The 97,793-nt window shown below is 65.3% G+C and carries 85 protein-coding genes and 4 pseudogenes; 32 read left to right on the top strand and 57 right to left on the bottom strand.

The window, feature by feature from the left end; translation table 11 throughout:
• Nucleotides 1–320: 320 nt before the first annotated feature.
• Both fghA and IN820_RS04085 read right to left on the bottom strand, forming a co-directional pair.
• Nucleotides 321–1,166, bottom strand: a complete 846-nt coding sequence (fghA, locus tag IN820_RS04090) for an S-formylglutathione hydrolase (protein ID WP_193679752.1) — start codon at nt 1,164–1,166, stop codon at nt 321–323.
• 86 nt (nt 1,167–1,252) lie between these two features.
• The gene (locus IN820_RS04085) at nt 1,253–2,368 is read right to left on the bottom strand and encodes an S-(hydroxymethyl)glutathione dehydrogenase/class III alcohol dehydrogenase (RefSeq protein ID WP_193679751.1); all 1,116 of its coding nucleotides are present in this window, start codon (nt 2,366–2,368) and stop codon (nt 1,253–1,255) included.
• 311 nt (nt 2,369–2,679) lie between these two features.
• On the opposite strand from IN820_RS04085, the gene IN820_RS04080 reads away from it, so the two are divergent.
• From IN820_RS04080 to IN820_RS04070, 3 genes are all read left to right on the top strand, one after another.
• Nucleotides 2,680–3,579 (top strand): LysR substrate-binding domain-containing protein, encoded by a 900-nt coding sequence (locus IN820_RS04080; protein ID WP_193679750.1) that lies wholly within the window; start codon nt 2,680–2,682, stop codon nt 3,577–3,579.
• A 136-nt stretch (nt 3,580–3,715) separates the two neighbouring features.
• Nucleotides 3,716–4,030: an HPF/RaiA family ribosome-associated protein gene (locus IN820_RS04075; protein WP_193679749.1), complete on the top strand. Its 315-nt coding sequence runs from the start codon at nt 3,716–3,718 to the stop codon at nt 4,028–4,030.
• 77 nt (nt 4,031–4,107) lie between these two features.
• A complete protein-coding gene (locus IN820_RS04070; RefSeq protein ID WP_193679748.1) occupies nt 4,108–5,274 on the top strand; it encodes a baeRF3 domain-containing protein in 1,167 nt (388 codons plus the stop codon).
• Nucleotides 5,275–5,464: 190 nt separating this feature from the next.
• On the opposite strand, the gene ispD is transcribed toward IN820_RS04070, so the two are convergent.
• The 9 genes from ispD to IN820_RS04025 all read right to left on the bottom strand — a co-directional run bounded on the left by ispD (nt 5,465) and on the right by IN820_RS04025 (nt 14,490).
• Entirely contained in the window at nt 5,465–6,169 is a 705-nt protein-coding gene (ispD, locus tag IN820_RS04065) for a 2-C-methyl-D-erythritol 4-phosphate cytidylyltransferase (RefSeq protein ID WP_193679747.1), read from the bottom strand.
• Nucleotides 6,166–6,444, bottom strand: a complete 279-nt coding sequence (gene ftsB / locus IN820_RS04060) for a cell division protein FtsB (protein ID WP_193679780.1) — start codon at nt 6,442–6,444, stop codon at nt 6,166–6,168. Before ftsB ends, ispD begins: the two co-directional genes overlap by 4 nt.
• A 139-nt stretch (nt 6,445–6,583) precedes the next feature.
• Complete coding sequence (gene eno, locus IN820_RS04055; RefSeq protein ID WP_193679746.1) at nt 6,584–7,873, bottom strand: phosphopyruvate hydratase; 1,290 nt, start codon at nt 7,871–7,873, stop codon at nt 6,584–6,586.
• Between the two features lie 33 nt (nt 7,874–7,906).
• Nucleotides 7,907–8,752 carry a 3-deoxy-8-phosphooctulonate synthase gene (gene kdsA, locus IN820_RS04050; protein ID WP_193679745.1) on the bottom strand — a complete coding sequence of 282 codons (846 nt, stop codon included), beginning with the start codon at nt 8,750–8,752 and terminating at the stop codon, nt 7,907–7,909.
• Entirely contained in the window at nt 8,749–10,380 is a 1,632-nt protein-coding gene (locus IN820_RS04045) for a CTP synthase (RefSeq protein WP_193679744.1), read from the bottom strand. The genes kdsA and IN820_RS04045 overlap by 4 nt, the downstream gene beginning before the upstream one ends.
• Before the next feature lie 155 nt (nt 10,381–10,535).
• Nucleotides 10,536–11,837, bottom strand: a complete 1,302-nt coding sequence (tilS, locus tag IN820_RS04040; RefSeq protein WP_193679743.1) for a tRNA lysidine(34) synthetase TilS — start codon at nt 11,835–11,837, stop codon at nt 10,536–10,538.
• A gap of 54 nt (nt 11,838–11,891) precedes the next feature.
• On the bottom strand, nt 11,892–12,674 hold the full coding sequence (locus IN820_RS04035) for a PAS domain-containing protein (protein ID WP_193679742.1): 783 nt from the start codon (nt 12,672–12,674) through the stop codon (nt 11,892–11,894).
• A complete protein-coding gene (locus IN820_RS04030; protein WP_193679741.1) occupies nt 12,671–13,357 on the bottom strand; it encodes a response regulator in 687 nt (228 codons plus the stop codon). Before IN820_RS04030 ends, IN820_RS04035 begins: the two co-directional genes overlap by 4 nt.
• A complete protein-coding gene (locus IN820_RS04025) occupies nt 13,354–14,490 on the bottom strand; it encodes a sensor histidine kinase (protein ID WP_193679740.1) in 1,137 nt (378 codons plus the stop codon). Before IN820_RS04025 ends, IN820_RS04030 begins: the two co-directional genes overlap by 4 nt.
• A 339-nt stretch (nt 14,491–14,829) precedes the next feature.
• Between IN820_RS04025 and IN820_RS04020 the strand changes: the two genes are divergently transcribed.
• The 3 genes and pseudogenes from IN820_RS04020 to IN820_RS22835 all read left to right on the top strand — a co-directional run.
• Nucleotides 14,830–16,200 (top strand): NAD(P)-binding domain-containing protein, encoded by a 1,371-nt coding sequence (locus tag IN820_RS04020; protein WP_193679739.1) that lies wholly within the window; start codon nt 14,830–14,832, stop codon nt 16,198–16,200.
• A 139-nt stretch (nt 16,201–16,339) separates the two neighbouring features.
• Nucleotides 16,340–18,688, top strand: a complete 2,349-nt coding sequence (locus IN820_RS04015; protein ID WP_193679738.1) for a DUF1989 domain-containing protein — start codon at nt 16,340–16,342, stop codon at nt 18,686–18,688.
• A 117-nt stretch (nt 18,689–18,805) separates the two neighbouring features.
• Nucleotides 18,806–19,891, top strand: a pseudogene (locus IN820_RS22835) (methyl-accepting chemotaxis protein); the annotation flags it as partial.
• Nucleotides 19,892–20,109: 218 nt separating this feature from the next.
• On the opposite strand, the gene IN820_RS22510 reads toward IN820_RS22835, so the two are convergent.
• Complete coding sequence (locus IN820_RS22510) at nt 20,110–20,292, bottom strand: hypothetical protein (protein WP_235989063.1); 183 nt, start codon at nt 20,290–20,292, stop codon at nt 20,110–20,112.
• On the opposite strand from IN820_RS22510, the gene IN820_RS04005 reads away from it, so the two are divergent.
• From IN820_RS04005 to IN820_RS03990, 5 genes and pseudogenes are all read left to right on the top strand, one after another.
• A complete protein-coding gene (locus IN820_RS04005) occupies nt 20,278–21,543 on the top strand; it encodes an ammonium transporter (protein WP_235989066.1) in 1,266 nt (421 codons plus the stop codon). The two genes, IN820_RS22510 and IN820_RS04005, sit on opposite strands and share 15 nt — an antisense overlap.
• 56 nt (nt 21,544–21,599) lie before the next feature.
• Nucleotides 21,600–21,776, top strand: coding sequence for a hypothetical protein (locus IN820_RS04000; protein ID WP_193679736.1), 177 nt, complete (start codon nt 21,600–21,602; stop codon nt 21,774–21,776).
• Between the two features lie 248 nt (nt 21,777–22,024).
• Nucleotides 22,025–22,732: pseudogene (locus IN820_RS22910) on the top strand (methyl-accepting chemotaxis protein); the annotation flags it as partial.
• Between the two features lie 36 nt (nt 22,733–22,768).
• Nucleotides 22,769–23,842: a substrate-binding periplasmic protein gene (locus tag IN820_RS22905; RefSeq protein ID WP_376779376.1), complete on the top strand. Its 1,074-nt coding sequence runs from the start codon at nt 22,769–22,771 to the stop codon at nt 23,840–23,842.
• A 16-nt stretch (nt 23,843–23,858) separates the two neighbouring features.
• Nucleotides 23,859–25,344 (top strand): annotated as a pseudogene (locus IN820_RS03990) (aldehyde dehydrogenase family protein).
• Nucleotides 25,345–25,539: 195 nt separating this feature from the next.
• Here the strand turns inward: IN820_RS03990 and IN820_RS03985 are convergent.
• The 11 genes from IN820_RS03985 to glnT all read right to left on the bottom strand — a co-directional run bounded on the left by IN820_RS03985 (nt 25,540) and on the right by glnT (nt 37,351).
• A complete protein-coding gene (locus IN820_RS03985; protein ID WP_193679734.1) occupies nt 25,540–26,232 on the bottom strand; it encodes a type 1 glutamine amidotransferase in 693 nt (230 codons plus the stop codon).
• Between the two features lie 10 nt (nt 26,233–26,242).
• Entirely contained in the window at nt 26,243–26,584 is a 342-nt protein-coding gene (locus IN820_RS03980) for a DMT family transporter (RefSeq protein WP_193679733.1), read from the bottom strand.
• Between the two features lie 146 nt (nt 26,585–26,730).
• Nucleotides 26,731–27,864: an aminomethyltransferase family protein gene (locus tag IN820_RS03975; RefSeq protein ID WP_193679732.1), complete on the bottom strand. Its 1,134-nt coding sequence runs from the start codon at nt 27,862–27,864 to the stop codon at nt 26,731–26,733.
• An 87-nt stretch (nt 27,865–27,951) separates the two neighbouring features.
• Complete coding sequence (locus IN820_RS03970; RefSeq protein WP_193679731.1) at nt 27,952–28,977, bottom strand: heme-dependent oxidative N-demethylase family protein; 1,026 nt, start codon at nt 28,975–28,977, stop codon at nt 27,952–27,954.
• Nucleotides 28,978–29,057: 80 nt separating this feature from the next.
• Nucleotides 29,058–30,002: a PDR/VanB family oxidoreductase gene (locus tag IN820_RS03965; RefSeq protein WP_193679730.1), complete on the bottom strand. Its 945-nt coding sequence runs from the start codon at nt 30,000–30,002 to the stop codon at nt 29,058–29,060.
• A complete protein-coding gene (locus tag IN820_RS03960) occupies nt 29,999–30,541 on the bottom strand; it encodes a dimethylamine monooxygenase subunit DmmA family protein (protein ID WP_193679729.1) in 543 nt (180 codons plus the stop codon). The genes IN820_RS03965 and IN820_RS03960 overlap by 4 nt, the downstream gene beginning before the upstream one ends.
• A gap of 418 nt (nt 30,542–30,959) precedes the next feature.
• Nucleotides 30,960–32,597, bottom strand: coding sequence for a Na+/H+ antiporter (locus IN820_RS03955; protein ID WP_193679728.1), 1,638 nt, complete (start codon nt 32,595–32,597; stop codon nt 30,960–30,962).
• 256 nt (nt 32,598–32,853) lie between these two features.
• Complete coding sequence (locus tag IN820_RS03950) at nt 32,854–34,176, bottom strand: FMN-binding glutamate synthase family protein (RefSeq protein ID WP_193679727.1); 1,323 nt, start codon at nt 34,174–34,176, stop codon at nt 32,854–32,856.
• Between the two features lie 115 nt (nt 34,177–34,291).
• Nucleotides 34,292–34,975 carry a GltB/FmdC/FwdC-like GXGXG domain-containing protein gene (locus tag IN820_RS03945; protein WP_193679726.1) on the bottom strand — a complete coding sequence of 228 codons (684 nt, stop codon included), beginning with the start codon at nt 34,973–34,975 and terminating at the stop codon, nt 34,292–34,294.
• 12 nt (nt 34,976–34,987) lie between these two features.
• On the bottom strand, nt 34,988–35,893 hold the full coding sequence (locus IN820_RS03940) for a class II glutamine amidotransferase (protein WP_193679725.1): 906 nt from the start codon (nt 35,891–35,893) through the stop codon (nt 34,988–34,990).
• A 123-nt stretch (nt 35,894–36,016) separates the two neighbouring features.
• Nucleotides 36,017–37,351: a type III glutamate--ammonia ligase gene (gene glnT, locus IN820_RS03935; RefSeq protein WP_193679724.1), complete on the bottom strand. Its 1,335-nt coding sequence runs from the start codon at nt 37,349–37,351 to the stop codon at nt 36,017–36,019.
• Between the two features lie 252 nt (nt 37,352–37,603).
• Here glnT and IN820_RS03930 point away from each other — a divergent pair, with 252 nt between their 5' ends.
• Nucleotides 37,604–38,203 (top strand): helix-turn-helix domain-containing protein, encoded by a 600-nt coding sequence (locus tag IN820_RS03930; RefSeq protein ID WP_193679723.1) that lies wholly within the window; start codon nt 37,604–37,606, stop codon nt 38,201–38,203.
• Nucleotides 38,204–38,209: 6 nt separating this feature from the next.
• On the opposite strand, the gene IN820_RS03925 is transcribed toward IN820_RS03930, so the two are convergent.
• Nucleotides 38,210–39,019 carry an IclR family transcriptional regulator gene (locus tag IN820_RS03925; RefSeq protein ID WP_193679722.1) on the bottom strand — a complete coding sequence of 270 codons (810 nt, stop codon included), beginning with the start codon at nt 39,017–39,019 and terminating at the stop codon, nt 38,210–38,212.
• A 106-nt stretch (nt 39,020–39,125) separates the two neighbouring features.
• On the opposite strand from IN820_RS03925, the gene IN820_RS03920 reads away from it, so the two are divergent.
• The 9 genes from IN820_RS03920 (at nt 39,126) to IN820_RS03880 (ending at nt 48,974) form a co-directional block, all read left to right on the top strand.
• Nucleotides 39,126–40,433, top strand: coding sequence for an NAD(P)/FAD-dependent oxidoreductase (locus IN820_RS03920; RefSeq protein WP_193679721.1), 1,308 nt, complete (start codon nt 39,126–39,128; stop codon nt 40,431–40,433).
• Between the two features lie 180 nt (nt 40,434–40,613).
• Nucleotides 40,614–41,480 (top strand): formyltetrahydrofolate deformylase, encoded by an 867-nt coding sequence (purU, locus tag IN820_RS03915; RefSeq protein WP_193679720.1) that lies wholly within the window; start codon nt 40,614–40,616, stop codon nt 41,478–41,480.
• Nucleotides 41,477–42,400, top strand: coding sequence for a bifunctional methylenetetrahydrofolate dehydrogenase/methenyltetrahydrofolate cyclohydrolase FolD (gene folD / locus IN820_RS03910; protein ID WP_193679719.1), 924 nt, complete (start codon nt 41,477–41,479; stop codon nt 42,398–42,400). The genes purU and folD overlap by 4 nt, the downstream gene beginning before the upstream one ends.
• Nucleotides 42,382–43,623 carry an FAD-dependent oxidoreductase gene (locus IN820_RS03905; protein WP_193679718.1) on the top strand — a complete coding sequence of 414 codons (1,242 nt, stop codon included), beginning with the start codon at nt 42,382–42,384 and terminating at the stop codon, nt 43,621–43,623. The genes folD and IN820_RS03905 overlap by 19 nt, the downstream gene beginning before the upstream one ends.
• A gap of 90 nt (nt 43,624–43,713) precedes the next feature.
• Nucleotides 43,714–44,022: a sarcosine oxidase subunit delta gene (locus tag IN820_RS03900; protein ID WP_193679717.1), complete on the top strand. Its 309-nt coding sequence runs from the start codon at nt 43,714–43,716 to the stop codon at nt 44,020–44,022.
• Nucleotides 44,019–46,922, top strand: a complete 2,904-nt coding sequence (locus tag IN820_RS03895) for an FAD-dependent oxidoreductase (protein ID WP_193679716.1) — start codon at nt 44,019–44,021, stop codon at nt 46,920–46,922. The genes IN820_RS03900 and IN820_RS03895 overlap by 4 nt, the downstream gene beginning before the upstream one ends.
• A 2-nt stretch (nt 46,923–46,924) precedes the next feature.
• The gene (locus IN820_RS03890; RefSeq protein WP_193679715.1) at nt 46,925–47,605 is read left to right on the top strand and encodes a sarcosine oxidase subunit gamma; all 681 of its coding nucleotides are present in this window, start codon (nt 46,925–46,927) and stop codon (nt 47,603–47,605) included.
• 116 nt (nt 47,606–47,721) lie between these two features.
• The gene (locus IN820_RS03885; protein WP_193679714.1) at nt 47,722–48,504 is read left to right on the top strand and encodes an IclR family transcriptional regulator; all 783 of its coding nucleotides are present in this window, start codon (nt 47,722–47,724) and stop codon (nt 48,502–48,504) included.
• Entirely contained in the window at nt 48,501–48,974 is a 474-nt protein-coding gene (locus tag IN820_RS03880; RefSeq protein ID WP_235989062.1) for a GNAT family N-acetyltransferase, read from the top strand. Before IN820_RS03885 ends, IN820_RS03880 begins: the two co-directional genes overlap by 4 nt.
• Nucleotides 48,975–49,103: 129 nt before the next feature.
• Here IN820_RS03880 and IN820_RS03875 read toward each other — a convergent pair whose 3' ends face one another.
• The 17 genes from IN820_RS03875 to rpsB form a co-directional block, all read right to left on the bottom strand.
• On the bottom strand, nt 49,104–50,054 hold the full coding sequence (locus tag IN820_RS03875; protein WP_193679713.1) for an acetyl-CoA carboxylase carboxyltransferase subunit alpha: 951 nt from the start codon (nt 50,052–50,054) through the stop codon (nt 49,104–49,106).
• A 180-nt stretch (nt 50,055–50,234) separates the two neighbouring features.
• Nucleotides 50,235–53,756, bottom strand: coding sequence for a DNA polymerase III subunit alpha (gene dnaE, locus IN820_RS03870; protein ID WP_193679712.1), 3,522 nt, complete (start codon nt 53,754–53,756; stop codon nt 50,235–50,237).
• A gap of 111 nt (nt 53,757–53,867) precedes the next feature.
• The gene (gene rnhB / locus IN820_RS03865; RefSeq protein WP_193679711.1) at nt 53,868–54,506 is read right to left on the bottom strand and encodes a ribonuclease HII; all 639 of its coding nucleotides are present in this window, start codon (nt 54,504–54,506) and stop codon (nt 53,868–53,870) included.
• Nucleotides 54,506–55,639 (bottom strand): lipid-A-disaccharide synthase, encoded by a 1,134-nt coding sequence (lpxB, locus tag IN820_RS03860; protein ID WP_193679777.1) that lies wholly within the window; start codon nt 55,637–55,639, stop codon nt 54,506–54,508. The genes rnhB and lpxB overlap by 1 nt, the downstream gene beginning before the upstream one ends.
• A 1-nt stretch (nt 55,640) precedes the next feature.
• The gene (gene lpxA / locus IN820_RS03855; RefSeq protein ID WP_193679710.1) at nt 55,641–56,417 is read right to left on the bottom strand and encodes an acyl-ACP--UDP-N-acetylglucosamine O-acyltransferase; all 777 of its coding nucleotides are present in this window, start codon (nt 56,415–56,417) and stop codon (nt 55,641–55,643) included.
• Nucleotides 56,414–56,854, bottom strand: a complete 441-nt coding sequence (gene fabZ / locus IN820_RS03850; protein ID WP_193679709.1) for a 3-hydroxyacyl-ACP dehydratase FabZ — start codon at nt 56,852–56,854, stop codon at nt 56,414–56,416. Before fabZ ends, lpxA begins: the two co-directional genes overlap by 4 nt.
• Nucleotides 56,855–56,952: 98 nt before the next feature.
• Nucleotides 56,953–58,011: a UDP-3-O-(3-hydroxymyristoyl)glucosamine N-acyltransferase gene (gene lpxD / locus IN820_RS03845; protein WP_193679708.1), complete on the bottom strand. Its 1,059-nt coding sequence runs from the start codon at nt 58,009–58,011 to the stop codon at nt 56,953–56,955.
• Between the two features lies 1 nt (nt 58,012).
• Nucleotides 58,013–58,516 (bottom strand): OmpH family outer membrane protein, encoded by a 504-nt coding sequence (locus IN820_RS03840; protein WP_193679707.1) that lies wholly within the window; start codon nt 58,514–58,516, stop codon nt 58,013–58,015.
• Nucleotides 58,517–58,564: 48 nt separating this feature from the next.
• Nucleotides 58,565–60,916 carry an outer membrane protein assembly factor BamA gene (gene bamA / locus IN820_RS03835; RefSeq protein ID WP_193679706.1) on the bottom strand — a complete coding sequence of 784 codons (2,352 nt, stop codon included), beginning with the start codon at nt 60,914–60,916 and terminating at the stop codon, nt 58,565–58,567.
• A 69-nt stretch (nt 60,917–60,985) separates the two neighbouring features.
• Nucleotides 60,986–62,338, bottom strand: a complete 1,353-nt coding sequence (gene rseP, locus IN820_RS03830) for an RIP metalloprotease RseP (protein WP_193679705.1) — start codon at nt 62,336–62,338, stop codon at nt 60,986–60,988.
• A gap of 63 nt (nt 62,339–62,401) precedes the next feature.
• The gene (gene ispC, locus IN820_RS03825) at nt 62,402–63,604 is read right to left on the bottom strand and encodes a 1-deoxy-D-xylulose-5-phosphate reductoisomerase (protein ID WP_193679776.1); all 1,203 of its coding nucleotides are present in this window, start codon (nt 63,602–63,604) and stop codon (nt 62,402–62,404) included.
• Nucleotides 63,589–64,404, bottom strand: a complete 816-nt coding sequence (locus IN820_RS03820; protein WP_193679704.1) for a phosphatidate cytidylyltransferase — start codon at nt 64,402–64,404, stop codon at nt 63,589–63,591. Before IN820_RS03820 ends, ispC begins: the two co-directional genes overlap by 16 nt.
• Complete coding sequence (uppS, locus tag IN820_RS03815) at nt 64,398–65,159, bottom strand: polyprenyl diphosphate synthase (RefSeq protein WP_193679703.1); 762 nt, start codon at nt 65,157–65,159, stop codon at nt 64,398–64,400. Before uppS ends, IN820_RS03820 begins: the two co-directional genes overlap by 7 nt.
• A gap of 148 nt (nt 65,160–65,307) precedes the next feature.
• Nucleotides 65,308–65,865: a ribosome recycling factor gene (gene frr / locus IN820_RS03810; RefSeq protein WP_193679702.1), complete on the bottom strand. Its 558-nt coding sequence runs from the start codon at nt 65,863–65,865 to the stop codon at nt 65,308–65,310.
• Nucleotides 65,862–66,605 (bottom strand): UMP kinase, encoded by a 744-nt coding sequence (gene pyrH / locus IN820_RS03805; RefSeq protein WP_193679701.1) that lies wholly within the window; start codon nt 66,603–66,605, stop codon nt 65,862–65,864. Before pyrH ends, frr begins: the two co-directional genes overlap by 4 nt.
• Nucleotides 66,606–66,944: 339 nt before the next feature.
• A complete protein-coding gene (gene tsf, locus IN820_RS03800; RefSeq protein WP_193679700.1) occupies nt 66,945–67,808 on the bottom strand; it encodes a translation elongation factor Ts in 864 nt (287 codons plus the stop codon).
• Between the two features lie 126 nt (nt 67,809–67,934).
• Nucleotides 67,935–68,675, bottom strand: a complete 741-nt coding sequence (gene rpsB, locus IN820_RS03795; protein WP_014819902.1) for a 30S ribosomal protein S2 — start codon at nt 68,673–68,675, stop codon at nt 67,935–67,937.
• A gap of 417 nt (nt 68,676–69,092) precedes the next feature.
• On the opposite strand from rpsB, the gene map reads away from it, so the two are divergent.
• Together map and IN820_RS03785 are read left to right on the top strand one after the other, a co-directional pair.
• Nucleotides 69,093–69,875 (top strand): type I methionyl aminopeptidase, encoded by a 783-nt coding sequence (gene map / locus IN820_RS03790; RefSeq protein ID WP_193679699.1) that lies wholly within the window; start codon nt 69,093–69,095, stop codon nt 69,873–69,875.
• A gap of 41 nt (nt 69,876–69,916) precedes the next feature.
• Entirely contained in the window at nt 69,917–72,619 is a 2,703-nt protein-coding gene (locus IN820_RS03785) for a [protein-PII] uridylyltransferase (protein ID WP_193679698.1), read from the top strand.
• A gap of 65 nt (nt 72,620–72,684) precedes the next feature.
• Here the strand turns inward: IN820_RS03785 and IN820_RS03780 are convergent, their stop codons facing one another.
• The 7 genes from IN820_RS03780 to IN820_RS03750 form a co-directional block, all read right to left on the bottom strand.
• Nucleotides 72,685–73,014, bottom strand: coding sequence for a Na+/H+ antiporter subunit G (locus IN820_RS03780; RefSeq protein WP_193679697.1), 330 nt, complete (start codon nt 73,012–73,014; stop codon nt 72,685–72,687).
• Between the two features lie 10 nt (nt 73,015–73,024).
• The gene (locus IN820_RS03775; RefSeq protein ID WP_193679696.1) at nt 73,025–73,294 is read right to left on the bottom strand and encodes a K+/H+ antiporter subunit F; all 270 of its coding nucleotides are present in this window, start codon (nt 73,292–73,294) and stop codon (nt 73,025–73,027) included.
• Entirely contained in the window at nt 73,279–73,779 is a 501-nt protein-coding gene (locus IN820_RS03770) for a Na+/H+ antiporter subunit E (protein WP_193679695.1), read from the bottom strand. The genes IN820_RS03775 and IN820_RS03770 overlap by 16 nt, the downstream gene beginning before the upstream one ends.
• Complete coding sequence (locus IN820_RS03765) at nt 73,776–75,275, bottom strand: monovalent cation/H+ antiporter subunit D (RefSeq protein WP_193679694.1); 1,500 nt, start codon at nt 75,273–75,275, stop codon at nt 73,776–73,778. The genes IN820_RS03770 and IN820_RS03765 overlap by 4 nt, the downstream gene beginning before the upstream one ends.
• Nucleotides 75,272–75,601 (bottom strand): Na+/H+ antiporter subunit C, encoded by a 330-nt coding sequence (locus tag IN820_RS03760; protein ID WP_193679693.1) that lies wholly within the window; start codon nt 75,599–75,601, stop codon nt 75,272–75,274. Before IN820_RS03760 ends, IN820_RS03765 begins: the two co-directional genes overlap by 4 nt.
• Nucleotides 75,601–78,393 (bottom strand): monovalent cation/H+ antiporter subunit A, encoded by a 2,793-nt coding sequence (locus tag IN820_RS03755; protein ID WP_193679692.1) that lies wholly within the window; start codon nt 78,391–78,393, stop codon nt 75,601–75,603. The genes IN820_RS03760 and IN820_RS03755 overlap by 1 nt, the downstream gene beginning before the upstream one ends.
• Before the next feature lie 258 nt (nt 78,394–78,651).
• Complete coding sequence (locus IN820_RS03750; protein WP_193679691.1) at nt 78,652–79,113, bottom strand: outer membrane lipoprotein; 462 nt, start codon at nt 79,111–79,113, stop codon at nt 78,652–78,654.
• 165 nt (nt 79,114–79,278) lie between these two features.
• Between IN820_RS03750 and IN820_RS03745 the strand changes: the two genes are divergently transcribed.
• A complete protein-coding gene (locus IN820_RS03745) occupies nt 79,279–79,515 on the top strand; it encodes a hypothetical protein (RefSeq protein WP_193679690.1) in 237 nt (78 codons plus the stop codon).
• A gap of 232 nt (nt 79,516–79,747) precedes the next feature.
• Here IN820_RS03745 and pdxH read toward each other — a convergent pair whose 3' ends face one another.
• From pdxH to dinG, 4 genes are all read right to left on the bottom strand, one after another.
• Nucleotides 79,748–80,395, bottom strand: coding sequence for a pyridoxamine 5'-phosphate oxidase (pdxH, locus tag IN820_RS03740; RefSeq protein WP_193679689.1), 648 nt, complete (start codon nt 80,393–80,395; stop codon nt 79,748–79,750).
• A 206-nt stretch (nt 80,396–80,601) separates the two neighbouring features.
• Complete coding sequence (locus IN820_RS03735) at nt 80,602–81,222, bottom strand: OmpA family protein (RefSeq protein WP_193679688.1); 621 nt, start codon at nt 81,220–81,222, stop codon at nt 80,602–80,604.
• A 138-nt stretch (nt 81,223–81,360) separates the two neighbouring features.
• Entirely contained in the window at nt 81,361–82,509 is a 1,149-nt protein-coding gene (locus tag IN820_RS03730; RefSeq protein WP_193679775.1) for a serine hydrolase domain-containing protein, read from the bottom strand.
• 115 nt (nt 82,510–82,624) lie between these two features.
• On the bottom strand, nt 82,625–84,769 hold the full coding sequence (gene dinG, locus IN820_RS03725; RefSeq protein ID WP_193679687.1) for an ATP-dependent DNA helicase DinG: 2,145 nt from the start codon (nt 84,767–84,769) through the stop codon (nt 82,625–82,627).
• An 86-nt stretch (nt 84,770–84,855) separates the two neighbouring features.
• Between dinG and IN820_RS03720 the strand changes: the two genes are divergently transcribed.
• Nucleotides 84,856–85,320: a CopD family protein gene (locus tag IN820_RS03720; protein ID WP_193679686.1), complete on the top strand. Its 465-nt coding sequence runs from the start codon at nt 84,856–84,858 to the stop codon at nt 85,318–85,320.
• Between the two features lie 53 nt (nt 85,321–85,373).
• Here the strand turns inward: IN820_RS03720 and IN820_RS22505 are convergent.
• A pseudogene (locus tag IN820_RS22505) lies at nt 85,374–85,733 on the bottom strand (OmpA family protein); the annotation flags it as partial.
• A gap of 405 nt (nt 85,734–86,138) precedes the next feature.
• Between IN820_RS22505 and IN820_RS03710 the strand changes: the two are divergent.
• Together IN820_RS03710 and IN820_RS03705 are read left to right on the top strand one after the other, a co-directional pair.
• The gene (locus IN820_RS03710; protein WP_193679684.1) at nt 86,139–86,636 is read left to right on the top strand and encodes a DUF6231 family protein; all 498 of its coding nucleotides are present in this window, start codon (nt 86,139–86,141) and stop codon (nt 86,634–86,636) included.
• A gap of 2 nt (nt 86,637–86,638) precedes the next feature.
• On the top strand, nt 86,639–87,124 hold the full coding sequence (locus tag IN820_RS03705) for a YchJ family protein (RefSeq protein ID WP_193679683.1): 486 nt from the start codon (nt 86,639–86,641) through the stop codon (nt 87,122–87,124).
• Nucleotides 87,125–87,176: 52 nt separating this feature from the next.
• Here IN820_RS03705 and fpr read toward each other — a convergent pair whose 3' ends face one another.
• Entirely contained in the window at nt 87,177–87,953 is a 777-nt protein-coding gene (fpr, locus tag IN820_RS03700; protein ID WP_193679682.1) for a ferredoxin-NADP reductase, read from the bottom strand.
• A gap of 114 nt (nt 87,954–88,067) precedes the next feature.
• On the opposite strand from fpr, the gene IN820_RS03695 reads away from it, so the two are divergent.
• Nucleotides 88,068–88,994 (top strand): LysR family transcriptional regulator, encoded by a 927-nt coding sequence (locus IN820_RS03695; RefSeq protein WP_193679681.1) that lies wholly within the window; start codon nt 88,068–88,070, stop codon nt 88,992–88,994.
• 6 nt (nt 88,995–89,000) lie between these two features.
• Here IN820_RS03695 and erdR read toward each other — a convergent pair whose 3' ends face one another.
• Complete coding sequence (gene erdR / locus IN820_RS03690; protein WP_193679680.1) at nt 89,001–89,657, bottom strand: response regulator transcription factor ErdR; 657 nt, start codon at nt 89,655–89,657, stop codon at nt 89,001–89,003.
• A gap of 242 nt (nt 89,658–89,899) precedes the next feature.
• Between erdR and IN820_RS03685 the strand changes: the two genes are divergently transcribed.
• On the top strand, nt 89,900–90,808 hold the full coding sequence (locus IN820_RS03685; RefSeq protein ID WP_193679679.1) for a DMT family transporter: 909 nt from the start codon (nt 89,900–89,902) through the stop codon (nt 90,806–90,808).
• 9 nt (nt 90,809–90,817) lie between these two features.
• Here IN820_RS03685 and IN820_RS03680 read toward each other — a convergent pair whose 3' ends face one another.
• Nucleotides 90,818–91,534 carry a tRNA-uridine aminocarboxypropyltransferase gene (locus tag IN820_RS03680; RefSeq protein WP_193679678.1) on the bottom strand — a complete coding sequence of 239 codons (717 nt, stop codon included), beginning with the start codon at nt 91,532–91,534 and terminating at the stop codon, nt 90,818–90,820.
• 242 nt (nt 91,535–91,776) lie between these two features.
• Between IN820_RS03680 and IN820_RS03675 the strand changes: the two genes are divergently transcribed.
• Nucleotides 91,777–92,175 (top strand): PA3611 family quorum-sensing-regulated virulence factor, encoded by a 399-nt coding sequence (locus tag IN820_RS03675; protein ID WP_193679677.1) that lies wholly within the window; start codon nt 91,777–91,779, stop codon nt 92,173–92,175.
• A 48-nt stretch (nt 92,176–92,223) separates the two neighbouring features.
• Here the strand turns inward: IN820_RS03675 and IN820_RS03670 are convergent, their stop codons facing one another.
• Nucleotides 92,224–94,641 carry a phosphoketolase family protein gene (locus IN820_RS03670; protein WP_193679676.1) on the bottom strand — a complete coding sequence of 806 codons (2,418 nt, stop codon included), beginning with the start codon at nt 94,639–94,641 and terminating at the stop codon, nt 92,224–92,226.
• 241 nt (nt 94,642–94,882) lie between these two features.
• Here IN820_RS03670 and IN820_RS03665 point away from each other — a divergent pair, with 241 nt between their 5' ends.
• Nucleotides 94,883–96,292 carry an MBL fold metallo-hydrolase RNA specificity domain-containing protein gene (locus IN820_RS03665; RefSeq protein WP_193679675.1) on the top strand — a complete coding sequence of 470 codons (1,410 nt, stop codon included), beginning with the start codon at nt 94,883–94,885 and terminating at the stop codon, nt 96,290–96,292.
• A gap of 123 nt (nt 96,293–96,415) precedes the next feature.
• A complete protein-coding gene (locus tag IN820_RS03660) occupies nt 96,416–97,507 on the top strand; it encodes an LOG family protein (RefSeq protein ID WP_193679674.1) in 1,092 nt (363 codons plus the stop codon).
• The last annotated feature ends 286 nt before the right edge of the window (nt 97,508–97,793 follow it).

Here is a 97,793-nt window from a genome sequence, read left to right as displayed (position 1 = left end):
GATGAGGCTTCGCCGTCATCCACCCTACGCCTTCAACGCCTCGGCATGCGGCCTCGCAGGGTGGAAAACCGCGAAGCGTTTTCCACGCGGCCCGGCGCGTCATGCAAACGCCCCGGCCGGCACCGTCACCGCCCGAAACAAACGCGTGGATGAGGCTTCGCCGTCATCCACCCTACGCCTTCAACGCCTCGGCGTGCGGTCTCGTAGGGTGGAAAACCGCGAAGCGTTTTCCACGCGGCCCGGCGCGTCATGCAAACGCCCCGGCCGGCACCGTCACCGCCCGAAACAAACGCGTGGATGAGGCTTCGCCGTCATCCACCCTACGCCTTCAACGCCTCGGCATGATGGCGCAGATGGTCATCGATGAAGCTGGCGATGAAGTAGTAGCTGTGGTCGTAGCCGGGCTGGATGCGCAGCGTCAGCGGGTGGCCGGCCGCCCTAGCCGCCGCCTCCAGCGCCTCGGGTTTCAACTGGTTGACCATGAAGTCGTCGCGATCGCCCTGGTCCACCAGGATCGGTAGCTTCTCGCCGGCTTCGCCGATCAGCGCACAGGCATCCCACTCGCGCCAGCGCGAACGATCCTCGCCCAGGTAGTTGGCAAAAGCCTTCTCGCCCCAGGGGCAGTTCAACGGATTGACGATCGGCGCAAAGGCCGACAACGACTGGTAACGGCCGGGGTTCTTCAGCGCGCAGATCAAGGCGCCATGGCCACCCATGGAGTGCCCGCTGATGCCGCGCCTGCCGGAGACAGGGAAGTTCGCCTCGATCAGCGCCGGCAGTTCGTCCACCACGTAGTCGTACATGCGGTAGTGCTGCGCCCAGGGCTGCTCGGTGGCGTTGAGATAGAAGCCGGCACCGAGGCCGAAATCCCAGGCGCCTTGCGCATCGTCCGGCACGCCGGCACCGCGCGGACTGGTGTCCGGCGCGACGACGATCAGGCCGAGCTCCGCCGCGAGGCGATGGGCGCCGGCCTTCTGCATGAAATTCTCGTCCGTGCAGGTCAGCCCGGACAGCCAGTACAGCACCGGCAGCTTCTCGCCCTGCTCCGCCTGCGGCGGCAGGTACACGGCGAAGACCATGTCGCAGTTCAGGCTGCGCGAGCGATGCCGGTAACGCTTGTGCCAGCCGCCGAAGCTTTTCTGGCAGGAAATGTTTTCAAGGGTCATGGGCCCCTCCGGGGCAGCTACGAGCCGCAAGCCACAAGCTGCAACGAGGGCAAACTTGTCGCTTGCAGCTTGAAGCTTGCCGCTGTTCAGAAATGGATAACGGTCCGGATGCTCTTGCCTTCATGCATCAGGTCGAAGGCCTCGTTGATCTTTTCCAGCGGCAGGTTGTGGGTGATGAAGGTGTCCAGCGGAATCTCGCCGCTCTGCGCCTTTTCCACGTAGCTCGGCAGCTCGGTACGGCCTTTCACGCCGCCGAAGGCCGAACCGCGCCAGACGCGGCCGGTGACCAGCTGGAACGGCCGGGTGCTGATTTCCTGGCCGGCACCGGCGACGCCGATGATGGTCGACTCGCCCCAACCCTTGTGGCAGCACTCCAGCGCCGCGCGCATCAGTTGCACGTTGCCCACGCACTCGAAGGAGTAGTCGACGCCGCCGTCGGTCATCTCGACGATGACTTCCTGGATCGGCTTGTCATGCTCCTTCGGATTGACGAAGTCGGTGGCGCCCAGCTCTTCGGCGATGGCGAACTTGCTCGGGTTGATGTCAATGGCGATGATCCGGCTGGCCTTGGCCATCTTGGCGCCGATGATCGCCGCCAGGCCGATACCGCCCAGACCGAAGATCGCCACGGTAGCGCCCTCTTCGACCTTGGCGGTATTGAGCACTGCGCCGATACCGGTGGTGACGCCGCAGCCCAGCAGGCAGACCTTTTCCAGCGGCGCTTCTTTCGGAATCTTCGCCACCGAGACTTCCGGCAGCACGGTGTATTCGGAGAAGGTCGAGCAGCCCATGTAGTGGTAGATCGGCTCGCCCTGATAGCTGAAACGGCTGGTGCCATCCGGCATCAGGCCCTTGCCCTGGGTGGCGCGCACCGAGCTGCACAGGTTGGTCTTGCCGGATTTGCAGAACTTGCACTCGCGACATTCGGCGGTATAGAGCGGAATCACATGATCGCCAACCGCGACCGAAGTGACGCCCTCGCCCACCGCCTCGACGATGCCGCCACCCTCGTGCCCGAGGATGCAGGGGAAGACGCCTTCGGAATCCTCACCCGAGAGGGTGTAGGCATCGGTATGGCAAACGCCGGTGGCGACGATGCGGATCAGCACTTCGCCGGCCTTGGGTGGCTCCACGTCCACTTCCACGATCTTCAGGGGCTGGTTGGGGCCGAAGGCGACCGCGGCGCGCGACTTGATGGTCATGGCATCACTCTCGTTGTGTGTCAGGGAAAGCAGGAAGTGTAATTCACTCTCCGGATGGCTTAATGAGCTTTTCGGGAAAACATTATTGCCAGTGAGGGACAATACGCTACCATTCGCGCAACCACTCCCTACCCCCAGGTTGGCTATGCCTGAGTTGTCTGTTGCGGATGGACGTCCTCTGCAGGAGCGGGCCATGCCCGCGAATATTCAGCGCGCAAAAGCGTCGCGGGCATGGCCCGCTCCTACCCGACGGCTTCACATTTCGAGCAACACATGATTGGACATAGCCTGCCGTTTTCCCGGAGCTTCCGATGAACCGCTGGGAAGGCCTCGACGAATTCGTCGCCGTTGCCGAATGTGGCAGTTTCATGCGTGCCGCCGAGCGCCTGCGCGTATCGTCTTCGCACGTCAGCCGCCAGGTCGCCCGCCTCGAGGAACGTCTGCAGGCACGCTTGTTCTACCGCACGACCCGCCGCGTGTCGCTGACCGAAGCGGGCCACACCTTCTTCGCCCGCTGCCAACGGCTGATCGAAGAACGCGACGAAGCCTTCCTGACGATCAGCGATCTGCATAGCGCGCCGACCGGCCTGCTGCGCATGACCGCCGCAGTGGCCTATGGCGAGCGCTTCATCGTGCCGTTGGTCAACGAATTCATGGCCCGGCATCCGCAATTACGGGTCGATATCGAGCTGTCCAACCGCACCCTCGATCTGGTGCAGGAAGGCTATGACCTGGCGATCCGCCTGGGCCGCCTCGGCGACTCGCGACTGGTCGCCACGCGCATCGCACCACGCGCGATGTACCTCTGCGCAGCGCCGGCCTACCTGGAGCGCTACGGGCGGCCGCATACCCTTTCGGAACTGGCACGGCACAACTGCCTGATCGGCACGGGCGATACCTGGGCCTTTCAGCTCGACGGTCGCGAGTACCATTTCAAACCGACCGGCAACTGGCGCTGCAACAGCGGGCAGGCCGTGCTGGATGCTGCCTTGCGCGGCTTCGGCCTGTGCCAGTTGCCGGACTACTACGTGCAGGAGCCGCTACACCGCGGCGAGCTGGTTTCGCTGCTCGAAGCCAACCAGCCTCCGAATACCGCCGTCTGGGCGATATATCCGCAGCGCCGCTATCCGTTGCCGAAGGTTCGCCTGCTGATCGAGTCGCTGAAGAATGGCCTTGCCCAGCGCCCGGAATATGCCGGCCAACTGCACTGAAACAAGCCTGACGCCACGCGTCCGAGGGGGCGGCGAACGGCGGAACCCTCCCCTACCAGCCACGTCGTACGTTGTGTAGCTGCCGTCCCTGCACGTCGCGGCAATGGGTACGCAGCATTTCAATCAGGAGGACACCATGCAGGTTCTGGTGAACAGCAATCACAGCATTGACGTTTCCAGCGATCTCGAGGAACGGGTCAAGGTGACCGTTGAGACCGAACTGGAGCGTTTCGCCGATCAGCTGACTCGGGTCGAAGTCCATCTCAACGACGAAAACAGCGGCAAAAGCGGCCCACAGCACAAGCGCTGTCAGATGGAAGCGCGAGTCAAGGGGCACGATCCCATTTCCGCCACCCACAAGGCCGAATCGCTGGACCTGGCGATCAGCGGCGCCGCCGAGAAACTCAGTCATGCACTGAGTCACGCCCTCGACAAATTCAACCGCCACTGACCATTGGCCAGCGATGCCCATTGAAGGCGCCATCGATAACCCGCGAGGGACCGAACCGACGATACTGGAGGCCACGCATGAACCGCCTGCTCGATCGCGAAACCCTTTCCAAACTGCTGTCACGGCGCGAAGGGCCGTGTCTATCCCTCTACCAACCCACCCACCGCAGCTTCCCCGAACGCCAGCAGGACCCGATCCGCTTCAAGCACCTGGTCAGGCAACTGGAGGATTCCCTCAAGCAGCAGGGGCACGCCGAGCAGGCGCCAGCGCTGCTCAAGCCGTTCTACGCACTGATCGACGACAACGACTTCTGGAACCACAGCCTCGACGGCCTGGCGGCGTTCGCCGCGAAGGATTACTTCGAGGTCTATCGCCTGCAGCGCAGCGTGCCGGAACTGGCCGTCGCCAACGAGCGCATGCACCTCAAGCCGCTGGTACGCATCGCGCAGTCGGCCGATCGCTATCAGATCCTTTGCCTGTCGCGTGACTCGGTGCGCCTGTTCGAGGGCAACCGCGACGCGCTCGATGAAGTGAAGTTGCAGGAAGCAGTACCGCGCACGCTCGCCGATGCACTGGGCAGCGATATGACCGACAAGGGCCAGAGCGGCTTCGTCCAGGGTTACAGCCGCGCCAGCGAGCGTGGCGACTCCATGCAGGTGGAAGCCGGCGGCAGCGGCAAGCAGGCGGAGATCGACCGCGACCGCGACCGTTTCTTCCGCGAGGTCGACCGGGCGATCAGCGAACATCATTCGAAGCCCTCCGGGCTGCCGCTGATCCTCGCCGCCTTGCCCGAGCAGCAGCCGCACTTCCGCCGCATCAGCCATAACGAACACCTACTGCCCGAAGGCATCGAAATCGGCCACGGCGCGTTGAGCGCCAACGAGCTACGCGAAAAGAGCTGGATGGTCATGCAGCCGCGCTATCTCAAGCGCCTCGAGGGCCTGCTCGACCAGTTCGGTGCGTCCCACGGCCAGGGCCTGGCTTCGGATCGTCTGGAGGAAATCGGCGCGGCCACCCAGCAAGGCCGTGTCGCCACGCTTCTGGTAGAGGCCGAGCGGAAGATTCCCGGGCTGGCCGACAAGACCCAGGGCAAGGCAGTTCCCAATGACGGCAGCGATGCGACGACGCCGGACCTGCTCGACGAACTGACCATCTGGACCCTGGAACAGGGCGGCGAAGTGGTCGTGGTGCCGATGGAACGCATGCCCACCGTCAGCGGAGCCGCGGCAATCTATCGCTTCTGAGGGCTATGGCAGGCAGGGCATAGGCTTAACGCTAATCAGCTAGGCCTTGTGGGGCGGTTTTTGTAGGCGCAGCGGGGGAATACCTAGCCTTGCTGGCGATCGGCAGCTCGACAGCGTCGCCAGCAAGCTGGCTCCTGCACAGGCATCCATGGCTTAGCTGACTGGCATGAGGCGCCTGTCTGCCGCCGGTTCAGGCTTTCCAGCGCTGCTCGAGCCAGAGCAGATCCTCGGGCCGGGTGACTTTCAGATTGTCCGCGCGGCCTTGCACCAGGCGCGGCGAAAGCCCCGCCCATTCGATGGCCGACGCCTCGTCGGTGATCGTTGCCCCCGCCGCCAGCGCCGCACCGAGCGAACGCTGCAAGCCGCCCAGATGGAACATCTGCGGGGTGTAGGCCTGCCAGATCACGCTGCGATCCACGGTTTCCACGACCCGACCATCCGGCCCCGCTCGCTTGAGCGTGTCGCGTGCGGGCACGGCCAGCAGTCCCCCGACCGCGTCGCCGGCCAGCTCGGCCAGCAGCGTATCCAGGTCGTCCCGGGCAAGATTGGGGCGTGCCGCATCGTGTACCAGCACCCAGTCGCCATCGCCAGCGCCGAGCGCGCGCAGACGCTGCAGGCCGTTGAGCACCGAGTCGCAGCGCTCGCTACCGCCCGCCGCGCGCTCGATACGGAGGTCGTGCGCGCACGGCAGGTCCTGCCAGTACGGATCGCCGGGCGCCAGACAGACCACCAGCCCCAGCAGCCGGGGATGACCGAGGAAACAGTCCAGCGTATGTTCGAGGATGCAGCGCCCGGCCAATTGCAGATACTGCTTGGGCCGGTCGGCGAGCATGCGGCTACCGATACCGGCAGCCGGGATGACTACCCAGAAGGCAGGAAGGTCGCGTTCGTTCATTCGATCAACTGATAAAGGGTCTCGCCCTCTTTGACCATGCCGAGTTCCTGGCGGGCACGCTCTTCGACCGTTTCCATGCCCTGCTTGAGCTCCAGGACTTCCGCCTCGAGAATCCGATTGCGCTCCAGCAGCCGCTTGTTCTCGCCCTGCTGTTCGGCAATCTGTCTATTCAGGCCGTTGACCTGAGCCAGGCTGCCCTCGCCCACCCACAGGCGATGCTGCAAGCCACCCAGGAGCAGAATCAGCACGACGAACAACCAGTAAGGGCGACGCATAGAAGGCATGAAACGGCTTCGGCTGTATTCGAATGATGGGAAAGCGATGATCGGCTGCCGCTATCCTTTCCGGGAGCCGGCTTTTCAGGATTGAAGCAAAAAAAGGCGGCTCGCGCCGCCCTTTTTCGAATCCCGCGACTCAGCCGCGGAATTCGGCACGGCCCTTGTACGGCGCCTTGCCGGCCAACTGCTCCTCGATGCGCAGCAGTTGGTTGTACTTCGATACGCGGTCGGAGCGGCACAGCGAACCGGTCTTGATCTGACCGGCGGCAGTACCCACGGCCAGATCGGCGATGGTGCTGTCTTCGGTCTCGCCAGAACGATGGGAGATCACCGCGGTGTAACCGGCGGCCTTGGCCATCTGGATGGCTTCCAGGGTCTCGGTGAGCGAGCCGATCTGGTTGAACTTGATCAGGATCGAGTTGGCGATGCCCTTGTCGATGCCTTCCTTGAGAATCTTGGTGTTGGTGACGAACAGATCGTCGCCGACCAGTTGAACCTTCTCGCCGATCTTGTCGGTCAGCGCCTTCCAGCCCGCCCAATCGGACTCGTCCATGCCGTCTTCGATGGAGATGATCGGATAACGCTGGGTCAGACCCGCCAGGTAATCGGCGAAGCCTTCGGCATCGAACACCTTGCCTTCACCGGCCAGGTCGTACTTGCCGTCCTTGTAGAACTCGCTGGAAGCGCAGTCCAGCGCCAGGGTCACGTCGCTGCCGAGCGTGTAGCCGGCCTTCTCCACCGCCTCGGCGATGGCGCCCAGGGCATCCTCGTTGGAGGCCAGGTTCGGTGCGAAACCACCCTCGTCGCCCACGGCGGTGTTCAGACCACGCGCCTTGAGCACGGCCTTGAGGTGATGGAAGATCTCGGCGCCCATGCGCAGGCCATCGGCGAAGGTCTTGGCGCCGACCGGCTGGATCATGAATTCCTGGATGTCGACGTTGTTGTCGGCATGCTCGCCGCCGTTGATGATGTTCATCATCGGCACCGGCATGGAGTACTGGCCCGGCGTGCCGTTGAGGTTGGCGATGTGCGCGTACAGCGGCAGGTCCTGATCCTGGGCGGCGGCCTTGGCGGCGGCCAGGGACACGGCGAGGATGGCGTTGGCGCCCAGCTTGGCCTTGTTCTCGGTGCCGTCGAGTTCGATCATCGCGCGGTCCAGCGCCTGCTGATCGACCGGGTCCTTGCCCAGCAGCAGGTCGCGGATCGGGCCGTTGACGTTGGCCACGGCGGTCAGCACGCCCTTGCCCAGGTAGCGGCTCTTGTCGCCATCGCGCAGTTCCAGCGCCTCGCGCGAACCGGTGGAAGCGCCGGACGGAGCACAGGCGCTGCCGATGATGCCGTTGTCGAGGATCACGTCGGCTTCCACGGTGGGGTTGCCACGGGAATCGAGAACTTCACGCCCCTTGATGTCGACGATCTTTGCCATTGTTGTTAACACTCCGTAGATAGCTGCAAGGCTTCAAGCAGTTTCGATTGGCGGGAAATTCTTGACCAGGTCATCCAGCTGCTTGAGCTGGGTGAGGAAAGGCTCCAGCTTGCTCAGGCGCAGGGCGCACGGGCCGTCGCACTTGGCGTTGTCCGGGTCCGGGTGGGCTTCGAGGAACAGCCCGGCGAGGCCCTGGCTGAGGCCAGCCTTGGCCAGGTCGGTGACCTGGGCACGACGACCACCGGCGGAGTCGGCGCGACCACCGGGCATCTGCAGCGCATGGGTCACGTCGAAGAACACCGGGTAATTCATCTGCTTCATGATGCCGAAGCCAAGCATGTCGACCACCAGGTTGTTGTAGCCGAACGAGGAGCCGCGCTCGCACAGGATCAGCCGATCATTGCCGGCTTCCTCGCACTTGGTGAGGATGTGCTTCATTTCCTGCGGGGCCAGGAACTGCGCCTTCTTGATATTGATCACCGCGCCGGTCCTGGCCATGGCCACCACCAGGTCGGTCTGCCGCGAAAGGAAGGCCGGCAGCTGGATGATGTCGCAGACATCGGCCACCGGCTGCGCCTGCCACGGCTCGTGAACGTCGGTGATGACCGGCACGCCGAAGGTCTTCTTCACCTCTTCGAAGATCTTCATCCCCTCTTCCAGGCCAGGGCCGCGGAAGGACGTGATGGAGGAGCGGTTGGCCTTGTCGAAGCTGGCCTTGAACACGTAGGGGATGCCGAGCTTCTCGGTCACCCGTACGTATTCTTCGCAGGCCTGCATGGCGAGGTCGCGGGACTCCAGCACGTTGACCCCGCCGAACAGCACGAACGGCTTGTCGTTGGCGATCTCGATGTTGCCTACGCGGATGGTCTTCTGGCTCATGCCTTCTTCGCCTTGTATTCCAGCGCGGCGTTGACGAAGCCGCTGAACAGCGGATGCCCGTCACGCGGCGTGGAGGTGAATTCCGGGTGGAACTGGCAGGCGACGAACCACGGATGATCCGGCGCCTCGACCACTTCGACCAGCGCACCGTCGCCGGAGCGGCCGGTAATCTTCAGCCCCGCCGCCTGCAGGTGCGGCAGCAGGTTGTTGTTCACTTCGTAGCGATGGCGATGACGCTCGACGATACGCTCCTGGCCATAGCATTCGAATGCCTTCGAGCCGGGCTCGAGTCCGCACTCCTGGGCGCCGAGACGCATGGTGCCGCCGAGGTCCGAGGTATCGGAGCGCGTTTCCACCGCACCACTGGCATCTTCCCATTCGGTGATCAGGCCGACCACCGGGTGGCCGCTGTTCTTGTCGAACTCGGTGGAGTTGGCATCGTTCCAGCCCAGCACGTCGCGGGCGAACTCAATGACCGCGACCTGCATGCCCAGGCAGATGCCCAGGTAGGGAATCTTGTTCTCGCGCGCATACCTGACCGTGGCGATCTTGCCTTCCACCCCGCGCAGGCCGAAACCGCCGGGCACCAGGATGGCGTCGACGCCTTCCAGCAGGCCGACGCCCTGGTTCTCGATGTCTTCGGAGTCGATATAGCGCAGGTTCACCTTGGTACGGCTCTGGATGCCAGCGTGGCTCATCGCCTCGATCAGAGACTTGTAGGCATCGAGAAGTTCCATGTACTTGCCGACCATGGCGATGGTGACTTCCTTCTCGGGATGCAGCTTGGCATCGACCACGCGATCCCATTCGGAAAGGTCGGCGCCGCGGCACTCCAGGCCAAAGCGCTCGACCACGTAGTCATCCAGCCCCTGGGCATGCAGGATGCCCGGGATCTTGTAGATGGTGTCGGCGTCCGGCAGGCTGATCACCGCGCGCTCTTCGACGTTGGTGAACAGCGCGATCTTGCGCCGCGAGGAGACGTCGATGGCGCGGTCGGAGCGGCAGACCAGCACGTCCGGCTGCAGGCCGATGGAGCGCAGTTCCTTGACCGAATGCTGGGTCGGCTTGGTCTTGGTCTCGCCAGCGGTGGCGATATAGGGCACCAGCGTCAGGTGCATCAGCATGGCGCGCTTGGCGCCGACTTCCACGCGCAACTGGCGGATCGCTTCCAGAAAAGGCTGCGACTCGATGTCGCCGACGGTGCCGCCGACTTCCACCAGGGCCACGTCGGCATCGCCGGCGCCCTTGATGATGCGACGCTTGATCTCGTCGGTGATGTGCGGGATGACCTGGATGGTCGCGCCCAGATAGTCACCACGGCGCTCGCGGCGCAGCACGTCCTCGTAGACGCGACCGGTGGTGAAGTTGTTGTTCTGGGTCATGCGGGTGCGGATGAACCGCTCGTAGTGGCCCAGGTCGAGGTCGGTCTCGGCGCCGTCATGGGTGACGAACACCTCACCGTGCTGGAACGGGCTCATCGTGCCCGGATCGACATTGATGTAAGGGTCCAGCTTGAGCATCGTGACCTTCAGGCCCCGCGCCTCCAGGATGGCCGCCAATGAAGCCGAGGCGATGCCTTTCCCCAATGAAGAAACAACACCACCCGTGACGAAGATGTAGCGCGTCATGAAAAACCCTAGAAGTCTGCGTTAAGCGGCCGGCGCCGCCGGGGGAAAGCGAAGGTGCCATTGCTCGCCGATCGGCAATAGCGCAACCGCTGCGGATTCGAAGAAACCGCAGAAGCTGTATTGAGACGGGAGCGTAGTCTACCGGAAAGGCCTTATCAGCTCAAACCGCTTAAAGGTGATGCGCGCCAATACAGGGCAGGCCATTGCGGGCTCAACTGCGGCAGATTGGCCACCGCGATCAGCTCGCCGTCGCGGTACAGCAAGGGCAGGCGCGCGCGCACGAAGCCCGGCAGGCCGGCCTCGTTCAACAGACGCTTGAGATCGCGGCGACCGCGCCCGGGCACCACGAGCACCTCGCCGCCCTGCCGGTAGCGCACCTGCAACCGGCCCAAGGGCGGCGGGCCGGCCAGCCGCAACGATCCGTTGCCGGGCAGCGTCAGAACGGCCGCCGGGTCCGGCCAGTCGATCGGCCCGACGGCCGCTTCCGACCAGCCATCGGGCAGCCACCAGACCCTCTCCTCCCCGCGCTGCAGCTCGCCACCGGCCAGCTGCCATCGCGGCGAGGCATCCGCTCGGGCGTCACGCAGGGCTTCCCAACCCGCCCAGTGATCGCCATCGGGTGCCAGCGTCAGGTCTGCCAGCCAGTGGCGCAGCGCGTTGCGCTGGCGCGCCGGCGTGAGTGCACGCAGCGCCGGCAGAGAAAGGCTGGGCAGCGGCAACCAATCGAAGCGGCTGGCACTTTGTGCCACGCCCAGATCCTGTACCGCCAGCTCGTCCAGCAAGACCTGCGCTTCGGCCATCAAGGCGGCCGTGCGGGCCATGTTCGCAGCCGCCTGTGGCCAGCGCTGCCGCAGGACCGGCATGACCCGCTGGCGCAGGTAGTTGCGCGAATGAGCGAGGCTCTGGTTGCTCGGATCCTCGATCCAGTCGAGCCCATGGTCGCGCGCATAGGCCTCCAGTTCGGCCCGTGGAACATCGAGCAACGGCCGCAGCAGCCTGCCACGCCCCAATGCCCGCTCCGGCGACATCGCCGCCAGCCCGCGCACGCCGGCGCCGCGCAGCAGGCGGAACAGCAGCGTCTCGGCCTGATCGTCGCGGTGCTGGCCGGTCAGCAGCAGCTCACCCTCGCCCAGGCAATCGGCGAACGCGGCATAGCGTGCATTGCGCGCGGCGCGCTCCAGGCTGGCACCCGGCGCGACCTGGACCCGGACCACCTGCAGCGGGACATCCAGCCGGTCGCAGATCGCCTGGCAATGCGTGGGCCAGTCGTCGGCGACGGCCTGCAGGCCATGATGCACGTGGATGGCGCCGATCGGCGGCAGTGCGTGACTTGCGGCGAGCCGCGCCAGGGCATGCAGCAGCACGCTCGAATCCAGGCCGCCGGAAAAGGCCACCCACCATTTGGGCGACGCCAGCCAGGGAGCGAGTGCACGAAGCAGACGGGATTCGAGAGGCATGCGGATGGATTCGATAGGGACTTCGGTGCCCAAGCATAAGCCAGAAACGCGCGATTACGGCTGGCCCGGGCAGGCGCTCGCCAGCACCACGCCCTCGAGCCCCAGCACTTCGCCATTGTCCGCATAGATACCGCGGCCGTGCTCCTGCACCTTTTTTTTGCAGCCATCGGCACACAGCAATCGATAGTCGAAGGCGAAGGCCCGCCGTTCGTTCAGGCCGGCCTGGACTTCGGTCCAGACGTGTTCGCGGTCGTCGGGATGGATCAGGTCGTTGAAGGTCAGGCTGTGGCTGTCCAGCAACTGCTCGGGCCGGTAGCCGGTCAGTTCCAGGCAGCCGGCGCTGACGTATTCCATGCTCCAGTGGCGGTTGTTGCGGCAGCGATAGACCATCATCGGCAGCCCGTCGAGCAGGTTGCTCAGGCTGCGGTGGCTGGCCTGCAGCGACTGGCGCCGCTGCATCTGCCCGGTGATGTCGCCCAGGCTGACGACGAAGCCGTCGGCCTGGCGGCGCAGGCGCGTCTCGACCCAACGGCGCTCGCCCAGGCGGGTCAGGTAGCGCAGCAGCAACACGTCCGTATGCGCCAGGCGCAATTGCCCCAGCGCCTGGGTCCAGGCCTGCAGATCCGCTGGATGGAGGAAGCTGGCCAACGGCCGCCCCAGGCAGGGACGGACCCGGTGGCCGGTCAGTTCACGCCAGCCGCTGTTCAACTGGCGAATGCAGCCCTCGGCGTCCAGCCGCGCCAGCGCCAACGGCAACTGATCGATGTCGCCGGACGCGGCGCGAAGCGCCTGACGCAGCCAGTCGAATACGCCGTACGGCGTCGATGGAAAAATCATGGGCGCTCCCGGTTCGGCGAACGCGCCGCCTGCTGGTCGAGAAAACCGCCGCGGTGGGCCCAGGCCGCCAGTTCCAGCCGCGAATGCAGGTTGAGCTTGGTCAGCAGGTGGCGGACATGGATTTTCACCGTGCCGTCGCTGATGCCCAGTTCCCGCGCGATCAGCTTGTTGCTCAGGCCTTCGGCGATCAGCGCCAGCGTCTGGCATTCGCGCTCGGTCAGGTCCTGCGCTGCGGCCCTGCCGGGGCTCGGCGGCACCACGCGCTGCTCTTCGGCCAGCAGCCGCATGAGCCCCGGTTCCAACGTGACCCGCCCGCGGGTGCAATCCTGCAGGTAGGCGACCAGTTGCTCCGGCTCGGTATCCTTGAGCACGTAACCATCGGCCCCGCCGCGCAGGGCGGCCAGCAGGTCGTCCTGGGAATCCGAGGCCGTGAGGACGACGACCTGGCTGTCCGGCTGCACCTGTTTGAGCGCAGCAAGCGTTTCCAGGCCGCTCATGCCCGGCATGTGCAGGTCGAGCAGGATCATCGCCGGCTCCAGCCGCTGCGCCAGCTCGATGCCTTGCGCGCCGGACGCCGCCATGCCCAGCACCTGGAAATCCGGCACCGCGCCGAGCAGTTCGGCCAGCCCGCAGCGCAGCAGCGAATGATCGTCGATAAGGATCAGCGTCAGCGGTTCGTTCATGCGCCTCTCCATAGCAGTCGCACGCAGGTACCGCGCGGCGTGCCCTTGCCGAACTCCAGCCGCGCATCGATGCCGGCGGCCCGCTCGCGCATGATGCGCAGGCCGAAGTGGCCGGTTTCCGGCAGTTCGTCGGGCAGGCCGATGCCGTCGTCTTCCACCCGCACCTCCACGCCACCCGGCCGCGCCAGCAGGCTCACCTGCACGCGGCGCGCATGGGAGTGGCGCACGACGTTGGCCAGCGCCTCGCGAATGATCTGCAACACCTGCAACTCCGCCTCGGGCGTGATCAGCCCCGCGGGGATGCGGTTGTCGAGTTCGAAGACACAACTGCTGCAACGGGCGAATTCGTCCACCGAGGCCTGCACGGCCTCGTTCAGCGTGCGGCCGTCCATGGTCAGGCGCGCCGAGGCGATGAGTTCGCGTACCTGCCGATGCAGCAGCTGCAGGGTCGCGCGCAGTTCGTCGAGCATCGGCTTCGCCGCGCACGGCTGTTCCGACGTGGCCAGCAGCGCCTGGATACGACTGGCGCGGATCTGCAGGTAGCTGAGCTGTTGTGCCACTGTGTCGTGCAGTTCGCGCGAGAGCATGGCCCGCTCGGCCGCCAGTTCGCGGCGCTGCCGGCGTCGCTCGCCAGCTAGCGCCTGCAGGGTGTCGCCAAGCAACAGCCCGACGTCGCGCAAACGGTCGCGCTGGGCCTGGCGCGGCGGCCGCGGGAAATCCACCAGCAGCGCGCCGGACTCGCCGAGGTCGGTGCTGACGCCGCATAACAGGCGGTGGCGCCCGGCACGCAGACAGCGGGCGCAGTTCATCAGCCCTCCGCCCGAGGGCAGCCGTGACGGGTCGGCCCGCCAGGGGCATTCGTCCTGTGCGTTGCAGCCCGTCACAGCCCCCAGCTGCCGCAGGCCGGCGCGCCCTTCGCCCGGCAACAGCAACGACGCCTGGTGCGCGCACAGCTCGCGCTGCAGCGCCGCCAGCATCTTCAACAGGGGTTCGTCGCTGCCCGGCTGGCGCAACAAGCGCAAGGGCAGCTCGCGCAGCAGCCGCTCGCCGGACGCGGCGTCACGGTCACGCAGCCAGGGCCAGGACCACGGCCAGCTCGCCAGGGTATTGCGCAGGGTGGTCTGCGGCGGCATCGGCTCCTCTCACAGCGGCTCCAGGGATAACGACTTGGAGCAAGTTCCGTGCCCTGCGAGGAGAAACGCGGCGAAACCGACAAATACCAGCAGGAATTTATTTTTCCCAAAGGGAAATAACGCCAGCCGCTCCTCCAGTGCCCCGGCAGACGCACCAGAACGAGGCTGCATAGGCCTTCGCCGCCTTGTTGCGGTGCCGCACGAAGGCCCGCCGGAGCGCGGCATACCCCAAACAGGGTATGCCCACGAGGAGAGTTGCAGACCGGCTTCGCTGAATTACCTTCGCTGCACCACGGCATTTCCCGGCGGATGTTCAGCCGACACTTCAAGGAGAACGACATGACCCAACGCATCGCCATCATCGGCGCCGGCCCCTGCGGCCTGGCTCAACTTCGCGCCTTCCAGTCCGCTGCCGCCAAGGGCGCGGAACTGCCCGATCTGGTCTGCTACGAGAAGCAGAGCGACTGGGGCGGCATGTGGAACTACACCTGGCGCACCGGCCTGGACGAGCACGGCGAGCCGGTGCACGGCAGCATGTACCGCTACCTCTGGTCCAACGGGCCGAAGGAATGCCTGGAATTCGCCGACTACACCTTCGACGAGCACTTCGGCCGGCCGATGGGCTCCTACCCGCCACGCGAGGTGCTCTGGGACTACATCAAGGGTCGCGTCGAGAAGGCCGGCGTGCGCCAGTACATCCAGTTCAATACCGCCGTGCGCGGCGTTGCCTTCGATGAAGCCAGCGGCAAGTTCGACGTCACCGTGCACAGCTACGACAAGGACCTGACCAGCACCGAGCGTTTCGACTACGTGGTGGTCGCCAGCGGCCACTTCTCCACCCCCAACGTGCCCTACTTCGAAGGCTTCGAAAGCTTCGCCGGGCGCGTGCTGCACGCCCACGACTTTCGCGACGCGCTGGAATTCAAGGGCAAGGACGTGCTGGTGGTGGGCAGCAGCTATTCGGCCGAGGACATCGGCTCGCAGTGCTACAAGTACGGCGCACGCTCGATCACCAGTTGCTACCGCAGCGCGCCGATGGGCTACCAGTGGCCGGAGAACTGGGAGGAGAAACCGCTGCTGAGCCACGTCAGGGGCAGCAGCGCCTTCTTTGTCGACGGCAGCAGCAAGCACATCGACGCCATCATCCTGTGCACCGGCTACAAGCACCACTTTCCGTTCCTCGCCGAGGAACTGCGGCTGAAGACCGATAACCGCCTGTGGCCGCTGAACCTCTACAAGGGCATCTTCTGGGAAGACAACCCGAAGCTGATCTACCTCGGCATGCAGGACCAGTGGTACAGCTTCAACATGTTCGATGCCCAGGCCTGGTACGCCCGCGACGTCATCCTCGGACGCATCGCCCTGCCCGACCGCGCCCTTATGCGCGCCGAGGACCTGGCCTGGCGGCAGGAGGAGGAAACCCTGGAAACCGCCCAGCAGATGTTCGAGTTCCAGGGCGAATACATCCGCCAGTTGATCGAGGCCACCGACTACCCGAGCTTCGACATCGCCGCGGTGAACAAGACCTTCCTCGACTGGAAGCACGACAAGTACGAGGACATCATGGGCTATCGCAACAAGTGCCACCGCTCGCTGATGACCGGCACCCTGGCCACCCCGCACCACACGCCCTGGCTGGAAGCGCTGGACGACTCGCTGCAGGCCTATCTGGCCGACAGCCCGGCAGCCGGCATCAAGGCGGTGGGTTGACGCTTCGAATACGTAGGAGCCGGCTTGCCGGCGACCGCTCGGTGAGTCATGACCTTCCCGGGGATCGCCAGCAAGCTGGCTCCTACAAAGAAACCGGGGCGCCCCGTACGCCCCGCATTCCCAGCCTGCGGAGCCATCCATGCAGCAACCCGTAATCAGCCGGCCGCACGAGCCGGCGCTGTTCGCCCGCGTACCTGGCCAGGAGCGACATCGCGTCGCCCCTGGCGGCCTGACGGTGATCGCCCTGGAACCCGGCGACCGCATCGAGGTGATCGACCTCGAAGGCGACCAGATCGCCGAGCTGCTGGCCTTCGCCGCCGCGGACGGGCGCGAGGCACTGGCCGCACTGGACCTGCAAGCGCAGCCCGGTGCCGACTTCATCGCCCACCTGCTGGCCGACGGTAGCGCCGAAGCGGCCCGGGTGCGCCTGGGGCTCGCCAGGCGCGATATCGATTGCCGCCAGCTACCGCCGGCCGCGCGCCTGTGGGAAGCGGCGACACCCGCCGGCTTCGCCCGCACGCTGACCGCCCAGGCCGCGCTGCTGGTGATCGTCGCCGCGCCCGGCGGCGCGACACCGGTGGACAGTCAGTTGCGCGCCAGCGAACTGCGCCTGTCGATCCAGCGCGCCAACCCGCGCCGCCTGCTCACCCCGCCCTTGCCGGAACCGCTCGGCGAGCTGGTCGACGAGTTCACCATCCATCCCGGCACCGCGCGCGACTATGCGGTCGGCGCCGGGCAGTACATCCAGGTGATCGACGTCGCCGGACGGCAGTGCTCGGATTTCGTCGCCTTCGACCGCCGCGGCCTGGACACCGGCCGCGAGGTCGACCTCGACCCCACCGTCACCCGCACCCTGAACGGCAACGCCTACCCCGGCCCCGGCCTGTTCAGCCGATTCTTCGATCGCGACATGCAGCCGATGCTGGAAGTGGTGCGCGATACCGTCGGCCGCCACGACACCTTCGCCCTGGCCTGCACCGCACGCTACTACGAAGCCCAGGGCTACTTCGGCCACGCCAACTGCAGCGACAACATCAGCCGCGCGCTGCACCAGCATGGCGTGCGCAGCCGTGCCGGCTGGCCGGCGATCAACTTCTTCTTCAACACCGGCATCGATGCGCACCAGCAACTGACCCTCGACGAGCCCTGGTCGCGCCCTGGCGACTACGTGCTGCTGCGCGCCATGACCGACCTGATCTGCGCCAGCAGCTCCTGCCCGGACGACATCGACCCGGCCAACGGCTGGCAGCCCACCGACATCCATATCCGCGTCTATTCCGAAAAGGAGCGCTTCAGTATCGCCATGGCCAACCGCAAGACGCCCGACGCCGACCCGGTGCTGACCCGCGAAAGCGGCTTCCACCCCGGCACCTCCGCCCTCACCCGCCACTTCATCGACTACCGCGGCTGGTGGACGCCCACCCACTTCGACGGCTACGGCGCCATCGAGGAATACCACGGCTGTCGCGAACGAGTGGCGGTGATGGACCTGTCCGCCCTGCGCAAGTTCGAGGTCATCGGCCCCGACGCCGAAGCGCTGCTCAATTACTGCCTGACCCGCGACGTGCGCAAGCTGGCGGTCGGCCAGGTGGTCTACAGCGCGATGTGCTACGAACATGGCGGCATGCTCGACGACGGCACGCTGCTGCGCCTGGGCCCGGACACCTTCCGCTGGATCTGCGGCGAGGACTACGCCGGCGTCTGGCTGCGCGAACAGGCCGAGAAGCTGGGCATGAAGGTGTGGGTCAAGTCCGCCTCGGAGCAGATCCACAACATCGCCGTGCAGGGGCCGCGCAGCCGCGAACTGCTCAAGCAGATGATCTGGACGCCCGGTACCCAGCCGGCACTGGAGGACCTGGGCTGGTTCCGCTTCCTGGTCGGCCGCCTGGACGACTACAACGGCTGTCCGCTGATGGTCTCGCGCACCGGCTACACCGGCGAGCTGGGCTACGAGATCTGGTGCCACCCGGACGATGCGATGAAGGTCTGGAAACGCCTTTGGCAACTGGGCGAACCGCTCGGCCTGGTGCCGCTCGGCCTGCATGCGCTGGACATGCTGCGCATCGAGGCCGGGCTGATCTTCGCCGGCTACGAATTCAGCGACCAGACCGACCCCTACGAGGCCGGCATCGGCTTCTGCGTACCGCTGAAAAGCAAGCAGGACGACTTTATCGGCAGGGCCGCACTGGAGCGCCGCAAGGAGCATCCGATGCAACGGCTGGTCGGCCTGGAACTGGACGGCAACGAGATCGCCCACCATGGCGACTGCGTACACGCCGGCCGCGCCCAGGTCGGGGTGATCACCAGCGCCACCCGCTCACCCATGCTGGGCAAGAACATCGCCCTGTGCCGCCTGGACGTGGGCTATTGCGAGCCGGGCACGCGCCTGGAGATCGGCAAGCTCGACGGCCAGCAGAAGCGCATCGGCGCCACCGTAGCCAGCGGCACCATTGCGTACGACCCGGACAAGAGTCGGGTCAGGGCGTAGCAAGCTGGAAGCTGGAAGCGAATCAGCGCGTAGGTTGGGTTGAGGAGCGCAGCGACGAAGCCCAACACGTTCATACCGGTCCCGTTGGGCTTCGCTGCGCTCAGCGCCAACCTACCCATGAGCGCCCGTCTGCATTCGATCTTGGAAAGGGAATTGCTTGGCAATCAGGCGGTGGCGGTCGATACGAAAGCGGCCGCCTCGTATCACCTACTCGAGGAGAACCGGCCGATGTGGTTCAGCAATGCTTCCCGGAACCTGGCCGACGAGCTCGGCCCCCTATTCGATCGACTGCTCGCCGAACAGCCACTGCAGTTGCATGCGCAGCCCAACCTGCAGCGCCAGCCGCACCTGCTGGCCCGCCTGGAACGTCTGCAACGGCATTGCGAGGAGCTGCAGCGCAACCGCCGCGATGCCGAAAGCGCCCCGCCGCCGCCCTGCACGGCGGCGCAGTACGCCGAGCTACAGCATCGCCTGGAGGCCTCCGAGGCGCGCCAGGGCGAGTTGCAACGCGATCTGCTCGACCATCAGCGGCTACTGGCCGAACTGCAGATCGAGCGCAGCGTCTGGCAGGAAGAGCGGCAGGTCTGGGAACTGACCAAACGGACCCTGACCGAAGGCTGCTGGGACATGAATGTGGTCGACGGCAACCCCGACCACCCGCAGAACCTGATCCGCTGGTCCGATCAGTTTCGCGCGCTGATCGGCTACAGCCGCGAGGAATTCCCCGACGGCTGGGACAGCTATTTCGCGGTGGCCAATCCGGACGACGTGAAGAACGTCATGCAGGTTTTCGGAGCGGCCATGAGCGATACCGCTGGCGACGGCTCCTATGCCGTGGAATATCGCATGCGCCACAAGACCCGCGGCGAGGTGTGGTTTCGCGAGCGCGGCCGCTGCCTGCGCAGCGACCAGGGCGTGCTGCTGCACGTCACCGGCGCGGTGCGCGAGATCAGCGACGAGAAGAGCGCCGCCGAGATGCACGAACGCGAACAGGCCAGCATCCAGACCACCTATGGGCAGATCGCCCAGGTCGCCGGCGTGATCAAGGGCATCGCCGAGCAGACCAACCTGCTGGCGCTCAACGCCGCGATCGAAGCGGCCCGCGCCGGCGAGCAGGGTCGCGGCTTCGCGGTGGTGGCGGACGAGGTGCGCAACCTCGCCCGGCGTACCCAGGAGTCGGTACAGCAGATCCAGGCCATGTTGCAGCACAGGGACGAGGCGGGCTGAGTGCCCGCCAATGCGGACACCGCGAACCAATTTCAGGCGTGGGCGTTGGCATTTGTACAGAAAAGGGGCACGCCCTCCTGACAACGAGGCGCTGGAAGCCTTCTGCGACGCGCCACGGTGGTTCTGGCACAAGGCTTGCTTTTTCTTCACGAGAACTTTTTATAACTATAGATAAAAACACAGCAACATCTTGTTCAGGCGCGACCGCCACTGATCTGCCGGTGACAACCAACTCCAACTACTGCATCGAGGATTCGGCGATGGAAGAGCAGACGATACCCACTCTGCAAGAGCTGCAGGCTCTGATAGAAATGACCAACACCTTGAATATGGAAATATTCTATTGGTGGTGTACGGCCTTGATGATTTTGATTCATGCCGGCTTCCTGTCCTACGAAATCGGCGCTTCTCGCCTGAAGAACGCGCTGGCCGCCGGCGTCAAGAACATCCTGGCCTTCGGCTTCGTCGTTCCCAGCGTGTTTCTGCTCGGCTGGGCCGTCTACAACGCCTTTCCCGACGGTCTGGTGCCGCGCATGGACGCGCTCATGGCCGCGATGCCCTGGAGCGAATCCATGGGGCCGAACCTGCAGGACAACGCCACCGGCATCTTCTGGGGCGCCTTCGCCCTGTTCGCCGCCACCACCGGCTCGATTCTCTCCGGGGCGATCATCGAACGTGCCCGCATGAGCGCCTTCATCATCCTCACCATTGTCCTCGGTGGCTTTATCTGGCTACTGGCGGCCGCCTGGGGCTGGCATCCGGAGGGCTGGCTCACCGTCCAGTTCGGCTACCATGACGTCGGCGCCGCCGGCGTGGTGCACATGATCGCCGGCTTCTTCGCGCTGGCCGTGGTGATCAACCTCGGCGCGCGCATCGGCCGCTTCAATCCGGACGGCTCGGTCAACCCGATCGTCGGCCACAGCATGCCGATGAGCGTGGTCGGCCTGATGCTGATCATCGTCGGTTTCTTCGGCTTCCTCGGCGGCTGCATCATCTACAACAGCGGCGCCCAGTGGATCAACATCTACGGCCAGCCGACCAACCTCTCCGCCTTCGCCTTCAACACCCTGATGGGCTTCGCCGGCGGCCTGATCGGCGCCTACCTGACCACCCGCGAGCCGTTCTGGATGATGTCCGGCGGCCTGGTCGGCATCATCTCCGTGGCCCCCGGCCTGGACCTGTACCACCCCGGCCTGGCCTACCTGATCGGCATGGGTGTCGCGGCAGCCGCGCCGCTGGTCAACAACCTGCTGCTCAAGTTCCGTCTTGACGACGCGGTCGGCGCCTTCGCCGTCCACGGTTTCAGCGGTTTCGCCGGCCTGCTCATCAGCGGCGTGTTCCTCTCCGGCTATCCGAACGTCAACGGCATGGCCGAGATCAGCTTCACCGGCCAGCTGGTCGGCGCCCTGGTCATGGCCGCACTGGGCTTCATCCCCGGCTACGCCATCTCCTACGGCCTGAAGAAGCTCGGCATGCTGCGCGTACCGGCCCATGCCGAGGAACGCGGGCTCGACCTCACCGAAGTACCGGCCCAGGCCTACCCGGAATGGAGCGCCATGTACGGCCACGCCACCATCGACGACGGCCGCGAATTCACCACCCTCGTCGTCGAAACCAAACCCGCCTGACGGCCCAACCCGGGGCGTGCCGCTGAGCGCCACGCCCCCTGCACAGGAGCTTGACCATGAGCATCAGTACTTTCGAAGGCGCCGCCGCGGTTTTCACCTTCGCCGACAAGCCCGCCATCCTGATGGTGATCACCTTCTTCGTCGCCGCCGTGAGCCTGTTCGCCCTGGTGGCGACCATGATCCACGAGAAGCACAGCTATTCCGACCCGGAACCGAAGAAACTGAAACACTGAGCCGCCGGCCCGTACCCATGCCAGGGTACGGGCCCGCCGCATCGCGCACCGATGCGAGAGCCCGTTCAGCGCCCGTTTGTCCGTCGTTCCCTTCCCTGCGGGCAAAGCCGCTGGATGCCAGCCCCCCGCGGCGGCGCCTTCATCCCACCCGCCACCGGGCAATTCCCGCATGACCGCAGCCCTCTGCGCCCGCCGGATTGCCGCAGTGGCGCCGCACCGATCGCAACCGCCTGACACGGGAGACCTCCATGTGGTGGAGTACCGGACGTGAACCCAGGGCGCCCCGCCCGCAATGGCAACGAGCCCTGCTCGAGGGCGACATCGATGCCGCCCTCGCCCTTGAGGCCGGGCAGATGCCCGCCGCCTTGCGCGCCCGCCTGACGGTCCCGCCGCCAGCGCCCGTCGCGGACGAATCCGCCGCCATCGCCGCCCTGCTCGGCCGCCTGGAAGCCCTGCAGCGGCATACCCGTCAGGCCATCGAGCAGGTCGAGAACGTCTTTGGCGAGATCAGCGCACGCAGTGGCGAACAGTTGCGCTACGTTGGCGACACGCGCGGCTTTCTCGACGACAGCAGCGCCGGCGCCGAACAGCTGCGCAGCGATGTCGGCCTGGAACTCAAGGCCACGCACCGCTTCTTCTCCGAACAGTTCACCGAGCTGGTCGGCCTGATCGACGAACGCTCCGAGGCCTCGCGCAAGGTCATCGGCGACATCGACAACATCGGTCGCACCGTACAGCTGCTGTCGCTCAATGCCGCCATCGAGGCGGCCCATGCCGGCGAAGCCGGGCGCGGCTTCGCGGTGGTCGCCAACGAGATCCGCAACCTCGCCCTGCGCACCCAGGAGAACGCCCGCCAGGCCTACGAGCAGATCGACCTGGGCATCCTCGCCGAACGCCTGAACGAACTGCTCGACGCCTCCGAGACGCGTTTCGATCTGCTCAGCGCGCGGGTCGGCGAATCCCTGGCCACGCTGCATGACCTGCTGAAGAAAATGAGCGAGCACCTCGCCGAGATCGAAGGCAACAACCGCGTCATCGCCGCCGGCGTGCGCCTCGGCGAAGGCGCCGACCGGCACCTGCGCAGCCGCAGCAACTGGAGCCAGGGCCTGATCGGCGACCTGCAGGGCCTCTACCACGAATGCGAACCGGCCCAGCGCGCGGAGCACCTGCGCCGCCTGCTGCAGGAGGAAAAGCTGCACCTGGATACCGGCTACGACCGCCTCGCCGACATCCGCCGGCGCGGCGAGATCCGCATCGCCATCGAACCGCAGTTCAAGGGGCTGTCCTTCCGCGAGGCGCCCGGCCAGCCGCTGCAGGGGCTGGATGCGGAAATGGCCCAGGCGCTGGCGCGCTGGCTGGGGGTCAAGTGCCGTTTCATCGAATATCCGTGGGACCGCTGCCTGCAACTGCTGGAAGCCGGCAGCCATCGCCGCGAACAGGAGGCCGACCTGGTCTGGAGCGCCTTGCCGCCGATGCCGGGCTACGACCAGGTGGCCTTCTCCACGCCCTACGTGTTCCTGCCCTACGTCCTCGCCAAGCGCACGGGGGACGACCGCATCCGGGGCATCGACGACCTGCAGGGCAAGGTCCTCGGCTGCGTCAACGACCCGGCCGCCATCGCCGTACTGGAAGACCTGGGCCTGCGTTGGCCGGCCAACGAGGCCAAGCCCGGCGGGCGGGTCAGGCTGGCCAACCTGCTGGCCTACAACGACCAGGGCATGATCCACGACTGCCTGCTCGACGGCGTGGTGGACGCCTTCGCCATCGACCTGCCGATCTACCACTGGGCCTGCCACGGCGAAACCAGCCCGTGGCGTGGGCATCTCGAAATCCTGCCGGGCAACCTCAGCCCGGAACTGTGGTTCTATTGCGCGGCGGTCGCCAACGCGACGGCCAATATCGGCCTGCTGGAGGCCGTCGACGCCTTCATCGGCGAATACCGACAGAGCCGCGAATACCGGGAACTGGCCAGCCGTTGGCTGGGCCAGGTCTATGACGATCCGCAATGGCGCTTCGTCGACGGCGTGCATGACGCCCGCAGCCTGCTGAGCACTACTCAATCCTGACTGACGAGGACCGTCCATGCTCGACCGCCCCCACCTGTACATCGATGGCCAGTGGCTCGCCCCGCAGGCCGGTGGCCGCTTCGAAGTGTTCGACCCCAGCGACGAAAGCCTGCTGGCGCGGGTCGCCGCCGCCGGCCCNNNGCCCGGCGGACGTCGACCTGGCCGTGCGCGCCGCCCGCCGGGCCTTCGACCAGGGCCCCTGGCCACGCTTGCCCGGTGCCGAGCGCGCGACCGTGCTGCGACGCATCGCCGAGGGCATCCGCGCCCGCCAGGACGAACTGGCCGTGCTCGAAGTGCGCGACAACGGCAAGCCGCTGCCCGAGGCGCAGTGGGACATCGCCGACGCTGCCGGCTGTTTCGACTACTACGCGGACCTGGCCGAGCGCCTGGACGGCGAGGAGTTCCCGGTGGCCCTGGCCGACGCGCGCTTTCGCGCCAGCGTGGTACGCGAGCCGGTGGGCGTGGCGGCAGCGGTGATCCCCTGGAACTACCCGCTGCTGATGGCCGCCTGGAAAGTCGCACCGGCCCTCGCCGCCGGCTGCTGCATGGTCCTCAAGCCGTCCGAACTGACCCCGCTGAGCGCCCTGGAGCTGGCGCGCATCGCCGACGAAGCCGGATTGCCGGCCGGCGTGCTCAACGTCATCCCCGGCCTCGGCGGCGAAGCCGGAGCGGCGCTGGTCGAACATCCGGGCGTGGACAAGGTGGCCTTCACCGGCAGCGTGCCCACCGGCAGCCGGATCATGCAGGCGGCCGCTCGCGACGTGAAGAACATCAGCCTGGAGCTGGGCGGCAAATCGCCGTTGCTGGTGTTCGCCGACAGCGACCTCGACGCGGCGGTGGAATGGATCATGTTCGGCATCTTCTGGAACCAGGGCCAGGTCTGCTCCGCCACCTCGCGGGTACTGGTCGAGCGCTCGCTGTACCCCGCCCTGCTCGAACGCCTGGTCGAGCAAGCCCGGAAGATCCGCATCGGCAACGGCCTGGAGGACGGCGTGCTGCTCGGCCCGCTGGTCAGCGCCGGCCAGCACGCCAGGGTCGGCGCCGCCATCGCCCGCGGCCTTGCCGACGGCGCACGCCTGCTATGCGGCGGCGAACGTCCCGCCAGCCAGCCGAAGGGCTGGTTCATGCAGCCCACGGTATTCGCCGACGTGCCGCTGGGCAGCGCCCTGTGGCGTGAGGAAATCTTCGGCCCGGTGGTTTGCGTCAACCCGTTCGACGACGAAGCCCAAGCCCTGCACCTGGCCAACGACAGCGACTACGGCCTGGCCGCCGCGGTGATGTCCGCCGATACCGCGCGCTGCGAACGCGTCGCCCGTGGCCTGCGCGCCGGCATCGTCTGGATCAACTGCTCGCAACCCACCTTCAGCGAATTGCCCTGGGGCGGCGTCAAGCGCAGCGGCATCGGCCGCGAACTGGGCGAATGGGGCCTGGACAACTATCTGGAGACCAAGCAGATCACCCGCTATGAAAGTGGCGAGGCGTGGGGGTGGTATTTGAAGTGAACGGCCTCGGCGCCAGCCCTGACACGTGGCGAGCGGAGGCGGAGCCTGTCAGACACACCGCGCGTCGGGCTTCGCTTCGCTCGACCTGGGCGGGCCCGCCCAACCAGGACCGTTGGGACGGGGCGCGCAGCGCCGAAGCCCGGCGCATGGCGGAGCTGGCGCGGGACATGCACACGCTGCCCCTTTCGCTCATGGTCACGCTTGCAGCAGGTATTCCAGCACCTCACCCATCAATACCCGCCCCGCTGCATAGTTCGCCACGGGCGTGGCGGCCAGTTCATCGACCGTCTGCACCCAAGGTCCCGGACGCAGCTCATCGGCGCACTCGGCCAGCAGGTCGGCGACCATGGCCGGGGTCATTTCCGGGTGGCACTGCAGGCCGATCACCCGTCGGCCGAATTGGAACGCCTGGTGCGGGCAGGCCTCGCTGGACGCCAGCAGCGCGGCGCCAGGCGGCAGCTCGAAGGTTTCGCCGTGCCAGTGCAGCAGTTCGATGCGCTCGGGAAAGACGAAACGCCCCGCCTCCGCCTCGTCCGCTCGCCAGACCGGGAACCAGCCGATTTCCGCCTCGCCATTGGCATACACCCGGGCACCCAGGGCGCTGGCGATCAGCTGCGCGCCGAGACAGACGCCCAGCACCGCCACGCCGGCATCGATGGCTGCGCGCAGGAAGGCCTTCTCCGCCACCAGCCAGGGCAGCTCGGCTTCGTCGTTGACGCTCATCGGCCCGCCCATGGCAACGATCAGGTCGCACTCGTCCAGGGCGGGTAGACGCGCATCGGGCATGAAGAAACGGGTGTGTTGCACCTCGGCGCCGCGCGCGGCGAACCAGTCGGCCATGTTGCCGACATCCTCGAACGGTACGTGCTGCAGCACCCGTACGCGCATGTTTCGCTCCTCAGGCCAGCGGTTCGGGGCTGGCCAGCTTCAGGCCGACGATGCCGGCGATGATCATGACCAGGCACAGGCTGCGCAGCACGCCGAGCTGCTCGCCCATGTAGAACATGGCATACAGCACCGTGCCGATGGTGCCGATACCGACCCATACCGCATAGGCCAATCCCAGCGGTAGCACGCGTACCGACAGGCTCAGCAGGTAGATGCTCAGCAGCAGGAAGAAGCCGCAGTACAGGCTCGGCCACAGGCGGGTGAAGCCGTCGGTGCGCGGAATGATCGAGGCGTACAGCACCTCGCAGAGCCCCGCCAGCAGCAGGAATCCCCAGCCATTCAACCAGGCCATCGTTTTTCTCTCTCTTCGGGCGGGGCGGCGCCGCTATGGATCGTGATGAAAACCGCCGTAGGGCGGTGCAACCCGCCGGGTCGGAGTTGGCTTTGGCCATCGTCCGCGCGGGTTGCACCCGCCCTACACCATCACAGGCACGGCATTCAGCCCTTGGCGGTGCGCTTTTTCTTTTCCGGGTCGTCGAACGGCATGCTGTGGGCGATCGCCCTGGCCGTGAGGCTGCCACGTACCTCCAGCGCCGTGCCTTGCTCGGCGTAAGGCACCTCGAAGCGGGCGATGGCCATGGACTTTCGGCTCAGCCGCGAGTACATCGCGCAGGTGATCACCCCGACCTGCTTGCCATCGGCCCAGAGGGTGTCGCCTTCGGCCGCCGCCTGTTCGCCCTCGAGCAGCACGCCGAAGATCCTGAAGCGCTCCCGGCCCTTGAGCCGCGCATGCTCGATGCCGCCGCGGAATTCGCCCTTGGTCGGCGAGACGGTGAAATCCAGGCCCAGCTCCCAGAGGGTGTCGCCGGCCGGCTCGTCGGCGAAGGGGTATTTCTCGGAGTTGTCGTAGGGGAAGAACAGCAGATAGCTCTCGACCCGCAGCCAGTCCAGCGCGGTGAACGCGCAGGGAATGATGCCCAGCGCCTTGCCCTTTTCCAGGATGCTGTCCCAGATCAGCGGCGCATCGGCGGCCTTGCAGAAGATTTCGTAGCCGCGCTCGCCGGTGTAGCCGGTGCGCGAGATCATCACCGGCCGGTCGAACAGCTTGGTCTGGATATGGTGGAAGTACGGCAGGTCGCGGATGCCCGGCACGTGCTCGGCGAGAAAATCCACCGCCAGCGGCCCCTGCAGCGAGAGATCGTGCAGGTCGTCGTCGAACAGCACCGCCACCTGGCGGCCCTGGGCCGAGCGTACGAGCATCTCGTAGCCGTTGCCGGCGCCGTGCACCACCATGAAGGCATTGGGGCCGGTGCGGTAGATGACGCAGTCGTCGACGAACTTGCCCGCCTCGTTGAGCATCGTCGCGTAGACCGACTTGCCCGGATACAGCTTGGAAATATCGCGGCTGGTGGCATATTCGAGCAGCGACTCGGCATGCGGGCCGACATAGTGCACCTTCTTCAGCCCGGAGACGTCCATCAGCCCGGCGCGGGTACGGATCGCCTCGTGGGCATCGGCCAGTGAGGTGGTCCCGTAGGTCCAGGCCGTGCCCATGCCGTTCCAGTCTTCGAGCGCGGACCCCAGGGCACGATGCCGGGAAGCCAGGGCGGAAATGCGCCAGGAATTAGCCATGTTGTTCTCCAGTTCGTTTGCAAGGCCTGCACGCAGGCGTCGTTCAAGGTGGATGCGCCGCGCTGCGGCGATTGGAATTGCCTGCCCTCAGGCGGCCCGGACCTCCGGATCGAACTGGCTGAGCCAGTCCACCACCGTCTGCCGGTAGAGCGTCAGCCCCTTGTAGTCGGCGATGACCTCCGGCAGGTCCCTCAGCACCCGGTGCAGGCGGCAGGCCCAGGCCGGGTTGGTGGCCAGTTCCTCGAGGCTGATCAGGTAGGTACGGATGCCGAACAGCAGCGCGTTGCTGCGCGGCAGGCGCGGCATGAACTGCAGCTCGACGCGCAGGTGCACCAGCCGGGCGACGTTCTCCGGCGTCACCAGGCCGCGCTCGTGGCCCCATTCGTGGAAGGTCTCGGATGAGGTATCCAGGCGCGGGTTGATGGTCATGGTCCAGTTCAGCCGGCGCACCGGCTGGCCGACCTGGATGTTCAGCAGGTACTTCAATGCACGGTCGAACACGCCCATTTGCGGTGCCAGCGGTACCGGCGCGTGCCACTGCTTGAAGCTCATGCCGGCATCGAACTTGATCGACCAGTCCGCCGGGCAGGTGACCATGCCGGCGTCCATGAACAGGTCGCCGTCGCGCTGGTCGAGCACGGCGAAATCGCCCTGGGCCTGGCGGGTGATGTACTCCAGCGGCTCGCACGGCAGGGTCGCCGGATCGCCGAAGGTGAAATGTTGCTCGATGCCCAGCGGACGGTTGATCCAGGTCCAGCGGTCGCCGTCGCGTTGCAGTTCGAAGTGCTCCGGGTAGTCGGCGGCCAGGTGCTCCATGAGCATTTCCAGGCTGTCCCAGGCGGCCTGGGCCATGTGCGGCATCACCAGGCAGCGGCCGGGATCCCTTTCCAGCACGCGGGCGCGCTCGGCCATCTCCGAAACGTAGTGCTCGTCGATGTCGAACCAGTGTTCGAATACCGAGCCCGATGCGCCGCCATTGGCCGGCTCGAGGTTCACCGAGTACATGTAGCTGTCCTCGGGGAACGGGAAGGGAAAACGGGCGATGGCCTGCGGGCTGTTGCGGAAGGTGAAGTCGTCCCGGTAGGTTTCCAGGGGTTTCATGACGACGGGCATAGCGGGAACTCTCCTGGTGCAGTGGCGCAGCTCAATGGATGGTTTCAGCGATACGGTGGCCGGGTGGAGCGTCGTCCACCCTACAGATCGAGCAGCAGCGCACTGGCGCAGCCGCCGCGGGAAACGCAGGGCATCAGCGAATCGGCGCGTTGTGCTTCGTCGAGGTAGTGGTCGCGATGTTCCACCGCGCCGGCCAGGTAGCGCGTCGCGCATTGGCCGCAGACCCCGCCACGGCACAGGTTCGGCACCTCGACACCGGCAGCTTCCAGCGCCTCCAGCAGGCTGAGGTCGGCCGGTACCTCGATGCGCTGTCCGCTGCGCGCCAGTTCGACGCGAAACGCCAGGCCCGGCTCGGGCGCGGCGAAGGCTTCCCAGTGCACCCGGCCATCCGGCCAGCCCAGCGCCCGGGCCTGCTCGCGCAACCCGTCCAGCAGGCGCTGCGGGCCGCAGGCGTAGAGGTGGGTGCCGAGCGGCTGGCCGGCCAGCAGCGCGGCGAGGTCCAGGCGCTGGCCGGCGCTGGAGTCGTAGGCGTGCAGGCGATCCCCGAGGCGTTCGGCCAGTTCGTCGACGTAGGCATCGGTGAGGCGGCCGCGGAAGGCATAGTGCAGTTCGAACGAGGCGCCGCGAGCCTGGAGCTCGGCGATATAGGCCATGAACGGGGTGATGCCGATACCGCCGGCCACCAGCACGTGATGACTGGCCTGCGAATGCAAGGGGAACAGGTTGTGCGGCCGCGAGAGCTGCAAGCGATCGCCCACCGCCACCCGCTCGTGCAGGTAGCGCGAGCCGCCGCGCGATGCGTCCTGCAGGCGCACGGCGATGCGGTAGCGGGTGCTGTCGGCGGGGTCGCCGAGCAGCGAGTAGGCGTTGCGCAGCGTGCGCTCGCCAAGCGGCATCAGCACCTGCACGTGGCTGCCGGAGGAAAAGCCCGGCAGTTGCCCTTCAGCCGCCTCGAAGGTGAATTCCCGCACCACCGGCGTCAACTGGCGCACGGCGCAGACCCGGACCTCCATCAGCGCGCTCATGGCCGATCCTCCCCGTAGGGGCGGCTCGGGTCGAGGCAGACGCCCATGTAGGCCCCCAGGCGCTGGGAGAAGTGCTCGCGGACCAGCAGCCGGACGCCGCAGCCGCTGCAGTTGGCCTCGCCCTCCTCGCCGATGTCCTGGAAGGTGGCGCAATGCACGCAATAGAGCCGTCGCCGCGCACCACTCTTGATCAGCTCGATCTCGTCGCCGAGCAGGCCGGCATGCCGGGCCAGGCGGTAGACGTGCCAGACAAAGGTCTCGTCGCCGACCACGTACAGACGCGTGCCCACCTCGGCCTGCTCCAGCAGCAGTTGCAGGCGCAGGTAGAGCGCCGCCGGGCTCGGGAAGCGCTCCTGCTGGATGTCCGCCGCCAGCTCCCCGCCCAGGCTGAGCAGCAGCGCTGGCGCCGGGTGATCCAGCAAGGGCACGGCACAGGCCGCATCCTGCGCCACCAGCAGACGGCGACGTGCCGGCTGTGGCGAAGCCGCGGTGCGATAGCGGGGTTTGCTGAATATCGTATCGGTGCCTGACGCGGTCATCTGGAGCCTCCCTGAAACACGAAATCGGCGACGTGGGCGAAGAAAATGTTCACCCCTGAAAATTCCTGGAGGGAACTTTTTGTTCTTTTAGAGAAAGCATGGAGCATGCCAGTTTTCTACGATTCGCCGTTTTAACCGGCCTTTGCGCCATTGACGGCCCATTCCTGGGAATGAACGGGGGCTAACGTGCACAAAGCGAGGTCAAATGCCGAAGAAGGCGCGCCGAATCAGCGCAATGGCCGAAATTGCGAAGGGGTAGCTTCACCGGTGAAATGCATGGTGATCGACGTACGGGTTGCAACCCGCCATTGCGGTATCGGCCGCCTGACGGCCGCCAGCTTCTCGCATGCGCGTGGGTTGCACCCGCCGGACGCGCCTGAACGGCTGGACGGGATGTGCAAAGACCGCTGCGCAGGTATCAGTCCGCCTGCTGCGCTTCCATCAGGTCGATCTGGCGGATCAGCTTGCGCGCCAGCTCTTCGTCCAGCCGCTTGCGCCGCACCAGACGGAACAGCTCGTCACGCTCCGCACGCAGGCCGGCGAGCCGCAGCTGCCGTTCGATTTCCTCCTGGCGCAGGGCGTTCTGCCGGGTCTCACCCTCATCGAGCCGGGCCCGGGCGTCGATGCGATAGCGGTAGAGATCGGTGATGCGGGCCGCGGCCTCGATATAGCGGTCGGCATCGGGCCGGCCCTCGCTCATCTCGTGCTGGGCCTTCTCGATGGCACGGATGGCGGCGCGTGCGGCGATATCGCGGGCACGCTCGGCCGCCGAACGCCGCCCGTGCTCCTCCGGGAGCTCGAGCCCCTTTCTGAGCAGCCAGGGCATGCCGATGCTGGCCACCAGCAGCGAAACGATGATCACCCCGGCGGCCAGCAGAATGGCCAGGTCGCGCGCGGGGAACGGCGTACCGTCGCCCATCGCCAGCGGCAGGGTCAGCACGCCGGCCAGAGTGATGGCACCGCGTGCGCCGGCCACCGACATCAGCGCCGAGACCCGCCACAAGGAAGGGTCGGCCTTGTGCCTGCCGCGGTAGAGCCCGAAGCGGATCGACAGCCAGACCCAGGCGAAACGCACCGCCCCCAGGGCCAGGTTGATGACGATCACGTAGAGCAGCAGCCAGATCGGCTCGTGGTGGCCGGTTTCCTGCACCACCTGGCTGGCACCGGCGACGATGTGCGGCAACTGTTCGCCGAGCAGCACGAAGATCAGACCATTCAGGGAGAACTGCAGGGTGTCCCAGACCGCCGTGCGCCGCACCCGGGTCACTGCCAGCGCCTTGCCGGAGAGCTCCGTGTAGCTCATGGTGATCCCCGCCGCCACCGCGGCGAGGATGCCGGACAGATGCAGGTGTTCGGCGCCCATATAGGCCAGGAAGGGAATCAGCAGGCTGATCAGGATCTGCACCCCGGTTTCCTCACCCAGGCGCCGCGACAGCCATTCCTTCACGCGGGTGATGATCCAGGTGACCGCCACGCCGATCGTCGCGCCACCCAGGGCCAGTTGCAGGAAGCTGAGCGTCGCCTCGGACAGGACGAAGCTGCCGGTCAGGGTCGCGGCGATGGCGAAGCGCAGGCAGACCAGGCCGGAGGCATCGTTGAGCAACGACTCACCTTCGAGGATGTGCATCAGGCGCTTGGGCAGCGTGACCCGCGCGGCGATCGCCGAGACCGCCACCGGATCGGTCGGCGAAATCACCGCCGCCAGGGCGAAGGCCACCGGCATGGGGATCGCCGGCATTAGCAGGTGAATGAAGTAGCCGACCCCCAGCACGGTGATGAACACCAGGCCCAGGGCCAGCGCGAGGATCATGCCCCGGTCGCGCAGCAAGCCTTCCTTGGGAATGCGCCAGCCATCGAGAAACAGCAGCGGCGGCAGGAACAGCAGGAAGAACACGTCCGGGTTCAGCTCCAGCCGCCAGTTGCTGGCCATGCCGATGACCGCGCCGACGGCGATCTGCACCAGCGGCAGGGGAACCGGCACGGGCGACATGCGCACCAGGGTACTGCTGACGATGACGCCGACGAACATCACCAGAATCAGGGTGATGGTTTCCATGCCTGAACTCCCACCGGACAGAGCGAACGCGCCATTCTAGCGGCAGATGTGCAGATTCGGATGTGCTGGATGGCGTCGCCGCATCGGCGCACGCTCAGCTGCGGCGCTACGCGTCCCGACCCAACCTACAGCGCGATGGGCCGTAGGTTGGGTTGAGCGCAGCGAAGCCCAACGAGCGGGATATCAGGCGACACACTTGCCGTGCCATTGTTGGGCTTCGCCGCCATGCGCCTCGGCCCAACGCATACCTCAGCCTCTAGAACCCCTGCCCCGGCACCCAGCGGGTACCCGCCAGCGGCACGCGGGCCATCGCCGCGGATTCCACGGTCAGCGCCACCAGGTCCTCGGGATCGAGGTTGTGCAGGTGCGACTTGCCACAGGCGCGGGCCATGGTCTGCGCTTCGAGCACCAGCACACGCAGGTAGTTGGCCAGCCGACGGCCGCCTTCCACCGGATCGAGGCGCTTGGACAGCTCCGGGTCCTGGGTGGTGATGCCAGCCGGGTCGCGGCCATTCTGCCAGTCGTCGTAGAAACCGGCGGCCGAGCCGATCTTCTTCAGCTCGTCGTCCAGGCGCGGATGGTTGTCACCCAGGGCGATCAGCGCGGCGGTGCCGATGGCCACCGCGTCGGCGCCCATCGCCATGGCCTTGGCCACGTCGGCGCCGGTGCGGATGCCGCCGGAGACGATCAGCTGCACCTTGCGGTGCATGTCCATCTCCTGCAGCGCCTGCACCGCCTGCGGGATCGCCGAGAGGATCGGGATGCCGACGTGCTCGATGAACACTTCCTGGGTCGCCGCGGTACCGCCCTGCATGCCGTCGAGGACGATCACGTCGGCACCGGCCTTCACCGCCAGCTTGACGTCGTAGTAAGGGCGGCTGGCGCCGATCTTGACGTAGATGGGTTTTTCCCAGTCGGTGATCTCGCGAATCTCGGCGATCTTGATCGCCAGGTCGTCCGGGCCGGTCCAGTCGGGGTGACGGCAGGCGCTGCGCTGGTCGACGCCGACCGGCAGGGTGCGCATGCCGGCCACGCGTTCGGTGACCTTCATGCCCAGCAGCATGCCGCCGCCGCCGGGCTTGGCGCCCTGGCCGAGGACGATCTCGATGGCGTCGGCCTTGCGCAGATCGTCCGGGTTCATGCCGTAGCGCGACGGCAGATACTGGTAGACCAGGTGCTGCGACTGGCCGCGCTCTTCCGGGGTCATACCGCCGTCGCCGGTGGTGGTGCTGGTACCGGCGATGCTCGCGCCACGGCCGAGGGCTTCCTTGGCCTGGGCGGACAGCGCGCCGAAGCTCATGCCGGCGATGGTCACCGGGATCTTCAGGTGGATCGGCTTCTTGGCGAAGCGGGTGCCGAGCACCACGTCGGTGCCGCACTTCTCGCGGTAGCCCTCCAGCGGGTAGCGCGACATGCTGGCACCGAGCAGCAGCAGGTCGTCGAAGTGCGGCACCTTGCGCTTGGTGCCGCCACCGCGAATGTCGTAGATGCCGGTTTCGGCGGCGCGCTGGATTTCCTGGATGGTCAGGCGGTCGAAGGTGGCGGACTCGCGCAGTACCGGTGAATATTCGTTGCTCATGGGGAGCTCCTCGAAATGGATGATCCGGTAGGAGCGGGCGGGGACGCCGAGTCCACGCCCGCGAATGCTTTTTCGCGGGCATGGCCCGCTCCTACAGCGGCAGGTATCGGTTCAGTCAGTACGCCGAGGCGTTGTCGACCTTGAAGTTGTAGAGCTGGCGGGCCGAGCCGTAGCGCTTGAAGCTGGCCGGGTCCTCGTCGAAGCCGGCGCGGTTCAGCAGTTCGGCCAGCTCCTCGAGGTGCTCGGCGCGCATTTCCTTCTCGATGCAGTCCGAACCCAGCGACTTGACGCTACCCTTCACGTAGATGCGCGTCTCGTAGAGCGAATCGCCCAGGGCATCGCCGGCGTCGCCGCAGACCACCAGGCGGCCGGCCTGGGCCATGAAGCAGCTCATGTGGCCGATGCTGCCGCCGACCACGATGTCGACACCCTTCATCGAGATGCCGCAGCGCGCGCCGGCGTCGCCCTCGATCACCAGCAGGCCGCCATGGGCAGTGGCGCCCGCCGACTGCGAGGCGCTGCCCTTGACCCGCACCATGCCGCTCATCATGTTCTCGGCCACGCCGACGCCGACATTGCCATGCACGGTGACGCTGGCCTTCTGGTTCATGCCCGCGCAGTAGTAGCCCGCATGCCCCTGGATATCGATGGACAGCGCCTCGTTGATGCCGACGGCCAGGTTGTGCTTGCCGTCCGGATGGGTCACCAGCCACTCGCGCTCGCGCAGGTCCCTGGCCTGGTCATGCAGCGCCTGGTTGAGATCACGCACGGTGGATTCGGTGAGATTGATGGTTTTCATTCGGTGCGCTCCTCAAACAGCCTTCTTTTCCCAGACATACAGGGTGGCCGGTTCCGGCTCCCAGACCTTGGCCTTGTCGATTCCCGGCAGGCTGGCCAGCGCCTGGTACTCCGAGGCCATGGCCACGTAGTCGTCGGTCTCGGCGAGGATCGCCGGCTTGCAGGCGATCGGGTCGCGGATCACGGCGAAGCCGTCGCGGGTGCCGATGGCGAAGGTGAAGAAGCCGTCGAGGTCTTCCAGGGCGTGATCCAGCGCCTGCTGCAGGCTGTCGCCCTGCTGCAGGCGCCAGGTCAGGTAGCCGGCGGCAACCTCGGTGTCGTTCTCGGTTTCGAAGCCGATGCCGTGGCGCTCGAGTTCCTGGCGCAGGCGGAAATGGTTGGACAGCGAGCCGTTGTGCACCAGACAGAGATCGTCACCGGTGGAGAACGGGTGGCTGCCCTCCATGGTGACCGCGCTTTCGGTCGCCATGCGGGTGTGGCCGATGATGTGGCTGCCTTTCATGCCGGCCAGCGAGAAGCGCTCGGCGATCTCCGCCGGCAGCCCCATGCCCTTGAGAATCTCGATGCTCCGGCCCGCACTCATCACGCGCACGTCCGGCGCCAGCGTCTTCAGCGCGGCACGCACCATGGCCTCATCGGCATTGACTTTCAGCACGGCGGCGCTGGCGTTCCTGAACCAGTCCAGGGAGCAGCCGAGGCAGCCTTCCAGTTCGCCCATCAGGGTCTTCCAGTCGTATTCGACTTCGCCGCTCTGCAGGGTCAACTTGACCCAGCCCTCATTGACCTCGTCGCCATAGATGGCGAAACCGGCACTGTCCGGCCCGCGCCCGGTCATGGCCAGCAGCATCGGCTCGAACAACTCGCCGAGCCGGGACTCCAGCGCGGGGTTCTTCAGATAAAGCCCTACGATTCCACACATAAAAGCAGTCCTCACTTCGTTCGGTAGCGGCAAGCCTCAAGCTGCAAGCTGACCGAGTTGATACGGATGTTGTGCAACGCTTCGAACCGCTCTTTCTTGCAGCTTGAAGCTTGCGGCTTGCCGCTAGAAAAACTCGGTATACCGCTGGATTTCCCAATCGGAGACGTGACGGCTGTATTCCACCCATTCCATGCGCTTGAGCTTGAGGAACTCGTCGACGATCTCGGCGCCGAGCGTCTCGCGGAACAGCGGGTCGGCCTCCAGCGCATCGCAGGCTTCCTTGAGCGATTGCGGCAGGGTCTGGATGCCGCGTGCGGCGATCTTTTCCAGGCCCAGGTCGTAGAGGTTCTCGTTGCACGGCGCCCCGGCCTCGAGCTGGCGGTCGATGCCATCGAGCCCGGCGGCGATGACCGCGGCGGTGACCAGGTAGGGATTGCAGCCGGCATCCGGCAGGCGGAACTCGATGCGCCCATAGGGAATGCGCACCATCGCCGAGCGGTTGTTGGAACCGTAGGCGACGAAGGCCGGCGCCCAGGTCGCGCCGGACAGCGAGCGCCCCACCACCAGCCGCTTGTAGGAATTGACCGTCGGCGCGGCGAAGGCGCACAGCGCCGGGGCATGGGCCAGCAAGCCGGCGGCGAAGTGATAGGCCATCTTCGACAGGCCCATGCCACTGGGATCGCTGGCATCGTGGAACAGATTGCCGCTCTCCGCGTTGCCGATCGACAGGTGGAAGTGCATGCCATTGCCGGCGCGCTTCGGATCCGGCTTGGGCATGAACGAGCAGATCATGCCCAGCTCGTTGGCGATTTCGCCGGCGGCCATGCGGAAGAAGGTGAAGCGATCCGCCGAGGTCATGGCGTCGCTGTAGGTGTAGTTGATCTCGAACTGGCCGTTGGCATCCTCGTGGTCGATCTGGTAGATCTCGAAGTCGACCTTCTGCAGGGCTTCGGTCAGGCGCTCGAGGAATTCCCGCGAACGCGACAGGCCCTTGTAGTCGTAGCAGGGCTTGTCCAGGTTGTCGCTGGCATCGACCAGTTGCAGGCGGCCTTCGCCGTCGCGACGGAACAGGCTGAACTCCGGCTCCAGGCCGGTGTTCAGGGTCCAGCCCCGTTCGCTCAGGCGCCGCACCTGCTGCTGCAGTACGTAGCGGCTGTCGTAGGGCCAGGGTTTACCGTCGACGTGGCCGATGCACAACACGCGGCCATAGCCCGGCTGCCAGGGCACCGGCGTCAGGGTGGAAAGATCGCCACGCGCCATGAAATCCGGCCCATGGGGTTCCATGCCCATGCCGCAGATGGCGAAACCGGCAAACCCGGCGCCCACTTCCGCGACGGACTCCAGGCCGCACACCGGTACCGATTTGGTCTTGGCCGAGCCATGGATATCGACAAACTGTGCCAGGACGTACTTGATGCCGTGCTGGTCGATGATTCGCTGTGTTTCGCTGGGCAACATCGTGATTCGCTCCTTGGTAGGCCGCACATATTCCGCAAGGGAAATTAATTTTCACATTAGGAAATGCAAAGCGCTTGCCAACCTGCCCCAAGGGAACGGAAACACGCCGTGAAACCCCGTTTCTTCTATATAAGGAGGAAAGATGTTTTCATAGGACGAAAATTCGCACCGTCTGGAACCTCGTCGCGGCACAGGAGCCTGTTCATTCTTGGTGCGAAATATATATTCCAGGAACTAAAATCGCGCAGACCAATGACCAAATCGACCGATACGCCGCCCCGCCTCAAACTCGAGCAGTACCTCGGTATCCAACTCAAGCGCCAGCGCCAGGCCCAGGGCCTGAAGATCGCCGACGTGGCCCGCATCGCCGGCATCAGCCAGGGCATGCTGAGCAAGATCGAGAATGCCCAGGTGTCCACCAGCCTGGATTCCCTCAGCCGCTTGTGCGACGTGCTCGGCATGCCGATGTCCAAGCTGTTCAGCCAGTACGACCAGCAAGGCAGCGGCGCCCTGCTGGTCAAGCAGGGCGAAGGCATGGAAGTGGTGCGCCGCGGGACGGAAAAAGGCCATACCTACCATCTGCTGAACCATACCCGCGGGCCGAAGAAAAGCTTCGAGGCCTACATGATCACCATGGACGATGCCAGCGAGGAGTTCCCCACCTTCTCCCATCCGGGCACCGAGTTCATTCACCTGCTCGAAGGCGAACTGATCTATCGCCACGGCAACCTGCTCTACCCGATGCACGCCGGCGACAGCCTGACCTTCGACGGTGAAGTCCCGCATGGCCCGGAGAAGCTGGTCGAAGTACCGATCCGCCTGCTCTCGATCATGAACTACGACAAGGACTGAGCACGCTCACGGCAAGGCTTCCAGACGCAACAGACCCTGGGCCTTTTCCAGCATCCGGCGGACCTCTTCGGCCATCGCAGCGGCCAGCGCCAGGCGCCTTTGCTGGGTCATTCGCGGCCGCGACAGCGCGCAACTGAGGGCGCCGAGCACCTGCCCGCCGACATCGACGATGGGCACTGCGAGGCCGGTATAGCCCGGCAGACGACGATCCGGCACGCCACAGGCGAAACCCAGGCGCCGCACGCTGTCCAGCGTGCCGGCTATGACCTGCGCGTCCAGCCCGTAATCGACACGCAGCACCGCCGCGTTGTGCTCGAGAATGGCGCTACGCTCGGCCCGGCCCAGCTGGGCCAACAGCACCTGCGAGCCCTGCCCCACCCCCATGGGGATGCGCCCGCCCACGGCGTGGCTGTAGCAGCGCACGGGCTGCTCGCCATCCTGCATCTCCAGGCACAGGACATGATGACCGTCCGGCACCAGCAGGAAGAAGCTGTCGCCGAAGCGCCTGGCCAATCGCCACAGCGCAGGCCTGGCCAGATCCCGCAGGCCATGGGCATTGCCCGCCTGCGCAGCGAGCGCGAACAGGCCGTAGCCCAGCACGAAGCGGCCACGCTGCCTGCCGTTGCCAACGAACCCCTGCCGGCGCAGCGCCTGCAACAGACGGTAGGTCGTCGCCTTCGAACAGCCGCTGCTGGCGCACAGCCGCTGCAGATCGGCACCGGCTTCGCCCGCCGCGGCGATCTCGCGCAACAACCCCAGGCCGCGCTCCAGCGTCTGGCTGCCGGTCACCTCGCCATGCCGCCTCGATTCCCCCATCGCTTTCTCACATGTTGATAAAAACGCCGATGCGAAAGGCGATGCAAATTGCACACCGCGCCGGACACGACAATCTCGCGCCATCTCCCGAACCGAGGCGCTCTTCATGTACCCGCACATCCAGATGATCAACAGCGACACACACCTTCCCACTCATGTCGACGTCGCCATCATCGGCGGCGGCATCATCGGCGTCTGCACCGCCTATTTCCTGGCCGCCCGCGGGGTTTCCGCAGTGGTGCTGGAAAAGGGCCGGCTCGCAGCGGAACAGTCCTCGCGCAACTGGGGCTGGTGCCGCACCCTGGGCCGCGACCTGGCGGAAATCCCGCTGGCCATGGCCAGCCTGAAGATCTGGGATGACTGGCAAACGACGCTGGGCGAGGACACCGGCTTTCAGCGCAGCGGCATTCTCTATGTCTGCGAAAGCGCCCGGCAGCAGGCGGAACAGGCGCACTGGCTGCGCGCGGCCAGCGCGCAGGGGGTTGTGGCCCGTGAGCTCGATCCGGTCCAGTTGCGCCAGCTGCTGCCGCAGGCGGCCCGCCACCACTGGCTCGGCGCGCTGCACGCCCCCGAGGATGGCCGGGCCGAACCGCATATGGCCACAGCGGCGATCGCCCGTGCCGCGCAGCGCCTGGGCGCGCGCTTCCACGAGCAATGCGCGGTACGCGGGCTGATCCGCGAAGCGGGCCGCGTAAGCGGCGTGGTGACCGAACACGGCGAACTGCGCTGCGCCAGCGTGGTGCTCGCCGGCGGCGCTTGGTCGTCGCTGTTCTGTCGCCCCCTCGGCATCCGCCTGCCGCAGCTCAAGGTGATCGCCTCCGTGCTGCGCACCGCGCCGATGCCGGGCGGGCCGGAACTGGCCGTAGGGGCCCATGACTTCGCCTTCCGCAAACGTCGCGACGGTGGCTACACCATCGCCCAGCGCAGCGCCAACATCGCTCCGATCACTCCGGACAGCTTCCGCTATCTGGCGGATTTCCTGCCGGCCCTCGCCAGGCAGTACCGGGAGCTGCGGGTGCGCCTGGGCCGGCAGTTCATCGACGAGTGGCGCCTGCCGACGCACTGGTCGCCGGACCGGCCCGGCCCGTTCGAAGCGCTGCGGGTGCTCGATCCGCAACCCGACCGCGCGATCCTCGCCGAGGCGCGCCGGGCGCTGTGCCGGCACTTTCCGTTCTTCGAGGGGCTGCAGGTCAGCCAGACCTGGGCGGGTGCCATGGATGCCACGCCCGACGCTCTGCCGGTGATCGGCCCGGTGGCCGAACTGCCGGGTCTGTTCCTGTCCACCGGCTATTCGGGGCACGGCTTCGGCATCGCACCGGGTGCCGGCGCCCTGATGGCCGATCTGATCAGCGGCCAGGTCCCGGTGGTCAGCCCGTACCCCTTTCGCTTCGAGCGTTTTTCGCGTGCCCGGTAAGAGTTTCCTGCAGGGATATTTTTTTTCACAAACCTATGGACCGATGCGTTCCGTTCGCTTATAAAAACACCCAAGCGAATAATATATTCTTGGCAGTTAAAAATATTCGCATACAAACAAAGCATTCACTTATCAAATTTGCATTTGCGCCTTCTGCCTCCACCCCCTTGAGGACTAGACATGCAACACGCACAGGACCACTTCATCATCAAGATCAGCTGCCCGGCCACTTCGGGCATCGTCGCCGCGGTGACTTCCTTCCTCTCCGCGAACGGTTGCTACATCAGTGAAATGGCGCAATTCGACGATGAATTCAGCGGTCGGTTCTTCATGCGCGCGGTGTTTCGCTTCAATGCCGGCCTGGAAGGCGACATCACCACCCTCGAGCAGGGTTTCGTCGCCGTCGCCAATGACTTCGACATGACCTGGGAGCTGCACAGCACGGCCCGCCCCATGCGAGTGCTGCTGATGGTGAGCAAGTTCGACCATTGCCTGAACGACCTGCTGTATCGCTACCACAAGGGCGAGATGGACATGCAGATCACCGCCATCGTCTCCAACCACCTGGACCTGCGGCCGATGGCCGAGCGTGAAGGCATCCGCTTCATCTACCTGCCGGTGACCAAGGAAACCAAGGCCCGCCAGGAAGCCGAGCTGATGAAGGTCATCGACGAGACCGAGACCGAACTGGTGGTTCTGGCGCGCTACATGCAAATCCTCTCCGACGACCTGTGCAAGCAACTGTCGGGCCGCGCGATCAACATCCACCACTCGTTCCTGCCCGGTTTCAAGGGCGCCAAGCCATACCACCAGGCCTTCGACCGCGGCGTCAAGCTGATCGGCGCCACCGCCCACTACGTCACTTCCGACCTCGACGAAGGCCCGATCATCGAGCAGGAGGTGCAGCGCGTCGACCATGCCTACAAGCCCGACGACCTGGTGAACATCGGCCGCGACACCGAAACCGTGGCGCTCTCCAAGGCGGTCAAGTACCACCTGCAGCACCGCGTCTTCCTCAACCACGACAAGACGGTGATCTTCCGGTGAACAGCCCGACCTGCGAAAAAGTCATCGACGGCAAGGCCGTCTCGGCGAAGGTCCTCGCCGAAGTGGCGGCCGACGTCGCCCTGCTCGCCGCCGAGGGCACCCTGCCGGCGCTCGCGGTTGTGCTGGTCGGCGACGACCCGGCCAGCCACGTCTACGTGCGCAACAAGGTACTGCGCGCCGGGGAAGTGGGCATCCGCTCGCTGGAACACCGGCTGCCGGCCGACGCCAGTGCCGAACAGGTGCTGGCGCTGATCGCCGAACTGAACGCCGACCCGGCGCTGCATGGCATCCTCGTGCAATTGCCACTGCCGGCGCACATCGACGAAACCCGCGTCTTGCAGGCCATCGACCCGGCCAAGGACGTCGACGGTTTCCACAGCGAGAACGTCGGCGGCCTCAGCCAGGGCCGCCCAGTGCTCACCCCGTGCACCCCGGCCGGCTGCATGCGCCTGCTGCGCGACACCCTCGGCGACCTGCGCGGCAAGCACGCGGTGGTGATCGGCCGCTCGAACATCGTCGGCAAGCCGATGGCGGCGCTGCTGCTGCAGGCGGACTGCACGGTGACCGTGCTGCATTCGCGCAGCCGCGATCCGCAGAGCCTGTGCCGCCAGGCCGACATCGTCGTCGCCGCGGTCGGTCGGCCCCGCATGATCGACGCCAGCTGGCTGAAGCCCGGCGCGGTGGTGATCGACGTCGGTATCAACCGCATCGAGGAGGATGGCCGCACCCGGCTGGTCGGCGACGTCGACTACGCCAGCGCCCTGCCCGTGGCCTCGGCAATCACCCCGGTGCCGGGCGGCGTGGGTCCGATGACCATCGCCATGCTGATGCAGAACACCCTGACCGCTGCCCGCCAGCAACGATCGCACGCGTCGGCCGTCACGGCCGCGGAGGAGGCAGCATGCCGTTCAGCCTGCTGAAGTACGGCCTGTCCTCGGAGTACCCGGCCGAAGTCGACCTGCCGGCGCCGAAGGAACTCAAGGACAGCTACGACGTGGTGATCATCGGCGGTGGCGGCCACGGCCTGGCCACCGCCTACTATCTGGCCAAGTACCACGGCGTGACCAACGTCGCGGTGCTGGAGAAGGCGTATCTCGGTGGCGGCAACACCGCCCGCAACACCGCGGTGATCCGCTCGAACTACCTCACCAGCGAAGGTGTGCGCTTCTATACCGAGTCGGTGAAACTGTTCAAGGCGCTCTCCAACGAGTTCGACTTCAACATCATGTATTCCGAGCGCGGCCAGCTGACCCTGGCGCACACCGACGCGACGGTGCGCGCCTTCCGCCAGCGCGCCGAGGTGAACAAGCACTTCGGTGGCCGCACCGAGATGATCGACCGCCAGCAGATCCGCGAACTGGTGCCGACGCTCAACCTCGACCCCGGCCACCTGCCGGTGCTCGCCGGGCTCTGGCACATCGACGGCGCCACTGCGCGCCACGATGCCGTGGCCTGGGGCTATGCCAAGCAGGCGGCCAAGCGCGGGGTGGAAATCCACCAGCTGACCGAGGTGCAGGACTTCGTGGTAGAGCACGGCAGGGTCACGGCGGTGAAGACCAACCGCGGCACCGTGAAGTGCGGCTGCGCGGTGCAGGCCATCGCCGGGTACAGCTCGCTGCTGATGAACAAGCTGGGCATCCGCGCACCGATCCACAGCTATCCGCTGCAGGCCATGGTGACCCAACCGTTCAAGCCCTTCCTCGATCCGCTGGTGAGCTCCTCGGCGCTGCATTGCTACGTGCAGCAGACCGGCCGTGGCGAGGTAGTGATCGGCGGTGGCTCGGACCCTTACCCGCTGTACAACACGCGCTCGACCCTGGAGCTCAAGGAGGGCCTGCTGGCCCATGCCATCGAGATGTTCCCGTTCCTGGCCAACGCCAAATTGATGCGCCAGTGGGCCGGCATCACCGACATGACGCCCGACTACAGCCCGATCATGGGCCTGTCGCCGCTGGAGAACTACTACCTGGACGCCGGCTGGGGCACCTGGGGCTTCAAGGCCACGCCGATCTGCGGCAAGACCATGGCCGAACTGGTCGCCAGCGGCGGCAAGGTCCCGGAACTCATCCGTCCCTTCGCCCTGGAACGCTTCTCGCGCTTCCGGCAGGTCAACGAAATGGGCGCCACGGCGGCAAGCCACTGACAACCAATCGCAATTTTCAAGTAGGAGCCAGCTTGCTGGCGATCGCGCCGACGCGAACGACCCCCAGCCTTGCTTGCCAAGGAGTCAACCATGAAGATCATGCCCTGCCCCCTGAACGGCCCGCGCAACATCAGCGAATTCACCTACGGCGGCGAGCTCAAGCAGATGCCCGACCCGCAGGCCTGCAGCGATGACGAGTGGGCCGATTACGTCTTCAATTGCGACAACCACGCCGGCGTAGTCACCGAATGGTGGCTGCACAACGCCTCCAGCTACTGGTTCCTCGCCGAGCGCCATACCGTCAGCGACGAGATCATCCGCACCTTCGACCCGAAGGAGCTCTTCGACCGTCGCGTCGACTTCGCCCAGCCAGCGGCACGCCAGGAGGTGGTCGCATGACGGCCTTCAACCGCCTGCCCGCGCCCATGGGCCTGCTGATCGACCGCGATCGACCGCTCGCCTTCAGCTTCGACGGCAAGGCCTACCAGGGCCTGCAGGGCGACAGCATCGCCAGCGCGCTGCTCGCCAACGGCCGCTGGCTGATGTCGCGCTCGTTCAAGTACCACCGTCCGCGCGGCCCGCTCAGCCTCGCCGGGCAGGACGCCAACACCCTGGTGCAGTTGCCCGATGAGCCCAACGCGCTGGCCGACATGCAGGCGCTCGCCGAAGGGCTCGAGGTCGGCGGGCAGAACTTCGCCGGCTCCCTGGACAGCGACCGCGATGCCCTGCTCGGGCATTTCTCGCGCTTCATGCCGGTCGGCTTCTATTACCGTTCCTTCTACAAGCCCCAAGGCATCTGGAAGGTCTGGGAACCGATCATCCGCAAGAAGGCCGGCCTCGGCGTGCTGAACCTGAAATTCCAGCCGGAGTACCACGACAAGGCCTTTCTCTTCGTCGACGTCGCGGTGGTCGGCGCCGGGCCGGCCGGGCTCAGCGCCGCGCTGCATGCCGCCAACACCGGTGCCAAGGTGCTGCTCGTCGAGCAGCAGCCCTACCTCGGCGGCGCCCTGGCCTGGGCGCGCTTCGACCTCGAAGGCGTACGCGCCGGGGCGCTGCGCGAGCGGCTGGTGGAGGCCGTGGAACAACACCCGAACATCCGCATCCTCAAGGAAGCCACCTGCAACGCCTGGTTCGTCGACAACTTCCTGCCGGTGATCCAGGGCACGCGGCTGTACAAGGTGCGCGCCAGGGAGTGCATCGTGGCCACCGGCGCCTTCGACCAGCCGGTGGTGTTCCGCAACAACGACCTGCCCGGCATCATGCTCACCAGCGCCGCCCAGCGGCTGATGAAGCTCTACGCGGTGAAACCGGGCAACCGCGCGGTGGTGCTGACCGGCAACGACGACGGCTACCTCGCCGCGCTCGACCTGCACGAGGCCGGGGTGGCCGTCGCCGCGGTCATCGACCTGCGCGACGCACCCGCTGACGGCCTGCTGGTCACCGCCCTGCAGACCCGCGGCATTCCGCACCTGCCGGGGCATACCGTCTACGAGGCGCTGCACGCCAAGGGCATGCGCCACGTCAGCGGCGTCGACGTGCGCCGCATCGTCGGCGAAGGCCAGGTCGCCAGTGACGCCCAGCGCATCGACTGCGACCTGCTGTGCATGTCCGCCGGCTACATGCCGGTCTATCAGTTGCTGTGCCAGGCCGGCGGCAAGCTGGCCTACGATGACGACCAGGCCGCCTTCAGCCTCAGCGGCCTGCCCCGGCGGTTGGACGTCGCCGGCTCGGTGAACGGCCGGTACGCACTGGACAACGTGCTGCTCGATGGCGCCCGGGCCGCTGGCGGCGCCACCGGACGTCTGGGCCTGGGCGGCAGCGCGGAGGCGATCTTCGCCGCCGAGCCGAGGGTCAATTTCGACTGGCCGATCTTCCCCCATCCGGACGGCAAGGACTTCGTCGATTTCGACGAGGACCTGCAGGTACGCGACATCGTCAACGCCACCCGCCACGGCTATCGCGACGTACAACTGGTCAAGCGCTTCTCCACCGTCGGCATGGGCCCGTCCCAGGGCCGCCATTCGGCGCTGCCCACCGCGCGCCTGGTGGCCAGGGCCACCGGCCGCAGCGTCAGCGAAACCGGGGTGACCACCGCACGGCCGCCGTTCGTCGCGGAAAAACTCGCCCATGTCGCCGGGCGCGGCTTCGATCCCTACCGGCAGACGCCCATGCACCAGCGGCACCTGGAAGCCGGCGCGAAGATGATGCCCGCCGGCGTCTGGCAGCGCCCGGCCTACTACGGCAAGGCCGAGGAGCGCGAACGCTGCATGCAGGAAGAAGCGTTGCACGTGCGGCAAAAGGTCGGCCTGATCGACGTCTCCACCCTCGGCGGCCTCGACGTACGCGGCCCGGACGCCGCCGAGCTGCTCGAGCGCCTCTACACCTTCGCCTTCGCCAAGCAGCCGGTGGGCCGCTCGCGCTACGCGCTGATGACCAACGAGCACGGCGTGGTGATCGACGACGGCGTCTGCGCACGCTTCGCGCCGAACCACTTCTACGTCACCGCCACCACCAGCGGGGTCGATCGCCTCTACCAGCAAATGCTCAAGTGGAACGCACAGTGGCGCCTGGACGTCGACGTCACCAACGTCACCGCCGCCCTGGCCGCGGTCAACCTGGCCGGGCCGGATTCACGCAAGGTGCTGCAGACGCTGTGCAACGACCTCGACCTGTCGGCCGAGGCCTTCCCCTATCTCGGCGTGCGCCAGGGCACGGTGGTCGGCATCCCGGCGCGGCTGTTGCGGGTCGGTTTCGTCGGCGAACTGGGCTACGAGATCCATGTCCCGGCGCGCTACGGCGAGGCGCTGTGGGATGCGCTGATGGCAGCCGGGCGTGCGTTCGACATCCGCCCCTTCGGCGTCGAGAGCCAGCGCCTGCTGCGCCTGGAAAAGGGCCACGTGATCATCGGCCAGGACACCGACGGCATGACCCATCCCGCCGAAATCGACATGGGCTGGGCCATCGCCCGCAGCAAGCCGTTCTTCGTCGGCAAGCGCTCGGTGCAGATCCTCGAAGCCCAGCCGCTCGCGCGCAAGCTGGTCGGCTTCAGCCTGCCGAAGGGTGCGAGCAAGCCGCTGGAAGGCCACCTGGTGCTCGACGGTGACGCCATCAGCGGCAGCGTCACCTCCTGCGAATACTCGCGCACGCTCGAGCGGATCATCGGCCTGGCCTACGTGGGCAGCGGGCAGAGTGCCCCGGGCAGCCACATCCCGATCCGGGTCGAGGGCGGCGAAGTGGTACAGGCCACGGTCGTCGAGCTGCCCTTCTTCGACCCGCACAACCAACGCCAGGAGCTGTGAACATGGCCATTTTGCAAGCACAAGACTTCAGCGAGCGCAGCCCGCTGTACCCCCGGCATGTCGGCGCGCGGCTCGGCCAGTTGGGCAATGCCGCGGTGGTCGCCGGCTATGGCGACGAGGACGAAAGCGCGCAACTGCAACGCTGCGCACTGATCGATCAGAGCAACCTGGCGCGAGTCGGCTTTCGCGGCAGCGACGCGGCCGAATACCTGCGTGCCAGGGGCTACCGCCTGCCGGAACGGCCCAACCAGGCACAACCACAGGACGATGGCTGCCTGGTCGCACGCCTGTCGCAGAGCGAATACCTGCTGCTCGGCAGCCTGCGCGACGCGGGCAGCCGCATCCAGCAGGAAGAGGCCGGGTGGCAGCTCGGCGACAGCGCCAACTACCTGCTGCCCCGCCAGGACAGCCACGCCTGGCTGCTGCTGACCGGCGAACAGGCCAGCGAGGTGATGGCCAAGCTCTGCGGCGTCGACCTGCGCGCCGAGGCCTTCCCGCCCGGTTCGGTGGCGCAGACCTCGGCGGCGCGGATCAACGTGATCGTCATCAACGCGCCCCAGGGCGAGCTGCCGTGCCTGCAGATTCTCTGCGACCGGGCGTCGGCCAGCTATTTCTGGGACGCGCTGCTCGACGCCATGGCCGAGTTCGACGGTCGAGCGGCGGGTATCGATGCCCTGCTCTGAGCGGCCACAAGCCAGCTTCAAGCTTCAAGCTTCAAAGCAACGAGCGCAGGCACCACGCAATAGCTGCTCTAACTTGCAGCTTGAAGCTTGAAGCTGCTTTTCCTCGGAGAGCGCCAATGAACCAGCATGACGAAACCGCGGAGCGCGACACCGACTACCGGGTCCCCGCCCTGCAGCGCGGCCTGAGCATCCTGCAGATGTTCGGCGCCCGCCAGCGCACCCTCGGCAGCCAGGAGATCGCCGAGCGCCTCGGCGTCAGCGTGTCGGCGATCTATCGCATCGTGTACACCCTGAACGAGATGGGTTACCTGCGAAAAGTCGCCAAGAACACCTACGAGCTGGGGCCGCAGGTGGTCTCCGACGGCTTCGCCTACCTGGCCAGCCGCGACCTGGTGGACATTGCCCAGCCCCACCTCAACGCGCTGCGCGACCGCACCTCGCTGTCCTGCCACCTGAGCATTCGCGAACAGACCGACAGCCTCTACATCTACCGCGCCTTCGCCGCCCAGCGCCTGTCGGTGAACATCCCCATCGGCACGCGCATCCCCTGCCACTGCACCGCCATGGGGCGCATCCTGCTGACCGGCCTGTCGCCGATGGCGCTGGACAGCCTCTACCTGCACGTGCGCCTCGACGACTACCCGCCGCCGGCCCCGAAGACCCTGCCGGAGCTGCAGCAAACCATCGAGGAAGACCGCGGGCGAGGCTGGGTGCTGCATCGCTCCGACTATTCCACTGCCATCGCCTGTGGCATCCGTAACCACCTCGCTGACGTCGTCGCGGCCATCAACCTCTCCGGTCCCGAGGCGGTCATGGACAGCCCGCAGGCCCAGGAGCGTTTTTTGCACGAGTTGCAGCACACCGCGCAGGCGATTTCCCGGGAGTTGGGCGCAGCATGATGCATCATCCGAAAACCGACGCATTGATCATCCGCTGCGCGGGCGAAGACGACATCCCTGCGCTCTGCAGCCTGCTCGGCCAGTTGTTCGCGCAGGAAGTCGAATTCACCCCGGACCCGGCCGCGCAACAGCGCGGCCTGCGCGCGATCATCGGCGATGCGCAGAAAGGGCAGATCCTGGTGGCCTGCCAGGGCGGACGCATCGTCGCCATGGTCAGCCTGCTCTACAGCGTCTCCACGGCGCTGGGGGCCAGGGTCGCGCTGCTGGAGGACATGGTGGTCGACGCGGCGTACCGCGGCAGCGGTATCGGCTCCGTACTGCTGCGGCACGCCATCGATTTCGCCCGCGAGCAGGACTGCCGGCGCATCACGCTGCTCACCGACCAGGACAACCGGGCGGCGCAACGCTTCTATGCGCGCCACGGCTTCGGCCAGTCACCGATGATCGCGTTGCGTCTGGCGCTACCGTGACCGACAGCCGACGGTTTTCGAGACGGGGATAGAAAGGAGGAAGGGCGCGGGTCGGGGCAAACCCGGCACGGCCGGACGGGGAACGGCAGCCAGCGGGTTTCGCCCCGCTTGCCGTCCCCCGGCGAGCGATCAGGCGATGCCGTAGCTCATCAGGCGTTCGTAGCGACGCGCGAGCAGTGCATCGGTATCCAGCGACTTGAGCATGTGCAACTGGCTGTTCAGCTGCTCGCGCAGGGCGGCGGCCATGACGGCCGGGTTGCGGTGCGCGCCGCCCAGCGGCTCGGGGATCACCTTGTCGACGATACCCAGGTCCTTCAGGCGCTCGGCAGTGACGCCCATCGCCTCGGCCGCTTCCGGCGCCTTCTCGGCGGTACGCCAGAGGATCGAGGCGCAGCCTTCCGGCGAGATCACCGCATAGGTGGAATACTGCAGCATGTTCAGCTGGTCGCAGACGCCGATGGCCAGCGCGCCGCCGGAACCGCCCTCGCCGATCACGGTGGCGATGATCGGGGTCTTCAGCCGCGCCATCACACGCAGGTTCCAGGCGATGGCCTCGCTCTGGTTGCGCTCCTCGGCATCGATGCCCGGGTAGGCGCCGGGGGTGTCGATGAAGGTCAGGATCGGCATCCTGAAGCGCTCGGCCATCTCCATCAGGCGGCAGGCCTTGCGATAGCCTTCCGGGCGCGGCATGCCGAAGTTGCGGCGCACCTTCTCACGCACCTCGCGGCCCTTCTGGTGGCCGATGATCATCACCGGCTGGCCGTCCAGGCGGGCGGTGCCACCGACGATGGCGGCATCATCGGAGAAGTGGCGATCACCGTGCAGTTCTTCGAACTCGGTGAACAGGTGGTTGATGTAGTCGAGGGTATAGGGCCGCTGCGGGTGGCGGGCCAGGCGGGCGATCTGCCAGCTGGTCAGATTGCCGAAGATGCTTTCGGTGAGCGACTCGCTCTTGTCCTGCAGGCGGGCAATCTCATCGCCGATGTTCAGCGAGTTGTCGTTGCCGACCAGGCGCAACTCTTCGATCTTGGCTTGCAGGTCGGCGATCGGCTGTTCGAAATCCAGGAAATTCGGGTTCATAGGCATCCGTCATGCGTCGACGGCCAGGCGGCCGGGAGGCTGTTCCGTTTTTTGCGCCTTACCTTACGGGACCGGCGCATTCAGGTCGAACAAAAATTGTTCTGAACCATGACCCGGTCAACACCGGGCCGTTCGGGCCTTGGCCTGGGAGTGTATTAGCGCCTCCCGGACGTCGACCCTCTATCGGTATTGGAGAAAGACGTTGTCGCGCCCGAACTGGTCACGCAATGCCTGAATCAAGTTGTCGGCCGGGTCGATTCGCCAGCTCTCGCCGAACTGCAGCAAGGCCCGCGCATCGGTGCCGGTGTATTCCAGGGTGATCGGGCAGGCGCCGCGGTGACGGCCACAGACATCGGCCAGCCAGCGCATGCGATCGCCCTTGAGCGCTTCGCTGGCGACCTTCACGCGCAGGCTTTCGGCCAGCCCGGTGCGCGCCTCCTCCAGGCTCATCACGCGCTTGGCGCGCAGGCGCAGGCCGCCGGAGAAGTCATCGTTGCTGACTTCCCCCTCGACCACCACCAGGGCGTCGGTCTGCAACAGCGCCTGGGCGCTGTTGAACGCTTCGGCGAACAGCGAGGCCTCGATGCGCCCGGAGCGATCATCGAGCGTGATGAAGCCCATCTTGTCGCCCTTCTTGTTCTTCATCACCCGCAGGTTGACGATCAGGCCGGCAATCGTCTGCTCGCCCCGAGCCGGCCGCAGGTCGATGATGCGTTGGCGGGCGAAGCGGCGGACCTCGCCCTCGTATTCGTCGATCGGATGGCCGGTCAGGTACAGACCGAGGGTGTCCTTTTCGCCCTTGAGACGTTCCTTGAGCGACAGCTCGCGGGCCTTGCGGTGGTTGGCGTAGACATCCGCCTCGGGCTCGGCGAACAGGCCGCCGAACAGGTCCATATGGCCACTGTCGAGGCTGCGAGCGGTCTGCTCCGCAGCCTGCACCGCCTCTTCCATGGCCGCCAGCAACACCGCGCGATTGCGGTCGATGTTGGCCTGGTAGGCCTTGGCTTCGTCATGGAAGTACGGCCCGAGGCGATCCAGCGCGCCGGAGCGGATCAGCGCCTCGAGAGTGCGCTTGTTGATGCGCTTGAGATCGATCCGCGCACAGAAATCGAACAGGTCCTTGAACGGCCCGCCCTCGGCCCGGCACTCGGCGATGGCTTCGACCGGCCCCTCGCCGACCCCCTTGACCGCGCCCAGGCCATAGACGATGCGGCCGTCGTCGTTGACGGTGAACTTGAACTCGGAGACGTTGACGTCCGGCGGATCGATGCGCAGCTTCATGCTGCGGCATTCCTCGATGAGGATCACCACCTTGTCGGTGTTGTGCATGTCCGCCGAGAGCACCGCGGCCATGAACGGCGACGGATAATGCGCCTTGAGCCAGGCGGTCTGGTAGGACACCAGGCCGTAGGCGGCCGAGTGCGACTTGTTGAAGCCGTAACCGGCGAACTTCTCCACCAGGTCGAAGATGTTGCCCGCGAGATCAGCCTCGATGCCGTTGTTCTTGCAGCCTTCGATGAAGCCGCCGCGCTGCTTGGCCATCTCCTCGGGCTTCTTCTTGCCCATGGCGCGACGCAGCATGTCCGCCCCACCCAGGGTATACCCGGCCATGACCTGGGCGATCTGCATCACCTGTTCCTGATACAGGATGATGCCGTAGGTGGGCTTGAGCACCGGCTCGAGGCCCGCGTACTGGTAGTCCGGGTGCGGGTAGGACACCTCGGCGCGACCGTGCTTGCGGTTGATGAAGTCGTCCACCATGCCCGACTGCAGCGGGCCGGGGCGGAACAGTGCCACCAGTGCGATGAGGTCTTCCAGGCAGTCCGGCTTGAGCTTCTTGATCAGCTCCTTCATGCCGCGCGATTCGAGCTGGAACACGGCCGTGGTCTCGGCCTTCTGCAGCAGCTGGTAGGTCGGCTTGTCGTCCAGCGGGATGAAGTCGATGTTGACCGGTTCCAGGCCCTTCTTGGCCTGCTCGCGGTTGATGGTCTCCAGTGCCCACTTGATGATGGTCAGCGTACGCAGGCCGAGGAAGTCGAACTTCACCAGGCCGGCCTGCTCGACGTCGTCCTTGTCGAACTGGGTCACCAGGCCGCCGCCTTCCTCGTCGCAGGCGATCGGCGCGAAGTCGGTGAGCTTGGTCGGCGCGATCACCACGCCACCGGCGTGCTTGCCGGTACCACGGGTGATGCCCTCGAGCTTGAGCGCCATGTCCCAGATTTCCTTGGCGTCTTCATCGACGGCGAGGAAATCGCGCAACGGCTCCTCCATCTCGTAGGCCTTTTCCAGGGTCATACCCACTTCGAAGGGGATCATCTTCGACAGCCGGTCGGCCAGGCCGTAGGACTTGCCCTGCACCCGCGCCACGTCGCGCACCACGGCCTTGGCCGCCATGGTGCCGAAGGTGATGATCTGGCTCACCGCGTTGCGCCCGTAGGCCTCGGCCACGTAGTCGATCACCCGGTCGCGGCCGTCCATGCAGAAGTCGACGTCGAAGTCGGGCATGGAAATCCGTTCGGGGTTGAGGAAGCGCTCGAACAGCAGGTCGTAGGCCAGCGGGTCGAGGTCGGTGATCTTCAGTACATAGGCCACCAGCGACCCCGCACCCGAACCCCGGCCGGGGCCGACCGGCACGCCGTTGTTCTTGGCCCACTTGATGAAGTCCATGACGATCAGGAAGTAGCCGGGGAAGCCCATCTGGATGATGGTGCCCAGCTCGAATTCGAGACGATCGATGTAGACCTGCTTCTTCGCCTCGTAGTCGGGCGTGTCCTTGGGCAGCAGGACTTCCAGGCGCTCCTCCAGGCCTTCGAACGACACCTGGCGCAGGTAGTCGTCGATGGTCATGCCTTCGGGCACGGGGAAGTTCGGCAGGAAGTAGGTGCCCAGCTGCACCTCGATGTTGCAGCGCTTGGCAATCTCGACGGTGTTTTCCAGCGCCTCGGGGAGGTCGGAGAACAGCTCGGCCATTTCCTCCGGCGTCTTCAGGTACTGCTGGTCCGAGTAGGTACGCGGCCGGCGCGGGTCATCCAGGGTGCGTCCTTCGCCGATGCAGACGCGCGTCTCGTGGGCCTCGAAGTCGTCCTGCTTGAGGAAGCGCACGTCGTTGGTCGCCACCAGCGGTGTGCCGCTGCGTTCGGCGAGGGCGACAGCGGCGTGCAGATACTCCTCGTCGTTGACCCGGCTGGTGCGCTGCACCTCGAGATAGAAACGATCCGCAAACACATCCCGCCACTCGGCCAGACGGGATTCCGCCAGCGCCTCGTCGCCGTTGAGCAGCGCCTGGCCGACCTCCCCTTCCTTGGCGCCGGACAGGGCGATCAGGCCTTCGGCGGCCTGCTTCACCCAGTCGCGCTCGATGATCACCAGGTCGTTGCGCTGGCCGTCGGTCCAGCCGCGGGAAACCAGTTCGGTGAGGTTGCGGTAGCCGGTGGCATTCATCGCCAGCAGGGTCAGGCGGCTGAGCGGGCCGTCCTCGTCATAGCCGGCCAGCCAGATGTCGGCGCCGCAGATCGGCTTGATACCGGCCCCCTGCGCCGCCTTGTAGAACTTCACCAGCGAGCACATGTTGCTCATGTCGGTCACCGCCACCGCCGGCATCCCGCCCGCCGCCACCGCCTTGATCAGCGGCTTGACCCGCACCAGCCCATCGACCAGCGAGTACTCGGTGTGCAGGCGGAGATGAACGAATGAAACAGGCATGGACGGACCCTGGGCTGGAAAAACGACAAGCGCGGGATTGTACCGGAAATGGACCGCAAGGAAGCCGTGAAGCTGGGGCGGGCGGGCCCGGAGCTGGGAGAATTGCGTCGGCTAGAGCAACGGCAGGCCGGCCGGGGCATCCACCGCGAAGACCGCTTGCTCGAGCAGCATCCGTACCGGCGCGAAGGAGCGCCGATGGATCGGCGTCGGGCCGAGGCGCTGCAGCGCCTCGAGATGGAAGGCGGTTGGATAGCCCTTGTGCCCGGCCAGGCCATAGCCCGGATAACAGAGATCCAGCGCCTGCATCTCACGGTCGCGGCTGACCTTCGCCAGGATCGAGGCCGCGGCGATTGCCGGGACCTGGCCATCGCCCTGGATCACCGGCGCGCTGGGAACGTTCAGCTGGGGGCAGCGGTTGCCATCGATCAGCGCCAGCCGCGGGGTGACGCTCAAGCCTTCCACGGCGCGCTGCATCGCCAGCATGGTCGCATGCAGGATATTCAGCCGATCGATTTCCTCCACCTCGGCGCGCGCCACGCACCAGGCCAGGGCCTTCTCGCGGATTGCGTCGAACAGCGCTTCGCGGCGCGCCTCGCTGAGTTTCTTCGAGTCGTTCAGGCCCAGGATCGGCCGCGCCGGATCGAGAATCACCGCCGCGGTGACCACCGGGCCGCAGAGCGGCCCGCGGCCGACCTCATCGACGCCCGCGACGAGTTCTTCGACCAGGTTGAAATCGAGCCCGAACTGCATCAGCGCGCTCCGACCAGGCGCAGCACGGCGTCGGCCGCCTGGCTCGAGGCGTCGCAGCGCAGCGTGCGATGGATACTGTCGAAACCCTCGGTCTGCACCTCGCCATCGTCCAGTAGCGGCGACAGGGCCTGGGCCAACGCCTCCGGCGTCGCCGCATCCTGCAGCAACTCGGGGACCAGCAGGCGCTGGGCCAGCAGGTTGGGCAACGCCACGTAGGGGCTCTTCACCAGGCGCCGGAGAATGCGATAGGTCAGCGGCGCCACACTGTAGGCCACCACCATCGGCCGCTTGAACAGCAGCGCCTCCAGCGTCGCCGTGCCGGAGGCGATCAGCACCGCATCGCAGGCGGCCAGCGCCTCGTGGGAACGGCCATCGAGCAGGGTGAGCGGCAGATCCCGCGTCGCCAGCATCTGCTCCAGCTGCAGCCGACGCTCCGGACTGGCGCAGGGCATCACGAAACGGATGCCGGGGCGCATGGCCCGCAGCCGCTCGGCGGCGCTGAGGAACAGATCGCCCAGGCGCGCCACTTCCCCGCCACGGCTGCCGGGCATCAACGCCACGATCGACCCGTCCCGCGGCAGCCCGAGCGCCTCCCGGGCCGCCGCACGGTCGGCGCACAGCGGAATGGCGTCGGCCAGCGGGTGCCCGACGAAGCGCACCGGCACCTGATGGGCGTCGTAGAATTTCGCTTCGAAGGGAAACAGCGTGAGCATCAGGTCGCAGGCTTCGCGGATCTTCAGCACGCGCTTCTGCCGCCAGGCCCAGACCGAGGGGCTGACGTAGTGCACGGTCTTGATGCCGGCACGCCTCAGCTTCAGTTCCAGGCCCAGGTTGAAATCCGGCGCATCGATGCCGATGAACACGTCAGGACGGATTTCGATCAGGGTTTCCACCAGCCTCCTGCGCCGGGCCAGCAACTCGGGCAAGCGCCCGAGCACCTCGACCAGCCCCATCACTGCCAGGCGCTCGAGCGGGAAATAGGGCACCAGCCCCTCGGCCTGCATCCGCGGGCCGCCGACGCCAACGAATTCGACATTCCCATGCTGGGCCTTGAGCGCCTGCATGAGCCCGGCACCGAGGATATCGCCGGAGGATTCGCCGGCAGCCAGTGCCACCCTCAGCGGCCGGCTCATCTCAGCGGGTGATGCCACGGGTGGAAGCCTGGATGGAATCACGGAACATCGCGACTTCGGGGAACGCCAGGGCGCTTTCGGCGAGTTCGGCGAGCGCCGCTTCCACCGTCAAACCCTTGCGGTAAACGGTCTTGTAGGCGCTGCGCAAGGCATGTACGGCTTCGTTGCTGAAGCCCCGCCGACGCATGCCTTCGAAGTTCATGCTGCGGGCTTCTGCCGGATTTCCGAAAACCGTCACGAATGCCGGCACGTCCTTGCCGATGGCCGTTCCCATGCCGGAAAAGCTATGGGCACCGATATGGCAGAACTGGTGTACCAGCGTGTAGCCGGAGAGGATCGCCCAGTCACCGACGTGCACGTGTCCGGCCAGGGCGGTGTTGTTGACCAGGATGCAATGGTCGGCGATCACGCTGTCGTGGCCGATATGCGCATAGGCCATGATCAGGTTGTGATTGCCGATGGTGGTTTCGGAACGATCCTGGACCGTGCCGCGATGGATGGTGACCCCCTCGCGAATCACGTTGTGATCGCCGATCACCAGCCGGGTCGGTTCCCCCTTGTATTTCAGGTCGGGGGTATCCTCGCCGACCGAGGAGAACTGATAGATGCGGTTGTGCCGGCCGATACGGGTCGGCCCCTTGATGATCACGTGGGACGCGATCACCGTTCCCTCGCCAATTTCGACATCCGGCCCGATGATCGACCAGGGCCCGATCTGGACGTCATCCGCCAGACGGGTCGCAGGATCGACGATGGCGCGAGGGTCGATCAAACTCATATTTCCTGTTCCGCGCAGATGATCTCGGCCGAGCAGACCGGCTTGCCATCGACGCTGGCCCGGCAATCGAACTTCCAGATGCCACGTTTGACGCTGAGGAAGGTTGCCTCGAGAACCAGTTGGTCACCAGGGCGCACCGGCTGGCGGAAGCGCAGCTTGTCGGAACCCACGAAGTAATACAGGGTGCCATCGGAAGGCGTGACGCCCATCATCTTGAAGCCGAGCAACCCGGCCGCCTGCGCCATCGCCTCGATGATCAGGACGCCCGGCATGATCGGATGCTGCGGGAAGTGCCCGTTGAAGAACGGCTCATTGATGGTTACGTTCTTGTAGGCGCGAATGCGCTTGGCCTCGGTATCCAGCTCGACTACCCGGTCGACCAGCAGGAACGGGTAGCGGTGAGGCAGGTATTCGCGAATCTCGTTGATATCCATCATGTCAGGAAAGAGCCTGTAAAAAAGTATGGGACCGCCTGCGCCGGAGCTCGCGCCAGCATCGTCAGGCAGTTACCGAAAAACCGGATCAGACCGTGAGTTCAGGCATCAGAAGCCGGATTCTGGCCCTGGGTCACGGCCGCCAGGCTTTTTTCCAGCTGCTGCAGCCGCCGCGCCATGTCGTCCAGCTGGCGAATGCGCGCGGCGCTCTTCCTCCAGTCGGCAGCGGTCTGCATCGCCGTTCCCGAGGAATAGCTGCCTGGTTCACTGATGGAGCGCGTGACCATGGTCATCCCGGTCACGAATACGTTGTCACAGACCTCGATATGGCCAACCATGCCGACCCCACCCGCGATCATGCAGTTGCGCCCGATCTTGGTGCTGCCCGAAATACCCGCACATCCTGCCATCGCAGTGTTGTCGCCGACCTGCACGTTGTGCGCGATCATGATCTGGTTGTCCAGCTTCACCCCGTTGCCGATCAGGGTATCCGACAGCGCACCACGGTCGATCGTGGTGTTGGAACCGATCTCGACGTCATCGCCGATTCGCACGCCGCCGATCTGGGCGATCTTCTGCCACACGCCCTTTTCCTTCGCGAAGCCGAAGCCTTCACCGCCGATCACCGCCCCCGACTGGATCACCACGCGCTTGCCGATCACCACGTCATGGTACAGCGTGACCCGCGGCGCCAGGCGCCCTCCTTCGCCGATCCGGCTGCGCGCACCGATGAACGACTGCGCGCCGACCACCACGTCCGCGCCGATGGTCGCGCCCGACTCGATGACCGCGTAGGCGCCGATGCTGGCCGAAGGATGGATCTCGGCGTCTGCCGCCACTACCGCGGTGGGATGGATCCCGCTGGACACCGCGGGACGGGTCTCGAACAGGTGCGAGGCACGGGCGTAGGCGAGATAAGGGTCGGCCACGACGATCGCCGCACCTTCGTGGCCCTGCGCATCGGCAGGCGACAGCAGGACCGCCGCCGCCCGGGTGGTCGCGAGGTACTTGCGATACTGGGCATTGGCGAGAAAGCTCAGCTGGGTGGGGCCGGCTTCCTGCAAGGTTGCCAGGCCGTCGACAGGCTGGGCGGCATCGCCGCGAAGACTGCCGCCCAGTTCGTCGGCCAGTTGGCCGAGCGTGAAGGTTGCGCCGGACATATCAGCGCAGCTGGTTCATGCGCTCGATGACCTGGCGGGTGATGTCGTACTGAGGCTTGACATCGACCACGGCACCGCGCTCGAACACCAGGTCATAGTTGCCTTTCTTGATGACCTCTTCCACCGCCTGGTCCAGCTTGGGCTTGAGCTGCTTGAGCATCTCCCGATCGGCGACGGCCTTGGATTCGTTCAGCTCCTTGGATTGGAACTGGAAGTCACGCGCCTTCTGCTTGAACTCGAGTTCGAGGCGCTCGCGTTCGGCCTGCTGCATCTTGTCGCCATCCTTGACCAGACGATCCTGGATGCGCTTGGCGTCGCTTTCCAGCGTCTGCAGCTTGCTCAGCTGGGGGCCGAACTTCTTCTCGGCATCGACCGCGTAACGCTTGGCGGCATCGGATTCGAGCAGCGCCATCTGGTAGTTCATGACCGCGATCTTCATCTCGGCGAACGCGGGGGTCGCCACCAGTGCGGCAACGATAAGGAACAGTTGAGTCAACTTACGCACGGTATACACCACTCCTGAATGAAAGCACTGAAGCATGGCGCTGCAGTGTTAGAACGTTTGTCCCAGCGAGAACTGGAAGACCTGGGTATCGGCATCGTCCGGCTTCACCACCGGCATCGCCAGGCTGAAGCTCAGCGGCCCCATCGCGGTGATCCAGGTCAGGCCGACACCGACCGAACTGGCCATGTCGCCGAAATCGATGTCGCTGCAGTTCGCCGAGCCGGACGGGCAATTGGTATCGAATACATTACCAACATCCCAGAACACCGAGGTGCGCAACGAGCGCTGGTCCTTGACGAACGGCATCGGGAACAGCACTTCCAGGCCACCCTGGATCAGTACGTTGCCGCCGAACGGCAGCGGGTCGCGATCGGGGTCGGCAATGGTGCCCGGACGCGAACCGTCGCTGGGCGTACTGCGCGGACCCAGGCTGCTGTCCTCGAAGCCCCGCACCGAGTTGAAGCCACCGGCGTAGTAATGCTCGTAGAACGGCAGTCGCGAGGTCGAGCCGTAGGCGTCGCCATAGCCCAGGCGCGTATGCATGCGCAGGGTGTAGTCGCTGGTCATCGGCACGAACAGCTGGCCGTTGTAGTCGAGCTTGTAGAACGACAGGTCGCTGCCCGGGACGGTGGTTTCCAGCACCAGGCTCTGCGAATGCCCGCGGGTGGCCAGCACGCCGCGGTTCAGGGTCGATTCGGACCAGCCCACCGAGGCCTTGAAGTTGAGGAAGCTGTCGCCCTCCTCCTCCATGAAGTCGAAGATCTCGTCGACGGTGTAGCGACCGGTGTCCAGCTCGTCCTGCTGTATCGACAGGCCGAAGGACAAACGCGAGGTCTCGCTGATCGGATAGCCGATGTTCACGCCCGCGCCCAGGCTGTCCACCGAGTAGCTGGAGACGTCGTAGTCCAGCTCGTCGTAGTCGGTGGTGCGGTAGAAGGCGTTGTAGCCGAGGCTGACGCCGTCCTCGGTCCAGTAGGGATCGACGAAGCCGAAGTTGTAGCGCGACTGGTATTCGCTGCGGGTCAGGCCGAGCGACACCCGGTTACCGGTGCCGAGGAAGTTGTTCTGGCTGATCGAGCCGCCGAGGATCAGACCGGCGTTCTGGGCGAAACCGATGCTCGCCATGATCGAGCCGGAGGGTTGCTCCTCGACGCTGTAGTTGACGTCGATCTGGTCGTCGGTGCCTGGCACCTGCGGGGTCTCGACGTTGACCTCCTTGAAGAAGCCGAGGCGCTCGAGGCGGACCTTGGACTGGTCGATCAGGTAGGTCGACGCCCAGCCTCCTTCCATCTGGCGCATCTCGCGGCGCAGCACTTCGTCCTCGGTCTTGGTGTTGCCGCGGAAATTGATGCGGTTGACGTAGGCGCGCTTGCCCGGATCCACCACGAAGGTGATGGATACCGTGTTGTCCTCGTCATGGGCCTCGGGCACACCGTTGACGTTGGCGAAGGTGTAGCCCTCGTTACCCAGGCGGCGGGTGATCAGCTCGGAGGTGGTGGTCATCACCTTGCGCGAGAAGACCTGCCCTTGCTTGGCCAGCAGCAGCGCTTCGATCTCTTCCTGCGGCACCTTGAGGTCGCCGCTGAGCTTGACGTCGCGAACGGTGTAGCGCTCGCCTTCGTCGATGTTGACGGTCACATAGACGTCTTTCTTGTCCGGCGTGATGGATACCTGGGTCGAGGTGATATCCATGTTGATGTAGCCGCGATCCAGGTAATAGGAACGCAGGCGCTCCAGGTCGCCGGAGAGCTTCTCGCGCGCGTACTTGTCGTCGTTGCGGAAGAACGAAAGCCAGTTGGTGGTCTTGAGTTCGAACAGGCCGACCAGATCCTCGTCCGGGAACACCGAGTTGCCCACCACGTTGATGTGCTTGATGGCGGCGACCGAGCCTTCGTTGATCTTGATCTTCAACGCCACCCGGTTGCGCGGCTGCGCGACCACTTCGGTTTCGATGGTGGCGGAGTAGCGCCCCTGGGCCACGTATTGGCGCTGCAGTTCGTTGCGCACCCCTTCGAGCGTGGCGCGCTGAAAGATTTCGCCTTCAGCCAGGCCCGACTGTTGCAGGCCGGACAGCAGGTCCTCGGTCTTGATCGCCTTGTTGCCTTCGATTTCGATCGCGGAAATAGAAGGACGCTCGACTACGCTGATGACCAGCACGTTGCCTTCGCGGCCGAGCTGAATGTCCTGGAAGAAACCGGTTCTGAACAGGGCGCGAGTGGCATCGACCAGGCGGTTGTCATCGGCCGGCTCGCCAACGTTCAGCGGCAGTGCGCCGAACACGCTGCCGGCGGAGACCCGCTGCAGGCCGTTGACCCGGATATCTGAAATAGTGAAGGACTCAGCGTGAACTTCGGCAATCATCAATGCGGAAATAACCGCAGGTAGCAGCAGACGTTTCATGAAGTCCTTTCTTGTTCAAACCTGATAAATGAGCCGGCGCCCGGAGCGGCGACATTACGGAATTCAGCGTTACAGGCGGCCAAGATCATTGACCAGCGCAAGCAGCATCACCCCTACTACCAGGCTGATGCCGATCTGTACCCCCCACCCCTGAACCCTCTCCGACAGAGGGCGCCCGCGGACCCACTCGACCAGATAGAAGAGCAGGTGCCCCCCATCAAGCACCGGGATAGGCAGTAGATTGAGAACCCCCAGGCTTATGCTCAGGTAGGCGAGGAAATTCAGGAAATCCCCGAGGCCGGACTGGGCAGAAGCGCCCGCCACTTTAGCAATGGTTATCGGGCCGCTCAAGTTTTTTACCGAGAGCTCCCCGAAGAGCATTTTCTTCAGGGAATCCAGGGTCAGCAGGCTCATGGTCCAGGTGCGTCTCAGCCCTTCCACGACCGCCTCGAGCGGACCGAAGCTGACCTCGCGCAGCATCTGCGCCGGCCATTCGCCCGCCTCGACGCCCGCCCCCAGGTAACCGCGCCGCTCCTCGCCTTCCCCGCGCGAAGCGAGCGTCAGCGACACCTCCAGGCGCTGGCCAGCGCGTTCGATCGACAGCGAGGCGGCCTCGCCCGGCAGGACCTTCACCGCATCGATGACCTGCTGCCAGTCCTCCAGCGGCTGCTCGTTCAGACTGAGCAGGCGATCGCCGAGGCGAACTCCGGCCGCCTGCGCGGGCCCATCCGGGTCCAGCTGCGCGATGACCGGTGCGATCTGCGGCCGCCACGGACGGATGCCCAACGATGTAATCGGGTCGGGCTCCGCCTCCCCTTTCAGCCAGTTCTGCAACGGAATCCGCAGATGCCGCTCGCTGGAGCTACCGAGATCGCGCACGGCGAGGTCGAGATTGCCGCTTTCACCGAGGCGGCGAACCAGTTGCAGGTTGACGTCGGACCAGCCATTGACCGGCTTGCCGTTGACCGTGATGATTTCCTGCTCGGCGACCAGCCCGGCCTGTGCGGCGAGACTGCCGGATTCCACCGCACCGATGACCGGGCGCACCTGCTCGCTGCCGAGCATCGCCAGCAGCCAGAAGAACACCAGGGCGAGCAGGAAATTGGCCAATGGTCCGGCAGAGACGATGGCGAAGCGCTGACGCACCGTCTTGCGGTTGAAGGCGCTGTCGAGCAGCGCAGGCGGCACCTCGCCCTCGCGCTCGTCGAGCATCTTCACGTAACCACCCAGGGGAATCGCAGCGATCACGAACTCGGTGCCATGACGATCGTGCCAGCGCACCAGCGGGCTGCCGAAACCCACGGAGAAGCGCAGCACCTTCACCCCGCACCGGCGCGCCACCCAGAAGTGGCCGAACTCGTGAAAAGTGACCAGCACCCCGAGTGCGATCAGGGTGCCGACGATCATATAAAGCGCGCCCATTCATTCCTCCGGCCCAGGGCCCGTTACCATTTCGTCGCGAGCCGCGACGAATCATCAGCGGACCTATCGCCCGTGGCGACTCAGCCAATGCCCGGCAAGCTCCCGGGCCCTGCTGTCCGCCGTCAACACATCCTCGAGGCAGTGGGTCGGAACCGACGCCTCACGATTCAATACGTCGTCGATGATACTCGCGATCTCGGTGAAGCGGATGCGTCGATTGAGAAACGCCTCCACCGCCACTTCGTTCGCCGCATTGAGCATCGCCGGCGACGTGCCGCCCGCCTGCGCCGCCGAGCGGGCGTGCCGCAGGCAAGGAAAGCGCTGGTCGTCCGGCGCCTGGAAGTCGAGCCGACCGATCCGCAGCAGATCCAGCGCCGAAACGCCGGAATCGATCCGCTCGGGCCAGGCCAGCGCATGGGCGATGGGCGTACGCATGTCCGGATTGCCCAGCTGCGCGAGCACCGAGCCATCCACGTAATCAACCATGGAATGGATCACGCTCTGCGGATGGATCACCACCTCGACCTGATCGGGCCGCGCATCGAACAACCAGCAGGCCTCGATCAGCTCGAGCCCCTTGTTCATCATGCTCGCCGAATCCACGGAGATCTTGCGCCCCATCGACCAATTGGGATGGGCGCAAGCCTGCTCCGGGGTCACATGTTCGAGCTCGGGCGCCGAGAGCCCGCGGAACGGCCCGCCGGAGGCGGTCAGCAGTATCCGCCGCACGCCGACGACCGGCAGTCCCCGGGAATAATCGGCCGGCAAACACTGGAAAATGGCGTTGTGTTCGCTGTCGATGGGCAACAGCACCGCGGCGCTGTCACGCAGCGCCTGCATGAACAGCCCGCCCGACATCACCAGGGCCTCCTTGTTCGCCAGCAGCACACGCTTGCCGGCCTGAACCGCGGCAAGCGTGGGTCGCAAGCCCGCCGCGCCGACGATGGCGGCCATCACCACATCGACGTCCGGATGCCCGGCCACCTCGCTCAAGCCACCCTCACCACTGAGCACCCGCGTATCCAGGCCGTCCCCGAGCAACTGGTCCTGCAGGACACGCGCCTGCTCCTCGTCACCCACGACCGCATAGCGCGGCCGATGCGCCAGGCAAAGGGCGCGCAGCTCGACAATCCGGCTGAAGCCGGTCAGCGCGAAAACGCCATAGCGCTGCGGATGGCGGGCAATGACATCCAGCGTGCTGAGCCCGACCGACCCGGTGGCGCCCAGCACGGTTATCTGCAAGGGTCGGGTCACAGCACACCCCATCCCGCCAGCCACAGCAGCACGACGAACAGTGGAATCGCCGCAGTGAGGCTATCGATGCGATCCATGACGCCGCCATGCCCGGGAAGCAACTGGCTGCTGTCCTTGATGCCGGAGCTGCGCTTGAACATGCTCTCGGTCAGATCGCCGATGACCGAAATCAGTACCACCAGCGCCGCCCCCAGCAGTGCAAGGATCAGCTCGCGGACGGACCAGCCGCGGTAGACACCCACCGCCAGCGTGACCAGCAGACTGGTCAGCAGACCGCCGATCAAGCCTTCCCAGCTCTTGCCGGGGCTGACCTGGGGCGCCAGCTTGCGCCGGCCGAAGGTCTTGCCGGAAAAGTAGGCGCCGATATCGGCGACCCATACCAGAACCATCACCGCCAGGATCAGCCAGTTGCCCAGCTCCCACTGCTTGAGCAGCACCAGCGCCTGCCAGGCCGGCAGCAGGATCAGCAGCCCGATCAGCAGGCTACCGGCCGAGCCGCCCCAGAGCCGACTGCTGTGCGGATAAGTGAGCACCAGGTACGTGGCGGCGAGCCACCAGAGCACCGCCAATGCCAGCAACCAGGGCGCCAGCGCCGGAAGCTGATAGAGCACGCCCAGCAGCAGCACCACCAGCACTGCGTAGCCGACCCGCACCGGCTGGCTGGCGAACCCGGCCAGGCGCGCCCATTCCCAGGCGCCCAACGCCACGACCAGGCCGATGAACAAGGCAAAGGCGAGTCCGTGGAGCAGGAAGAAACCCACGATCGCAACAGGCAGGAGGATCGCTGCCGTGATAATTCGCTGCTTCAGCATTCGGCCTTGACCTCGCTTTCGACCTGTTCGCCGGTCTTGCCGAAGCGCCGCTGCCGCGTGGCGAAATCGGCCAGGGCCTTGCGCATGGCGACATGCTTGAAGTCAGGCCAGTACAGATCGGAAAAATACAGCTCGGCGTAGGCGAGCTGCCAGAGCAGGAAATTGCTGATACGCCGCTCGCCGCCGGTGCGAATGCACAGGTCCGGCAATGGCATGTCACCGGTCGCCAGGTAGCTCTGGAACAATGCGGGGGTGATCTCGGCCGGATTGAGGCGGCCCGCCTGGGCTTCCGCGGCCAGATGCTGCGCCGCCTGGAGAATGTCCCACTGCCCGCCATAGTTGGCGGCGACCTGCAGCACGAAGCGATGGTTGGCGGCGGTCATTTCCTCGACCTCGCGCATGGCCGTCTGCAGCTCGGGATGGAAGCGCGAGCGATCGCCGATGATGCGCAGACGAATGCCGTTCTCGTCGAGCTTGCGCGCCTCGCGCCGCAGCGCCGAGAGGAACAGCTCCATCAGGGCACCCACCTCATCGGCCGGGCGCTGCCAGTTCTCACTGGAAAACGCGAAGAGCGTCAGCACCTCGACACCGGAGTCGGCACAGACCTCGATCACGGCGCGTACCGCGTCGACACCGGCTTTATGTCCCGCCACACCGGGAAGCAGACGTCTTTTCGCCCAGCGATTGTTGCCATCCATGATGATCGCTACGTGACGGGGGAGATTCCGTCCGGCAATCTGCCTGACCTTTTCCATGAACAACTCTACTTGCGCTAGAACACGCTGCAAACAAAAGAAAAAGCTGCAAGCGACAGCTCTCAGGGCATCCCGCCTCCCCGTCGCGCCGCGCTTCCGGCTGAGCCGGACTCGATGGAGACGTCGTGGAGGCGATCCGATGCGGGCCCTACACAGCCATCAGGTCGGCTTCTTTGGCTTCCAGGGCCTTGTCGATTTCGGCAACGAACTTGTCGGTTAGCTTCTGGACGTCATCCTGGCCGCGACGTTCCTCGTCCTCGCTGATTTCCTTTTCCTTGACCAGGTCCTTCAACTGCGCCAGCGCATCACGACGAATGTTGCGCACCGCCACCCGGGCGTTTTCCGCCTCGGCACGAGCCTGCTTGGTATAGCCCTTGCGCGTTTCTTCGGTGAGTGCCGGCATCGGCACGCGGATGGTGGTGCCGGCAGTCGCCGGATTCAGCCCCAGGTCGGAGGTCATGATGGCCTTCTCGACCGCCTGGATCATGCTCTTGTCGAACACGGTCAATGCCAGGGTACGCGAATCCTCCGCCACCACGTTGGCCACCTGGCGCAGCGGCGTATCGGCGCCGTAGTAGGACACCATCACGCTGTCGAGGATGCTGGGATGCGCACGGCCGGTACGGATCTTGGCGAATGCATGGTCCAGCGACTCCAGGGTTTTCTTCATGCGCTCCTGCGCGTCTTGCTTGATCTCGTTGATCATTCGTTCGCTTCCTCGATCAGTGTTCCTTCGGCGCCACCGAGCACGATGTTCAGCAGGGCGCCAGGCTTGTTCATATTGAAAACGCGCAACGGCATGGTGTGATCGCGGCACAGGCAGATGGCGGTCAGGTCCATCACGCCGAGCTTGCGATCGAGCACCTCGTCATAGGTCAGTTGCGCGAACTTCTCCGCATTGGGGTCCTTGAACGGGTCGGCGGTATAGACGCCGTCGACCTTGGTCGCCTTGAGGACCACATCCGCCTGGATTTCGATGGCGCGCAGACAGGCAGCCGAATCGGTGGTGAAAAATGGATTACCCGTACCCGCAGAGAAAATCACCACCTCGCCGGACTTGAGATGGCGCATGGCCTTGCGGCGATCGTAGTGATCGGTCACACCGACCATGGAGATGGCCGACATCACCAGCGCGGGGATATTCGAGCGTTCCAGGGCATCACGCATCGCCAGGGCATTCATCACGGTGGCCAGCATCCCCATATGATCGCCGGTCACCCGGTCCATGCCAGCGGCAGAAAGCGCCGCACCACGGAACAGATTACCACCACCGATCACCAGACCGACCTCGACGCCAATCCCCACCAGTTGCCCGACCTCCAGCGCCATGCGGTCGAGCACCTTGGGATCGATGCCGAAGTCTTCGGAGCCCATCAGGGCTTCGCCGCTTAATTTGAGCAGAATGCGTTTATAGCGAGGATTGCGTGCACTCATCTGCTGAGCCATTGGCGTGTTATCTCCTGCGGCGTGCTATGACTGAAATCTGGATTGATCAGACAAAAAAATATCTGCGCTTTGACAACTCGACGATGAGTTGGTGCCAAGCGACGACTATAACGTGACAGAAAAAACAATTCCGCCGCCCCATTCGACAAAGAGGCCGCGCGCGTAAGCGGGCAGCCTCTTCATCAGGACGACCTAGGGTCTGTTGCCGTTTCGTCGCGAACCGCGTTGCTGCGCCAAATGGCGCCAGGCCGGTCGGCGCTCCGCAGGCGCGGGACGCAGGCAATGCTGATCCCTTGCCAAGTTCCGCAACGCCGCATGGCGTAACAGACCCTAGTGACCTTACTTCTTGGTGGCGGCCACCTGGGCAGCTACCTCGGCAGCGAAATCGACCTCTGCCTTCTCGATGCCCTCACCCACTTCGTAGCGAACGAAGGAAACGATTTCGGCACCGGCCTTCTTCGCCAGTTCGCCAACCTTGACTTCCGGGTTCTTGACGAACGCCTGCTCGACCAGACTGGCTTCGGCGAGGAACTTGTTGATACGGCCCTTGACCATGTTCTCGACGATGTTCTCCGGCTTGCCGGCGATCTTGTCGGCATTGAGCTGCAGGAAGATTTCCTTCTCTTTGGCGACCAGCTCTTCGGACACGTCGGAGGGGCTCAGCACGGCCGGGTTGCTCGCCGCTACGTGCATGGCGATGTCCTTCGCCAGCTCGGCATCGCCACCTTTCAGGGTGACCAGAACACCGATGCGATGGCCATGCAGGTAGGCACCCACCACCTCGCCTTCGACGGCGGTCAGGCGACGGATGTTGACGTTCTCGCCGCACTTGGCGACCAGCGCTTCGCGCGCGGATTCACGGGAAGCGATCAGCGGAGCCACGTCGGCCAGCTTCTGCTCGAAGGCTTCATCCAGGCTTTCCTTGACGAAGGCCTTGAAATCGTCCTGCAGAGCCAGGAAGTCGGTCTGCGAATTCACTTCGATGATCAGGCCACGGCCGCCTTCGACGCGAACGGCGATCGAACCTTCGGCGGCGATGTTGCCGGACTTCTTGGCCGCCTTGATGGCGCCGGAAGCACGCATGTCGTCGATGGCCTTCTCGATGTCGCCGTTTGCGGCAACCAGTGCCTTCTTGCACTCCATCATGCCCTGGCCGGTACGTTCGCGCAGTTCTTTGACCAAGGCTGCAGTGATTTCTGCCATGTTGGGAATCCTCTCGATTGGTTTCTAACCATTCACCCACTGACTCGGGTGATCAATTCGCAAGAGACAAAAAGGGGGCCTAGCCCCCTTTTCGTTTATCGGGTGTCACGCTGCGGTGCGTCGCACTCAGCCCTGAGCCGCTTCGGAAGCCACTTCCTCGACGAACTCGTCGGCACCGCCGGCGCCGTTCTGGCGACCGCGCAGGACGGCATCGGCCATCGAACCCAAGTAGAGCTGAACGGCGCGGATGGCGTCGTCGTTACCGGGAATGATGTAGTCGACGCCTTCCGGGCTGCTGTTGGTATCGACGATGCCGATGACCGGAATACCCAGCTTGTTGGCTTCGGAGATGGCAATGCGCTCGTGATCGACGTCGACGACGAACATGGCATCCGGCAGACCGCCCATGTCCTTGATGCCACCCAGGCTGCGCTCGAGCTTCTCGAGGTCACGGGTGCGCATCAGCGCTTCTTTCTTGGTCAGCTTCTCGAAAGTGCCATCCTGCGACTGGCCTTCCAGCTCACGCAGACGCTTGATGGACGCGCGAATGGTCTTGTAGTTGGTCAGCATGCCGCCCAGCCAGCGATGATCGACATACGGCGAACCGCAACGAGCGGCTTCTTCGCGAACGATCTTGCCAGCGGAACGCTTGGTGCCGACGAACAGAATCTTGTTCTTGCCCGCAGCCAGCTTTTCAACGAAACGCAGGGCGTCGTTGAACATCGGCAGGGTCTTTTCCAGGTTGATGATGTGGATCTTGTTGCGCGCGCCGAAAATGTACTTGTCCATTTTCGGGTTCCAGTAACGGGTCTGGTGGCCGAAGTGCACACCGGCCTTCAGCATATCGCGCATGGTGACTTGAGACATGACGAGTCCTCGAATAAGTCGGGTTAGGCCTCCACGCGTCCCGATATCCAACTCTTTCGAGCACCCAGGATACCGTGTCGACACGTGTGTGGGGTTCAAGCGCAACGGGTAGTCCCGTCGAGCGGCGCGTTTTATAGCATAGAAAGCGGCTACAAGCTACAAGCTACAAGCTGGAAGCTGGAAGCTGGAAGCTGGAAGCTGGAAGCTGGAAGCTGGAAAGGTTTCGGAACGGCACAAAGGCCGTCAAGCCTTATCGGGGCGGCGGGCTGTAGGAGCGAGCCATGCTCGCGAACACTGGCCACGCAAGAGCGTCGCGGGCATGGCTCCTGCCAATATCCGCCGGACGCTTCCAGCTTCAGGCTTCCAGCTTCAAGCTGCTAACATACTGCCCTTTCCTTTCGTGCCCGAGAGCTCCCAATGACTGTCACCATCAAGACGCCCGAAGATATCGAGAAAATGCGCATCGCCGGGCGGCTCGCCGCCGAGGTGCTCGAAATGATCGGCGAGCACGTCAAGCCTGGCGTCACCACCGAGGAGCTGGACCGTCTTTGCCACGACCATATCGTCAACGTCCAGCAGGCGATCCCGGCGCCCCTCAACTACAAGGGCTTTCCCAAGTCGATCTGCACCTCGATCAATCACGTGGTCTGCCACGGCATTCCCAACGACAAGCCGCTGAAGGATGGCGACATCCTCAACATCGACATCACCGTCATCAAGGACGGCTACCACGGCGATACCAGCAAGATGTTCCTGGTCGGCAAGGTGCCGGAATGGGCGCAAAGGCTCTGCCAGGTCACTCAGGAATGCCTATATAAAGGCATCGAACTGGTGCGCCCGGGCGCCCGCCTGGGCGATATCGGCGAAGTGATCCAGAAGCACGCCGAGAAGAACGGTTTCTCGGTGGTACGCGAATATTGCGGCCACGGCATCGGCAAGGTCTTCCACGAGGAGCCGCAGGTCCTGCATTACGGCCGCGCCGGCACCGGCCTGGAACTCAAGGAAGGCATGACCTTCACCATCGAGCCGATGATCAACCAGGGCCGGGCCGAAACCCGCCTGCTCGGTGATGGCTGGACCGCCATCACCAAGGACCGCAAGCTGTCGGCGCAGTGGGAACACACCATTCTGGTCACTGCCGACGGTTACGAGATCTTCACCCTGCGCAGCGACGACACCATCGCGCGCACCTCAGCCTGAGCCAGGCCCCATCGATCGCGGTACCACGGGAGGTTTTTCGCATGCCCCAGGTTGATCCGGAGTTGTTCGACCACAGCCAGTTCCAGGCGGAGCTGGCGCTCAAGGCAAGCCCCATTGCCGCGTACAAGAAGGCCATCCGCCAGGCTCGCCAGGTGCTGGACGAGCGCTTCAGGAACGGCCGAGACATCCGCCGCCTGATCGAGGACCGGGCCTGGTTCGTCGACCAGATCCTGCGCTCGGCCTGGAACCGCTTCGACTGGGACAAGAATGCCGACATCGCCCTGGTGGCGGTTGGCGGCTATGGCCGCGGCGAGCTGCACCCCTACTCCGACATCGACCTGCTGATCCTGCTCGACGACAACGACCAGGAGGTCTTCCGCGACTCCATCGAAGGCTTTCTCACCCTGCTCTGGGACATCGGCCTGGAAGTCGGCCAGGCCGTGCGCTCGGTCGCCGAATGCGCCGAGCAGGCGCGCGCCGACCTGACCGTCATCACCAACCTGATGGAAAGCCGTACCATCGCCGGTCCCGAACACTTGCGCCAGGCCATGCAGAAGGTCACCAGCGCGCAGCAGATGTGGCCGAGCAAGGAGTTCTTCCTGGCCAAGCGCAACGAGCAGCGCGCGCGCCATTCCAAGTACAACAACACCGAATACAACCTCGAGCCCAATGTGAAGGGCTCGCCCGGTGGCCTGCGCGACATCCAGACCATCCTCTGGATCGCCCGCCGCGAGTTCGGCACGCTGAATCTGCAGGCCATGGTCGATCAGGGCTTTCTCACCGAAGGCGAGCACAGCCTGCTGACGGCTGCCCAGGAATTCCTCTGGAAGGTCCGCTATGGCCTGCACATGCTCGCCGGCCGCGCCGAGGACCGCCTGCTGTTCGATCACCAGCGCAGCCTCGCAGCCCTGCTCGGCTACGAAGACAACGATGCCAAGCTGGCCATCGAGCGCTTCATGCAGAAGTACTACCGGGTCGTCATGAGCATCGCCGAACTCAGCGATCTGGTCGGCCAGCATTTCGCCGAAGTGATCCTCTGGGAGGGCGACTCGGGCCCGGCGCAGCCGCTCAACAGCCGCTTCCAGGTGCGCGAGGGCTATCTCGAAGCGACCCATCCGGCGATCTTCAAGCGCACGCCGTTCGCCCTCCTGGAAACCTTCGTGCTGCTCGCCCAGCACCCGGACATCCAGGGCGTGCGCTCCGACACCATCCGCCTGCTGCGCGACCATCGCTACCTGATCGACGACGCCTTCCGCCAGGACCTGCGCAACACCAGCCTGTTCATCGAGCTGTTCAAGTGCAAGGAAGGCATCCACCGCAACCTGCGGCGCATGAACCGCTACGGCATTCTCGGGCGCTACCTGCCGGAGTTCGGCCATATCGTCGGGCAGATGCAGCATGACCTGTTCCACATCTACACGGTCGACGCGCACACGCTGAACGTCATCAAGTACCTGCGCAAGCTGACCAAGCCGGGCGTCGCGGAAAAATACCCGCTCGCCAGCAAGCTGGTCGAGCGGCTGCCCAAACCGGAACTGATCTATATCGCCGGGCTGTATCACGACATTGCCAAGGGTCGCGGTGGCGACCACTCGGAGCTGGGCGCGGTGGATGCCGAACAGTTCTGCAACCGCCACAAGCTGCCGGCCTGGGATACCCGCCTGGTCGTCTGGCTGGTCGAAAACCATCTGGTGATGTCGACCACCGCGCAGCGCAAGGACCTGTCCGACCCGCAGGTCATCAACGACTTCGCCCAGCGGGTGGGCGACGAGACGCACCTGGATTACCTCTACGTACTGACCGTGGCCGACATCAACGCCACCAACCCGACACTGTGGAATTCCTGGCGCGCCAGCCTGCTGCGCCAACTCTACACCGAGACCAAACGCGCCTTGAAGCGCGGCCTGGAGAACCCGCTGGAGCGCGAGGAGCAGATTCGCCAGACGCAGCGGGCGGCGCTCGACCACCTGGTGCGCAACGGCACCGACCCGGACGATGCCGAGCAGCTCTGGACGCAACTGGGCGACGACTATTTCCTGCGCCATACCGCGACGGACGTCGCCTGGCATACCGAGGCGATCATCGAGCATCCGGACGATGGCGGGCCGCTGGTGCTGATCAAGGAGACCACCCAGCGCGAATTCGAGGGCGGCACGCAGATCTTCATCTACGCGCCCGACCAGCACGACTTCTTCGCCGTGACCGTGGCCGCCATGGGCCAGTTGAACCTGAACATCCATGACGCGCGCATCCTGACCTCGAGCAGCCAGTTCACGCTCGACACCTATATCGTGCTGGATGCCGATGGCAGCCCGATCGGCAACAACCCCGAACGCATCGAGGAGATTCGCCAGGGCCTGATCGACACCCTGCGCAATCCGGACGAGTACCCGGCCATCATCCAGCGCCGCGTGCCGCGCCAGCTCAAGCACTTCGCCTTCCCGCCGCAGGTCACCATCCACAACGACACACAGCGGCCGCAGACCATCATCGAAATCGTCGCGCCGGACCGCCCCGGCCTGCTGGCACGTGTCGGCCAGCTGTTCCTGGCCTTCGACCTGTCGGTGCAGAACGCCAAGATCGCCACCCTGGGCGAGCGCGTGGAGGACGTGTTCTTCGTCACCAACGCCGACAATCAGCCGCTATCCGACCCGCAACTCTGCGCGCGCCTGCAGCAGGCGCTGGTCAAGGAGTTACAGCAGGAAAACGAGCAGCAGCCCTCGCCGAGCAGCTTCGCGATCTGATACCCGCCGGCGCCGCTGCGGCGCCGTTTCTCCTACAGAGCCCCGCTGCGGATCAGCGCCAGGCGTCAGTCCCAGGGTTTGCCGTGGGTCTGCTCGACGGTGGGCAGTTTCTGCTGCATCGCCGCCTTGGCCAGCATGTGCGCGCTGACCGGGGCGGTAATGAACAGGAACAGGGTGATCAGCAACTCGTGCAGGCTCAGGCCATCGTTGCGGCTGCTGAAGAAGATCATCGAGGCGATGACGATTCCACCGACGCCCAGCGTGGTGGCCTTGGTCGGCCCGTGCAGGCGGGTGTAGAAATCCGGCAGGCGATACAGGCCGATCGCACCGATCAGCGCGAAGACGCTTCCGAGAACCAGGAACACGCTGACCAGCAGTTCAATCCAGAAAGGCATAGCGTTTTCCTCAATCGATGATATCGCCGTGCAGCAGGTGCTTGCCCACCGCCACGGTACCGACGAAGCCCATCACCGCGATCAGCAGTGCCGCCTCGAAGAACAGGTCGGATGCGAGCCAGATGCCGAACAGCACGATCAGGGCCAGCGCGTTGATGTACAGCGTATCCAGCGCCAGCACCCGGTCGGGCATGTCCGGGCCCTTGACCAGGCGCACGACGCTGAGCACCGCAGCCAGGCCCAGCAGCGCCAGGCAGAAAGGGATCACGTACGCGAGCATTCGAAAATCTCCAGTAGCGGCGCTTCGTAGTTGCGCTTCACACCGGCCGCGACCTCGTCGGCATCCGGCGCATCCAGCGCATGCAGGATCAGCAGCTTGTGGTCCGCGCTGAGCCCGGCGGACACCGTCCCCGGGGTCAGCGAAACGATGCTGGTCAGCGTGGCGAGGACGAACTCGTTCTCGATCTCCATGGGGACCACGATGAACGCCGGTTGCAGGCGGCTTTTCGGTCCGAGGACCAGCTTGGCCACGTGCACGTTGGCGACCACGATGTCGTAGAACACCTTGAGCATGAACAGGCACAGCTTGAGCGGCTTGCGCACCCGCGGCACCTCGATCAGAAAGCCACGCACCAGCAGCGGGATGGCCCAGCCGAGAAACAGCCCCAGCACCAGATGGGCGAAGCTCAGCGTATTGTTCAGCAGCAGCCAGATCAGCGTGAGCAGCAGCGTCAAGGCTGGATGGGGTAACCAGCGGGCCTTCATGCCTCACCTCCGCGAACGATGTGCAGATAGGGCGCCAGATCCAGCAGTTGCGCGGCGGTGGCCTGAACATAGGCCTGCAGCGGTTGCGCCGCGATCACCAGCAGCAGGCTGCCGAGCAGCAGCCCGAGCGTGGCCAGCACGCGGACCGGATCGGCAGCCAGGCCGATCGCCTCTTCGCTGGAACGCCAGAACACCAGGCTGCCGGAACGACTGAGCGCGATCAGCATGCCCAGCCCGCCGACCAGCACCACGGCCCACAGCGCCACCGCTTCCGGCCCCGGGGCGACGGAACGCAGCAGCATCAGCTTGCCGAGAAAACCCGAGAAGGGCGGCAAACCAGCCACCGAAATCGCCCCGACGAAGAACATCGCGCCCAACAGCAACGGTTGCTGCAAGGCCGGCGCGGTGACCAGGTCGGTGCCGTACTCGCCGCGCTGGCGGGCGATGAGATCGGCCAACAGGAACAACGCACCGGCTATGAACGTACTGTGGATCAGGTAATACAGGGCTGCGGCGAGACTCTGCTCGCTGCCGATGGCGATACCTGCCAGCAGGGTGCCGACCGAAGCGACCACCAGGTAGGCCAGCAGCACCTGCAGATTGCGCGCGGCCAATGCGCCGACCACGGCCGCGCCCAGGGTGAGCAGGGCCAGAGGCCAGAGCCAGACCAGAACCATGTTGCTCAACTCGCCGGCCTCGCTGCCGAAGATCAGCGTGAATACCCGCACGATGGCATACAGCCCGACCTTGGTCATGATCGCGAACAGGGCCGCAACCGGCGCGGTCGCGGCGGCATAGGCGCGCGGTAGCCAGAAATACAGCGGCAGGATCGCTCCTTTGAGAGCGAAAACCACCAGGAGGATGAACCCTGCGGCCGCCAGCAGCGGCGCCTCGGCGGGATCGGCGAGGCTCACCCGCACGGCCAGATCGGCCATGTTCAGGGTGCCGAGCAGGCCATAGAGCATGCTCACGCCGATCAGGAACAGCGCCGAGCCCAGCAGGTTCAGCACCACGTAGTGCATCCCGGAACGCACCCGCTGCGGCCCATGACCATGCAGCAGCAGCGCATAGGACGAGATCAGCAGGATCTCGAAGAACACGAAGAGGTTGAACAGATCGCCGGTGAGGAAGGCGCCGTTGATGCCGAGCAACTGGAACTGGTACAGCGCATGGAAGTTCGGTCCGCGCTCGTCGTCGCCGCGACTGGCATACAACGCAGCGAAACCGGCCAGCACCGCAGTGACCAGCAGCATCAGCGCGCTCAGGCGGTCGAGCATCAGAATGATGCCGAACGGTGGTTGCCAGTTGCCCAGCGCATAGATGCGCAATTGGCCATCATCGGCGAGCAGCAGCAGCCAGACGGCCAGCGGCACCAGGGCCCAGGTGGCGGCCAGCGAAAGCAGACGTTTGGTGGGCTTGCCCATGCCATGGGCGAGCAGCAGCAACGCCCCCATGAACAGCGGCAGCAGGACCGGCAGGATCAATGCGTGATTCATTTGCTTGGCTCCTGGCCATCCACGTGATCGGTACGCAATTCACCGATGCTGCGCAGCGCCAGCACCACCACGAAGGCGGTCATGGCGAAGCCGATGACGATGGCCGTCAGCACCAGCGCTTGCGGCAGCGGATCGCCATACGCCTCGCTCCTGCCGATCACCGCCGGCACGCCGGTAGCGAGTCGGCCCATGGAAAAGATGAACAGATTGACCGCATAGGAGATCAGCGTCAGCCCCATGACCACGGGAAAGATCCGCGCGCGCAGCAACAGGTAGACCCCGCTTGCCGTCATGATCCCCAGGGTGATCGCGAACAGCGCCTCCATCACAGCACCTCCTTGCTGGACTCGTCCTGACTGACGTGGCCGATATTGGAAAGGATCAACAGGGTCGCGCCCACTACCACCAGATATACCCCCAGGTCGAAAAGCGCCGCCGTCGCCAGCTCGAACTCGCCGATCAGCGGCAGATGGAAATGATCGAAGGCGGAGGTCAGGAACGGATAACCGAAGAACCAGCTGCCCAGACCGGTCAGCCCGGCGATCAGCAGGCCGGCGCCGCTCAGCGCGTGATAGCTGATCGGCTGGCGTTCCTGGGCCCAGGTCACGCCGTGCGAGATGTACTGGAGAATCAGCGCCACGGCGGTGACCAGGCCGGCGATGAAGCCACCGCCCGGCAGGTTGTGCCCGCGCAGGAAAATGAACACCGAAATCAGCAGCGCCATCGGCAACAGCGCGCGAGACAGCGCGTCCAAGATCATCGGATGGCTGTCGGTGGACCAGAGCCGGCCGCCGTAATCGCGAATCGGGTGCGGCAGGTGCAGCCCGTGCAGCAGGCCATAGATGCCGACCCCGGCGATCGCCAACACACTGATTTCACCGAGCGTATCGAAGCCGCGGAAGTCGACCAGGATCACGTTGACCACGTTCGTCCCGCCCCCGCCGGAGACGCTGTTCTCCAGAAAGAAGGACGCGATGCTGTCGTAGGGCCGGGTCAACACGGCGTAGGCCAGCAAGGCGACCATGGTGCCGAAGCCGCTGGCGAGCGCGAAATCGCGGAAGCTGCGCAGGCTGCTGGATTCGGCCGGAGTGCGATCGGGCATGAAGAACAGCGTCAGGATCAGCAGAATGATGGTCACCACCTCCACCGACAGCTGGGTCAGCGCCAGGTCCGGCGCCGAATAGCGCGCGAAGCCCAACGACACCATGAGGCCGACGACGCTCAGCACCATCAGCGCGACCAGGCGGCGCCGATGGAACAGCACGGTGAGCAGCGAAGCGCAGGCCAGGATGGCCATGCCCAGCACGGTGATCCCATCCAGCGGGGTCAACGCCACCTGCCCGCTCAGCGACTCGAGCGGTGTCAAGGCGAAGACCACCAGCAGCAGCGTACTGATCAACATCAGCGCGATGTAGCGTTGCAGCGAGCCGTTCTCCAGCAGACCGGTCAGGTAACGGGCGGCGAGCGTCAGGCCAGTCATGACCCGCTCGAAGACGTCGAGCGAATCAACCGAAGGTAGTCCCTCATACCAGCGGAACGCCCATTTGCGCAGCGTGTAGATGAGGACACCGCCGACCAGCGCCGCGAAACTCATGGCCAACGGCAGATTGAAGCCGTGCCAGATCACCAGGCTGTATTCGGGCACATGGCCATTCAGGGTTCCCGACACCGCGGCGGCCAGCAGCGGTGCGACCGTGAAGGCCGGCAACATGCCAACCAGCAGGCAGAGCAGCACGAGGATCTCCACGGGGATCTTCATGTAGCGTGCAGGCTCGTGCGGCGGATATTTCGGCAGATCGACGGGCTCGCCGTTGAAGAACACGTCATGCACGAAACGCAGCGAGTAGGCCACCGAGAAGGCACTGGCGAGCGTCGCCACCGCCGGTATGGTCCAGTAGAAGCTGCCGAGCAGGTGCTGGTCGAGCGTCTCGGCGAAGAACATCTCCTTGCTCAGGAAGCCATTGAGCAAGGGCACCCCGGCCATTGCCAGCGAAGCCACCATGGCCAGGGCGGCGGTATGCGGCATGTACTTCCACATGCCGTTGATACGCCGCATGTCGCGGGTGCCCGTCTCGTGGTCGATGATGCCGGCGGCCATGAACAGCGACGCCTTGAAGGTGGCGTGGTTGATGATGTGGAAAATCGCCGCCACGGCCGCCAGGCGCGAGTCGAGGCCGAACAGCAGCGTGATCAGCCCGAGGTGGCTGATGGTCGAATAGGCCAGCAGCCCCTTGAGATCATGCTGGAACAGCGCCATCACTGCGCCCAGCAGCAGCGTGGCGAGCCCGGTCATGCTCACCAGGTAGAACCACCACTCCGAATCCGCCAGCGCAGGGTAGAGCCGGGCCAGCAGGAACACGCCGGCCTTGACCATGGTGGCCGAATGCAGGAAGGCCGATACCGGCGTGGGCGCAGCCATCGCCTGCGGCAACCAGAAATGGAACGGGAACTGCGCCGACTTGGTGAAGACGCCGAGCAGCACCAGGATCAGCGTCAGCGGATACAGCGCGTTGGCGCGGATCAGGTCGCCGGACGCCAGCACGGTGGTCAATTCGAAGCTGCCGACGATATGGCCGATCAACAGAATCCCGGCAAGCAGCGCCAGGCCACCACCGCCGGTAACGGCCAGTGCCATGCGTGCGCCCTGACGGGCATCGGCGCGGTGGTTCCAGTAGCCGATCAGCAGGAACGACGACAGGCTCGTCAGCTCCCAGAACATCAGCATCAGCAACAGGTTTTCCGAGAGCACCACGCCGAGCATGGAGCCCATGAACAGCAGGAAGAAGCCGAAGAAACGCCCCATCGGGTCCTTCTTCGTCAGGTAATAGCGAGCGTAGAGAATCACCAGCAGGCCGATCCCGAGGATCAGCAGGGCGAAGAGGAAGCCCAGGCCGTCAAGCCGCAGGCTGAGGTTCAGACCGAGTTCCGGCAGCCAGCTGGAATGGACGATTTCGGTCTGGCCCGAAAACACCTCGGCCCGCTTGGACAGCAACAGCATCAACGCTGCCAGTGGTGCTACACCCGCACCGAATGCACAGGCCGAACGACCGAAGCGCTCCAGCAGCATGGGCAGGAAAATGCCCAGAAATGGCAAAGCGATAATCAGCGCAAGCGCCATGAATGAAACCCCTTAAGCCACCGAGCCGGAGGCATTCTTGTCCTTGGGCAGGCAAAGCAACTGCCTGAAGCGGCACACAAATGTGCGCCCGATTATCCATACGGATGATGCCGGCGTCATGGTTTCATGTATTTCGAAAAACGAAAGGCGTCACCGCCGCCCCCTCGAACGGCTGGCAACGCCTTGTCTGACGAGGCCCGCGTCAGATCACGGACGGCAACGCCGGTATCAGGACCGCGGCGAAATCGACAAGCCGCATCAGGGCGTCACGCGGCTGGTGCCGCTGACGGTCAGGATGCGAACCCGCTGACCGACGCGGAACACCTGGTTGGGCTCCACCGCCTGGACATAGGCACGGACGTTGCCATCATCTTCGCGCACGGCGATCTCGACGCCCTGGGTACGCGTGATCCCCTCCTCCGCGGCGGCACCCAGCATGCCACCGGCCACCGCACCGATGACCGCGGCGACCGCGCTGCCACGCCCACCGCCGACGCCACTACCGGCAACCCCGCCGACGACCGCACCGGCGCCGGAGCCGATGGGCGTCTTGGTGCCCTCGATCTGGACCGGACGCAGGGATTCGATGGTGCCATAGCGCACGGTCTGAACGGCACGCGCCTCGTCCCGGGAATAGGTATCTCCGGTCAGGCTGGACGCGCAGCCACCCAGAGCCAAAGCCAGGGCTGTGAAGGAGGCGACGAAAATGGACTTGCGCATTTGGATTCTCCTGGGAAACAACTGTTTCACTCCGATGGACTGCAACGGGCGGTTGCGGTGAAAAAGCGCTTGGCAACTTCACCCATCCTGACTCAGCATTCGCCCCTTGCGAAGCATACTTAATGCGAGTCGATCTTACCTCGCCAGGTTCAAAAGAGATTGCCCATGGATTACTTCATCATAGCCATCACCACCGTGGCCGGCCTGGGTTTTCATGCCTGGCTGATCGTCCGCTTCCGCCGCTGGGCCGACCGCGACCTGGCGCTGTCGATCGCCGGCAGCGACCCGGACAAGCGTGCCTGGATGCTGCAGCGGCTCGCCGAGGCCAAGACGCGGAAGGTCAAGAGGCGGGGACTGCAGGAATGGCTCGAGCATGAGGTGAAGCATTACCCGGGCGTTTGAGGCGCTGCAAGGCGTGCATCCTGTGCCGATTCGCTCATGAAAAGAAGAGCCGATGTTCGCGCAATCGGACGTTCGCGGGCAGGCTGGCGCTGAGCGCAGCGAAACCCAACAGACACGGCATAATGCGCCGGGCTTCGTCGCTGCGTTCCTCAGGCTGCGCCCCGGCCTACGGCATACGCGCCCTTGCAACACGCAAGAAAGGACACCCCACCCAGGACTTCACTGAGCCCAATCAGGGCGCCAGACGCTCACGCTGCCAACCCTTGGCGATCAGCCGATAATCGAGTCGGTCGTGCAGACGACTCGGACGCCCCTGCCAGAACTCGATGCGCTCCGGCAACAGGCGGTAACCGCCCCAGTGCGGCGGACAATGCGGCGCCTTGTCGAGGAAGCGCTGCTCGGTCTCGGCGAGCAGCCGCTCCAGCTCCGCCCGATCACGGATCACCTGACTCTGCGGCGACGCCCAAGCGCCCAGCCGGCTGCCCAGCGGACGCACATGGAAATAGGCATCCGACTCCTCCTGACTCACCTTCTCCACCCGCCCCTCGATACGCACCTGGCGCTCGAGCGTCGGCCAGAAGAAGGTCATGGCCGCGTAAGGCGTCGCCTGCAGCTGTTGCCCCTTGGCGCTGTCGTAGTTGGTGAAGAACGTGAAGCCGCGCTCGTCCAGCGCCTTGAGCAGCAGGACCCTGCAATGCGGCCGCCCTTCGGCATCGACCGTTGCCAGGGTCATCGCATTGGGCTCCACCGGAGCCTGCTCGGTTTTCATCGCCTCGGTGAACCACTGACGGAACAGACCGAAGGGCTCGGCCGGCGCATTGGCCTCGCCGAGTCCGTCACGGGTGTAGTCGCGGCGCATATCGGCCAGGGTCTGGATCATCGCGTGACTCCTTGTTATTGGGTAGACAGGCCTCGGCGTGCCGGGCGGTTCACGACCAGACGGTGAGCAACGAACCGGGTCGATCTGCAGGAAACAAGCTTATCCGCTTTTCCCCGGAACCCGCTTGATTCAAGGCAAACCATCCCAACGAAAACAGGCCCGCATGCGGGCCTGTTGCTCGGAGCGTCACGCCGTCGCGAGGCGCCTTACTTGGCAACCTCGGCCGCCGCCACCTGGGTCGGGCTCGGGGCGGGCTGGTTGTACTGGGCGATCAGGGCCAGCAGCGTGGTCTGCGGCGCCAGCACCATCTCGACCCGGCGATTCAACGCACGCCCCTCCTGGCTGTCGTTGGCGGCCCGCGGCATATCCGAGCCCAGGCCGCGAATACGCAGCCGGTCATGCTTGAGACCGCTCAGGCGGAAGATCGCCGCGACCGCGCCGGCACGCTCACGGCTGATGGTGCGGTTGATTTCATCGGAGCCGGTGCTGTCGGCATGCCCGAGCACGACCACCGCCGTCTTGTCGTCCGACTCGACCAGCTTGGCCACGCGCGTGATCGGCCCCAGCGTGACCGGCAGCAGCATGCCCGGACGATCGGGATTGAACGAAGAGTCCACCGGCGCGGTGACAACCAGCACGCTGTCACGGCGCTCCAGTTCGAAACGGCTGTCCTTGAGGGCTTCGCGAAGACGCGCCTCGTAATCGTCGAGCCAGGCTGTATCGGGCTTCGGTGCGACTGCCGCGACATCGGCAGGTTTTTCACTATTGGAGCTACAGCCGGTAACGATCATGCAAAGAATCAGGGAGGCGCTCTTCAGCAGGTTCATGTGCAAGGTTCCGCAACCAGAAACGTTCAGGGGAAAGGCGCGACCCATCCAGGTCGGGCGGTTAGTGAAGTATGGGTTGAAATTGTGGACGCAAGTCCTTCATCTGAAAAGCTTCACCATGCAGAACTGACGAGTGGCTCACCCCAGGCAAGCGACGACACTGCGCGCCAGCGCCTGGGCCCGTGGGTCCATCAGTACGTAGGGACCGAGTGTATTGGTCACGAAACCGAACGCCAGCTCCCGTTCCGGATCGGCAAAACCGATGCTTCCGCCCGCGCCGGGGTGGCCGAACGCACGTGGCCCCATGGCGAAGGTGGCATTGGCGACCTCGGGTTGATCGAGCCAGCAACCCAGGCCGAAGCGCGTCCGGGCCAGCAGCGTGCGATCTTCGCCGATACTGTGCTCGCGTGTCATCTCGGCCAACAACGCATCATCGAGCAGCCGCCCCTGCAGCAGCCCCATGTAGAAGCCCGCCAGCGCGCGGGCGTTGCCGTGGCCATTGGCGGCCGGCTGCGCCATGCGCCGCCATTCGGGCTTGTTGCCGCTGCTCATGATCGATGGCGGGTTGTTGAACGCCCGGGCGACGAGCGAAGTCGGCTCGCCGACCAGGGCCTGGAGCAGGCGCTGCGCCGCGGCATCGCCGAAATCGTTCCTGCCGCGGGTCAGGTGGGCGACACGGTGAAATTCGCTGTCGGCCAGCCCGATGTGAAAGTCCAGGCCGAGCGGCGCGGCGGTGCGCGCGACGATCGACTCGCCAGGTCCGCGCCCGTCGACACGCCGCAACAACTCGCCGACCAGCCAGCCATAGGTCATGGCGGCATAGCCTTGACCCTCGCCCGGCACCCACCAGGGCTGCTCGGCCGCCAGCGCAGCGGTCATGCTCGTCCAGTCGTACAGTGCCTCGGCCGGCAATGGCTGGCGTACCGCCGGCAGCCCGGCGCGATGGCAAAGCAGCTGGCGCAGGGTGACGGCCTGCTTGCCGTTCGCGGCGAATTCCGGCCAGACCCGCGCGACCGGCTCGTCGAGCTCCAGCTTGCCTTGCGCGACCAGTTGCAAGGCGGCCACGGCGGTGAACGCCTTGGTACAGGAAAACAGGTTCACCAGGGTATCGCCGTGCCAGGCCTCCTCGCCCGCGTTGTCGGCGACGCCGGCCCAGAGATCGACGACCGTCTCGCCGCCGATCTGCACGCACATTGCGGCACCGCGTTGCCCGGTACGTTCGAACAGCGCGCCGAACGCATCCTTGACCGCCTCGAAGCGAAGATCGAAATAGCCCTGAATCTGCACGTTGCACCTCGTATCGAATTTCATCGCGGCCTCATTCTGGCAATCGCGGCCACGCAAGGGAACGGCCGCACGGCCCGCTGATGACGGCTTATCGCGCCCGATGATTGCCGTCCGGCTAGCCGATTTCGCGGCGGAACGGCGGCAGCGCATTGAGAATCGCCTTGCCGTAGCGCTGGGTGACCACCCGCCGATCGAGCAGCGTGATCGTCCCCCGGTCCGCTTCGGTACGCAGCAACCGGCCGCAGGCCTGGACCAGCCGCAGCGAGGCATCCGGCACGGCGATCTCCATGAATGGATTGCCGCCTCGCGCTTCGATCCACTCCGCCAGCGCCGCCTCCACCGGGTCGTCCGGCACGGCGAAGGGAATCTTGGCGATGACCACGTGCTCGCAGTAGGCCCCCGGCAGGTCGACGCCTTCGGCGAAGCTGGCCAGGCCGAACAGCACGCTGGCCTCGCCATCGTCGACCCGCGCCTTGTGCTTGTTCAGCGTCTCCTGCTTGGACAGGTTGCCCTGGATCAGCACCCGCCGGCGCCAGTCGCGCTCGAGGCCGTCGAACACGTCCTGCATCTGCCGGCGCGACGAGAACAGCACCAGGGTGCCGCGCGACCCTTCCACAAGTTGCGGCAGCTCGCGCACGATGGCTGCGGTGTGCGCCGCGGCATCGCGCGGGTCGGCCTTCAGGTCCGGAACCCTGAGCACCCCGGCATCGGCATGATGGAAGGGGCTCGGCACCACGGCGGTAACCGCCGCCTTCGGCAGCCCGGCGCGCATGCGGTAGCGATCGAAGCTGTTCAGCGCGGTGAGCGTCGCCGAGGTCACCAGCGCGCCGTAGGCCACGTTCCAGAGGTTGCGCCGCAGCGTTTCGGCGGCGAGGATCGGGCTGGCGTTGACCTCGATATCGAACAGCGCGCCGCTGTCGGCCAGGGTCAGCCAGCGCGCCATCGGCGGGCTGTCCTCGGGATCCTCGATGGTGAAGGCGGTCCACAGCTCCCAGTTGCCCTGCGCGCGCGTCAGCAGGCTGCCGAACAGCGGATACCACTCTTCGGCCTGGTGGCTGGCGATCCCGGCGCCCGTTTCGCCATCCATCGCCTCCTTGAGCAGTTCGGCGAGGCGGCTGAACACATCGGTCAGCTTGGAAAAGCCCTTCTTCAACTCGGTGCCGAGCTCGACCAGGTGCTCCGGCACCACGCCGCCAACGAAACGATGGCGCGGCCGCTCGCGGCCCTCCATGTCCTCGCCGGCCTTGAAGTCGGCGAGCTGTTCGCAGGCGCTGAACATGAACTGCTGCTGAGTACGCAGCTCGCGGGCGAGTTCCGGAACGCCTTCGACCAGCCGGCCGAGTTCGCCGGGCAAGGGATGCTGGGCGAGCAGCTTGGTCAGGTTCTTTTCCACCTGCCCCAGCCAGTCGGCCGTCGAGCGCAGACGGGTGAAATGGGCGAAGTGGCCGATGGCCTTGTCCGGCAGGTGGTGTCCTTCGTCGAAGACGTAGATCGTCTCGCGCGGATCGGGCAGCACCGCGCCGCCACCGAGCGCCAGGTCGGCCAGGACCATGTCGTGGTTGGTCACGATCACATCGACCTTGGTCATGCCCTCGCGCGCCTTGTAGAAGGCGCATTGCTGGAAGTTGGGGCAGTGCCGGCCGGTACACTGGCTGTGGTCGGTGGTCAGCTGCGCCCAGTCGGCATCGCCCAGTTCTTCCGGCCAGCTGTCGCGATCGCCATCCCAGCGATTGCCGGCCAGCTTCTCGATCATGCCGGTGAACAGCTTCTGGCTGCGCTCGTCGACCTCGAGGCGAAAGCCTTCCTCCTCGAACAACTGCGCAGTGGCGTTCTGCGCCTGACCTTCCTGCAGCAGCATGTCCAGCTTGGACAGGCACAGGTAGCGCCCACGCCCCTTGGCCAGGGCGAAGCTGAAGCTGAGCCCGCTGTTGCGCATCAGGTCCGGCAGGTCCTTGTGCACGATCTGTTCCTGCAGCGCCACGGTGGCCGTGGCGATGACCAGCCGCTTGCCGGCGGCCTTGGCGGTGGGAATGACCGCCAGGCTGTAGGCGACCGTCTTGCCGGTACCGGTACCGGCCTCGACCGCGACCACCGCCGGCTCGCCGTCGCGGCGGCCTTCGTCGTCGGCCTTGATCGCGCCCAGCACCTTGGCCACCTCGGCGATCATCAGGCGCTGGCCGTAACGGGGCTTGAGCCCCTTGGCCTCGAGAAAGCGGGAATAGGCGCCCTGGATCTGGGACTTGAGTTCGGTACTGAGCATGGGCGCGTAGCTGTATATATTTTCAGTGTCTCGATGGGGCGGCTATGATAGCGCGCGATCGCCCAACCGCCACCGGAGATTTGCCCTTGACGCCCTTCGCCCTGCTCTACGCACTTCACGTCCTCGCCGCAACGATCTGGGTTGGCGGCATGTTCTTCGCCTGGATGGTGCTGCGCCCGGCCGCGGTAGCCATGCTGCAGGCGCCAGAGCGATTGAAGCTCTGGGCCGATGTATTCCGTCGCTTCTTCCACTGGGTCTGGGTGACGGTGCTGGTATTGCCCATCAGCGGGATCGGCCTGTGGCACATGCGCTTCGGCGCCATGGCAAGCGCGCCGCGCTACGTGCACATCATGGCCGGCCTGTACCTGATCATGCTGGCACTGTTCCTGCGTATCCAACTGCTGCAGCTGCCGGCGCTCAAGCGCGCGATCGCCGCCGAAGACTGGCCGGCGGGCGGTGCGGTGCTCGGCGTGATTCGCCGGCTGGTGGGCATCAACCTTGTACTGGGGCTGGCCATCATCGCCCTCGCCAGTGCCCGCCCCGCATTGTGAAAGCAATGAAAAGCCGGGCTCGTGGCCCGGCTTGGAAGTGAACCGACCCGGGATCAGGGACGGGCTTCGACTTCGGCTTCTACACGACGGTTGATCGCACGCCCTTCCTCGGTCGCGTTATCGGCGACGGGACGGGATTCACCGTAACCGACCGCATTCACCCGGCTGCCTTCCACGCCATACTGATCGACCAGCACTTCACGTACCGCGTTGGCGCGACGTTCGGAGAGGCGCTGGTTATAGGCATCGGTACCGATCGAGTCGGTATGGCCTTCCAGCACGGTGGAGGTCTGCCCGTACTCCTTCATGAAGTCGGCGAGGTTCTGGATGTCGGCGTAGCTGTCGGGCTTGACCACGGCGCGATCGAAGTCGAACTTGACGTCCAGCTCGACCCGCACCGGCGCGGCAGCAGGCTCCGGCTCAGGCTCAGGCACCGGCTGCACCGTCTCCACGACCGCAACGGTTTCCTCTTCCATGCCGTTTGCCCAACAATAGGCCGCCGCGACGCCGCCGCCGATCAGCGCCCCCCAACCGGTATAGGTGCTGCTTTCGATGGCCCCCAATGCGGCACCGGTCACTCCACCAACGGCGGCACAGGTAGGCCAATCCTGTTTCTGCACGCCTGCGCAACCTGCCAGGAACGTGGTCATGACAATCACGGGTACTGCTGTCCGTAAAGTACTCATCGGTTAAAACCTCCAGTGTGGAATTCAGCCAGAATCGCCCCGCACGAGAACTCCGGGCGGCTCCGGTTATTTTCAGACTAGGCCGACAAACGGCACCACGCTAGTCTTTACGCTTGAAACGAGGATTCTCGATTGACTGAAAACCCTGTAGCGCGCACGCCCCAGCAAGCCTTGGCAGCCCTGCTCGAACACCATGCGCCGTCACGCCTCCTGCACGTCGGACACAGCGAGCAACCGGCACTCGCCGCATACGCCCAATGCCATCCGGAAAGCGGTATCGATCGCGCACGAACGGCGCCGCTTCCGGAAGACCTGGCCCAACAGCGCTATGACCTGGCGATCATCGTCGACTGCCTCGAACACTTGCCCAAGCGCAGCGGCCTGGAACTGCTCGGAGGCATTCGCAACCTGAACGCCAGCCGCATGGCCGTGCTCGTCGACCTGGACGCCTGCGACTGGCAGGCCACCGACTTCTATGCGCTGGCCCTGCAGATCAGCGAACGCTTCCAGCGCGACGGACAGACCTTGACGCTATTCACCTACGACCTGCTCCAATACAAGCAGGTTCCGGACTGGCTGAACGCCAGGTTCTGGGCCAATCCCGAGATGTTCGGCAAATACTGGTGGTGAACATGACCGATCGGCAAGCGCACGAAACCAACTGCCCTTGCGGCAGCGGCGATTCCCTCGGCCAGTGCTGCGGCCGTTATCACGCCGGAACCGCGGCACCCAGCGCCGAGTTGCTGATGCGCTCGCGCTACAGCGCTTATGTGCTGGGGCTGATCGATTACCTGCAAGCCACCACGCTGCCGGCGCAGCAAGCCGCGCTGGATCTTGACGGCATGCGGCACTGGAGCCTGGAAAGCACCTGGCTGGGATTGGAAGTGGGCGAAAGCACGGTACTGGGGGGCAAGCCCGAGCATGCCCTGGTGAGCTTCACCGCCCGTTGGCACGACCAGAGCGGCGAGCACGTGCATCAGGAGCGCTCGGCCTTCGTGCAGAACGACGGACACTGGTACTTCATCGACCCGACCGTGCCCCTGAAGGCCGGGCGCAACGACCCCTGCCCTTGCGGCAGCGGTCAGAAATTCAAGAAATGTTGCGCCGCCTACGTCTGAGCCCCCTGGTCTGCGTCGAGACGCAGGCCGGAGGGCCGCATGGCCGCCGCCCTTACTTCTCGACGAAGGCGCGCTCGATCAGGTAGTGCCCCGGATCGCCCATGCGCGGCGATACCGACAGGCCGAAGCTGTCCAGCACCTGGCTGGTTTCGTCGAGCATGCTCGGGCTGCCGCAGATCATCGCGCGGTCGTCCTGCGGGTTGATCGGCGGCAGGCCGATGTCGCGGAACAGTTTGCCGCTGCGCATCAGATCGGTCAGGCGCCCCTGGTTCTCGAACGGCTCGCGGGTCACCGTGGGGTAATAGATCAGCTTTTCCTTCACCGCCTCGCCGAAGAACTCGTTCTGCGGCAGGTGTTCGGTGATGAACTGGCGATAGGCAACCTCGTTGACGTAACGAACGCCGTGCACCAGCACGACCTTCTCGAATCGCTCGTAAGTCTCCGGATCCTGGATCACGCTCATGAACGGCGCCAGCCCGGTGCCGGTGCTGAGCAGATACAGATGCTTGCCGGGCAGCAGGTCGTCGAGCACCAGGGTTCCGGTCGGCTTGCGGCTGACCATCAGTTGATCGCCTTCCTGCAGGTGCTGCAGGCGCGAGGTGAGCGGACCGTCCTGCACCTTGATGCTGAAGAATTCGAGATGTTCTTCGTAGTTCGGGCTGGCGATACTGTAGGCGCGCATCAGCGGGCGGCCTTCGACTTCCAGACCGATCATGACGAACTGGCCATTCTCGAAGCGCAAACCGGGATTGCGGGTAGTCTTGAAGCTGAACAGCGTATCGTTCCAATGGTGCACACTGAGGACACGCTCAACGTTCAGGTTACTCATGCTGCGGATTCCTCATTGAGTCGCGGCGGGCGTCGTTACGTAGCCGGCAGTTTATCGACGCCAACCATATTCGTTAATCGAATAATAAAGATATAGGTTATCGGTTATATAGATATGCATTTCACTCTTCGCCAGCTCGAAGTATTCGCCGCGATAGCTCGCCAGGAAAGCGTATCGCGCGCGGCCGAAAGCCTCTCCCTTTCGCAGTCGGCCACCAGCACCTCGCTGGCCGAACTGGAGCGCCAGTCCGGCTGCCTGTTGTTCGACCGTGCCGGCAAACGCCTGTGCCTGAACGCTCTGGGGCGACAATTACTGCCGCAGGCGGTCGCCCTGCTCGATCAGGCGCGGGCCATCGAGGACCTGCTCAACGGCAAGAGCGGCTTCGGCTCGCTGGCGGTCGGCGCGACGCTGACCATCGGCAACTACCTCGCCACCCTGCTGATCGGCAGCTTCATGCAGCGCCATCCGGAATGCCGGGTAACGCTGCATGTACAGAACACCGCGCATATCGTGCAGCAAGTCGCTCAGCATGAACTTGATCTGGGTTTGATCGAAGGCGAATGCCAGCATCCGGATCTGGAGGTCCAGCCCTGGGTCGAGGACGAGCTGGTGGTGTTCTGCGCGCCGCAGCATCCGCTGGCCCAGCGCGATTCCGTGGATCTGGACGAGCTTGCGCGCGAGGCCTGGATCCTGCGCGAACAGGGTTCCGGCACCCGCATGACCTTCGAGCAGGCCATGCGCCATCGGCCGGGCAAGCTCAATGTGCGTCTGGAACTGGAACACACCGAAGCGATCAAGCGCGCCGTGGAGTCGGGGTTGGGTATCGGCTGCATTTCAAGGCTGGCGCTGCGTGACGCCTTCCGCCGCGGCAGCCTGGTACCGGTGGCGACGCCGGCGCTGGATCTGCGCCGGCAGTTCTATTTCATCTGGCATTCGCACAAATATCAGACCGCGGCCATGCGCGAATTCGTCGAGCAATGCCGGGCAATGACTTCCGGCGTTCGGCGCAGCGACGAGATCATGCTGCCGCCGATCGCCTGAGCGCCGTCAACTGGCGGGTGCGGGTATGGAGCCCATCTGCTGCAGCAGCAGCGCCGCCTGGGTCCGGGTGCGCACGCCAAGCTTGCGGAAGATGGCGGTGACGTGCGCCTTGATGGTCGCTTCGGAAACATTCAGCTCGTAGGCGATCTGCTTGTTCAGCAGACCATCGCAGACCATCGTCAGCACCCGGAACTGTTGCGGCGTCAGGCTGGCAAGCCCGGCACTCGCGGCCCTGGCTTCATCGCTGACATTGGCCACGTCCTGAATATTGCTCGGCCACCAGACGTCGCCGTCGAGGACCGCCCGCACGGCCTCCTGGATGGTTTCCAGCGAGCTCGATTTGGGAATGAAGCCGCTGGCGCCGAACTCGCGCGAGCGCGCGACGACCGCTGCATCTTCCTGCGCCGAGATCATCACGACCGGCAACTGGGGGTACTGGCCACGCAGCAGCACCAGGCCGGAAAAGCCGTAGGCGCCGGGCATGTTCAGATCCAGCAGTACCAGATCCCAGTCGGCGCCCTGATTCAGAAAGCTTTCCAGCTCGGCGATACTGGCCGCCTCCACCAGCCGGACGTTGTCCCCCAGCCCCATGGTGAGTGCCTGCTGCAGCGCACTGCGAAACAGCGGATGATCATCGGCAATGATTATTTCGTAAGCAGCCATTGGCAGACCTGTAGTTTTTATTGGCGCTTTTCATCGGCTTGAGCAGCCGATGCCGACAAGATGACGGCAGAAACCCGACGAATTACGTCGGGAATGTCCGATGTGACGTTTCGGTCGGCAAACAGGAATATCGACTGCCGGCCACAACAAATCAAGCGGCGCAAGCATGCCCACCCACGAATAAGTGGTCAAGCGCGAAGCTTTGTAGCAAAGTCTGCGCCTTTTCCCTGACGAGCCGAAAGATGCGTAGCCAAGCCCTCCGCGCCGACTTCCTGATGCTGATCACCGCGATGATCTGGGGTACCGCCTTCGTGGCCCAGCGCATCGGCATGGACAATATCGGTCCCTTTCTCTTCACCGGCCTGCGCTTCACCCTCGGCGCGCTGGCCCTGCTGCCCTTGGTGATCTACCGCGGCCGCACCGCCGCCCGCCACGAACCCTTCCTGCAGCGCGGCTTGCTGCTCGGCGGCCTGGCCATGGGGCTGGCGCTGACCCTGGGCATCAACCTGCAGCAGGTCGGCCTGCTGTTCACCAGCGTGACCAACTCCGGCTTCATCACCGGCCTGTACGTAATCGTCGTGCCACTGCTGGGGCTCGTCATCGGCCACAGGACCGGCCTGGGCACCTGGCTCGGCGCCTTCCTCGCGGTCGCCGGCATGGCGCTGCTGAGCATCGGCGAAGGCTTTCAGGTGGCCTCCGGGGACTGGATCCAGTTGGCCGGCGCCTTCGTCTGGGGCCTGCACGTGCTGCTGGTGAGCTTCTTCGTCAGCCGCCACGATGCGATCCGCCTGGCCTTCCTGCAGTTCGCCACCTGTGCGGTGGTGAGCCTGCTGCTCGCGCTGGTCTTCGAGCAAACCGATCCGGCCAGCATCTGGCTTGCCGGGCCGGCGCTGATCTATGGCGGGCTGTTCGCGGTCGCGGTCGGCTACACGCTGCAGGTGGTGGCGCAGAAGCATGCGATCGCCTCCCATGCGGCGATCATCCTTTCCCTCGAGGCGGTGTTCGCGGCCATCGCCGGCGCGCTGTTCCTCGACGAGAGCCTCACCCCGCGCGGCTACCTGGGCTGCGTGCTCATGTTCGTCGGCATGTTGGCCGCCCAACTGTGGCCACGCAAACCGGAACCGCGGGCCGTCGAAGCCGCCAAGGCGTGAGTCACCCGCCTATGGCGCGAGTGCCGCCTGCAGCGCCCGATGTGCGGCGTTGTGCACGTCCGGCTGGCGATGGTGCTTGGCGCCGAGGTAATGCTCGGTGAACACGTCGAGCCAGGCATCCAGGGTGTTGGCCGCGTCCGTATCGCCGGCCAGATCGAGACAGAGCGCCGCGACCTCCGCGGTGCACAGGTGGTCGCTGCGGGTCGAGCGCCGCAGGAGATAACGCGACAATGCCTCCGGTTGCAGGCCGAGCACCGGCAGGCCATCCAGATAAGGGCTCTTGCGAAACATCTTGCGCGCCTCGGTCCAGGTCGCGTCGAGCAGGATGAACAGTGGACGTTTGCCCGGCACCGCTTCGACCCGCTCGACCACGCGCTGCGGCGCGGCGTATTCGCCCGGGAAGATCACCAGCGGCTGCCATTGCGGATCGGCGAGCAGCTCCAGCAGCCGCGGGTCCACCCCGGTACGCTGCCAGGTAAAGGCGAAGGTAGCGCTCACCACGTCGGCGATCAGCCAGCCGGTATTGCTCGGCTTCAGCGGCTCGATGTCGTGCATCAGCAGACAGACGCCGCAGTGGCTTTCAATCGTCGGCAACCACTGGCACAGGCAATGGCTGAACGGCACACGGCAACGCGTACAACGCGGTGCGCGCGACCCACGGGCGATGAAGGGTTTCAGGCTGCGCGCCAGGCGCTCGTCACGCAGGCGGGCTACGGCATGGGGCATGGATCGGCTCGGGTCGTTCGGAAGAAGGGTGCAGGTCGGGTCGGGCGGCGTTCCGCGGAGGTGCATGGCGCCGAAGCCCGGCTCACAGCAAAGCGCTGCCCGCTGATACCGAGGCGGCGCCCGGCACTCCGCTCGTTGGGCGTCGTGGGGACTCGGCCCACGCTACCGGCCCGCGGCGAAAATGGCAAATGAACCGTGCCCCACCCTGCCGGTCGAACAAGCGCAGTCATAAGGAGAGCGCCATGTACCGCCTGACCACCCTGCTCGCTCTGAGCCTCGCCCTTCCCGTCGCCCATGCCGCCTCGCTACAAGAGCAGCAGTTGGGCCAGCTACTCGACCAGGTCGCCCGGGAAAGCAGCGTCGGCACGCCACGGGCGATCAATGAAGACATCCTCGACCAGGGCTATACCGTCGACGGCCATGAGCTGGTCAACCACCTCAGCGTGCAGCCCCGGCATGCCGCCCAGATGCGCGACAACCCGGCAGATGTGCGCAGCCAGCTCGGCGTCAGCGTCTGCGGCAACCAGGGCCTGCGCACGTTGATGAGCCAGGGCGCCGTGCTGCGCTACGAGTTCAGCGAGTACAAATCCAACAAGCCGATCGCCACCGAGCGCTACAACGCCGCCGATTGCGGCCTGTAACGCGCCCGAGCCGGGCGCGGGAGCGCGGCTCCCGCGGCACCGGCCATCTCAGGACTCGGGGTTGCGCAGCACCTCGGGATCGCCCTTGCCGGCCACCGCCGCCGCTTCTTCACGGGTGAGCAAGGCGGTGCGTGGCACGTTGCGCAACCGCGCGCAGGCAGCCAGCACATTGGCCCAGTTGGCGCGGTTGGCGAACTGCATGCCGAACTCGTCCAGGGTGCCGCCACGGTTGCGGTAGCCGAGCGCCGAGCTTTTGCGCGCATCCGGCAGGATCGGCCAGAGGTGCCCACGCGCCACCTCGGGGCGCATGTGGGTGAGCAACACGCGCATTTCCATCTGGTCGGGGAAGAGCCGCTCCGCCACCCCATCGCTCGCCCGTGCCTCGACCTCCCAGTAGTCACGCGGCGCCCTGAAACGCCCCGGCTCCTGCAGGTAGACCAGCCGGTAGGCGCATTCGGCTTCCTTGAGCCGTTGCGCCGCGCGCAGCATCTCGCCCAGCTGATAGCTGCCGTTGGCGATCAGCAGTAGCGCCCCATCGCCCGGGTATTCATCGACGATGATCGCCCCATCGCGCGCCAGTTGCTCGGCCTGGGCCTGGTCGAAGTAGCATGGGCGATCGCGCTTGGGCATCACCAGGCAGGCCAGCTCGCCACGCGCCCGGTAGATCGACGGCAGCAGCGCCAGGGCGCTGTTGTGGTCGGCCGGGAACAACACGCGCACCATGTCGCTCATTTCCCCGAGCAGGGCTTCGCAGAAGGTGGTGTCCTGGTGCGACTGCTGGTTCTTGCCGTTTTCCCAGGTGTGGGACGTCGCGATCAGCGGCCAGCCGAGCCAACCGGCAGGCCTGCCGACTTCCTTCTGCTGCCGGGAGAAGATGATGCTCTGCCGCACCACGCCGAGCATCTTCACGCAGAACGCCTCGTAGCTGGCAACCAGGTTCAGGCCGCCCTGGTTGGCGAGGCAGGCGGACACCACGGCTTCCTCGTTGAGCGCCGTGATGACCGCGCCATCGACCGCTTCGAGTTCGCTTTCCGGATCGATCACCCGGTGCTTGAGCGCCTCGAGCACACCGCCCAGGCGATTGCTCGCCAGTTCGTCCGGGTTACCCACGCGTGGGCGCAGCGACGGGTTGGCCTGGGTCAGTTCGACGAAGAAGCGGTCGACCGCTGCCATCGGCGAGCAGGCATCGTCACGGTAATTCAGCTTCGGCATGCGCGGCTCCGCGGGCCGGCGCACCACCAGCGGATTGTCGCGCTCGAGCGGGCGCCCCTGGCGATGGCGGGCGAACAGCTCCAGCGCGGCGTCCAGTTCGTCCTGCGGTACGAACAGCCGCGCCGCATGCTCGTTGAACAGCTCGCGGGACTCGGCGTCCAGGTGCGGATTGCCCGGCAACGGCAGGTTGTGCGCGGCGTTGGTCCCCGCGCCATGGAAGCCGAAGCCCTTGACCGTCTCGGCGATGCCATAGGGAACCGGCAGCGGGTAGTTGAGGATGCCGCGCTCCTTCTCTTCGACCCGACGCTCCAGGCGCAGCTCCATCTCCCAGAGGCTGGCGACGAATGCGGCGGGGTCGCGGCCGTCGAACGGAATCGGATCGAAACCGCACTGGCTCAGGTGCTGGCGGAAATCCTCCAGCCCCTTTTCGGTCCCCAGGGACGTGCGTTGCTCGATCCGGCGACCATTGGCGATCATCACCGGCAGCGCCACGCCACAGTCCTCGGCCCGCCACCAGCGTGGAATCCAGTCGCTGCCGCGCTGTTCCTCGGCAGCGCCATCGGAGAGGAACGCCACCAGCGTCTCGCCCGGCAACGGCATGTGCGCGTACTGCAACTCGGCGAAGCCGAGATAGCCCCCTTCGGCGATGCCGCCCGCGGTATGCGGATTGACATGGCTGCCCAGCGGCGCCAGCGGGCTGCCGTCGGCGGCCAGGCGGTAACCGTAGAAATCCTGCAGCAGGCGATTGATGCCCTGTTCGCCGCCACCGTAGGCCTGCGCCTGTTCGGGATGCAGGTTGCCGGTCAGCAGGTTGAGCGCATCGACCGCCGCCACGCAGTGCCCCTGCCCCATCAGCCAGGCGCGCGTGCGGCCGGTCAGGGCGTTGAGCGCCAGATAGCCGGCGTAGGCCGGCACCATGTTCAGAGCACCGCCGGTATGCCCTTCGGGATTGCGCTTGAAATCCTCGACCTCCAGTGGCGCCCCATCCAGATGCACCTGACGTGCATAGGTCATGTGCACCACCAGCCACAGGCCGGCACTGGCGATGCGATCGACGGCCTGCAGCACCCGATAGACGCTGGCCAAATCCGACTGATGCCCTGCCTGCACCAGTTGGTGGGCCAGGCGGAACACGGCCGCCTGGGTCTCCAGCGCATGCTCGAACGGACCGAAGCCGCCCCGCCAAGCGGCGAATTCCGGCTCGGCTTGGGCATGTTGATCCAGCTCGTTGAGGCTGGGCAGTAGCTGACTCATGGGATCACTCCGTCGGTAGGCAGGTTGTGCTGAAGGGCCGCTGAGATTCCGCCCCGGCCCTTCGCATGGACAGTCCGGGTTGCCCGGAAGCGGCACCCTCTGGCATAGGCGCGCGGCTTGTGGCGCAATATCAACAAACCCTAGTCTAGGCAGAGCCCGCTACAGGCTCTCTGATATGTATCAAGACGCCAGTGCGCCCGAACGGGCAACGTGGACATCATCGTACAGACAGGAAGGCAACATGGCTTTGCTCAGTTTTCTCGGCGCTATCCAACAGGTTACCGGCTCCTGCTATCTCATAGAGACTCACAGCGGCGTAAGGGTTCTGCTCGAGTGCGGCATGCACCAGGGGCGGCGCCAGGAGGAAAGCGGCAACCGTGCGTCCTTCGCCTTTGACCCCAAGACCCTCGATGCGGTCGTGATCTCCCATGCCCATATCGATCACAGCGGCCTGTTGCCGCGCCTGGTCGCGCTCGGCTACCGCGGTCCGGTGCATTGCACCGACGCCACCGCCGAACTGCTCGAACTGATGCTGCTGGATTCGGCGCAGATCCAGGAAAAGGACGCCGAATGGGAGAACAAGTGGCGTGCGCGTATCGGCAAGCCGACGATCCAGCCGCTCTACACCCGGGTCGATGCCGAGCGCATGCTCGCCCAGCGCGCGCCGCATCGATATGGCGAAACGGTGGAAGTCGCAGCCGGGGTCAGTGTGACCTTCCACGATGCCGGCCATATCCTCGGTTCTTCCATCGTGCAGATGGACGTGCAGGACCTCGGCAGGACGCGCCGCCTGGTGTTCTCCGGCGACCTGGGCAACACCTGCTCGCCGCTGATGCATGCACCGACCGTGCTCAAGGAAGCCGACGTGGTGCTGATGGAGTCGACCTACGGCGATCGCGACCACCGCAGCCACGACGCCACGATCGAGGAGCTGGCCGACATCCTGCAACAGGCGCACCACGATGGCGGCAACGTGCTGATGCCCTCCTTCGCCGTCGGGCGCACCCAGGACCTGATCTACTACCTCGGTCGTTTCCATCGCGAAGGCCGCCTGCCGCAGCAGGCGGTATTCCTCGACAGCCCCATGGCAATCGGCGCCAACGCCATCTACTCGCACTACAAGGATCAGTTGGACCTCAACGGCATCGATCCGGCATTGAGCACAACCAGCAGCAAGCTCTACGCCGAACGCTGGCTGCCGATCCTCAAATCCACGCCGACGCCCGAGGAATCCATGATGATCAACCGCTTCAAGAGCGGGGCGATCATCATCGCCGGCAGCGGCATGTGCACCGGCGGGCGCATCCTGCATCACTTCAAGCACAACCTCTGGCGCAAGGAATGCCATCTGGTGATTCCAGGCTTCCAGGCCCGCGGCACCCTCGGGCGCGCCATCGTCGACGGGGCCAAAAGCGTCAAGCTGTTGCATCAGCGCATCGCCGTGAACGCCAAGGTCCACACGCTCGGCGGTTTTTCCGCCCACGCCGGTCAGTCGCAGTTGATCGACTGGGTCAGCCACTTCGAGAACCGCCCGGAGCTCTATCTGGTCCACGGTGAACTGGAAAAGATGCAGACCCTGCAACAGGCCATTCGCGACCGCCTCGACTGGGAAGCCCGGATACCGGAACCCGGCGATCGAATCGCGCTCTGAGTGCAAGCGAACTGCCCGCCCAAGCTAACCGGAGCCCCTGCGCTCCGGGACCAGGGCGGCCCTGGCTTGAAAGCCGTCGTCTGCCGCCTTTAGCCTGAGCGCACTCATACATGGAGACGTTGTATGTCCTTCGATCCGGACGATTACCTGTCGCGACACTTCAAGACCAGCGGCGCCGATCTCGCGAGCAAGATCGACGAACTGGTCGGCATGGTCGTAGCCGAAACCAGCCCCAACCTGCCGCTGTACCGGGAGATGCTGGTCACCGTCATGCGCATGGCCCAGGCCGATCGCAGCCGCTGGGATGCCAAGATCCTGCTGCAGACGATGCGCGAAATGGAGCACGCCTTCAGCCGCCTCGACCAGTTCAAGCGGCGCCGCAAGGTCACGGTGTTCGGCTCCGCCCGCACGCCGGTCGAACACCCCCTGTACGCCCTGGCCCGCCAGTTGGGCAAAACCCTGGCGCATTACGACTTCATGGTCATCACCGGTGCCGGCGGCGGCATCATGGCGGCCGCCCACGAGGGCGCGGGGCGCGATAACAGCCTGGGGCTCAACATCACGCTGCCCTTCGAACAACACGCCAACCCGACGGTGGACGGGACCGACAACCTGCTGTCGTTCCACTTCTTCTTCGTGCGCAAGCTGTTCTTCATCAAGGAGGCCGACGCGCTGGTGCTCTGCCCCGGTGGTTTCGGCACGCTCGACGAGGCGCTGGAAGTGCTCACGCTGATCCAGACCGGCAAGAGCCCGCTGGTGCCGGTGGTGCTGCTCGACGAACCGGGCGGTTCGTACTGGAAGGATGCGCTGCAGTTCATGCGCGGCCAACTGGAGGAAAACCGCTACATCCTGCCCAGCGACATGCGCCTGATGCGGCTGGTGGACAACGCCGAGGAAGCCGCGAAGGAGATCGCCAACTTCTACCGCAATTTCCACTCCAGCCGCTGGCTGAAGAATCGTTTCGTCCTGCGCATGAACCATCCATTGAACGATCCGGCCATGGAATACCTGAACGAGGAGTTCGCCGACCTCTGTCTGAGTGGCGCATTCGAGCAGCAAGCCTGCTGCGAGTCGGAACTGGACGAGCCCGAACTGCAGCGCCTGCCACGGCTGAGCTTCGTCTTCAATGGCCGTGACCATGGACGGCTGCGCGAGCTCACCGACTACATCAACGAACCCGGCAGCTGGGCGCCGCCGCTGGCGACCGAAGACTGATGGAAGAAGACTGGCGTTACAGTACGGCTCGAATGGCATTGGTAGTCGGTCGGGTGGCGCGGCGCTGAAAAGCTGCAGCAGGTTGGGTGGGCCGCCTGGTGTCATGTCTGGTTAGTTTGTTAACTCAGCGGGCATCATGTTGTAGCAGACGCCTGCGCGTCTTCGCCGCAGCGCTGTCGCGCAGCAAACAGGGTGCAGCCCCGAGGAAGCCGCCTGTGCACACCGCGCCCGTAGGAGACCGGGGGGACGCCGAGTCTTTGCCGGCGATCATCGGCGTTGCGGCCGA

The organism is Pseudomonas lopnurensis (assembly GCF_015070855.1).
GTDB lineage: Bacteria > Pseudomonadota > Gammaproteobacteria > Pseudomonadales > Pseudomonadaceae > Stutzerimonas > Stutzerimonas lopnurensis.
This window is presented reverse-complemented; position numbering and strand designations above follow the sequence as displayed.

What these genes read in the sequence shown, in the direction of transcription:
- fghA (WP_193679752.1), bottom strand. Translation starts at nt 1,166, where the DNA reads ATGACCCTTGAAAACATTTCCTGCCAGAAAAGCTTCGGCGGCTGGCAC.
- IN820_RS04085 (WP_193679751.1), bottom strand. Translation starts at nt 2,368, where the DNA reads ATGACCATCAAGTCGCGCGCCGCGGTCGCCTTCGGCCCCAACCAGCCC.
- IN820_RS04080 (WP_193679750.1), top strand. Translation starts at nt 2,680, where the DNA reads ATGAACCGCTGGGAAGGCCTCGACGAATTCGTCGCCGTTGCCGAATGT.
- IN820_RS04075 (WP_193679749.1), top strand. Translation starts at nt 3,716, where the DNA reads ATGCAGGTTCTGGTGAACAGCAATCACAGCATTGACGTTTCCAGCGAT.
- IN820_RS04070 (WP_193679748.1), top strand. Translation starts at nt 4,108, where the DNA reads ATGAACCGCCTGCTCGATCGCGAAACCCTTTCCAAACTGCTGTCACGG.
- ispD (WP_193679747.1), bottom strand. Translation starts at nt 6,169, where the DNA reads ATGAACGAACGCGACCTTCCTGCCTTCTGGGTAGTCATCCCGGCTGCC.
- ftsB (WP_193679780.1), bottom strand. Translation starts at nt 6,444, where the DNA reads ATGCGTCGCCCTTACTGGTTGTTCGTCGTGCTGATTCTGCTCCTGGGT.
- eno (WP_193679746.1), bottom strand. Translation starts at nt 7,873, where the DNA reads ATGGCAAAGATCGTCGACATCAAGGGGCGTGAAGTTCTCGATTCCCGT.
- kdsA (WP_193679745.1), bottom strand. Translation starts at nt 8,752, where the DNA reads ATGAGCCAGAAGACCATCCGCGTAGGCAACATCGAGATCGCCAACGAC.
- IN820_RS04045 (WP_193679744.1), bottom strand. Translation starts at nt 10,380, where the DNA reads ATGACGCGCTACATCTTCGTCACGGGTGGTGTTGTTTCTTCATTGGGG.
- tilS (WP_193679743.1), bottom strand. Translation starts at nt 11,837, where the DNA reads ATGCCTCTCGAATCCCGTCTGCTTCGTGCACTCGCTCCCTGGCTGGCG.
- IN820_RS04035 (WP_193679742.1), bottom strand. Translation starts at nt 12,674, where the DNA reads ATGATTTTTCCATCGACGCCGTACGGCGTATTCGACTGGCTGCGTCAG.
- IN820_RS04030 (WP_193679741.1), bottom strand. Translation starts at nt 13,357, where the DNA reads ATGAACGAACCGCTGACGCTGATCCTTATCGACGATCATTCGCTGCTG.
- IN820_RS04025 (WP_193679740.1), bottom strand. Translation starts at nt 14,490, where the DNA reads ATGCCGCCGCAGACCACCCTGCGCAATACCCTGGCGAGCTGGCCGTGG.
- IN820_RS04020 (WP_193679739.1), top strand. Translation starts at nt 14,830, where the DNA reads ATGACCCAACGCATCGCCATCATCGGCGCCGGCCCCTGCGGCCTGGCT.
- IN820_RS04015 (WP_193679738.1), top strand. Translation starts at nt 16,340, where the DNA reads ATGCAGCAACCCGTAATCAGCCGGCCGCACGAGCCGGCGCTGTTCGCC.
- IN820_RS04005 (WP_235989066.1), top strand. Translation starts at nt 20,278, where the DNA reads ATGATTTTGATTCATGCCGGCTTCCTGTCCTACGAAATCGGCGCTTCT.
- IN820_RS22510 (WP_235989063.1), bottom strand. Translation starts at nt 20,292, where the DNA reads ATGAATCAAAATCATCAAGGCCGTACACCACCAATAGAATATTTCCAT.
- IN820_RS04000 (WP_193679736.1), top strand. Translation starts at nt 21,600, where the DNA reads ATGAGCATCAGTACTTTCGAAGGCGCCGCCGCGGTTTTCACCTTCGCC.
- IN820_RS22905 (WP_376779376.1), top strand. Translation starts at nt 22,769, where the DNA reads ATGAGCGAGCACCTCGCCGAGATCGAAGGCAACAACCGCGTCATCGCC.
- IN820_RS03985 (WP_193679734.1), bottom strand. Translation starts at nt 26,232, where the DNA reads ATGCGCGTACGGGTGCTGCAGCACGTACCGTTCGAGGATGTCGGCAAC.
- IN820_RS03980 (WP_193679733.1), bottom strand. Translation starts at nt 26,584, where the DNA reads ATGGCCTGGTTGAATGGCTGGGGATTCCTGCTGCTGGCGGGGCTCTGC.
- IN820_RS03975 (WP_193679732.1), bottom strand. Translation starts at nt 27,864, where the DNA reads ATGGCTAATTCCTGGCGCATTTCCGCCCTGGCTTCCCGGCATCGTGCC.
- IN820_RS03970 (WP_193679731.1), bottom strand. Translation starts at nt 28,977, where the DNA reads ATGCCCGTCGTCATGAAACCCCTGGAAACCTACCGGGACGACTTCACC.
- IN820_RS03965 (WP_193679730.1), bottom strand. Translation starts at nt 30,002, where the DNA reads ATGAGCGCGCTGATGGAGGTCCGGGTCTGCGCCGTGCGCCAGTTGACG.
- IN820_RS03960 (WP_193679729.1), bottom strand. Translation starts at nt 30,541, where the DNA reads ATGACCGCGTCAGGCACCGATACGATATTCAGCAAACCCCGCTATCGC.
- IN820_RS03955 (WP_193679728.1), bottom strand. Translation starts at nt 32,597, where the DNA reads ATGGAAACCATCACCCTGATTCTGGTGATGTTCGTCGGCGTCATCGTC.
- IN820_RS03950 (WP_193679727.1), bottom strand. Translation starts at nt 34,176, where the DNA reads ATGAGCAACGAATATTCACCGGTACTGCGCGAGTCCGCCACCTTCGAC.
- IN820_RS03945 (WP_193679726.1), bottom strand. Translation starts at nt 34,975, where the DNA reads ATGAAAACCATCAATCTCACCGAATCCACCGTGCGTGATCTCAACCAG.
- IN820_RS03940 (WP_193679725.1), bottom strand. Translation starts at nt 35,893, where the DNA reads ATGTGTGGAATCGTAGGGCTTTATCTGAAGAACCCCGCGCTGGAGTCC.
- glnT (WP_193679724.1), bottom strand. Translation starts at nt 37,351, where the DNA reads ATGTTGCCCAGCGAAACACAGCGAATCATCGACCAGCACGGCATCAAG.
- IN820_RS03930 (WP_193679723.1), top strand. Translation starts at nt 37,604, where the DNA reads ATGACCAAATCGACCGATACGCCGCCCCGCCTCAAACTCGAGCAGTAC.
- IN820_RS03925 (WP_193679722.1), bottom strand. Translation starts at nt 39,019, where the DNA reads ATGGGGGAATCGAGGCGGCATGGCGAGGTGACCGGCAGCCAGACGCTG.
- IN820_RS03920 (WP_193679721.1), top strand. Translation starts at nt 39,126, where the DNA reads ATGTACCCGCACATCCAGATGATCAACAGCGACACACACCTTCCCACT.
- purU (WP_193679720.1), top strand. Translation starts at nt 40,614, where the DNA reads ATGCAACACGCACAGGACCACTTCATCATCAAGATCAGCTGCCCGGCC.
- IN820_RS03905 (WP_193679718.1), top strand. Translation starts at nt 42,382, where the DNA reads ATGCCGTTCAGCCTGCTGAAGTACGGCCTGTCCTCGGAGTACCCGGCC.
- IN820_RS03900 (WP_193679717.1), top strand. Translation starts at nt 43,714, where the DNA reads ATGAAGATCATGCCCTGCCCCCTGAACGGCCCGCGCAACATCAGCGAA.
- IN820_RS03895 (WP_193679716.1), top strand. Translation starts at nt 44,019, where the DNA reads ATGACGGCCTTCAACCGCCTGCCCGCGCCCATGGGCCTGCTGATCGAC.
- IN820_RS03890 (WP_193679715.1), top strand. Translation starts at nt 46,925, where the DNA reads ATGGCCATTTTGCAAGCACAAGACTTCAGCGAGCGCAGCCCGCTGTAC.
- IN820_RS03885 (WP_193679714.1), top strand. Translation starts at nt 47,722, where the DNA reads ATGAACCAGCATGACGAAACCGCGGAGCGCGACACCGACTACCGGGTC.
- IN820_RS03880 (WP_235989062.1), top strand. Translation starts at nt 48,501, where the DNA reads ATGATGCATCATCCGAAAACCGACGCATTGATCATCCGCTGCGCGGGC.
- IN820_RS03875 (WP_193679713.1), bottom strand. Translation starts at nt 50,054, where the DNA reads ATGAACCCGAATTTCCTGGATTTCGAACAGCCGATCGCCGACCTGCAA.
- dnaE (WP_193679712.1), bottom strand. Translation starts at nt 53,756, where the DNA reads ATGCCTGTTTCATTCGTTCATCTCCGCCTGCACACCGAGTACTCGCTG.
- rnhB (WP_193679711.1), bottom strand. Translation starts at nt 54,506, where the DNA reads ATGCAGTTCGGGCTCGATTTCAACCTGGTCGAAGAACTCGTCGCGGGC.
- lpxB (WP_193679777.1), bottom strand. Translation starts at nt 55,639, where the DNA reads ATGAGCCGGCCGCTGAGGGTGGCACTGGCTGCCGGCGAATCCTCCGGC.
- lpxA (WP_193679710.1), bottom strand. Translation starts at nt 56,417, where the DNA reads ATGAGTTTGATCGACCCTCGCGCCATCGTCGATCCTGCGACCCGTCTG.
- fabZ (WP_193679709.1), bottom strand. Translation starts at nt 56,854, where the DNA reads ATGATGGATATCAACGAGATTCGCGAATACCTGCCTCACCGCTACCCG.
- lpxD (WP_193679708.1), bottom strand. Translation starts at nt 58,011, where the DNA reads ATGTCCGGCGCAACCTTCACGCTCGGCCAACTGGCCGACGAACTGGGC.
- bamA (WP_193679706.1), bottom strand. Translation starts at nt 60,916, where the DNA reads ATGAAACGTCTGCTGCTACCTGCGGTTATTTCCGCATTGATGATTGCC.
- rseP (WP_193679705.1), bottom strand. Translation starts at nt 62,338, where the DNA reads ATGGGCGCGCTTTATATGATCGTCGGCACCCTGATCGCACTCGGGGTG.
- ispC (WP_193679776.1), bottom strand. Translation starts at nt 63,604, where the DNA reads ATGGGGTGTGCTGTGACCCGACCCTTGCAGATAACCGTGCTGGGCGCC.
- IN820_RS03820 (WP_193679704.1), bottom strand. Translation starts at nt 64,404, where the DNA reads ATGCTGAAGCAGCGAATTATCACGGCAGCGATCCTCCTGCCTGTTGCG.
- uppS (WP_193679703.1), bottom strand. Translation starts at nt 65,159, where the DNA reads ATGGAAAAGGTCAGGCAGATTGCCGGACGGAATCTCCCCCGTCACGTA.
- frr (WP_193679702.1), bottom strand. Translation starts at nt 65,865, where the DNA reads ATGATCAACGAGATCAAGCAAGACGCGCAGGAGCGCATGAAGAAAACC.
- pyrH (WP_193679701.1), bottom strand. Translation starts at nt 66,605, where the DNA reads ATGGCTCAGCAGATGAGTGCACGCAATCCTCGCTATAAACGCATTCTG.
- tsf (WP_193679700.1), bottom strand. Translation starts at nt 67,808, where the DNA reads ATGGCAGAAATCACTGCAGCCTTGGTCAAAGAACTGCGCGAACGTACC.
- rpsB (WP_014819902.1), bottom strand. Translation starts at nt 68,675, where the DNA reads ATGTCTCAAGTCACCATGCGCGATATGCTGAAGGCCGGTGTGCACTTC.
- map (WP_193679699.1), top strand. Translation starts at nt 69,093, where the DNA reads ATGACTGTCACCATCAAGACGCCCGAAGATATCGAGAAAATGCGCATC.
- IN820_RS03785 (WP_193679698.1), top strand. Translation starts at nt 69,917, where the DNA reads ATGCCCCAGGTTGATCCGGAGTTGTTCGACCACAGCCAGTTCCAGGCG.
- IN820_RS03780 (WP_193679697.1), bottom strand. Translation starts at nt 73,014, where the DNA reads ATGCCTTTCTGGATTGAACTGCTGGTCAGCGTGTTCCTGGTTCTCGGA.
- IN820_RS03775 (WP_193679696.1), bottom strand. Translation starts at nt 73,294, where the DNA reads ATGCTCGCGTACGTGATCCCTTTCTGCCTGGCGCTGCTGGGCCTGGCT.
- IN820_RS03770 (WP_193679695.1), bottom strand. Translation starts at nt 73,779, where the DNA reads ATGAAGGCCCGCTGGTTACCCCATCCAGCCTTGACGCTGCTGCTCACG.
- IN820_RS03765 (WP_193679694.1), bottom strand. Translation starts at nt 75,275, where the DNA reads ATGAATCACGCATTGATCCTGCCGGTCCTGCTGCCGCTGTTCATGGGG.
- IN820_RS03760 (WP_193679693.1), bottom strand. Translation starts at nt 75,601, where the DNA reads ATGGAGGCGCTGTTCGCGATCACCCTGGGGATCATGACGGCAAGCGGG.
- IN820_RS03755 (WP_193679692.1), bottom strand. Translation starts at nt 78,393, where the DNA reads ATGGCGCTTGCGCTGATTATCGCTTTGCCATTTCTGGGCATTTTCCTG.
- IN820_RS03750 (WP_193679691.1), bottom strand. Translation starts at nt 79,113, where the DNA reads ATGCGCAAGTCCATTTTCGTCGCCTCCTTCACAGCCCTGGCTTTGGCT.
- IN820_RS03745 (WP_193679690.1), top strand. Translation starts at nt 79,279, where the DNA reads ATGGATTACTTCATCATAGCCATCACCACCGTGGCCGGCCTGGGTTTT.
- pdxH (WP_193679689.1), bottom strand. Translation starts at nt 80,395, where the DNA reads ATGATCCAGACCCTGGCCGATATGCGCCGCGACTACACCCGTGACGGA.
- IN820_RS03735 (WP_193679688.1), bottom strand. Translation starts at nt 81,222, where the DNA reads ATGAACCTGCTGAAGAGCGCCTCCCTGATTCTTTGCATGATCGTTACC.
- dinG (WP_193679687.1), bottom strand. Translation starts at nt 84,769, where the DNA reads ATGCTCAGTACCGAACTCAAGTCCCAGATCCAGGGCGCCTATTCCCGC.
- IN820_RS03705 (WP_193679683.1), top strand. Translation starts at nt 86,639, where the DNA reads ATGACCGATCGGCAAGCGCACGAAACCAACTGCCCTTGCGGCAGCGGC.
- fpr (WP_193679682.1), bottom strand. Translation starts at nt 87,953, where the DNA reads ATGAGTAACCTGAACGTTGAGCGTGTCCTCAGTGTGCACCATTGGAAC.
- IN820_RS03695 (WP_193679681.1), top strand. Translation starts at nt 88,068, where the DNA reads ATGCATTTCACTCTTCGCCAGCTCGAAGTATTCGCCGCGATAGCTCGC.
- erdR (WP_193679680.1), bottom strand. Translation starts at nt 89,657, where the DNA reads ATGGCTGCTTACGAAATAATCATTGCCGATGATCATCCGCTGTTTCGC.
- IN820_RS03685 (WP_193679679.1), top strand. Translation starts at nt 89,900, where the DNA reads ATGCGTAGCCAAGCCCTCCGCGCCGACTTCCTGATGCTGATCACCGCG.
- IN820_RS03680 (WP_193679678.1), bottom strand. Translation starts at nt 91,534, where the DNA reads ATGCCCCATGCCGTAGCCCGCCTGCGTGACGAGCGCCTGGCGCGCAGC.
- IN820_RS03675 (WP_193679677.1), top strand. Translation starts at nt 91,777, where the DNA reads ATGTACCGCCTGACCACCCTGCTCGCTCTGAGCCTCGCCCTTCCCGTC.
- IN820_RS03670 (WP_193679676.1), bottom strand. Translation starts at nt 94,641, where the DNA reads ATGAGTCAGCTACTGCCCAGCCTCAACGAGCTGGATCAACATGCCCAA.
- IN820_RS03665 (WP_193679675.1), top strand. Translation starts at nt 94,883, where the DNA reads ATGGCTTTGCTCAGTTTTCTCGGCGCTATCCAACAGGTTACCGGCTCC.
- IN820_RS03660 (WP_193679674.1), top strand. Translation starts at nt 96,416, where the DNA reads ATGTCCTTCGATCCGGACGATTACCTGTCGCGACACTTCAAGACCAGC.